This is a genomic window from Burkholderia sp. 4NA327C6 (genome assembly GCF_005502655.1).
Taxonomy (GTDB): domain Bacteria; phylum Pseudomonadota; class Gammaproteobacteria; order Burkholderiales; family Burkholderiaceae; genus Burkholderia; species Burkholderia contaminans.
In genome coordinates, this window is record NZ_SCNZ01000020.1 from 1 (window position 1) to 115,085 (window position 115,085).

At 66.7% G+C, this 115,085-nt stretch carries 98 protein-coding genes and 1 pseudogene (1 of these 99 running past the window's edge); 55 read left to right on the forward strand and 44 right to left on the reverse strand.

Annotation, left to right across the window (positions count from 1 at the left end; genetic code table 11):
- From FFS49_RS42050 to FFS49_RS20730, 5 genes and pseudogenes are all read left to right on the forward strand, one after another.
- Nucleotides 1–273, forward strand: a pseudogene (locus FFS49_RS42050) (nicotinate phosphoribosyltransferase); the annotation flags it as partial.
- Between the two features lie 123 nt (nucleotides 274–396).
- Nucleotides 397–2,130, forward strand: coding sequence for an ABC transporter permease subunit (locus FFS49_RS20710; RefSeq protein ID WP_105815643.1), 1,734 nt, complete (start codon nucleotides 397–399; stop codon nucleotides 2,128–2,130).
- A gap of 119 nt (nucleotides 2,131–2,249) precedes the next feature.
- Nucleotides 2,250–3,509: a nitrate/sulfonate/bicarbonate ABC transporter ATP-binding protein gene (locus FFS49_RS20715; protein ID WP_171026808.1), complete on the forward strand. Its 1,260-nt coding sequence runs from the start codon at nucleotides 2,250–2,252 to the stop codon at nucleotides 3,507–3,509.
- Nucleotides 3,510–3,895: 386 nt separating this feature from the next.
- Nucleotides 3,896–4,366, forward strand: a complete 471-nt coding sequence (locus tag FFS49_RS20720; RefSeq protein ID WP_105815646.1) for a hypothetical protein — start codon at nucleotides 3,896–3,898, stop codon at nucleotides 4,364–4,366.
- Nucleotides 4,367–4,555: 189 nt separating this feature from the next.
- Nucleotides 4,556–5,005, forward strand: a complete 450-nt coding sequence (locus FFS49_RS20730) for a CBS domain-containing protein (RefSeq protein WP_105815648.1) — start codon at nucleotides 4,556–4,558, stop codon at nucleotides 5,003–5,005.
- Nucleotides 5,006–5,074: 69 nt separating this feature from the next.
- On the opposite strand, the gene FFS49_RS20735 is transcribed toward FFS49_RS20730, so the two are convergent.
- Entirely contained in the window at nucleotides 5,075–6,679 is a 1,605-nt protein-coding gene (locus FFS49_RS20735; protein WP_105815649.1) for a bifunctional aminoglycoside phosphotransferase/ATP-binding protein, read from the reverse strand.
- A gap of 492 nt (nucleotides 6,680–7,171) precedes the next feature.
- On the opposite strand from FFS49_RS20735, the gene FFS49_RS20740 reads away from it, so the two are divergent.
- From FFS49_RS20740 to FFS49_RS20755, 4 genes are all read left to right on the forward strand, one after another.
- Nucleotides 7,172–7,645 (forward strand): hypothetical protein, encoded by a 474-nt coding sequence (locus tag FFS49_RS20740; RefSeq protein ID WP_105815680.1) that lies wholly within the window; start codon nucleotides 7,172–7,174, stop codon nucleotides 7,643–7,645.
- 143 nt (nucleotides 7,646–7,788) lie between these two features.
- Nucleotides 7,789–8,259, forward strand: a complete 471-nt coding sequence (locus tag FFS49_RS20745; protein ID WP_105815650.1) for a universal stress protein — start codon at nucleotides 7,789–7,791, stop codon at nucleotides 8,257–8,259.
- 65 nt (nucleotides 8,260–8,324) lie between these two features.
- A complete protein-coding gene (locus FFS49_RS20750; protein ID WP_105815651.1) occupies nucleotides 8,325–8,600 on the forward strand; it encodes a DUF1488 domain-containing protein in 276 nt (91 codons plus the stop codon).
- A 180-nt stretch (nucleotides 8,601–8,780) separates the two neighbouring features.
- Nucleotides 8,781–9,215: an Hsp20/alpha crystallin family protein gene (locus FFS49_RS20755; protein ID WP_105815652.1), complete on the forward strand. Its 435-nt coding sequence runs from the start codon at nucleotides 8,781–8,783 to the stop codon at nucleotides 9,213–9,215.
- A 105-nt stretch (nucleotides 9,216–9,320) separates the two neighbouring features.
- Here the strand turns inward: FFS49_RS20755 and FFS49_RS20760 are convergent, their stop codons facing one another.
- Complete coding sequence (locus FFS49_RS20760; RefSeq protein ID WP_039353460.1) at nucleotides 9,321–9,986, reverse strand: nitroreductase family protein; 666 nt, start codon at nucleotides 9,984–9,986, stop codon at nucleotides 9,321–9,323.
- A gap of 230 nt (nucleotides 9,987–10,216) precedes the next feature.
- Here FFS49_RS20760 and FFS49_RS20765 point away from each other — a divergent pair, with 230 nt between their 5' ends.
- Nucleotides 10,217–10,867: a BON domain-containing protein gene (locus FFS49_RS20765; protein WP_039353456.1), complete on the forward strand. Its 651-nt coding sequence runs from the start codon at nucleotides 10,217–10,219 to the stop codon at nucleotides 10,865–10,867.
- A gap of 50 nt (nucleotides 10,868–10,917) precedes the next feature.
- Complete coding sequence (locus tag FFS49_RS20770) at nucleotides 10,918–11,157, forward strand: hypothetical protein (RefSeq protein ID WP_039353453.1); 240 nt, start codon at nucleotides 10,918–10,920, stop codon at nucleotides 11,155–11,157.
- Nucleotides 11,158–11,255: 98 nt separating this feature from the next.
- Here FFS49_RS20770 and FFS49_RS20775 read toward each other — a convergent pair whose 3' ends face one another.
- From FFS49_RS20775 to FFS49_RS20795, 5 genes are all read right to left on the reverse strand, one after another.
- Complete coding sequence (locus FFS49_RS20775; RefSeq protein WP_105815653.1) at nucleotides 11,256–13,022, reverse strand: SulP family inorganic anion transporter; 1,767 nt, start codon at nucleotides 13,020–13,022, stop codon at nucleotides 11,256–11,258.
- 195 nt (nucleotides 13,023–13,217) lie between these two features.
- Complete coding sequence (locus FFS49_RS20780) at nucleotides 13,218–13,442, reverse strand: hypothetical protein (protein WP_039353447.1); 225 nt, start codon at nucleotides 13,440–13,442, stop codon at nucleotides 13,218–13,220.
- Nucleotides 13,443–13,581: 139 nt separating this feature from the next.
- Nucleotides 13,582–14,610 (reverse strand): LOG family protein, encoded by a 1,029-nt coding sequence (locus FFS49_RS20785; protein ID WP_105815654.1) that lies wholly within the window; start codon nucleotides 14,608–14,610, stop codon nucleotides 13,582–13,584.
- Between the two features lie 21 nt (nucleotides 14,611–14,631).
- The gene (locus tag FFS49_RS20790) at nucleotides 14,632–14,967 is read right to left on the reverse strand and encodes a c-type cytochrome (RefSeq protein ID WP_105815655.1); all 336 of its coding nucleotides are present in this window, start codon (nucleotides 14,965–14,967) and stop codon (nucleotides 14,632–14,634) included.
- Nucleotides 14,968–15,019: 52 nt separating this feature from the next.
- Nucleotides 15,020–16,021: a nitroreductase family protein gene (locus FFS49_RS20795; RefSeq protein ID WP_039353440.1), complete on the reverse strand. Its 1,002-nt coding sequence runs from the start codon at nucleotides 16,019–16,021 to the stop codon at nucleotides 15,020–15,022.
- 175 nt (nucleotides 16,022–16,196) lie between these two features.
- Between FFS49_RS20795 and FFS49_RS20800 the strand changes: the two genes are divergently transcribed.
- The gene (locus FFS49_RS20800) at nucleotides 16,197–17,186 is read left to right on the forward strand and encodes a zinc-dependent alcohol dehydrogenase family protein (protein WP_039353437.1); all 990 of its coding nucleotides are present in this window, start codon (nucleotides 16,197–16,199) and stop codon (nucleotides 17,184–17,186) included.
- Nucleotides 17,187–17,211: 25 nt separating this feature from the next.
- On the opposite strand, the gene fnr is transcribed toward FFS49_RS20800, so the two are convergent.
- Complete coding sequence (fnr, locus tag FFS49_RS20805; RefSeq protein ID WP_039353434.1) at nucleotides 17,212–17,985, reverse strand: fumarate/nitrate reduction transcriptional regulator Fnr; 774 nt, start codon at nucleotides 17,983–17,985, stop codon at nucleotides 17,212–17,214.
- A gap of 336 nt (nucleotides 17,986–18,321) precedes the next feature.
- Entirely contained in the window at nucleotides 18,322–18,969 is a 648-nt protein-coding gene (locus tag FFS49_RS20810) for a response regulator transcription factor (protein ID WP_039353431.1), read from the reverse strand.
- Nucleotides 18,970–19,292: 323 nt separating this feature from the next.
- Between FFS49_RS20810 and FFS49_RS20815 the strand changes: the two genes are divergently transcribed.
- Nucleotides 19,293–19,763 (forward strand): universal stress protein, encoded by a 471-nt coding sequence (locus FFS49_RS20815; protein ID WP_039353428.1) that lies wholly within the window; start codon nucleotides 19,293–19,295, stop codon nucleotides 19,761–19,763.
- A gap of 48 nt (nucleotides 19,764–19,811) precedes the next feature.
- On the opposite strand, the gene FFS49_RS20820 is transcribed toward FFS49_RS20815, so the two are convergent.
- The 4 genes from FFS49_RS20820 to FFS49_RS20835 all read right to left on the reverse strand — a co-directional run bounded on the left by FFS49_RS20820 (nucleotide 19,812) and on the right by FFS49_RS20835 (nucleotide 23,262).
- Nucleotides 19,812–20,645 carry a universal stress protein gene (locus FFS49_RS20820; protein ID WP_105815656.1) on the reverse strand — a complete coding sequence of 278 codons (834 nt, stop codon included), beginning with the start codon at nucleotides 20,643–20,645 and terminating at the stop codon, nucleotides 19,812–19,814.
- The gene (locus FFS49_RS20825; RefSeq protein ID WP_105815657.1) at nucleotides 20,642–21,145 is read right to left on the reverse strand and encodes a universal stress protein; all 504 of its coding nucleotides are present in this window, start codon (nucleotides 21,143–21,145) and stop codon (nucleotides 20,642–20,644) included. Before FFS49_RS20825 ends, FFS49_RS20820 begins: the two co-directional genes overlap by 4 nt.
- A 69-nt stretch (nucleotides 21,146–21,214) precedes the next feature.
- Nucleotides 21,215–22,414 (reverse strand): acetate/propionate family kinase, encoded by a 1,200-nt coding sequence (locus FFS49_RS20830; RefSeq protein WP_105815658.1) that lies wholly within the window; start codon nucleotides 22,412–22,414, stop codon nucleotides 21,215–21,217.
- An 8-nt stretch (nucleotides 22,415–22,422) separates the two neighbouring features.
- Nucleotides 22,423–23,262 (reverse strand): universal stress protein, encoded by an 840-nt coding sequence (locus FFS49_RS20835; RefSeq protein ID WP_104012781.1) that lies wholly within the window; start codon nucleotides 23,260–23,262, stop codon nucleotides 22,423–22,425.
- Between the two features lie 153 nt (nucleotides 23,263–23,415).
- Here FFS49_RS20835 and FFS49_RS20840 point away from each other — a divergent pair, with 153 nt between their 5' ends.
- From FFS49_RS20840 to FFS49_RS20860, 5 genes are read left to right on the forward strand one after another with little or no spacing between them, the layout of a single operon-like run.
- Entirely contained in the window at nucleotides 23,416–23,952 is a 537-nt protein-coding gene (locus FFS49_RS20840) for a hypothetical protein (protein WP_039353418.1), read from the forward strand.
- Entirely contained in the window at nucleotides 23,942–24,688 is a 747-nt protein-coding gene (locus FFS49_RS20845) for a beta-ketoacyl-ACP reductase (RefSeq protein WP_089487383.1), read from the forward strand. The genes FFS49_RS20840 and FFS49_RS20845 overlap by 11 nt, the downstream gene beginning before the upstream one ends.
- A complete protein-coding gene (locus tag FFS49_RS20850; RefSeq protein ID WP_105815659.1) occupies nucleotides 24,685–26,499 on the forward strand; it encodes an alpha/beta fold hydrolase in 1,815 nt (604 codons plus the stop codon). The genes FFS49_RS20845 and FFS49_RS20850 overlap by 4 nt, the downstream gene beginning before the upstream one ends.
- Nucleotides 26,496–27,488 (forward strand): bifunctional enoyl-CoA hydratase/phosphate acetyltransferase, encoded by a 993-nt coding sequence (locus FFS49_RS20855; protein WP_039353414.1) that lies wholly within the window; start codon nucleotides 26,496–26,498, stop codon nucleotides 27,486–27,488. The genes FFS49_RS20850 and FFS49_RS20855 overlap by 4 nt, the downstream gene beginning before the upstream one ends.
- A 50-nt stretch (nucleotides 27,489–27,538) precedes the next feature.
- Nucleotides 27,539–28,579: a zinc-dependent alcohol dehydrogenase family protein gene (locus tag FFS49_RS20860; protein WP_105815660.1), complete on the forward strand. Its 1,041-nt coding sequence runs from the start codon at nucleotides 27,539–27,541 to the stop codon at nucleotides 28,577–28,579.
- A 71-nt stretch (nucleotides 28,580–28,650) separates the two neighbouring features.
- Here FFS49_RS20860 and FFS49_RS20865 read toward each other — a convergent pair whose 3' ends face one another.
- Nucleotides 28,651–30,054, reverse strand: coding sequence for an MBL fold metallo-hydrolase (locus tag FFS49_RS20865; RefSeq protein ID WP_039353410.1), 1,404 nt, complete (start codon nucleotides 30,052–30,054; stop codon nucleotides 28,651–28,653).
- A gap of 304 nt (nucleotides 30,055–30,358) precedes the next feature.
- Between FFS49_RS20865 and FFS49_RS20870 the strand changes: the two genes are divergently transcribed.
- Nucleotides 30,359–30,814, forward strand: coding sequence for a hypothetical protein (locus tag FFS49_RS20870; protein ID WP_039353406.1), 456 nt, complete (start codon nucleotides 30,359–30,361; stop codon nucleotides 30,812–30,814).
- Between the two features lie 34 nt (nucleotides 30,815–30,848).
- Here FFS49_RS20870 and FFS49_RS20875 read toward each other — a convergent pair whose 3' ends face one another.
- The 10 genes from FFS49_RS20875 to FFS49_RS20920 form a co-directional block, all read right to left on the reverse strand.
- On the reverse strand, nucleotides 30,849–32,276 hold the full coding sequence (locus FFS49_RS20875; RefSeq protein WP_224755887.1) for an efflux transporter outer membrane subunit: 1,428 nt from the start codon (nucleotides 32,274–32,276) through the stop codon (nucleotides 30,849–30,851).
- A gap of 25 nt (nucleotides 32,277–32,301) precedes the next feature.
- Nucleotides 32,302–33,387 (reverse strand): biotin/lipoyl-binding protein, encoded by a 1,086-nt coding sequence (locus tag FFS49_RS20880; RefSeq protein WP_047852873.1) that lies wholly within the window; start codon nucleotides 33,385–33,387, stop codon nucleotides 32,302–32,304.
- A complete protein-coding gene (locus FFS49_RS20885; protein WP_171026810.1) occupies nucleotides 33,384–34,088 on the reverse strand; it encodes an ABC transporter ATP-binding protein in 705 nt (234 codons plus the stop codon). Before FFS49_RS20885 ends, FFS49_RS20880 begins: the two co-directional genes overlap by 4 nt.
- Nucleotides 34,085–35,221 carry an ABC transporter permease gene (locus FFS49_RS20890; protein WP_105815663.1) on the reverse strand — a complete coding sequence of 379 codons (1,137 nt, stop codon included), beginning with the start codon at nucleotides 35,219–35,221 and terminating at the stop codon, nucleotides 34,085–34,087. The genes FFS49_RS20885 and FFS49_RS20890 overlap by 4 nt, the downstream gene beginning before the upstream one ends.
- A gap of 28 nt (nucleotides 35,222–35,249) precedes the next feature.
- Entirely contained in the window at nucleotides 35,250–35,438 is a 189-nt protein-coding gene (locus tag FFS49_RS20895; RefSeq protein WP_105815664.1) for a DUF2964 family protein, read from the reverse strand.
- 164 nt (nucleotides 35,439–35,602) lie between these two features.
- On the reverse strand, nucleotides 35,603–36,727 hold the full coding sequence (locus FFS49_RS20900) for an ABC transporter permease (protein ID WP_046546583.1): 1,125 nt from the start codon (nucleotides 36,725–36,727) through the stop codon (nucleotides 35,603–35,605).
- A 2-nt stretch (nucleotides 36,728–36,729) separates the two neighbouring features.
- The gene (gene rbbA, locus FFS49_RS20905) at nucleotides 36,730–39,564 is read right to left on the reverse strand and encodes a ribosome-associated ATPase/putative transporter RbbA (RefSeq protein WP_105815665.1); all 2,835 of its coding nucleotides are present in this window, start codon (nucleotides 39,562–39,564) and stop codon (nucleotides 36,730–36,732) included.
- Complete coding sequence (locus tag FFS49_RS20910; protein WP_039353395.1) at nucleotides 39,561–40,634, reverse strand: HlyD family efflux transporter periplasmic adaptor subunit; 1,074 nt, start codon at nucleotides 40,632–40,634, stop codon at nucleotides 39,561–39,563. Before FFS49_RS20910 ends, rbbA begins: the two co-directional genes overlap by 4 nt.
- Nucleotides 40,631–42,139, reverse strand: coding sequence for an efflux transporter outer membrane subunit (locus tag FFS49_RS20915; protein ID WP_137909829.1), 1,509 nt, complete (start codon nucleotides 42,137–42,139; stop codon nucleotides 40,631–40,633). The genes FFS49_RS20910 and FFS49_RS20915 overlap by 4 nt, the downstream gene beginning before the upstream one ends.
- A 208-nt stretch (nucleotides 42,140–42,347) precedes the next feature.
- A complete protein-coding gene (locus FFS49_RS20920; RefSeq protein WP_105817870.1) occupies nucleotides 42,348–42,536 on the reverse strand; it encodes a DUF2964 family protein in 189 nt (62 codons plus the stop codon).
- Between the two features lie 278 nt (nucleotides 42,537–42,814).
- Between FFS49_RS20920 and FFS49_RS20925 the strand changes: the two genes are divergently transcribed.
- From FFS49_RS20925 to ftsH, 3 genes are read left to right on the forward strand one after another with little or no spacing between them, the layout of a single operon-like run.
- Nucleotides 42,815–43,462, forward strand: coding sequence for a BON domain-containing protein (locus FFS49_RS20925; protein ID WP_039353390.1), 648 nt, complete (start codon nucleotides 42,815–42,817; stop codon nucleotides 43,460–43,462).
- Nucleotides 43,463–43,500: 38 nt separating this feature from the next.
- On the forward strand, nucleotides 43,501–44,010 hold the full coding sequence (locus tag FFS49_RS20930) for a BCAM0308 family protein (RefSeq protein WP_039353387.1): 510 nt from the start codon (nucleotides 43,501–43,503) through the stop codon (nucleotides 44,008–44,010).
- Nucleotides 44,011–44,043: 33 nt separating this feature from the next.
- Nucleotides 44,044–45,957, forward strand: a complete 1,914-nt coding sequence (gene ftsH, locus FFS49_RS20935) for an ATP-dependent zinc metalloprotease FtsH (RefSeq protein WP_105817809.1) — start codon at nucleotides 44,044–44,046, stop codon at nucleotides 45,955–45,957.
- Nucleotides 45,958–45,987: 30 nt separating this feature from the next.
- On the opposite strand, the gene FFS49_RS20940 is transcribed toward ftsH, so the two are convergent.
- Complete coding sequence (locus FFS49_RS20940; protein WP_105817810.1) at nucleotides 45,988–47,781, reverse strand: adenosylcobalamin-dependent ribonucleoside-diphosphate reductase; 1,794 nt, start codon at nucleotides 47,779–47,781, stop codon at nucleotides 45,988–45,990.
- Between the two features lie 258 nt (nucleotides 47,782–48,039).
- Here FFS49_RS20940 and FFS49_RS20945 point away from each other — a divergent pair, with 258 nt between their 5' ends.
- The 3 genes from FFS49_RS20945 (at nucleotide 48,040) to FFS49_RS20955 (ending at nucleotide 50,156) form a co-directional block, all read left to right on the forward strand.
- Nucleotides 48,040–49,002, forward strand: coding sequence for a 1-phosphofructokinase family hexose kinase (locus FFS49_RS20945; RefSeq protein WP_105817811.1), 963 nt, complete (start codon nucleotides 48,040–48,042; stop codon nucleotides 49,000–49,002).
- Nucleotides 48,999–49,790: a polysaccharide deacetylase family protein gene (locus FFS49_RS20950; protein ID WP_105817812.1), complete on the forward strand. Its 792-nt coding sequence runs from the start codon at nucleotides 48,999–49,001 to the stop codon at nucleotides 49,788–49,790. Before FFS49_RS20945 ends, FFS49_RS20950 begins: the two co-directional genes overlap by 4 nt.
- Before the next feature lie 165 nt (nucleotides 49,791–49,955).
- Nucleotides 49,956–50,156, forward strand: coding sequence for a hypothetical protein (locus tag FFS49_RS20955; RefSeq protein ID WP_105817813.1), 201 nt, complete (start codon nucleotides 49,956–49,958; stop codon nucleotides 50,154–50,156).
- Here the strand turns inward: FFS49_RS20955 and FFS49_RS20960 are convergent.
- A complete protein-coding gene (locus FFS49_RS20960) occupies nucleotides 50,153–50,665 on the reverse strand; it encodes a lecithin retinol acyltransferase family protein (protein WP_105817814.1) in 513 nt (170 codons plus the stop codon). The two genes, FFS49_RS20955 and FFS49_RS20960, sit on opposite strands and share 4 nt — an antisense overlap.
- A gap of 449 nt (nucleotides 50,666–51,114) precedes the next feature.
- On the opposite strand from FFS49_RS20960, the gene FFS49_RS20965 reads away from it, so the two are divergent.
- The 9 genes from FFS49_RS20965 (at nucleotide 51,115) to hutC (ending at nucleotide 60,351) form a co-directional block, all read left to right on the forward strand.
- Nucleotides 51,115–51,591, forward strand: coding sequence for a hypothetical protein (locus FFS49_RS20965; RefSeq protein ID WP_105817871.1), 477 nt, complete (start codon nucleotides 51,115–51,117; stop codon nucleotides 51,589–51,591).
- 204 nt (nucleotides 51,592–51,795) lie between these two features.
- Entirely contained in the window at nucleotides 51,796–53,040 is a 1,245-nt protein-coding gene (locus FFS49_RS20970) for a putative glycoside hydrolase (RefSeq protein ID WP_105817815.1), read from the forward strand.
- A 250-nt stretch (nucleotides 53,041–53,290) separates the two neighbouring features.
- Nucleotides 53,291–54,424: a TIGR03364 family FAD-dependent oxidoreductase gene (locus tag FFS49_RS20975; protein ID WP_226285462.1), complete on the forward strand. Its 1,134-nt coding sequence runs from the start codon at nucleotides 53,291–53,293 to the stop codon at nucleotides 54,422–54,424.
- Nucleotides 54,425–54,786: 362 nt separating this feature from the next.
- Complete coding sequence (locus FFS49_RS20980; RefSeq protein ID WP_105817817.1) at nucleotides 54,787–55,647, forward strand: transporter substrate-binding domain-containing protein; 861 nt, start codon at nucleotides 54,787–54,789, stop codon at nucleotides 55,645–55,647.
- 92 nt (nucleotides 55,648–55,739) lie between these two features.
- Nucleotides 55,740–56,462: an ABC transporter permease subunit gene (locus FFS49_RS20985; protein ID WP_039353368.1), complete on the forward strand. Its 723-nt coding sequence runs from the start codon at nucleotides 55,740–55,742 to the stop codon at nucleotides 56,460–56,462.
- A gap of 10 nt (nucleotides 56,463–56,472) precedes the next feature.
- Entirely contained in the window at nucleotides 56,473–57,219 is a 747-nt protein-coding gene (locus FFS49_RS20990; RefSeq protein ID WP_039353366.1) for an ABC transporter permease subunit, read from the forward strand.
- A 27-nt stretch (nucleotides 57,220–57,246) separates the two neighbouring features.
- The gene (locus tag FFS49_RS20995; RefSeq protein ID WP_039353363.1) at nucleotides 57,247–58,038 is read left to right on the forward strand and encodes an ATP-binding cassette domain-containing protein; all 792 of its coding nucleotides are present in this window, start codon (nucleotides 57,247–57,249) and stop codon (nucleotides 58,036–58,038) included.
- A gap of 7 nt (nucleotides 58,039–58,045) precedes the next feature.
- Nucleotides 58,046–59,539, forward strand: a complete 1,494-nt coding sequence (hutH, locus tag FFS49_RS21000; RefSeq protein WP_105817818.1) for a histidine ammonia-lyase — start codon at nucleotides 58,046–58,048, stop codon at nucleotides 59,537–59,539.
- A gap of 56 nt (nucleotides 59,540–59,595) precedes the next feature.
- Nucleotides 59,596–60,351: a histidine utilization repressor gene (hutC, locus tag FFS49_RS21005; protein ID WP_039353358.1), complete on the forward strand. Its 756-nt coding sequence runs from the start codon at nucleotides 59,596–59,598 to the stop codon at nucleotides 60,349–60,351.
- Nucleotides 60,352–60,456: 105 nt separating this feature from the next.
- Here the strand turns inward: hutC and FFS49_RS21010 are convergent, their stop codons facing one another.
- The 7 genes from FFS49_RS21010 to FFS49_RS21040 all read right to left on the reverse strand — a co-directional run bounded on the left by FFS49_RS21010 (nucleotide 60,457) and on the right by FFS49_RS21040 (nucleotide 68,954).
- Nucleotides 60,457–61,791, reverse strand: coding sequence for an LLM class flavin-dependent oxidoreductase (locus FFS49_RS21010; protein ID WP_105817819.1), 1,335 nt, complete (start codon nucleotides 61,789–61,791; stop codon nucleotides 60,457–60,459).
- A 29-nt stretch (nucleotides 61,792–61,820) separates the two neighbouring features.
- The gene (locus FFS49_RS21015) at nucleotides 61,821–63,536 is read right to left on the reverse strand and encodes an ABC transporter ATP-binding protein (RefSeq protein WP_105817820.1); all 1,716 of its coding nucleotides are present in this window, start codon (nucleotides 63,534–63,536) and stop codon (nucleotides 61,821–61,823) included.
- Nucleotides 63,533–64,402: an ABC transporter permease gene (locus tag FFS49_RS21020; RefSeq protein WP_105817821.1), complete on the reverse strand. Its 870-nt coding sequence runs from the start codon at nucleotides 64,400–64,402 to the stop codon at nucleotides 63,533–63,535. The genes FFS49_RS21015 and FFS49_RS21020 overlap by 4 nt, the downstream gene beginning before the upstream one ends.
- A gap of 13 nt (nucleotides 64,403–64,415) precedes the next feature.
- Complete coding sequence (locus tag FFS49_RS21025) at nucleotides 64,416–65,444, reverse strand: ABC transporter permease (protein ID WP_105817822.1); 1,029 nt, start codon at nucleotides 65,442–65,444, stop codon at nucleotides 64,416–64,418.
- Between the two features lie 53 nt (nucleotides 65,445–65,497).
- On the reverse strand, nucleotides 65,498–67,138 hold the full coding sequence (locus FFS49_RS21030; protein WP_105817823.1) for an ABC transporter substrate-binding protein: 1,641 nt from the start codon (nucleotides 67,136–67,138) through the stop codon (nucleotides 65,498–65,500).
- 92 nt (nucleotides 67,139–67,230) lie between these two features.
- Entirely contained in the window at nucleotides 67,231–67,806 is a 576-nt protein-coding gene (locus FFS49_RS21035; protein ID WP_105817824.1) for a GNAT family N-acetyltransferase, read from the reverse strand.
- On the reverse strand, nucleotides 67,803–68,954 hold the full coding sequence (locus tag FFS49_RS21040) for an MsnO8 family LLM class oxidoreductase (protein ID WP_105817825.1): 1,152 nt from the start codon (nucleotides 68,952–68,954) through the stop codon (nucleotides 67,803–67,805). Before FFS49_RS21040 ends, FFS49_RS21035 begins: the two co-directional genes overlap by 4 nt.
- Nucleotides 68,955–69,280: 326 nt before the next feature.
- Between FFS49_RS21040 and FFS49_RS21045 the strand changes: the two genes are divergently transcribed.
- From FFS49_RS21045 to FFS49_RS21090, 10 genes are all read left to right on the forward strand, one after another.
- Complete coding sequence (locus tag FFS49_RS21045) at nucleotides 69,281–70,588, forward strand: NtaA/DmoA family FMN-dependent monooxygenase (protein WP_105817826.1); 1,308 nt, start codon at nucleotides 69,281–69,283, stop codon at nucleotides 70,586–70,588.
- 93 nt (nucleotides 70,589–70,681) lie between these two features.
- Complete coding sequence (locus FFS49_RS21050; RefSeq protein ID WP_249362222.1) at nucleotides 70,682–71,296, forward strand: pyridoxamine 5'-phosphate oxidase family protein; 615 nt, start codon at nucleotides 70,682–70,684, stop codon at nucleotides 71,294–71,296.
- 604 nt (nucleotides 71,297–71,900) lie between these two features.
- Entirely contained in the window at nucleotides 71,901–73,394 is a 1,494-nt protein-coding gene (locus FFS49_RS21055; RefSeq protein WP_105817828.1) for an NAD-dependent succinate-semialdehyde dehydrogenase, read from the forward strand.
- A gap of 29 nt (nucleotides 73,395–73,423) precedes the next feature.
- Nucleotides 73,424–74,590 carry an iron-containing alcohol dehydrogenase gene (locus FFS49_RS21060; protein WP_105817829.1) on the forward strand — a complete coding sequence of 389 codons (1,167 nt, stop codon included), beginning with the start codon at nucleotides 73,424–73,426 and terminating at the stop codon, nucleotides 74,588–74,590.
- A complete protein-coding gene (locus tag FFS49_RS21065) occupies nucleotides 74,587–76,113 on the forward strand; it encodes an NAD(P)/FAD-dependent oxidoreductase (RefSeq protein WP_249362221.1) in 1,527 nt (508 codons plus the stop codon). Before FFS49_RS21060 ends, FFS49_RS21065 begins: the two co-directional genes overlap by 4 nt.
- Before the next feature lie 12 nt (nucleotides 76,114–76,125).
- Nucleotides 76,126–77,109: an alpha/beta hydrolase gene (locus FFS49_RS21070; protein ID WP_105817831.1), complete on the forward strand. Its 984-nt coding sequence runs from the start codon at nucleotides 76,126–76,128 to the stop codon at nucleotides 77,107–77,109.
- 336 nt (nucleotides 77,110–77,445) lie between these two features.
- Nucleotides 77,446–78,936 carry an NAD(P)/FAD-dependent oxidoreductase gene (locus FFS49_RS21075; protein ID WP_105817832.1) on the forward strand — a complete coding sequence of 497 codons (1,491 nt, stop codon included), beginning with the start codon at nucleotides 77,446–77,448 and terminating at the stop codon, nucleotides 78,934–78,936.
- 32 nt (nucleotides 78,937–78,968) lie between these two features.
- Nucleotides 78,969–79,919: an alpha/beta hydrolase gene (locus FFS49_RS21080; RefSeq protein ID WP_105817833.1), complete on the forward strand. Its 951-nt coding sequence runs from the start codon at nucleotides 78,969–78,971 to the stop codon at nucleotides 79,917–79,919.
- Nucleotides 79,920–80,141: 222 nt separating this feature from the next.
- The gene (locus FFS49_RS21085; RefSeq protein WP_105817834.1) at nucleotides 80,142–81,770 is read left to right on the forward strand and encodes a choline dehydrogenase; all 1,629 of its coding nucleotides are present in this window, start codon (nucleotides 80,142–80,144) and stop codon (nucleotides 81,768–81,770) included.
- 445 nt (nucleotides 81,771–82,215) lie between these two features.
- Nucleotides 82,216–82,905, forward strand: coding sequence for a response regulator transcription factor (locus FFS49_RS21090; protein WP_105817835.1), 690 nt, complete (start codon nucleotides 82,216–82,218; stop codon nucleotides 82,903–82,905).
- 261 nt (nucleotides 82,906–83,166) lie between these two features.
- On the opposite strand, the gene FFS49_RS21095 is transcribed toward FFS49_RS21090, so the two are convergent.
- The 5 genes from FFS49_RS21095 to FFS49_RS21115 form a co-directional block, all read right to left on the reverse strand.
- On the reverse strand, nucleotides 83,167–84,141 hold the full coding sequence (locus tag FFS49_RS21095) for a YCF48-related protein (protein ID WP_171026805.1): 975 nt from the start codon (nucleotides 84,139–84,141) through the stop codon (nucleotides 83,167–83,169).
- 16 nt (nucleotides 84,142–84,157) lie between these two features.
- Entirely contained in the window at nucleotides 84,158–86,557 is a 2,400-nt protein-coding gene (locus FFS49_RS21100; RefSeq protein ID WP_105817836.1) for an MMPL family transporter, read from the reverse strand.
- A 7-nt stretch (nucleotides 86,558–86,564) separates the two neighbouring features.
- Nucleotides 86,565–88,271 (reverse strand): DUF1302 family protein, encoded by a 1,707-nt coding sequence (locus FFS49_RS21105; protein ID WP_105817837.1) that lies wholly within the window; start codon nucleotides 88,269–88,271, stop codon nucleotides 86,565–86,567.
- Between the two features lie 16 nt (nucleotides 88,272–88,287).
- Nucleotides 88,288–89,607, reverse strand: coding sequence for a DUF1329 domain-containing protein (locus FFS49_RS21110; protein ID WP_105817873.1), 1,320 nt, complete (start codon nucleotides 89,605–89,607; stop codon nucleotides 88,288–88,290).
- 404 nt (nucleotides 89,608–90,011) lie between these two features.
- A complete protein-coding gene (locus FFS49_RS21115; RefSeq protein ID WP_105817838.1) occupies nucleotides 90,012–90,992 on the reverse strand; it encodes an aminotransferase class IV in 981 nt (326 codons plus the stop codon).
- Between the two features lie 529 nt (nucleotides 90,993–91,521).
- Between FFS49_RS21115 and FFS49_RS21120 the strand changes: the two genes are divergently transcribed.
- On the forward strand, nucleotides 91,522–92,982 hold the full coding sequence (locus FFS49_RS21120; RefSeq protein ID WP_105817874.1) for an aldehyde dehydrogenase family protein: 1,461 nt from the start codon (nucleotides 91,522–91,524) through the stop codon (nucleotides 92,980–92,982).
- Nucleotides 92,983–93,129: 147 nt separating this feature from the next.
- Here FFS49_RS21120 and FFS49_RS21125 read toward each other — a convergent pair whose 3' ends face one another.
- Nucleotides 93,130–93,729, reverse strand: a complete 600-nt coding sequence (locus FFS49_RS21125) for a TetR/AcrR family transcriptional regulator (RefSeq protein ID WP_039353303.1) — start codon at nucleotides 93,727–93,729, stop codon at nucleotides 93,130–93,132.
- A 416-nt stretch (nucleotides 93,730–94,145) separates the two neighbouring features.
- On the opposite strand from FFS49_RS21125, the gene FFS49_RS42960 reads away from it, so the two are divergent.
- The gene (locus FFS49_RS42960) at nucleotides 94,146–94,268 is read left to right on the forward strand and encodes a hypothetical protein (protein ID WP_258181733.1); all 123 of its coding nucleotides are present in this window, start codon (nucleotides 94,146–94,148) and stop codon (nucleotides 94,266–94,268) included.
- A 43-nt stretch (nucleotides 94,269–94,311) separates the two neighbouring features.
- On the opposite strand, the gene FFS49_RS21130 is transcribed toward FFS49_RS42960, so the two are convergent.
- On the reverse strand, nucleotides 94,312–94,941 hold the full coding sequence (locus tag FFS49_RS21130; RefSeq protein ID WP_105817839.1) for a TetR/AcrR family transcriptional regulator: 630 nt from the start codon (nucleotides 94,939–94,941) through the stop codon (nucleotides 94,312–94,314).
- Between the two features lie 778 nt (nucleotides 94,942–95,719).
- On the opposite strand from FFS49_RS21130, the gene FFS49_RS21135 reads away from it, so the two are divergent.
- The 5 genes from FFS49_RS21135 (at nucleotide 95,720) to FFS49_RS21155 (ending at nucleotide 100,091) form a co-directional block, all read left to right on the forward strand.
- Nucleotides 95,720–96,577, forward strand: a complete 858-nt coding sequence (locus tag FFS49_RS21135; protein WP_224755883.1) for an NAD(P)-binding domain-containing protein — start codon at nucleotides 95,720–95,722, stop codon at nucleotides 96,575–96,577.
- Nucleotides 96,578–96,598: 21 nt separating this feature from the next.
- Nucleotides 96,599–97,477, forward strand: coding sequence for a phytanoyl-CoA dioxygenase family protein (locus tag FFS49_RS21140; RefSeq protein WP_039353296.1), 879 nt, complete (start codon nucleotides 96,599–96,601; stop codon nucleotides 97,475–97,477).
- Between the two features lie 244 nt (nucleotides 97,478–97,721).
- Nucleotides 97,722–98,870, forward strand: a complete 1,149-nt coding sequence (locus FFS49_RS21145) for an MFS transporter (protein ID WP_226285461.1) — start codon at nucleotides 97,722–97,724, stop codon at nucleotides 98,868–98,870.
- A gap of 203 nt (nucleotides 98,871–99,073) precedes the next feature.
- Nucleotides 99,074–99,763 (forward strand): hypothetical protein, encoded by a 690-nt coding sequence (locus FFS49_RS21150; RefSeq protein WP_039353481.1) that lies wholly within the window; start codon nucleotides 99,074–99,076, stop codon nucleotides 99,761–99,763.
- Nucleotides 99,764–99,794: 31 nt separating this feature from the next.
- Entirely contained in the window at nucleotides 99,795–100,091 is a 297-nt protein-coding gene (locus FFS49_RS21155) for an EthD family reductase (RefSeq protein WP_105817842.1), read from the forward strand.
- A gap of 291 nt (nucleotides 100,092–100,382) precedes the next feature.
- Here the strand turns inward: FFS49_RS21155 and FFS49_RS21160 are convergent, their stop codons facing one another.
- Together FFS49_RS21160 and FFS49_RS21165 are read right to left on the reverse strand one after the other, a co-directional pair.
- Nucleotides 100,383–101,651, reverse strand: a complete 1,269-nt coding sequence (locus FFS49_RS21160; RefSeq protein ID WP_105817843.1) for an aminotransferase class III-fold pyridoxal phosphate-dependent enzyme — start codon at nucleotides 101,649–101,651, stop codon at nucleotides 100,383–100,385.
- Nucleotides 101,652–102,748: 1,097 nt separating this feature from the next.
- Nucleotides 102,749–103,624: a phytanoyl-CoA dioxygenase family protein gene (locus FFS49_RS21165; protein ID WP_105817845.1), complete on the reverse strand. Its 876-nt coding sequence runs from the start codon at nucleotides 103,622–103,624 to the stop codon at nucleotides 102,749–102,751.
- Nucleotides 103,625–104,603: 979 nt separating this feature from the next.
- Between FFS49_RS21165 and FFS49_RS21170 the strand changes: the two genes are divergently transcribed.
- A complete protein-coding gene (locus FFS49_RS21170; RefSeq protein WP_076841491.1) occupies nucleotides 104,604–104,750 on the forward strand; it encodes a DUF3096 domain-containing protein in 147 nt (48 codons plus the stop codon).
- A gap of 15 nt (nucleotides 104,751–104,765) precedes the next feature.
- Here FFS49_RS21170 and FFS49_RS21175 read toward each other — a convergent pair whose 3' ends face one another.
- Nucleotides 104,766–106,574: an alkaline phosphatase D family protein gene (locus FFS49_RS21175; protein ID WP_105817846.1), complete on the reverse strand. Its 1,809-nt coding sequence runs from the start codon at nucleotides 106,572–106,574 to the stop codon at nucleotides 104,766–104,768.
- A 256-nt stretch (nucleotides 106,575–106,830) separates the two neighbouring features.
- Here FFS49_RS21175 and FFS49_RS21180 point away from each other — a divergent pair, with 256 nt between their 5' ends.
- Together FFS49_RS21180 and FFS49_RS21185 are read left to right on the forward strand one after the other, a co-directional pair.
- Nucleotides 106,831–109,260 (forward strand): AsmA family protein, encoded by a 2,430-nt coding sequence (locus FFS49_RS21180; RefSeq protein ID WP_105817847.1) that lies wholly within the window; start codon nucleotides 106,831–106,833, stop codon nucleotides 109,258–109,260.
- 572 nt (nucleotides 109,261–109,832) lie between these two features.
- Complete coding sequence (locus FFS49_RS21185; protein ID WP_105817848.1) at nucleotides 109,833–111,455, forward strand: AMP-binding protein; 1,623 nt, start codon at nucleotides 109,833–109,835, stop codon at nucleotides 111,453–111,455.
- A 236-nt stretch (nucleotides 111,456–111,691) separates the two neighbouring features.
- Here the strand turns inward: FFS49_RS21185 and FFS49_RS21190 are convergent, their stop codons facing one another.
- Complete coding sequence (locus FFS49_RS21190; RefSeq protein WP_105817849.1) at nucleotides 111,692–114,883, reverse strand: cytochrome P450; 3,192 nt, start codon at nucleotides 114,881–114,883, stop codon at nucleotides 111,692–111,694.
- Nucleotides 114,884–115,046: 163 nt separating this feature from the next.
- Between FFS49_RS21190 and FFS49_RS21195 the strand changes: the two genes are divergently transcribed.
- A protein-coding gene (locus tag FFS49_RS21195; RefSeq protein ID WP_244113559.1) for a TetR/AcrR family transcriptional regulator crosses the window boundary here: on the forward strand, nucleotides 115,047–115,085 show its 5' end (the start). 519 nt of this gene lie beyond the right edge of the window; the window shows 39 of its 558 coding nt (coding positions 1–39); its start codon is at nucleotides 115,047–115,049; the stop codon falls past the right edge of the window.

Here is a 115,085-nt window from a genome sequence, read left to right on the forward strand (position 1 = left end):
GCCGCCGACTGCATCGGTCTCGATGGCGAGCGCGTCGACGGCAGGCCGCTGTTGCAGCCGGTCATGGTCTCGGGTGCGCGGTTCCCGGCGCCGACGCTCGACGAGAGCCGCATGCATGCGCTGCGCGAATTGTCCACGCTGCCGGATCTCATGCACGCGCTGGCGCCCGTGATGCCGCTGCGGGCGGCGATTTCTCCGGCGCTGGTGGCCTGCGTCGCGCAGTGCGGCGGCGGGCCGGACGCCCACGCGCATGCGAGGCAGCAAGCAGCATGAGCGAGGCCCGCAGCGCGATCGGCGCGACGCGTGCCGGCTGCTGCAGGACGGTTGACACAGGTCAACCGGGCTCGCCCGTCCGCCCCGGAAGATGAACCGCGATCATCGGCGGGGAGGGGCACCGTGGAGCACCATGCGGAGGTATTGCGGGGCGGGCGCTGGACGCTGCCCGTGCCGGGCTGGCGGGATCTCGCGGCGATGCTGATCGTCACCGGTCTCCTGCTGCTGGCCGGTATTTCGGCGCACCAGATGGCCGGCCCGCTCGCGGTTGCGCATCCCCCGGTCATCTCGCTGTCTCCGGCGGCGCTGCCGGGCTATACGCTGCGCACGGTCTCGCGCATGTTCGCGGCCTTGCTCGCGTCGATCGTCTTCACGTTCGTCTACGCGACCGTGGCGGCCAGAAGCCGGTCGGCCGAGCGGGTGCTGATTCCGTTACTCGACGTGCTGCAGTCGGTGCCGATCCTCGGCTACCTGTCCTTCACGGTGCTGTTCTTCCTGTCGTTGTTTCCGGGGCGCATCCTCGGCGCCGAATGCGCGGCGATCTTCGCGATCTTCACGAGCCAGGCGTGGAACATGACGTTCAGCTTCTACCAGGCGCTGCGCACGGTGCCGCTCGATCTCGACGAGGCGAGCCGCAGCTTCCGGCTTTCGGCATGGCAGCGCTTCTGGCGCCTCGAGGTGCCGTTCGCGATGCCCGGCCTCGTCTGGAACGCGATGATGTCGATGTCGGGCGGCTGGTTCTTCGTGGTCGCGTCCGAGGCGATCGCGGTCGGCGGCCTGCACGTCGACCTGCCCGGCGTGGGCGCCTACGTCGCGCAGGCGATCGCGAACCGCGACCTGGCCGCGGTCGGCTGGGCGATCGTGGCGATGAGCATCGCGATCGTCCTGTACGACCAGTTGCTGTTCCGGCCGCTGGTCGCGTGGTCGGAACGATTCCGCTACGGTGATGCCGCGCCCGCTGTCGCGCCGCACAGCTGGATGCTCGACCTGTTCCATCGATCGCGATGGATGGCGCGCGCGGTCGCCCCGGTCGGCATGCTGTTGCGCCGTGCGGCACGTGCGCGGCTCCACGGGGCAGCCTGGCCGTGGCGCGACCGGATCGCATTGCCGCGCCATGCGGGCGATGTGCTCTGGTTCGCGCTGTGTGCCGCGGGAGGCGCGTATGCGGCGTACGTGCTGTTCCGGCTCGGCCGCGCGACGCTGACCTGGACCGACTTGCGTGTCGTGGCCGGCGCGGGGGCGCTCACGTTCGTCCGCGTGACGGTGCTGGTCGTGATCGCCTCGGCGATCTGGGTGCCGATCGGTATCGCGATCGGCCTTCGGCCGCGCGTCGCCGCACGCGTTCAGCCGGTTACGCAGTTCCTTGCCGCGTTTCCGGCCAACCTGCTGTTTCCGGTGGCCGTGTTCGCGATCGTGCGCTTCCGTCTCGAACCCGATATCTGGCTGTGCCTGCTGATGATCCTGGGCGCGCAATGGTATGTGCTGTTCAACGTGATCGCCGGTGCGAGCGCGTTCCCGGCCGACCTGTGCGAAGCCGCCGCATGCTTCCGGGTCCGGCCGGCGACCTGGTGGCGTCGCGTCATGCTGCCGGGCGTCCTGCCGTACTTCGTGACGGGCGCGATCACCGCGTCCGGCGGCGCATGGAACGCGAGCATCGTCGCCGAAGCCGTGAGCTGGGGCAGCACGCGCCTGAATGCCGGCGGACTGGGCGCCTACATCGCGCGGATGACCGACGCCGGCGACTATCCGCACATCGCACTCGGCGTCGCCGTCATGTCGTTGCTCGTGATCGCGACCAATCGGCTCGTGTGGCGCCCCATGTACGCGTTCGCGGAACGCAGAACGAGGCTCGATTGAGCCGGAACCCGATCCCCTACCCGCAGGAGACTGGCGTGTCGAACCTCGGTGAATGCAAGGAAGCGCATGTCGCGAATGCCGCCACGCCGTCGTCCGGCCAGACACCGGCCGTGCTCGAGATGCGCGCCGTCTGCAAGTCGTTCACGAAGCCGTCCGGCGAACCGCTGCACGTGCTGGCCGATATCGATCTCACGCTGCGCGAGGGCGAAATACTGGGGCTCCTCGGCCGCTCCGGCTCGGGCAAGTCCACGTTGCTGCGGATCGCGGGCGGGCTCGTCAGGCCCTCGTCCGGTGCGGTCGCGTATTGCGGGGCACCGCTGGCCGGCCCGACCGGCGGCATCGCGGTGGTGTTCCAGACGTTCGCGTTGTACCCGTGGCTGACGGTCGCCGAAAACGTCGAGCTGGGACTCGATGCGCTGAGCCTCCCGCCACGCGAAGTGCGCGAACGGGCCGCCGCCGCGATCGAGCTGATCGGACTCGACGGTTTCGAATCGGCTTATCCGCGCGAACTGTCGGGCGGCATGCGCCAGCGGGTCGGGTTCGCCCGCGCGCTCGTCAGCCAACCCGTGATGCTGTTGATGGACGAACCGTTCTCGGCGCTCGACGTGCTCACTGCGGAAACGTTGCGTACCGATTTTCTCGACCTGTGGGATGCGCGCCAGTTGTCGACCCGGTCGGTGATGATGGTGACCCACAACATCGAGGAAGCCGTGCTCATGTGCGATCGCATCCTCGTGCTCGGCGCCGGTCCGGCCCGCATCGACGCCGCGCTTAACGTGCCGCTGCCACGTCCGCGCAGCCGGCATGACCCGGCCTTCCAGGCGATCGTCGGCAAGATCTACGCGACGCTGACCGCCCGCATTGCCGATGCGGCGGAGGCCCGCGACGCGGCCGGCGGCGCGCTGGCCATGACGCTGCCCGACGTGACGAGCCACCATCTCGCCGGGTTCGTCGAGACCCTCGCGGCCGCACCGTACGACGGCCATGCGGAACTCGGCACGATTGCATCGGCGCTCGCGCTGCGGGCCGACGCGCTCCATTCGACCGCCGCGGCGCTCCATCTGCTCGCCTTTGCCGAGTGGCACGACCGCACGATCCGGCTGAGCGCGGCGGGCCACTTGTTCGCGCACAGCGACGACGAGGCCCGGCGGCGCCTGTTTCGGGAGCATGTCGTCAAATTCGTGCCGCTTGGCGCGCATATCGACGAAGTCCTGGACGAGCGCGCCGGGCATCGCGCGCCGCGCGAGCGTTTCGAACTGGAACTCGAGGATCATCTCGATCCGCGCGGCGCGGATCAGGCGTTGCGCGTCGTGACCGACTGGGGCCGCTACGCCGGGCTGTTCGATTACGACGACCATACGCGCACGTTCGGCCGTTGACCGTGCGCGCGCTCGTCAAATGCGACGTGGCGTGACGTGGCCAGACGATTCGACGTCGATCGCGCCGCGCGGTGCGCATTGACTTCCGTCAACGTACGCCGCGCGCTGCGATCGAGAATGAAGGCATCGTCGACGGCAAGACGCGGCGGCACGCGCCATGCCGCCGGCAGGCAGCTTGCCGATCCGGCACCGGAACACACCGGGCGTTCGCTGACGACGTCGTTCAGGCATCCGATCGATGCGTGGCGACGCGAGGTCGATCGTCCGGACATCGAGCGTGGCACAGCGGGGCATGCGACGCTGGATGGGCCGTCGGCGCGAGCGTGCCGAACCGGCGGGATTGCCCTGCGTTTGCACGCCGCCGATCGTCCGCGGGAGGACTGACCATGAACTGGCTTTCCGAATATTTCGCACAGCGCACGAGCCCGTTGTCGCTGTCGCTCTGGGCGCATCCGCCGCTCGTGGTCGGGCCCGACGGCCCGGCTTGCCGCGAGCCTTATCGTCTGCCTTATCCGGGTGTGGAACTGGTGTACACGCCGGCCGAAACCGTGGAGCGCGGCGGCAGGATCTATGCGTTGCCGGCGCGCTACGACTCGAGGGGGACATTCGCGCGCGGCGCGCTGCATCACGACGGCACGCCGTTCTTCCGCGAGGTGACGATTTTTGCGCCGTCGCCGTTCAACCGCGATTTCGTCATGACGGTCAACGGCGAATTCTCGTTCGTGCCGTCGTTCTGGCCGGACGGTTCACCCGGCTTCTCGGGGATCTGCGCGCCGGCCGCGGGCGTCTGCATGTCGGGTGTGTCCGGCGACCGATCCGGCCCGCCGTGGCTGTTCCAGGGATATCTCAGCATCTAGGCGCCCGGTTCCCGCCGAGGGCGGGAACCGGGCTCCGCGTGCACGTTCCCGCGTCTTCTCCCGACGGCGAGACAAACGAGCGCGCCGGGCATGCCGCCCAGGTGGGCGAAGTGCGCGACGCCGCTCGTGCCGACGCCGTCGGGCGATACGCGTGCGTGCTTCCACCGAAAGCGCAACAGGAGCCTCATCATGCACATCGGAAGAATCAGTACCCGGCCGGTCGAATCCTGCACCGTGGAATGCAGTGCGCTCGAACTGGCCGATCGCATGCGGCACGCGCATGTCGGCGATATCGTCGTCATCGAGTATCGCGAGGGCGATGCCATCCCGATCGGCGTCGTCACCGACCGCGACCTGGTGATCGAGGTGATGGCCCGCGGCGACGATCCGGGCGGCGTGACGGCCGGCCAGATCATGTCGCGGGGCCTGGTCGTCGTGTCCGACACCGACGAGATCGGCGTCGCGCTCGAGGAGATGCGCCGGTCGGGCATCCGGCGCTTGCCGGTGGTCGACGATGAGGGCCGTCTCTCCGGCATCGTGACGCTCGACGATATCGTCGAGCATCTGGCGGGGCTGCTCGGCAGTGTCGCGGAAGTCGGCAAGCTGCAGCAGATCGAGGAGCAGCGTTTCCGCGCGTAACGACGTGTCGCCGGCCCAGCGCCCGTCGTGGGTGTGGGCGCCGTTCCCCGGGCGCCACCCACCGCGCGGTTATCTGCGTAGCAGGGTGAACAACGGCGCCCAGAATGCACGGTCACCGTATGCCGCGACATCGCATTCCGTCTCGAACCGCATCGCGATCGCGGCCTCGGAGCCGTCCAGCGGCTCGGCATGCGCGATCTGCGTGGCCAGTACGGCAGTGTCGGCGTCGGACGCATCGCGCCCGAGGGCGGCCCGGGCCGCGACACGCGCGGCGAGCGTCGCCGGGCTCGCGCTGAAGTCGAGAATCGCGACGCGCACGCCGAGCTGCGCGGCGAGCGAGATGAAGGCCGTCCGGTTGTGCCGGCGCAGGAACGTCGCGTCGACGATCGCCGTGTAGCCGCTGGCGAGGACCACGCCGGCCTGCTCACGGAGCCTGTCGTAGGTCGCGTCGATTGCCGTATCCGAGTACGCGTCGGCGGGCAGCCGGGTGTGCTCCGGCGCGCTGGCGTCGCGCTTGCGCTCGACATCGCTGGACAGCCGGATCGCGCCGATCTGTTCCGCCAGCGCGCGGCTGGCCACCGATTTGCCCGAGCCGGACAAGCCGCGGCACAGAAGCAGCACGGGTTGCGCATCGCGCCGCGCCTGCGCCACGTCCGACGCGACGCGCAGATAGCGGCCGCGCGCCGCTTCGTCGCCGCGCAGCCGCGCGGTCATCGCCCGCACCAGCGCGCGATAGACGAAGTAGCACGGCAGCACGCCCAGCGCCGCATGGTCGCCCGTGCGGGCGAGCCATCCGGACAGGAGGCGGTGGGCGCAGTCGGCTCGCCCGCGGGCGGAATAATCCATCAGCGCAAACGCGAGATCGCTCGCCACGTCGATCCAGCGCAGCGAGTCGTCGAATTCGATGCAGTCGAACATCAGGATGCGGTTGCGCCAGCGCACGACGTTGTCGAGATGCAGGTCGCCGTGGCACGCGCGCACGAAGCCGTGCGCATGCCGCTCGGCGAGCAGCGGTGCGATGCGGGCCAGCTCGGCCTCGTACCAGCGGCGCAGCGCGGCTTCCCCGGGCACGGTCGCGTCGAGCGTGTCGCACAACGGCCGGCATTGCGCCGCGACGCTGGCCGCGCTGCCCGGGTGGCCGCGCGGCGCGTGGCGGGGCGCGTGAAGGTGATGGCGAGCCAGCGTCACCGCGAGTGCGTCCGCATCCGTCAGGCCCACGTCGTGCGATGCGCTGCGTGCCGACAGCATCGCAGTCGCATCGAACCGGCGCATGCGCACCACGTGCTCGCCCGGCACCGCGGCGTGTCGGCGCCGGCGCGCGGCGGTCGCCACGGGCGGGCCGAATGCACTGCGCCGGCCCTGCGCGACGAGCGGCCAGACGCCCAGGTACAGCGGGCCGGCGAACGGCCGGTTGAGCGTGCATTCGGCAAGCGCGCAGCGGCGCCGCTGCGCGGGGCGCACGAGGTCGACGAACGCGAAGCGGACGGGCTTGATGCGCTTGTACGCATAACGCCCTGCCAGATACACGACGGACAGGTGCGTTTCGATCCGTTCGATCCGGCCGGCGGGATGGGGATAGTTGGCGGGCCGGCGCAATGCGCGATCGAATTGCAGGGTTTCGCGTCGTGCGGCTCCGCGGCTCGACTTGAACGGCAGGCGTGGTGCTCGGGGCATGGCGTACGGATCGGTGGCGGGGCGCATGCGGCGGCGCCCGCGGGTGGTCGTCGAACGGGAACGGCTCCGTGCCCGTCTGCTCGATGTCGCGGCATCGGGCCGGCAGGCCCAACGTGACGCGTGCGACGACCCCTATTGCAGCCGACCGGCACCCGTTCCGGCTTGATGCGCGTCAAGCCTGTCGCGCTCGCGCGTCCCGCACGCGGCTCCGCGAGCCGGCACTGGCCCGGCGTCGGCGCAACGCCGTCGCGTCCACACCATCGGCGGCCTGCGCGGTGCGAGTGGTTCGCACCGCACAGGCGGGTGATTGACGCAGATCATCCGCGCGCTTCGTGCGCGCAATACAGTCGATTCGAACGCTTGCGCGATGCGGGACGAGGCTGCGTGCCGAATGCGGGAAGTGGGCCGCGACACGGCCGGATTCGCGCCGAGCGTGTTCATGCCGCCCGATTGCGGGCGGAATTCGATGCGATGCGTTGCGGGGCAGCGGCGATGAAACTACGTTTATGGGCGGTCGGCGTGCTCGTTGCATTGGCCGCGTGCGCCGGTGCGGAACGGAACACGGCCTTCCGGTCGACGGAAACGCAATTGTTCGCGACGCGCCAGGCCGCGGTGCTGCAGTGTTCGACACCTGCCGAATGCGATCGCGCATGGCACTTCGCACGCGGCTACGTCGAAGCGCATTCGTCGACCCGGATCACGCGCGCCGATGCGGACACGATCGAAACGGCGGCGCCGTTTCTTGCCGGAGAAGTGTATCTGTGGGCCTCCCGTACGACGTCGGGCGGCACTTCGGTGATCCGGCTCAAGGCGATGTGCAAGGGCATGTACGCCAGCGACGGCGGCCCGGGCTGGCGGTACGACGCGTGCGCGACGAGGATCCTCGACATCGAGCGGGGCTTCCGGTCATACGGAAACCCGGCGCGTTCGTCCGATGCGCCGACGGCGCCCGTCGTGCCGCGATGATCCGGCGTCTCGCGGCCACTCGCGTGCCGGTTTCCGCGTGACTCCGAACCGTTGACCTCCGTCAACGCCCGCTTCCGGCGAACGCCGATGATGAAAACCATGCCGAACGCCGCCGGCGCGTCGGTTCATCCAGCGAGGTCGGTATGTACACGAACATCATGGTCGCCATGGACGGCAGTCCTTCATCGCAACGCGCGCTCGACGAGGGCTTGAAGGTGGCGCGATCGTGCGGGGCCCGCCTGTTCGCCGTTTTCGTCGTCGACAAGTCGCTGATGATCACGTTCGGCGGACGTATGGACCCGGATGCACTGCTCGCCGAGATCCGGCGCGACGGCGTGTCGGTCCTGCGACAAGCGGAACGAACCATCGCGCACGCGGCAGTCAACGGCGAGACGGAACTCGTCGAGACCGAGCTTGGCGAGAGCATCGCCGAACGGCTGCAGCGTTACGTTGCCGAGCGGTCGATCGATCTCGCGGTGGTCGGCACCCACGGGCGGCGCGGAGTCCGGCGGCTGTTCCTCGGCAGCGTCGCCGAACGGTTCCTGCGCGGATCGAGCTGCCCGGTGCTGCTCATGCGCGGCAGCGACGCCGCGCCGGCCGAGGCGGCGGCGTAGGGCCGCCATGCACGCAGCGCCGCCCGCCGGCGCCTGCCCGTGCGCAACCTGCCGAGGTGACCATCATGCAGATCTCCTTTCCTTCCGAACATCCGACGTATTGCGGCCAGGATCCGTCACTGACCTTTCCGGCGCTGGTCGAAGGCCACCGCGTGCGCTGTGGGATTACCGCGGCAGCGCTGGAGGATCACTTCCGCGCGGCGTCGCCGCGCGAGCAGGATCTCGTGGAGGCGTTTGCCCGCCACCGTCCCGCGATCGAGCGCGCCGCACGCTGCCTGCTCGAGGAAATGGGCGGCCGGCCGATCCTGCTTCACAGCGGCTATTTCCGGTTCTGCACGTGAGCGCCCGCAGTCGTTGACGCGCATCAAGCGCGTGCCGATACGGGCAGTTACGCTGGAATCCTGATGATCGTTCGTCCGTTGTGCGGCACACGGTGCCGCGCCAATCCGGTCTTGATCATGGCGTCGCGCGGGCGGGACGAACGCGCGGGCCGCTTGTCTATCGTTCAAGGAGTACGAACCATGAGCAATGTCACGCGTTACGATCCGTTTTCGATCGAACCCGTCGCCGACCTGTTTCAGGGGCTGTTCAGGCCGCTGCGCGGAATGACGCTTGCGGACGGGCCCGACCTGGCCTCGATGAAGATCGACGTGACGGAAAGCGACGAGGCATACAAGGTCAACGCGGAACTGCCGGGCGTCGCCAAGGACGACATCGACGTCCAGGTGACGGGCAGCACCGTATCGATCAACGCGAAGATCGAGCGCAACAAGGAGCAGAAGGAGGGCGAACGCGTGATCCGGCGCGAGCGCTACAGCGGTGCGATCAGCCGTTCGTTCTCGCTGTCGGGCGAGATCGACGACGCGAATGCATCGGCGACGTACCAGGACGGCGTGCTGTCGCTGACGCTCCCGAAGAAGGCGCCGGTCGCGCAGAAGAAGCTGGCGATCAGCTGATCGGACGGCAGGCAGCGGGCGATGCGGGTACGCGTCGTCCGAAGGGAGATACCGGCGCGCGGAGCGATCCGCGCGCCGTCTTTATTGAAGCGGTCGCGCGAACGCTCACGCGTGCGATCCCGTGCCGCCAGCCCGGTAGCCCACCGTCTGCGCGAGGATCGGGAGCTCGTCCTCGTTCAGCCGCAGCGCATCGGCAAGCGCGCGATGGTTGATCCAGCCGCGTACGACGGTGCCGAGCCCGGCGGCCGCGCAGTAGAGCGACACGTTCTGCGCGATGGCGCCGGCCGTGATCGCCGAGAACACGTCGCGCTGTTGCGGCGGCATGTCGAGGATCGCCGAGGTGCGCACGACGTAGACGAGATCCAGCGGCGCGCGGCCGACGAAGTCCTGGTAACCCGTGAGGTTGCGGGCATCCACCGCGTGTTTCAGCACGAGCCGGTGCGCGGGCGCGTCGTAGCGATAGACGCCGCATGGCAGCGCGACGTACACGTCGATTTCGTTGAACGCATGCGCGGACGGCGCCGTGCGGCCGCCGCCGGCAGGCCGGTTGACGCCGTCCGCGGCCCACAGCATCGCGCCGAGCGTCGCGGGCGGCAGCGGCGTGGCGGCGAATTCGCGGGCGCTCATTCTGGCTGCGAGTGCCGTCATCAAGGGCGGGCCGCTGTCGAGGTCCGGATGCGGCAGGTCGATGAAGGCCGGGGATTCGCCCTGTGGCGATACCGGCCGTGCCGGTGGCGCTGGCGAATAGGCCAACAGTTGCTGGTCCGTCATGTGAGTCTCCTTGGAGCATCGCCGTGCTCGCCTGGAACGTCGCGCATCGGCGATCTCACGATAAGACGGCCGGGCCGCATCGGCTTGACCTCCGTCAAGCGGTGCTCCGGCGGGCTGCGATGCGCGTCGAGCGGCGTCCGTTGACCTGCATCAGCGATCCCCGGCCGCGCGTGTGCAAATCTGGAGGTGTGCGGCGGACTGGCGCGCCGCGGCTCACAGGAGTGCAGGCGATGAAGACCGACAAGCAGTTGAAGCAGGACGTTCAGGACGAACTGGAGTCCGACCCGGCGATCGACGCGACACGTATCGGTGTCGAGGTGGTCAACCGGATCGTGACGCTCTCGGGGCATCCGCCGAGCTATGCGGAGAAGCTGGCGATCGAGCGGGCGGCGAACCGCGTGGCCGGCGTCAAGGCGCTCGTCGTCGACATGACCGTGCATCTGCCGGACGACGACGTCCGCACCGACGAGGACATCGCGAACGCGGTGCGTTCGGTGCTGCACTGGACCGTCGGGCTGCACGACGACGCGGTGAAGGTGCAGGTCGAACACGGCTGGATCACGCTGTCCGGCAGGGTCGAATGGGCGTACCAGAGCCACCTGGCCGTGCGGGCGATCTCGCAGATGCGCAGCGTGACCGGCGTGACCGACCATATCGCGGTGCAGGGGACGATCGGCTCGGCCGACATCGGCGGCAACATCAAGCGCGCGATCATGCGCCATGCGGAGCGCGAGGCGAAGCACATCGCGATCGAGGTGCGCGACGGCACGGTGCGGCTGTCCGGCAAGGTCGGCTCGTTCTCCGAGCGCAAGGCCGTGCGCGGGGCGGCATGGTCGGCGCGCGGCGTGCGTGCCGTCGTCGACGACCTGGTCGTGGAGTAACGCCGGCAAGCGGCAACCGGATGCGCGGTGCGCGCGGAAGGGGGAGTCAAATGACACTGTCAGGCGAGGTACGCGATGCGGACTGGTCGGTGGCGATCGAGACGATCGCCGCCGGAACGGGCGGCTACTGTTGCAGGATCCACGTGACGCTGGTGTCGCCGGAGGGCGCGTGCGAGCGTACGTTCGCACACAGCCGGACCCACGACACCGAGCGCGAAGCCGCGATCGACGGGCTGCGCGCCGGGATGACGTGGATCGAGATGAGGAAGTCGAACACGTTCACGGTTTGAGGTCGCGGCGCCCATGCGCGTGTCGCACGGGTGCCGGCGTTCCGTTCGCCACGCGATGCAATCGGCGCCGCATCGCGTGTGCATCGACATCGACGTGCCTAGCCGTCCGACCGATCACGGGTGGCACGCGGCGGCGCGGCGCGCGGGACCGGTTCGTCGTCGCGCGCATGCCTGCGTCGCCGCCCGACATGATGCGCGACGGCGTCGGTCACGGTCGGAAAGAAGCAGGCGGGGCCGAATACGTCGAACAGCCCGTAGGCGCGCAGGCGATCCTTCACCGGGCCCTTCATTTCCGCGAAGTTCAGCGCGATCTTCCGTTCCCGGAGTTCCTCGCCCAGCATTACGAGCCGGTCCGCGGCGCTGGTGTCGATATCGGTGACGGGCTCGGCCGCGATGACGATGCGCGCAACCGGTGGCGCGGACTTCGCGAGCGCCGCGTGCAGATGCTCGCAGAAGATCTCGACGTTCGCGTAGAAGAGCGGCGCATCCCAGCGGAACAGCAGGAGGCCCGGTATCAGCACGGCGTCCGGATGCCGCGCGACGTCGTGATAGCCGCGCACGCCGGCGAGCCGGCCCAGCACCGCATCGTACGGATGCCACGCGCGCCACACGAACGACAGCAGCGACAGCGCGCTGGCGAGCAGGATGCCGGGCACGACGCCCATGCCGATCACGCCGGCGAAGCACAGCACCGAAATCAGGCATTCGCCGCGACGCATCCGGTACAGCCGCACGACGCTGCGGACGTCCGCGATGCCGAACGCGGCGTAGATCACGACGGCGGCCAGCGCCGCGCGCGGCACGAGGGTCAGCAGCGCCGGGGCGGCGGCGAGCAGGAGCGCGATGCAGGCCGCCGCGACCAGGTTCGTGACCTGGCTCTGCGCGCCGGCGGCGATCGCGACGGGCGTACGCGATGCGCTGCTGCTGACCGCGCACCCTTGCATCACGCCGGCCAGCAGATTGGCCGCGCCCAGTGCGAGCAGTTCCTGGTTGCGGTCCGGCGTATCGCCGGCGCGTGTGGACAGTGCGCGCGACAGCATGCTGATGTCGGCGAACGACACCAGTGCGACGGCGATCGCGCCGGACGCAAGCGCGACCAGATCGGCGACGGACACGGCCGGCAGATGCGGCACGGGCGCACCGGCAGGCAGGGCGCCGATCGTTGCCACGCCGTGCAACGGCGGCACCTGCGCGACGACGGTTGCGGCCAGCACCGCGATCAACACGCCGGGCGCACGCGGCATCGTGCGTTTCATCAGGAAAATGAGGGCGAGCGTACCGATGCCCAGCGCGCTCGCGGCAAGGGAAAACCGGTGTCCGGAGAGCGCCTGCGCGATGCGCGGCACGCTGGTGAACACGTCGCCGCCCGATACCGGCATGCCCAGCAGTTCCGGCAACCGGCCGATCGCGAGCGCAATGGCGATGCCGTTCAGGTAGCCGTACTGGATCGGGCGCGACAGCAGATCGGTGACGAAGCCGAGGCGGAGCGCGCCGAGCAGGATGCAGATCGTGCCGGCCGACAGCGCCAGCGCGCCGGCGAGCGCGATCGCGCGTTGCGGATCGTGACCGGCGAGCGGGGCGATGGCGCCGGCAATCAGCGCGGCCAGCGCCGAATCGGGGCCGAGGACGAGGATCCGGCTCGGGCCGAGCAGCGCATACGCGAGCAACGCGGCGATCGACGCATGGAGCCCCGTGATGGCGGGCAGGCCGGCCGCCTCGGCATAGCTCATGCCGACGGGCACCAGCACGGCCGACAGCGCGATGCCCGCATAGAGATCGCGCGAGAGCCATGCGCGACGGTAGGTCGCGAGCAGCGCGATGCCGGGGAACAGGTGGGCGACGCGGGCGGAAAGAGGCCGGTTCATGGCGGCTTCATCCGGGAGCCGTCCGGGCGAGCGGGAGGGGCGGCGCCGCCCGGCGCACGGTCACCGGGATGCGGCCAGCCCGGGCAGACGTGCGAAACGGCAGGGCGACAGGGGTCATTGCGTCGGGCGACAAGGCCGCTGCCGCTGCACCGGATGCCGGCGGCGCGGCACGGCGATGCGCGGTTTCACGCGGTTTCAGGCGGCCTTGAGCGCCGACAGTTGCAGCGCCTGCGCGAAGCGCGCCAGCGTGGCGATCGATCCCGTCACGCTTTCGTATCGCTCGCGCCCGATCTGGCCGTCGAGGATCACGAGCATGCCGGCGTCGCGTGCGAGGGCGACGAGCGCCTGCGTGTCGAGCGCGGCTGCGTCGGTGCGGCCGGCCTGATCGCCCGGATCGGGAAGAGGGGTAGCGTGTGACATGACGACTCTCCTGATGGCCTGGAACCCGGATGCCGCGCAGCCGTGATCCATGAATTCAGTATCGTTGCCGCGCCGGCGCGATTCAATCGGCGTGCTCCGAAGCTGCGGTAGGAATCGTTCGGCGGGCGTCGGCAGATTCCTACATGGCACGCGGCTTCGGCGTCGTGCGGCGGCGCACCGGCCGCGCCGTGCGCCGCCGCGCATACCAGCCGCCGATCGCGCGCCAGATGTCGGGGGCGGATTCGCAGTACGTGAACAGGTCGAGATCGCTGCGGTCGATCATCCCTTCGTCGGCGAGGAAGGCCAGGTCCACCGCGCGGCGCCAGTACGCTTCGCCGACGAGGATCACCGGCAGCGGCGGGATCTTGCGCGTCTGCAGCAGCGTCAGGACTTCGAACAGCTCGTCGAACGTGCCGTAGCCGCCGGGGAAAAATACCGCCGCCTTCGCGCGTTCGAGCAGGTGCAGCTTGCGGATCGCGAAATAGTGAAACCGGAAGCAGAGATCGGGCGTGATGTACGGATTCGGCGCCTGTTCGCGCGGCAGCTCGATGTTGAAGCCGATGCTCGGCGCGCCGCGCTCGTACGCGCCGCGATTCGCGGCCTCCATGATGCCGGGGCCGCCGCCGGTGACGATGGCGAGCCGCGCGGTGCGCGTGCACCGGTCGGCGTGGCCGACGATGCGCCCGAATTCGCGCGCGACGCGGTAATACACGCTGTGCTCGACGAGCCGGCTCGCCGCCGCGACGGCACGACGCCGGCCCGCATCGTGCGGACGCGCCGCAAGCAGGCGATTGGCTTCGTTCAGCCGCGCATTTGCAACGGCAGGGGCAACGATGCGCGTGCTGCCGTAGATCACGACTGCATGGCCGATGCGTTCGTTCTGCAGGCGTTCCTCGGCCTTCCAGTAGTCGAGTTGCAGCCGGATGCCGCGCATGCCCGTGCGCTGCAGGACGGTGGCATCGTCGTCGGCGGGCGTGCAGCTCGCGCGTTGCGCGGGAGCCGACGCGCGACGCGGGCGGCGCCCGGCGCCGTCGTGGCCGACGACCGCAGCGGGCCGCGTGCGGGTGCGCCGGCCGCGCGTGTCCGCCGGCATCGGGCCGCCTGCAGTACGGCGGCGCACTTCACCGCGTGCGTTACCGGCAGGAACGCGCTTGAGTACGGTCGACATGAGCAGCGGGCGGCGGGCCGGTTACTGGCTGAGCACCCACTGCACGAGCTGGTGCGCGTCGTCGGCGGACAGCGGGCCGCCGCGATCCTCGGCGGACGGCATCGGCGTGTCGCCCCAGTGCACGCGGCCGCCGACGCGCAGCTTGCGTTCCAGTTCCGCCGCGGCCGCCGGATCGCCGCGGTAGCGCTGCGCGATGTCGTGGAACGACGGCCCGAGGAACGTCATGTCGGACGTGTGGCAGAACATGCAGTGCTGCGCGTTGACGAGATCGGTCGGCTCGGGCACGGCCGTCTGCGCGGTGGCCGGGTGGGCCATCGCGGCGATCACGCAGAAGGCGGCGTTACGCAGGAGGTTCATGTCGTTTTCCTTGTCGGGATCGGCAGGGCCGCATCACGCCGCAGGGGCGCGCTCACGAGACGACTTCGTCGAGCGGGCGGCGCGGCGAGTGCGGCGTCTGCGGGCCGCGCCCGACCCGCAGCAGCAACTGCGGTTCGCCGTGCAGCCCGAGCATGTGGCGCAGGTGGGCGCGCAGCCCGGCCGTCTCGATCGGCTGGTTCAGGTACGACGCGGTATAGCCTGCGCGCGTCGCGACGAGCAGGACGCGCTCCAGCGCCTGTCCGGCGGCGAGCCACGCGTCGCGATCGTCGCGCACGGTCGAGATGCATACGACCAGCGGCGACGCGCCGACGAGCTGGTGATGCAGCGCGGCCAGCCCGTTGCCGAGATCGAAGGTCCGTACCGCCATCGTCACCACGGGCGCCGCGAAATCCAGCAGCGTCGGCACGCCGGCCGCGAACGCCGGCATGCCGTCGGTGTGCCGGCGCGGATCGATCCAGCTCGCCAGTTCGCGCCTGAAGCGCGGGTCCGCGAACTGCTGCTGGTCGGCCTCCGCAACCAGCTCGGCCACCCGTGCGCGATTCGCGATCGAGTCGACGCAGGTGATCTCGGCGCCTTCCGCGACACCGGCCGCGATCAACGCGTGCTGAAGGTCGTCCGGCACGGCCGTCGATTCGAACGGCGCGCGCGTCGTGACGCGCTCCGGAATCGCATCGAACAGCGCGCCGAGCGATGCGTCGGAATAGCCGTCGTCGCATACCCGGACCATCGCGAGCAGATCGGGATCGATGTCGGACGGAAACGTGCTGATCGTGTGGGCGAGCCCGGCGTGATCGAGCGCGACGCGCAGGTTGAGCAGGGCCGCACCGCAGCTGATGATCAGCTCGCGATCGAACGGATCGATGACGGGCAATGCACGTACACGATCCGCGCAGACCGCGATCGTGGGGCCGTCGACGATGAAGCGCCATGGCTGCGAGTTGTGGCTGGACGGGGCCAGCACCGCGTAGGCCAGCAGCGACTTCAGATGCACTTCGGGATGGGCGCTCGCGGCTAGTGGGGGAACGGATATCATTCGATCATCTCCTGGTCGCCACACGTCGGGCGTGACGCCACTTCATCGTGTCAGCAACCGTCCGACCGCCGTTGACCCACATCAAGCGCCCGTCACCGGGCCATGCGTTCGCGACGCGGAGCGGCTAGCGTGGAGAGGTGAAGCGTACGCACCGGCGTGCGCAGGGGAGGCGAGCATGCTTGCGATGATGTTTGACGGCACGACACCGCATTTGCGCGAGGCGCGCGTGCCGGAACCGCTGCCGGCGGCAGGCCAGTTGCTGATCGACGTGCACGCATGCGGCGTATGCCGGACGGATCTCCACGTCGTCGACGGCGAGCTTGCGCATCCGAAGTTGCCGCTGATCCCGGGGCACGAAATCGTCGGCACGGTGCGCGCGCTCGGCGCGGGCGTGACGGGCTTCGCCGTGGGCGACCGAGTCGGGGTGCCGTGGCTCGGCTCGACGTGCGGCCATTGCGCGTATTGCACGGCGGGCCGCGAGAATCTGTGCGACAGCCCGGGATTCACCGGCTATACGATCGATGGCGGCTATGCGGAGCGCACCGTCGCCGACCACCGCTATTGCGTGCATCTGCCGCGGCGCTACACCGATCTCGAAGCCGCGCCGCTGCTGTGCGCGGGCCTGATCGGTTATCGAACCTTGCGCATGGCGGGCGATGCGCGCCGCATCGGCATCTACGGCTTCGGCGCGGCGGCGCATCTCGTCGCGCAGGTCGCGCATGCCGAGGGGCGGAAGGTGTTTGCGCTGACGAAGCCCGGCGATACCGTCGCGCAGCAACTGGCACGTTCACTCGGTGCCGCGTGGGCCGGCGGCAGCGACGAAGCGCCGCCCGAGGCGCTCGACGCCGCGCTGATCTTCGCGCCGGTGGGCGCACTGGTGCCGGCCGCGCTCCGCGCCGTCGACAAAGGCGGGATCGTCGTATGCGGCGGCATCCACATGAGCGATATCCCGGGCTTTCCGTACGCGTGGCTGTGGGGCGAGCGCCGTATCGTGTCGGTCGCCAACCTGACGCGCGCGGACGCGGTCGAATTCATGCGGGTCGCCGATGCGGTGCCGCTGCGGGTCGAGGCCGTGCGCTACGCGCTGACCGATGCGAATCGCGCACTCGACGACCTGCGCACGGGGCGTTTGTCCGGGGCGGCGGTACTCGCCATGCGCGGCTGATGCGCTCGCCGCGCGCGCCGCGCGGTCAGATTCGCCCGAGGCCTTCCGGATCGACGATGCGGATCTGCTTGCCTTGCGCGGCGACGAGCCCCTTGTGCTGGAACTTCGACATCATGCGGCTCACCGTCTCGAGCTTCATCCCGAGATATTCGCCGATCTCGTCGCGCGTCATCCGCAGCACGAATTCGGCGGCCGAGTAGCCGCGCGCCTTGAAGCGCGTGGAAAGGTTCAGCAGGAACGCGGCCACGCGCTGTTCGGCGGTCATCGTGCCGAGCAGCAGCATCAGCGCGGATTCGCGCACGATTTCGCCGCTCATCATCTGGTACACGTGATGCTGCATCGGCCGTACTTCGCGGCACATCTGCTCGAGCTGGCCGAACGGAATGATGCAGACCGTGCTGTCCTCGAGCGCGATCGCGTCGCCGTTGTGGTGCCCGGTGTGCACGCCGTCGAGCCCGAGCGATTCGCCGACGATCTGGAACCCGGTGATCTGCTCGTCGCCGTCGCGATGCATCACGATGGTCTTGAACGATCCGGTTCGGACTGCATAGATGCTGTTGAACGCATCCCCCGCGCGAAACAGCGTTTCGCCGCGCCTCACGTGCCGCGTCGTGCAGATCATCGCGTCGACGCGCGCGAATTCGTCAGGAGAAAGGTCGGCCGGCATGCAGACGGTACGCAATGCGCACGTCGAGCAACGGGACGCGGCGCGCTTCGGTTGCTCCGCCCGTTCGACGGGGTGCAACGGGATGAACGGGCGTAACGGCATGGTCGGCGAAACTTCGGCATGGCTCTGCATGATCGGCTCCAGTACGTTGAGGGCAGCGACGGGCCGCCGTGGGCGGGATCGCGCTGGTGGTAGCGCCCGCGGCCCTGACGGTTGTCGCACTCATGGTGAAGAACCGCGCCGGTGGGGCCGGGAGACCTGTCCCGACGGCGAGTGCCGCCTTTGCTCCGCGAGGCGCGTGCTTGTTTTTCTTGATCTGGAGTATGGATGTTGCGCGGCGTCAAGGAAATCAGCAGCCGTTGAAGATGCAGTAGGTCACATGGAAGCGATGTAGGCGGTTTCCTACACGGGTGCGGCATTCTGTCCGGGGCGACGCGGGGGCGCACCGGTCGTGCGCCGGAGCCGCCATCACAGCTCGTCCGGGTCGTCGAACAGCTTGTGGCGCATCGCATAGCGCACGAGCGCCGTGTCGTTCGGCATCTGCATCTTCTCGAGAATCCGCGTCTTGTAGGTACTGACCGTCTTGACGCTGACACAGAGCGCTTCCGCGATTTCGGAGATCGACTCGCCGGTGGTGACGCGCCGGAACACGTCGAATTCACGGTCGGACAGACGCTGGTGCGGCAGCAGATCGGTCGGCTCGTTCAGGCTCTGCGCGAACTGCTCGGCCATGGTCAGGCTGACGTAGACACCGCCCGCCGCGATCTTGGTCAGCGCCGCGACCAGCTCGGCGCTCGCGCTCTCCTTGGTCATGTAGCCGGACGCGCCGGCGCGGAACGCGCGCACCGCGTATTGCTGCTCGGCATGCATCGTCAGCACGAGGATATGCAAGGCCGGTTTCTCGTCCCTGATCTGCTTGATGAGTTCGACGCCGTTGCGGCCCGGCATCGACAGGTCGAGCACCAGGATGTTCGCGGAGGTATCCCGCACGAGCGCGATCGTCGACGCACTGTCGCGCGCTTCGCCCGCGACCTCGAAGCCGCTTGCGCTCTGCAGGATGTGCCGCAGGCCGTCCCGGACGAGGGCGTGGTCGTCGGCTATGAGTACACGGATCATGGCAATCCATTCCTCGCCGGATCGCGTGGCGCGGCCCACGCGGCGGCATGCGTCGATCGTCGCCGCGGACCGGCGCGTTCGATCGTCCGATGATGGCCGACGCCGATGACCGGACGATGTCCATCGTCGTCGGGGCGGGACCGGCATGGGGGCCGGTTCGTCGATGCCCCGAAATTGTGCGCCGTTCGCCGGCTTTCGCCAATCGGGATCGATGCGTACTGCCGCCGTCGCGGGCGCTTGACCGGCGTCAACCGGATGACGTTGGCCGGGCCCAGACTGGTTCGGCAAGCCGGTCGGAACCGGGCAACGACAGGGGAGGCATCATGTACGCACGGATCTTTGCAGCACTCGACGGCAGCCGCAGTTCGCGGCTGGCGCTCGACGAGGCGATCGCGCTCGCTCGCGATTCGGGGGGCCTGATCGTCGCCGTGTGCGTGGTATCGGACGCGCCGCGACTGACGGACGTCGACAGCGGCTATATCGACCAGCGCGACCCGGCGGGGCTGGATGCGGACAAGGCCGCGACCGCGGTGGCGGATGCGGAGACCGCGTTTCGGCTGTGCGGCGTGCGCGGCACCGCGCACACGATCGACGCGTGCGGCGAGGATGTGTCGTCCGTGCTGGCGCGAGCGGCCGCGGAATGCGACGCGGACCTGATCGTGATGGGCACGCACGGGCGCCGCGGCGTGCGCCGTGCGGTGCTCGGCAGCGTCGCCGAATCGCTGGTGCGCACCGCCGACCGGCCGGTGCTGGTCGTGCGTGAGGGGCAGGGCGCGTGCGCGGCCGTGCTGTGACCGACGAGGGCAGCCGTTGGCGGCTGCCCCGTCGTCAGGCGTGCGGCGTCAGTGCGACAGCAGTACCGGCACCGTCATCGTCTCGAGGATGGTGCGCGTCGCGCCGCCCAGCACGCGTTCGTGCATGCGCGCATGGCTGTACAGGCCCATCACCAGCAGATCGGCATGCAGGTCGGTCACCCGGTTCAGCAGCGTCGCGCCTACGCCGACCGACCGGTCGCGCGGCGTCGTCGAGAACGACGCGCGCACGCCATGCCGTTCGAGATACGCGGCGACGTCGACGCCCGCCGGCGTCTTGTCCGGATCGGGCTGGCCGTGCACGACCGTCTCGACGTTGACGAAGCGCGCGCGGGCCAGCAGCGGCAGCGCATCGGCCATCACGCGGGCGGCTTCGCGCCCGCCGTCCCAGCCGATCAGCACGTTCTCGCCGATCGTTCGCACGTCGCCCGCGTAGGGCACGACGATCGCCGGACGGCCGCTGCCCATCACGACATCCTCGACGAAATGCCGCGCCACGTAGGTCAGGCGATCGTCCGGGTCTTCCTGGCCGAGGATCAGCAGATCGGCGTGGCGCGCGTGCAGGATGGCGGCGGCGGTCGCGTCGCCGGCCGGCGCCTGCCATTCGACGCTGCGTCCCGCGCGCTCGGCGGCCATCAGGAATTTCTCCTCGGCCTCCTTGCGCCGCTGGTCGCACAGGCGTTCGTACACGGCCAGTTTCAGCGGTTCGTCGGGCCGCCGCAGCGGCTCGAAGAGATCCTGGCAGACCACGTAGAGGCCGATCAGATGCGCATTCCAGCGCGCCGCGAGTTCGAGTGCGAGGTCGACGCGGGTCGCGCAGCGCTTGCTGTCGTCGAGATGAACGAGCAGGGTCTTGTAGCTCATGACGGCTCCTTTTCGGTGGATGCGGCGGCGGTCTCGGCAGGTTTTCCGGACGGGCAGGCCGCCGGAATCATCAGCACCGGGCACGTGGCCAGGCGCAGCACGCGCTCGGCCACGCTGCCGAGGAAGAGGCGCTGAACGCCGCGCCGGCCGTGCGTGCCCATGATGATCAGGTCGGCCTCGATTTCTTTGGCAAGACCGACGATCCGGTGCGGGATGTCTTCGCCCGCCGGCGCGACGTTGGAGATCTGCGGCGTGCCGGCGACGTCGCGCGCCTTCAGGCGTCGTGCCGCGTCATCGGTGACGCGCAGCCCTTCTTCACGAAAGGCGTCGACCAGGATCGACGGATCGTAGCCGTACATGTCGTAGGCCGGCACGAGGAAATCGACGACGTAGACGGGAGTCAGCCGCGCACCCGTCTCCGACGCGATGGCCAGCGCGGCGTCGAGTGCACGGGACGACGTGTCGCTGCCGTCGAGTGCAACCAGAATGTTCGAGTACATGGCAGTTCCCTTGAACGGATGTGGATGAGATCATCATCGGCGCGCGCGCGCCGGTCGCGCTGATCTGGATCAAGCGTCGCGGTTGGCGCGCAGCACCCCGAGCGCGGCGCGCGCGGCGATCCACGCTTCGTTGGTCGGCTCGACGACAACGGTGACCGCGCTCGACGCGGACGACACGACCGGCGCATGGTCCGCGTTCGCGCCCACGTCGATGTCGATGCCGAGCCAGCCGAGCGCCGCGCAGATCCGCTCGCGCAACACGGCCGAGTGCTCGCCGATGCCGGCCGTGAAGACCAGCATGTCGAGGCCGCCGAGCAGCGCGACGAGCGCACCGGCTTCGCGCACGATGCGGTGGACGTAGAGCGTCAGTGCATCGCGGGCGAATGCATCGCCGGCGGCTTCGCACGCCAGCAGCACACGCGGATCGCCGGAAGCGCCCGACACGCCCTTGAGGCCCGACTCGTGATAGAGCATGTGGCCCAATGCGGCGGTGGACAGCTTGCCGGCCTCGAGCAGGTGCAGCACCACGCCGGGATCGAGGGTGCCGCAGCGCGTGCTCATCATCAGCCCGTCGAGCGCCGAGAAGCCCATCGTCGTCGCGACGCTGCGGCAGTCGCGCATCGCGCACAGGCTGGCGCCGCTGCCGAGATGGGCGGCGATCACGCGGCCGTGCGCACGCGCGCCGAACCGCTCGTCGAGCGCGGCGGCCAGGTATTCGTACGACAGACCGTGGAACCCGTAGCGGCGCACGCCCTGGTCGAACCACGCATGCGGCAGCGGCAGCAATTGCTCGGCGCGCGGCAGTGTGCGATGAAACGCGGTATCGAACACGGCGACCTGCGGCACGTCGGGAAACGCGTCGCGCAGCGCGTCGATCGCATCGAGGCTGTGCGGTTGATGCAACGGCGCGAGCGGCGTCAGCGTGCGAAGCGCGTCGAGCACCGCGTCGTCGACGACGACCGGGTCGACGTACCGGGCACCGCCATGCACGACACGGTGTGCAATGGCGCCCAGCGCGATGTGCGGCAGTTGCACGCGGATCCACATCGCGACCTGCGCGAGCACCGCACGGTATGGATCGCCCGTGCGCAGCGGCAGCGTGCCGCCCGGGGCGGCGTCGAAGCGGAGCGACACGCCGTTGCCGGTTTCGACCGCTTCACCCTCGTGCAGCGGCCGCCGCGCGGGATCCCCGTGCGGCGGATACGCGAAGACCGCGAACTTCACGCTCGACGAACCGGCATTGACGACGAGCAGCGCGAGCGTACGCATCGATCGGTTCAGTGCGACATCAGCACCGGGAGCGTCATCGACGCGAGCACCGTGCGCGTGGCGCCCCCCATGATCAGTTCATGCCAGCGCGGATGCCCGTAGGCGCCCATGACCAGCAGGTCGGAACCCGTTTCATAAGCGCGCGACAGCAGCGTGTCGCCGACCGACGCGCCGGTACCGGTGTCGATGTCGAGCACGTTCACGTCGCGCGCATGGCGCGCGAGCATCAACGCGGCATCGGCGGCCGGAATGCGCGTCGTCGCCGCTTCCGAATCGCCGTCGACCACGGCGGCGACCGTCGTGCGCTTCGCATGCTCGAGGAACGGGAGCGCGTCGTGCGCGGCGCGGGCGGCTTCGCGGCTGCCGTCCCACGCGACGAACACCCGTTCGCCGATCGACGGGAATTCCCCGGTGTATGGCCAGAACAGCACCGGGCGGCCGGCGGACAACACGAGGTTCTCCGGAAACTGGTCGTCGATGTAGGTTTCGGGATCGTTCGGGTCGCTCTGGCCCGCAATCACGAGGTCGGCAAGACGAGCGGCACGCGGCACGGCCACATTCGCGCGCTCGTCCGCGCGAACCCAGGTGGCCGGCACTTTCGCCCGCGCGGTTTCCGCATGGAACAGGCGCTCCAGTGCGCCGAGCCGCTCGTCGCGTTGCTCGCGGTGCGCGCGGAAATAGTCTGCGGAGCCGGCCATCACGTAGAACGAATGCGGCTCCGGCGTGTAGACCGCGTACAGCCCGGTGAGATGCGCACCGAAGCGCCGGGCAAGACGCAACGCCAGCTCGAGACGCGAATGCGCGCGGGTGCTCGTATCGAGGTGCACGACTAGGCTTTTGTAGCTCATCGGAATCGCTCCATCGACGGGTGATCCGCCTGTGCAATCCAGTCTACGAAGCAGGGTTTCCGCGTGCTTGACTCAGATCAACGGGTGCCATGCGCCACGGTCGCACAGTGAAGTGGACGCCCATTCACCGACCGGATCGAAGGAGGGAAGACGATGAGCCCCCAGGCTTTGACCACACCGAACGACGCTTGCCGCGCGGGTTGCGATCTCGCGTTGCGCATGGCCGTGCTGACGCGCGACTGGCAGCACGAATGGCACGCGCTGGCAGGGCGGCGCATCGAGCGGGACCGCGACGCGGTGCGCGGCCTGCAGCAGGCGCTGGCAACGACGAACGAGTGGACGGCGTTCGGCGAGGCGGCCCGGCAGGTGATGCGCGACTACACGATCGCGACCGTCGCGATCTGGCAGGACGCCACCGAGCTGTGGATGCGCGGGCAGTTCGAGAGCGCGAGTGCGTGGCGCACGTGGCTGCGCGATTACGGCACCGGCGCGCTGTCGCGCTACCAGACCGACTGGTGGCCCGATCTCGGGCGGCTGGCCGTGGTCAACGAGGCGAGCATGCCGTGGCGCGACTGGATGGCCGCGTTCGAGCTCGGCATCACGGAAACCGTCGACGCGGGCGGCGGGGCCGCGGACGTCCGGCGTCTCGATGGCCGCCATGCGGCGCAGGAGCACGATCATGTCCGCTGAGCGCATCGCTTTCGTCACCGGCGGGATGGGCGGCCTCGGTGCCGCGATCAGCCGCCGCCTGCACGAGGCCGGCATGACGGTGGCGGTGTCGCACACCGAACGCAACGACCACGTCGCGACGTGGCTCACGCAGGAACGCGAGGCGGGCCGCACGTTTCATGCGTACGAGGTCGACGTGGCCGACTACGACTCGTGCCAGCACTGCGCGGCGCGCGTGCTGGCCGAGTTCGGGCGCGTCGACGTGCTCGTCAACAACGCGGGCATCACGCACGATGCCACCTTCGTGAAGATGACCAAGAGCATGTGGGACGCGGTGCTGCGCACCAATCTCGACGGCCTGTTCAACATGACGAAGCCGTTCGTGCCCGGAATGATCGATGCCGGCTTCGGCCGGATCGTCAACATCGGGTCGGTGAACGGGGAGCGCGGCGCGTACGGGCAGGCGAACTACGCGGCCGCGAAAGCCGGCATCCACGGTTTCACGAAATCGCTGGCGCTCGAACTCGCGCGGCACGGCATCACGGTCAACACGGTGGCCCCGGGCTACCTGGCCACCGCGATGCTCGAGTCGGTACCGAAGGAAGTGCTCGACACGAAGATCCTGCCGCAGATTCCGGCCGGCCGCCTCGGTGACCCCGACGAAATCGCCGCGCTCGTCGCGTTCCTGTGTTCCGATGCGGGGGCGTTCGCGACCGGTGCGGAATTCGACGTCAACGGCGGCATGTACATGCGATGAAAGCATCCGTCATCCGTGTGCCGCTCCCGCGCGAATCGAGGCAATCGCCGGATCGGGACGAGCAGGAGCCGGACCGGTCCGAATGCACCGCCGCCGAGGCGACCCCCGCCGAACAATGGAACCGCGCCGCGCATGCCAACGTCGCCGCGATGACCTTCGGGCTGTCGCCCGTGTCGTTGGCGCTGGCCCTGCTCGACTGGGGCGCTCACCTGGCGGTGTCGCCGGGCAAGTGCTTCGAACTCGCGACGCAGGCGTGGCTCGCGGCCGCGCCCGCGGCGGCGGAGAAGGGCGCGGCGGACGACGCCGACACGGACGGCCTGGCCGTGCATGCGGGGCACGCCGATCCGCGCTTCGCCGCGCCCGCCTGGTCGGGCTGGCCGTTTCGCACGTATCGCGACGGCTTCCTGTCGGTCCAGCGCTGGTGGCGCGAAGCGACGCGCGGCGTGCCCGGTGTCGAACGGCACCATGAGGAGCTGGTCGGCTTCGTCGCGCGTCAATGGCTCGACGCGTGCTCGCCCGGCAACTTTCTTGCGACCAATCCCGTCGCGCTCGACGCGACGATGCGCAGCGGCGGCGCGAACCTCGCGGCGGGGGCGCGGCACTGGCTCGACGATGCGAACGCGTGGCTCGATCGCGCCGGCGGCACGCGTGGCCGCGACCCGCGGGCTTACCTGCCGGGGCGCGACGTCGCGATTACGCCGGGCCGGGTCGTGTGGCGCAACGCGTTGTGCGAGCTGCTGCAGTATGAGCCGACGACACCGCGCGTCGCGCGCGAGCCGATCCTGATCGTGCCGTCGTGGATCATGAAGTACTACATCCTCGATCTGCAGCCGCACGATTCGCTGATCCGTTTCCTCGTCGATGCGGGCTACACCGTGTTTGCGGTGTCGTGGCGCAATCCGGACGCGCAAGCGCGCGATCTCGGGCTCGACGATTACCTGCGCGACGGGTGCCTGGCCGCGCTCGACGTCGTCCGGTCGATCTGCGGCGAGGCGGTCCACGCGGCCGGCTATTGCCTCGGCGGCACGCTGCTGGCAATCGCCGCGGCGGCGCTCGCACGCGACGGGCGGCAACACGAAGCCCTGCGATCCGTCACGTTGCTCGCGGCCGAGACCGATTTCAGCGAACCCGGCGAACTCGGCCTGTTCATCGACGCGAGCGAACTGTCCGCGCTCGACGCGCTGATGTGGCGGCAGGGCTACCTGGACGGCGCGCAGATGTCCGCCGCGTTCGAACTGCTGAACGCGCGCGACCTGATCTGGTCGCGGATGATGAGCGAATACCTGCTCGGCAGGCGCACGAAGCCCAACGACCTGATGTCGTGGAATGCGGACACCACGCGCATGCCGTACCGGATGCATTCGGAATACCTGACCCGGCTGTTCCTCGACAACGATCTCGCGGCCGGCCGCTACTGTGTCGACGGGCGGCCGGTCGCGCTGTCGGATCTCGACGTGCCGACGTTCGTGGTCGGCACCGAGCGCGATCACGTGTCGCCGTGGCGCTCGGTCTACAAGCTTCATCTGCTGACGCACCACGCATTGACCTTCGTGCTGACGGCGGGCGGCCACAACGCGGGCATCGTGTCGGAACCCGGTCATCCGGGCCGCCACTACCGCTGCGCGACCCGCGAACCCGGCGCGCCTTACCGCAGCCCGCGCGACTTCATGCGCGAGACGCCCGCGGTCGACGGATCGTGGTGGACCTGCTGGCGCGACTGGCTGCGCGTGCGCTCGTCGGGTGACGTGCCGGCCCGCACGCCGGCCGCCGGGCTCGCGGCGGCGCCGGGTGCCTACGTGCTCGAGACATGAACGGGTATCGGCATCCGGATCCGTGCGGCGGCGCGTGCCTGCCCGGCCTGCTGCCGCGCGCGGACGGCGCATGGCCCGGGCTGATCGCGCGGGCACGCAACGCAGCGCCGCTCGTCGTGGCCGTCGTGCATCCGTGCGATGCAACCAGTCTCGTCGCGCTGGCCGAACTCCGCGAGTCGCCGCTGGCGGCCGCGATCGAGCCGCTGATCGTCGCGCCGCGCGACAAGGTGCTGCGTGTCGCGCACGACGCGGGCGTCGATCTGTCGCCGTGGACGATCGAGGACGTGCCGCACAGCCACGCAGCGGCGGCCCGCGCGGTCGAACTCGCGGCGGCCGGCCGTGCCGGCGCGCTGATGAAGGGCAGCCTGCATACGGACGAGCTGATGGGCGCGGTCGTCGCCGCCGAATCGGGGCTGCGCACCGACAAGCGCATGTCCCACTGTTTCCTGATCGAGACGCCGGCGTATCCGCGTCCGTTCATCCTGACCGACGCGGCGGTGAACATCGCGCCGGACCTCGCGCAGAAGGCGGCCATCACGCAGAACGCGATCGACGTCGCGCATGCGCTGGGCGTGGCGTGCCCGCGCGTGGCCGTGCTGTGCGCGGTCGAGACCGTCAATCCGGCGATGCGCTCGACGCTCGACGCGGCGGCGCTCGCGAAGATGGCCGAGCGCGGCCAGCTCACGGGCGCGATCGTCGACGGCCCGCTCGCGTTCGACAACGCGATCTCGCTGCGGGCGGCGCACGACAAGGGGATCGATTCGCCGGTTGCCGGCTGCGCCGACATCCTGGTCGTGCCCGATATCGAAGCGGGCAACCTGCTCGCGAAGCAGCTCGAATACCTGGGCGGCGCCGTCAGCGCGGGCATCGTCGTGGGCGCGCGCGTGCCGATCGTGCTGACGAGCCGCGCCGACGGCGCGGCCGTCCGGGTCGCGTCCTGCGCACTCGCGATGGTGCTGGCGCAGGCGCGGCATGCGCCGCAGTCCTGATGAACCCGATGAACGTACCTGCAACCCTTTCTTTCGATGGAGGAACCCCGATGAAAGCACTCGTCTACCACGGGCCCGGGCGCAAGGCGCTCGAGGAGCGGCCGATGCCGGAGCTGCAGTCGCCCACCGACGCGCTCGTGCGCGTGACGCGCACGACGATCTGCGGTACCGATCTGCACATCCTCAAGGGCGACGTACCGACTTGCGAACCCGGCCGCATTCTCGGCCACGAAGGGGTCGGGATCGTCGAGCAGGTCGGCGCCGCCGTCGATGCGCTGAAGCCGGGCGATCATGTGCTGATTTCCTGCATTTCGTCGTGCGGCCGCTGCGAATATTGCCGGCGGGGCCTCTATTCGCATTGCACGACCGGCGGCTGGATCCTCGGCAACCGGATCGACGGCACGCAGGCCGAGTACGTGCGCATCCCGCATGCGCAGACGAGCCTCTACCGGATTCCGCCGGGCGCGGACGAGGAGGCGCTCGTGATGCTGTCGGACATCCTGCCGACCGGGTTCGAATGCGGCGTGCTGAACGGCAAGGTGCAGCCGGGCTGCTCGGTGGCGATCGTCGGCGCGGGCCCGATCGGGCTGGCGGCGCTGCTGACCGCGCAGTTCTACTCGCCCGCGCGGATCATCATGATCGATCCGGACAGCAACCGGCTGGACGTGGCGCAGCGCTTCGGCGCGACCGACTGCATCGACGGCCGCGCCGGCGACCCGGTGGCGGAAGTGATGAAGCTGACCGACGGCGTCGGCGTCGATTGCGCGATCGAGGCGGTCGGGATTCCGGCGACGTTCGAGATGTGCACGTCAGTGGTGGCGCCGGGCGGCGTGGTCGCGAACGTCGGCGTGCACGGGGTCAAGGCCGACCTGCACCTCGAGAAGCTGTGGGATCGCAACATCTCGATCACGACCCGGCTGGTCGACACGGTCAGCACGCCGATGCTGCTGAAGACCGTGCGCGCCGGGCGCCTCGATCCGAAACACCTGATCACGCACCGGTTCTCGCTCGACGACGTCGAGCGCGCGTACGACACGTTCGGCCGCGCCGCGCAAACCCATGCGCTGAAGGTCATCATCGAAGTCGGTTGATGGCCGGGTCGCGCGCGGCGGGAACCGGCAGGCGACACCCGGTTCCCGCCACCGCACGGCGGGTCACGCCGTCAGGAGGAAAGCGCGGCCGGCTCGCGCGTGTCGCCGGATTCGACCGCATCGAGATCGACGCACTGCGCATACACCGGCACCTCGCACGGCCAGTGCAGCCGCTCCGCGATGCGCCGCCGCATCGCATCGGCCGCGGCCGGCTCGCCATGCGTGACGAAGGTCCGCACGGGCGCGCGCTGCATCGTGCCAAGCCAGCGGAGGATCTCCTCGTAGTCGGCATGCGCGGAGAGCGTCGTGATCGACTCGACCTGCGCGCGCACGCGCACGTACTCGCCGTGGATCTTCAGTGTCGGCTCGTGCGCGGCCAGCGCCGCGCCGCGCGTGCCGGCCGCCTGGTAGCCGACCAGCGCGATCGTGTTGCGCGCATCGGGCGCGTAGCGGCTCAGGTGATGCAGCACGCGGCCGCCCGTCGCCATTCCGCTGCCGGCGATGATGACCATCGGGCCCTGATGGTCGGCAATCGCCTTCGACTGCTCGACCGAACGGATCATCGTGGCCGCATGGCCGAGCGCGTTCGCTTCGGAAGGCGTCAGCCGGTGTTCGAGGATATGGTGACGATAGATCTCGGTCACGTCGGTGGCCATCGGGCTGTCGACGAATACCGGCACGCGCGCCATCCGGCCGGACGCCTTCAGGCGCGCGATGTAGTGCAGGATCTCCTGCGCGCGGCCGACGGTGAAGCACGGCATCACGACAACGCCGCCGCGCGCGAAGGTCTTGTCGAACAGCGCGGCGAGTTCGTTCTCGGGGTCCGATTCCGGATGCAGCCGGTCGCCGTACGTCGATTCGACGACCAGGTAGTCCGCATGCGCGGGCGCCAGCGGCGGCTGCATGATCGGGTCGTGATAGCGGCCGAGGTCGCCCGAGAAGGCCAGCACCTTGTGATCCCAGTGCATCACGACGCTCGCCGCGCCGAGAATGTGGCCGGCCGGCAGCAGGCGGAACGCCAGCCCGCCGCCGAGCGCCGTGCATTCGTCGAACGCGACGGGCTTCAGCAGGTGCAGCGCGCGCTGCGCATCGTCCAGCGTGTAGAGCGGTTGTGCCGGATGATGCTTCGAATAGCCGTGGCGGTTCGCGAAATCGGCTTCTTCCTCCTGCAGCCGCGCGCTGTCGCGCAGCATGATGTCGCAGAGTTCGGCGGTGGCCGCCGTGCAATACACCGGCCCGCGGAACCCCTCGCGCGCCAGCACCGGAAGATAGCCGGTGTGGTCGATATGCGCGTGCGTGAGCACGACCGCGTCGAGCGTGTCGGGCGCGACCGGCAACGGGCTCCAGTTGCGCAGCCGCAGGTTCTTGGTGCCCTGGAACAGGCCGCAGTCGACCAGCACGCGCCGGTTGCCGTGCTCGACCAGGTATTTCGAGCCGGTCACGGTTTCAGTCGCACCGAGAAAAGTCAGTTTCATGGATCGCCTCACGGGAGTGGACGGAGCAGTGAATCGATTACAGCGCGGATGCGCGCGAAGCGATTGATGGAAATCAGGGATTGCCGTATCCGTATCTGTATCCGTATCCGTGCCCCGCTCGGGCGAGGTTCGTCGTCCGGCCGCGGCGGCTTCGGTTTGACGTCAATCAACGCGCGGGCCGGACGGCGGCACGATAGTGATCGCATGCGCGCCGGCGATGTCGTGATCCCGCCCTCCGCGCAGGCCGCCTGCGGTGAGTACGCATGGCGCAACGAGATCACGACACTATCGGGACGAACCCATCATGACGCTGATCGCCAACCTGGACGGCGCGCGGACCGGCTACCGGCTGTGCTTCGTGCGCGCACCCTGGGCGTGGTTCACCTGCCTGCCGCTCGATCAGCAATGCGGCCAGAGCTGGGCCGACGTGCCCTACCAGGACATCGCACAACCGCCTTACAGCGATTCGCGCGCGCAACTGCTGCGCGTGGCGTTCGACGCGCCGCGCTTGCTGCCGCCCGAAGCGGGCCGGCACGGGGGTGACTGGAGCGTCGAGCAGATCAACGGCGGCGCGGTGCCGTGGCTGCGCAGCGAGGCGTTCGTCGACGCGATGAAACTGGCCGTGCCGGCCGGGGCGACGCTCGCCGAATTCGTCGAGACGATCGAGGCTGCCGGCGGCACCGTCTACGGCCCGCTCGGCTGGGCCGAACTGCCGCCGTGGCAGCGGCCCGACGTCGTGGCGCATACGCAGACGGGCTAACGGGCTGAACGCCGGTCGCACGCACCGCCTCGTTTCAGCCCGCGTCGCCCCAGCCGCCGCCGAGCGCGACGTAGAACGCGACCGTGTCCTGCAGCCGCTGCGCGAGCGCCTGCAGCCACGCCAGGCGCGCCTGATGGTATTGCACGTCGGCGACCAGCAACGGCACATAACCCGAAATCCCCGCGTCGTAGCCGGCCTGCGTGAGCGTCAGCGCATCGCGGGCCGCGGCCATCGCGCGGGCCTGCGCATCGAGTGCCGTTGCATCGTTTGCGAGCGCGCGCAACGTGTCGGCGACCTGCGAGAACGCCGACAGCACCACTTGCCGGTAGGTCGCGTCGGCCTCTTCGTACGCGTCCTGCGCCGCGCGCCGCTGGTTCAGCAGCGTGCCGCCGTGAAAGAGCGGCGCGGTGAGCCCGGCGCCGACACTCCATGCACGGCTGGCCGGCGCGAACAGCCGGCCGGCGACGATGCTGTCGAAACCGCCCGACGCGGACAGCGTGAGCGTCGGATAAAGCGCGGCCGTCGCGACGCCGACTTGCGCGCTGGCCACGTGCAACTGCGCTTCCGCCTGCAGGATGTCCGGCCGGCGGCGCACCAGTGACGACGGCGCCGTATCCGGCAAGCGCGCCGGCAGCGCGATGCGCTCGAGCGACAGGTCGGGCGTCTGCCAGTCGACGGGGTAGCGGCCCGCCAGCAGCGCGAGCAGGTCGTCGGCCTGCGCGCGTTTCTGATCGAGCGCGGGCAGTGTCGCTTCGAGCGACGCGCGCTGCGATTCCAGCGTGAGCACGGCGACGTAGGCTGCCGCGCCGGCCGTGACCTGCGCGCGCGTCAGGCGGATCTGCTCGTCGAGCAGGCCGATCATTTCGCGCGTGGCCGCGGCTTCGTCGCGATACGCGGCGCGCGCGATCATCGTGTTGACGACGTTGGCCGTCAGCATCAGGTACGCGCCCGCCAGCGCCTGGCGCCGTGCGTCGACATCGGCCGCAAGCGCCTCGATCTGGCGCCGCTCGCCGCCCCACAGGTCGAGCGTGTAGCTGACCGTCGCGGATAGCGTGTACAGGTTGAAGATCGATGCCGGCAGCGCCTGCCCGGTGCGCAGCGGCGTGTCACGCTGGCGCGACGCGCCGGCCTGCGCATCGGCCTGCGGAAAGAAGATGCCTTCGCCGGCCCGCAGCGCATGTTCGCTGCGCCGCAGCGTTGCCTCGGCAAGATCGAGCGTCGGACTGCCGGTCAGTGCCTCGCCGACGGTCGAGTCGATCGCGTGGCTGCCGAAGCGGGTCCACCAGTCGCGCGTGAGCGGCTCGCTCGCCGACAGCGCCTGTGCCTGGCCGCCTGCCGTCCACGCGCCGGCGGCGGCGTCCGCCGCGACGAAACGCGATACACGCGGAACGGGCGGACGCTTGAAGTCGGGACCGACCATGCATCCGGCCAGCGACGCGACGGCCGCGAGCACGGTCGCCATGTGCGACATCCGGTGGACGAGGCGATTACTTGCCGGCCACGTACACATCGACGATCTGCCCGGGAAACAACCGGACAGCCTTGTTCGGGACGATACGGAAAATGACCGGCAGCACGCGCACGTCGACGCGCTCGGTGCGCTGGTCGGACAATTCGATCTTCGGCGTCACGTACGGCTGCACGCGGACGAACTGGAGGTCGGCTTCGACCGACGTGCCGCGCACGAACATGTGCGCCTTCAGCGCGTGCAGGTCGGGCAGCTGGTGGATCAGGATTTCGTCGATGTAGCAGCGCACCTGCAGGCGGTCGACCGGCGTGCCGAGCACCGCGACGGGCGCGTTGCCCTGCGTGTAGGTGTCGTACAGCCCCTGCGAAGTCAGGTACGAGCCGACGGCCGCGTTCATCGCGAGCACGGTGCCGTCGGCCGGCGCGCGCAGCGTGTAGCGGGCCAGCAGCGCGGCGGCCGCGTCGGCCGCGCGCCGCAGCGCGACGGCCTGCGCTTCCTGGTTGCGCACGTCGTAGCGCCACGCGCCGGCTTTCGTCAGGCGATACTGCCGCATCACGACGTCGAGGTTGGCCGCCGCGACACGTACCGCGTTCGCGGCCGTATCGAGTGCGTCGCGGCTCACGGCCTTCGGGTCGATGTCGTACGCGTGCCGCTGCTTGTCGTACTGATCCTGCGCGAGCTTGAGGCTGGCCTGCGCGGCCGTCGTCTGCGCGCTCGCCACGTCGAGCACCTCGCGGCGCGGCTGCGCCTTCAGCTCGTCGAGCAGCGCGGCGGCCGCGTCGGCCTGCGCCGCGAGCTGCGCGGCGGTGGCGCGCTGCACCGAGTCGTCGATCGTCAGCAGCGCATCGCCGGCCTTCACCGGATCGCCGTCGTGCACGAGGATGCGTGTCACCGCGCCCGTCACGTCCGGGTAGACGTTCACGTTCGCGCCGGCCGGCTGCTCGCTCTCGACGATCCCGTTCGCATAGACGCCGCGCGCGTACGGGTTGGCGGCCGGCTTGAACACCGGCGGCTGCGGCGGCTCCTGGCGGCTGTACACCCATGCGGCGACGAGGCTGGCCAGGAAACCGAGCACCGCCGCCACGAACACGAGCCGGTGCTTCATCGCGCACCTCCGCGGTCGATGCCGTTCAGCTTGCCGTCCTCCATCCGCAGGATGCGGTCCGCGTATTCGAAGATCCGCGCATCGTGCGTGACGATCACGATGCAGCGCGTGTCGTTCAGCACCTGGTGCTTGACGAAGTCGATGATCATGCGGCCCGTGTCGCCGTCGAGCGACGCGGTGGGCTCGTCGAGGATCAGCAGGTCGGGCTGGCTGACGATTGCGCGCGCGATCGCCACGCGCTGCTGCTCGCCGCCGGACAGCTTGACGGGCGGCAGTTGCGCGCGATTGCCGAGCCCGACGACGTCGAGATAGCCGAGCGCTTCGTGCAGCGCTTCGTCCCACGGCCGGCGCTTGAGGATCAGCGGAATCGCGACGTTCTCGGCCGTCGTCAGCTTCGGAAACAGGTGGTAGTCCTGAAAGACGAAGCCGATCCGGTTCAGCCGGAAATCGGCGATCGCGTCGTTCGGCTGCGCCCACAGGTCGATGCCGTCGATCGACACCGAGCCCGATTCCGGCCGCAGGATGCCCGAGATCACGCTGAGCAGCGTCGTCTTGCCGCTGCCGGACGGCCCGACGATCAGCAGCATCTCGCCGAAGTTCGCCTGCATCGACACTTCGCGCAATGCCTGCGTGCGCGCATCGCCTTCGCCGAACCATTTGGTGACGCCACGCGCGTCGATCGCGACATTCGCCATCGTCAGCCCCGGAAGATGTCGAACGGCTCGATGCGCAGCACGCGGCGCACGCCGAGATAGCTCGAGATCGTCGCGATCACCACCACCATCCCGAACGCGAGCGCCAGGTTGCCGAACGTGACGAGCGCCGCGTAATCGGGAATCTGCAGCTTCGCGAGACTGATCATCAGCACGCACAGGCCGACGCCGATGCCGTAGCCGGTCAGCGCGGTGAACGTCGCCTGGAACAGGATCATCGCGACCAGCTCGCGGCTTTTCGCGCCGATCGCCTTCAGCGCGCCGAACTTGTCGAGGTTTTCGAGGATGAACGCATAGAACGTCTGGCCGGAGATCGACAGGCCGATGATGAAGCTGATGATCGTCATCAGCATGATGTTGGTGCCGAGCCCTGTCTCGTACTTGTAGAAGCGTGCGATCTGCGCGATGAATTCGTCGCGCGTGTAAGCGCGATAGCCGAGCGACGTCACGACGGCCTTGATGTGCGCGATGTCCGCCTCCGACTTCGGCTCGACGAGGATGTAGGACGTCGTGAAGCGCGGCGACGGGATGTAGCGGATCGCGCGGGCGTAGGTCGTATAGAGCGTGGGCGTGCCGAACAGGCCGCTGGCCGCCACTTTTGCGATGCCGACGATCACGCCGCGATGGTCGTTCAGCTCGAAATCGGTGCCGACGGCCGGATTCTCGAGCTTCGGAAACTCGGGATCCCGGATCGCGATGAAGCCGTTCTCCGCGTAGATGTCCTCGATCCGGCCCTGCAGCATCGTCGGTCGGCCGAGCAGGCTCGCATCGTCCAGGCCGACGATCGTCACCGCCTGGTAGGTGCCGGAGCGCAGCTTGACGAGCGCGGCGCCGGAGTAGAGCGGCACCGCATACTTGACGCCGTCGATGCTGCGTACCGCGTCGAGCACGTAGTCGGGCATGCCGATGCTGTTCGCGATCGTCTTCACGGCAGGGTCCATCACCCACATCTTCGCGCCGATGTTGATCACGGACGCCGACGACTTGTTCAGGATCCCGGCGAACAGCGACGTCATCTCGATCATCAGCAGCACCGAGAACGTGATGCCGATGGTCAGCGCGGTGAACTTCGCGCTGTCGTTCACGAGCAGTTTGAACGCGAGGCGAAGGATGCCGTTCATGATGGGGCGTGAGCCGGGTACGAGCGCATCATGAATGCTCGCCGGCGGCCGGATCCGGCTGCGCGACGAAGGCGGCGCTCCCCGCCACCAGCGCGACGATTGCATATGGAAGCACATGCACGCCGACCAGCATCGCGTGCACGACGCCCAGCAGCGACGCGAGTGCGATGAACACGCCGAGCGTGGCAACAACGATCCGGTTTGGCAGGCGCATCATGGCGTTCTCCAGGGAGGCGGCCGCCGGCCGCCCGTGAGCGCGATGCCGCGTGGCCGCGATCGCCGCCGCTACGGATTGCGCAAGTCGTGACGTCATGATCGCGTGCCGGGTTCCGGCACGGTTGATCTGTATCAACGGACGAATCCGGGCGCCCGACGGGCCGCTCACGCCATCTGCGTGATGGTCTTGCGAAACCGCATCAGCGACAGCAGGAACAGCACGCAACCGATCGCGAACAGCACCACGAACTGGATCCAGACCGCATCGAGGCCGGCGCCCCGGTACAGGATGCGCTGCGCGAGTTCGACGAAATGCGTGGTCGGCGCGGCCAGCATGATGTCCTGCACGGCGAGCGGCATGCTCTCGCGCGGCGTCAGGCCGCCCGACAGCAACTGCAGCGGCAGCAGCACGAGCACCAGCAGCATCCCGAACTGCGGCATGCTGCGCACGAGCGTCGCGAGAAAGATGCCCATCGACGTCGTCGCGAACAGGTGCAGCGCCATGCCGGCCACGAACAGCGGGATGGAGCCCGGAATCGGCACGTGCAGCGCCCCGCCCACCACCAGCGTCAGCGACGCGACGGCCGCCACCGTGACGACGAGCCCCATCGACCACACCTTCGCGAGCATGATCTCCGCCGCCGTCACCGGCATCACGAGCAGATGCTCGATCGTGCCGTGCTCGCGCTCGCGGATCAGCGCGGCCCCGGTGAGGATCATCGACAGCATCGTCACGTTGTTGATCAGCTCCATCAGCGCGCCGAACCACACCTCGTCGAGATTCGGGTTGAAGCGCATCCGCATCGCGAGATCGACGGGCGGCGACGATGCGCCGCGATAGCGCCGCACGAATGCATCGATCTCGCCCGACACGATCTGCTGCACGTAGCCGCCGCCGGTAAACGCCTGCGTCATGCGGGTCGCGTCGACGTTGAGCTGGATCGTCGCAGGGCGGCCGGCCAGCACGTCGCGCTGGAAATCCGGCGGAATGTCGAGCGAGAACGTGTAGTCGCCGTTGTCGAGGCCGCGGTCGGCCGCGGCCGCGCCGACGATCGGGGGCGGCGCGAACTGCGGCGGGAAGAACGCCGCGACGATGCGTGCGGACAGCGGCGATGCATCCTCGTCGACGATCGCGATCGGCACCTTGTGCAGCGTTTCCGGGCGCGCGGTGGCCGCGACGTAGATCGACGCGCTGAACGTGTAGACGATCAGCACGAGCAGGATCGGATCGCGGGCGAGGCTCCACAGCTCCTTGACCCCGAGCCGGAAAATGACGAGCAGGCGCGACATGGTCAGCGCTCCTGTTTGCGCAGCAGCACGGCCGTCATGACCAGGATGGCCGGCGCTGCCGCGAGCAGCGGCCAGAACTGCGACGACAGGTCGCCCAGGCCGAGTGCCTTGTTGAACACGCCGCGGCTGATCGCGAGCATGTAGGTGGCCGGGTAGACCGTACCGATCCACTTGCCGGCGCCTTCCAGCGACGACAACGGCGTGAGCAGCCCCGAGAACTGCACCACGGGAATCAGCGTGCCGACGATCGTCATGAAGATCGCGGCGATCTGGCTGCGCGTGAACGTCGACGCGAACAGCCCGATGCCCGTGGCCACCACGTTGAAGACCAGCACCGCGGCCGCGAGCGTGAAGAAGCTGCCCTTGATCCGCACGCCGAACGCGATGTCGGCCAGCACGACCATCAGCAGGAAGTTCAGCATGGCCAGCATCACGTAGGGCGCCTGCTTGCCGAGCAGGAATTCGGCGCGGGTGACGGGCGTCACGTACAGGTTGACGATCGAGCCGAGCTCCCGTTCGCGGACGACGGCCAGCGCCGTCAGCATCGCGGGGAGCATCAGCAGCAGCATCGGCATGATGGCCGGGATCATCGCCGGCAGGCTCCTGACGTCCGGGTTGTAGCGATAGCGGACGGCGATCTCGACGGCCGGCGCGAGCGACACGCCGAGCCGGCGCTTCGCCTGGTCGCGCAGCCAGTTCTCGTGCATGCCGGCGACGTAGCCGCGGATCGTCTCCGCGCGCATCGGCATCGCGCCGTCGATCCACGCGCCGATCTCGACGTGCCGGCCGTGCGCGACGTCGCGGGCGAAGCCGGGCGGAATCTCGATCGCGAGCGACAACTGGCCGTTGCGCATGCGCCGGTCGATATCGCGATCGTCCACGAGCGGGGCGCGCGGCACGAAGTAGCGGGAGCCGCCGAGGTTCTGCGCATAGTCCTGGCTCAGGATCGACTGGTCGCGGTCGAGCACCGCGAACGTCAGGTTGTCGACGTCGAGGCTGATGCCGATGCTGATCACGCACATCAGCACGAGCGACCCGAACAGCGCCAGCGTCGCCCGCAGCGGGTCGCGGCGCAGCTCCAGCAGTTCGCGCCACAGGTAGCTGCCGGCGCGTGCGGGGCTGAACCATGCGGCCGCGCGGCCGGCGTTTGCACGGGCGCCGGTGGTGCCGGCGGATTCGGCCGTGTCGGCGGTGTCGGGCGGCGTGCCCAGCCAGCCCGCGTCGGACGCCTCGTCCGCCGGCGGGCTGTCCGTTTGCTGCGCGTCGGTCAGGTACGCGATGAACGCTTCCTCGAGCGACCCGGCGCCGCGCGTGCGCACGAGCTCTGCCGGCGCGGCGCTGGCGAGCACGCGGCCCGCGTGCATCAGCGAGATGCGATCGCAGCGTTCGGCTTCGTTCATGAAGTGCGTCGAAATGAAGATCGTCACGCGATCGTGCCGCGCCAGCTCGATCATCAGCCGCCAGAAGTCGTCCCGCGCGACCGGGTCCACCCCGGACGTCGGCTCGTCGAGGATCAGCAGCTCGGGCTTGTGCACCATCGCCACCGCGAGGGACAGCCGCTGCCGCATGCCGAGCGGCAGGCGTTCGGGCAATGCGTCGAGCGAGCCGGCCAGCCCGAAGCGCTCGGCCATTTCGGCGATCCGACCCGGCACGTCCGCCTCCGGCACGCCGAACAGCCGCGCATGCAGCACGAGGTTCTGCCGCACGGTCAGCTCCCCGTACAGCGAAAACCCTTGCGACATGTAGCCGACCCGCCGGCGCGTGTCGATGTCGTCCGCCGCGACCGGCTGGCCGAACAGCGTCGCCGTGCCTTCGGACGCGGGAAGCAGCCCCGTGAGCATCTTCATCGTCGTCGACTTGCCGCAGCCGTTGGAGCCGAGGAAGCCGAAGATCTCGCCGCGACGGATCTGCAGGCTGACGTGATCGACCGCGACGAAATCGCCGAACCGCATCGTCAGCCCGTCGGCCTCGATCGCGTAGCCGGCGGCGGCATCGGGCTGGAACGGCGCGATCCGGATCGGCTGGTGCCCGCGCCGCTGCGCGTCGGGCAGCAACGCGACGAACGCATCCTCGAGCGTGCCGCAGCCGGTGCGGGCCAGCAGCGCGTCCGGGCTGCCGGTTGCCAGCACGCGCCCGGCGTCCATCGCGATCAGCCGGTCGAACCGCCGGGCCTCGTCCATGTACGCGGTGGCCACCAGCACGCTCATCGCCGGCCGCGCGGCGCGAATGCGCCCGATCAGCTCCCAGAACTGGGCGCGCGACAGCGGATCGACGCCGGTCGTCGGTTCGTCGAGGATCAGCAGGTCCGGATCGTGGATCAGCGCGCAGCACAGGCCGAGCTTCTGCTTCATCCCGCCGGACAGTTTGCCGGCGGGCCGGTCCAGGAACGGGTGCAGGCCGGTGCTGTGCGTGAGCGCGTCGATCCGCCGGCGCCGCTCCGCCGCGTCGTGGCCGAACAGCCTGGCGAAGAACTGCAGGTTTTCCTCGACGGACAGCGTCGCGTACAGGTTCCGGCCCAGCCCTTGCGGCATGTAGGCGATGCGCCGGCAGACGCGCGCACGATGACGGCGCGACGACAGGTCGCCGCCGAGGGTCCACACGCGCCCCTGCTGGATCGCGCGTGCGCCGGAAATGAGCGCGAGCAGGCTCGACTTGCCGACGCCGTCCGGCCCGATCAGCCCGACCATGCGGCCGGCCGGGATGTCGAGCGTCACGTCGTCGAGCGCGGCCTTGCCGCCGTAGCGCAGCGAGACGCCGGACAGCCGCGCGACGGGCTCGGGAACCGGCGGCCCCTCGGTCGCGCCGGCGGCGGGGTCGGCCGGGAGCGTCGACTTCATTGGGGAACCTTGATCGCGAGGCGCGCGGGCCACGCGGCGTGCGGATCGGTCTTGAGCCACGCCACACCCGGCAGCCCGGTCTTGACGAGCTTCAGATGGCGCTGCAGCAGGTCGCGGTCGATGCGCGCCTTCACGCGGAACATCAGCTTCTGCCGTTCGGTGGCCGTCTCGACCGTCTTCGGCGTGAACTGCGCGGTGCTCGACACATATGACACGCGGGCCGGAATCACGTACTCCGGCGCCGCGTCGAGCACGATCCGCACGTCGGCGCCGAGCGGCACCCGGCCGACCACCGTCTCGGGCAGGAAGAACGTCATGTAGACATCCGACAGGTCGACCACGTTGAGCACCTTGCCGCCGGCCGGCAGCACTTCGCCCGATTCGGCCACGCGATACTGCACGCGCCCGTCGCGCGGCGATGTCAGGGCGCTGTCCGAGATGTCGGCCTGCACGCGCGCGACCGTTGCCTGCGCGGCCGTCACGGCGGAGCGCGCGGCGACGAGCTGCGCGCGGGTCGCGTCGATGGCGGCCTGCGCGGCCTGGACCTGCGCGCGTGCCGCATTCACGGTCGCCCGCAGGCTGCCGGCGCGCGCGCGGTCGTCGTCGAGCTCCTGCATCGACGATGCGCCGTCGCGCGACAGCGTCTCGGAACGGGCGAGCCGCCGCGTCGCCGCATCCAGTTCGCTTTCCCGCTGGACGACGACGGCCTCGGCCGCCGCCTTGTCGCTGCGCCGCTGCGCGACCTGCGCGTCGATGCTCGCGGCCGTGTTTACCGCCTGCTGCTCCCGGGCGCGCGCTTCGTCGAGCTGCGCCTGCAGGACGACCACGTCCATGCGCGCGAGCGGCTGGCCGGCGGTCACGAAGTCGCCTTCGTCGACGAGCATCGCGGTGACACGCCCCGGCAGCTTGGTCGCGACGTCGATCTCGGTCGCTTCGATACGGCCGTTGCCGCTCACGAGGCCGGCATCGGCCTGGCCATCACGCCAGCGCGTCCATCCGTAGTACGTGATGGCGATCGCGAGCACGGCGACGCCTGCCCCGATCAGAAGAGGGCGCTTGAGGATTTTCATCGTGGGGAATCCGGATTCGTCGATGCGTTGTTCGGTGGCGCGGCGGCCGCGTCGCTGTCCTGCGTGGCGCCGCCGAGCGCGCCATAGAGCGCGACGCGGCTCGACAGCAGTGCGCGACGCGTCATCACCCATTGCTGCTCCGCGTTCATCAGGTCGCGCTGCGCGTCGAGCACCTCGAGGAACCGGGTCGCGCCGCTGTCGTAGCGCAGCTTCGCGAGGCGCGCCCGTTCGGCCTGTGAATCCAGCGTCGCGCGCTCGATGCGCACCTCGTCGGCCAGCCAGTAGCGCGACGCGAGCGCGTCGGACACGTCGCGAAACGCGCTCTGGATCGTCCGCTCGTACTGCGCGAGCGCTTCGTCGCGCTGCGCGTGCGCCAGCGCGAGATTCGAGCGGTTGCGGCCACCGTCGATCAGCGGCAGCGTCACGTTCGGGATCACCGACCAGACGCCGGTGCTGGATGTCAGGAGGTCATGCAGCGCGCTGCTGCCCGAGCCGATCGAGCTCGTCAGCGCGATGCGCGGGAAAAAGGCGGCGCGCGCCGCGCCGATGTTCGCGCGGGCTGCCTGCAGCGCGTGCTCGGCCGCGATCACGTCCGGCCGCCGGGCGAGCAGCGACGACGGCAGGCCGGGCGCGAGCGACGGCGCGACGGCGCCGTCGTCGAGCACGAGCGGCGTACCGGCCAGGTCCGGCGGCGCGCCGACCAGCAGGGCCAGCGCATCGGCCGCCGACGCGCGCGCCTGTTGCAACTGGGCGCCGAGCGATTCCGCCTGCTGCAGCAGGATCTCGGCCTGCGTCAGGTCGAGGCGGGAGATCGCGCCGGCCGCCTGGCGAAGCCGGAAAATCCGCAGCGACTCGCGGCGCGTGTCGATCGTCGCGCGGGTCAGCGCGATGCGCTCGTCGTATTCGCACAGGGTCAGATACGCGTTGGCGACCGACGTGATCACGCTCAGCGTCGCGGCACGCCGGGCCGCGTCGCTCGCGAGATAGCGCTGCAGCGCCGCGTCCTTCAGGCTGCGCACGCGGCCCCAGAAATCCAGTTCCCATTGCGTTTCGGCCAGCTGGACGTCGTAGACTTGCCCGATGAACGGGGCGGGCGTGAGGAACCCGCCCGGCGCGCGAAACCGCGCGTAGGCCGCGCCGGCACCGATCGTCGGCCACTGGTCCGCGCGGCGGATGCCGTAGGCGGCGCGGGCCTGTTCGACGCGCGCAACGGCCGCGCGCAGGTCGCGGTTGTTGGCCAGCGCCTGCGCGATCAGCGCCCGAAGGCGCGCATCGACGAAGTAGTCCTGCCACGCGGGCACCGGCGCAACGGCGGCCGCAGCGGCGGGCGGGGCGCCGGCCGACGGATCCGGAAAGGCGGCCGGGATCGGCGCTGCGGGGCGCTGGTCCGGCGGTGCGAGCGACAGGCATCCGGACAGCAGGCCGATACCCGTTGCGAGCGCAACGAAACGCGCGGATCGGGACGCTGCTTTGCGGAAGACGACGGGAGGCGCGATGGCGCGCATGGAATGCCTCGGCGAATACGGAAACGCGGGGGGCGCCGCCACGTGGCGGCGCCGCTTCGGGTTCACTTATATCCGACGAATGACGCTCCTACCCTTGATCTGAATCACTTCGGCGGGAATGCGTTTCGAGCGGTGCTTCGGTTGACAGGCGCGCCGGAAAATGGCCCCGGGCCGGCGGGTTGTGCCGGGCCCGACGCGATCGTGCGCGTCACGGCCGGTCGCTCGGGGCGAGGTTCAGCAGTACGACGAACGAGATGATGCTCAGGATCAGCGTGACGATCGAGTATCTGAAAACCCGCTCGTCGAACAGCATCCCGTGAATGATGCCGGCCAGCGATGCGAGCGCGATGAACACGCTGAGCGTCGCGAGCGCGATGCGGTATTGCCTGCGGTTCATGACGGTCTCCTGCGGCGTGGCTGTCGTGCGGATGCGAAACGCGCGGGTCGGCGCGGGTTTCGCGGTGTCTGGCGTCATGATCGCGTGGCGCTTTGCCGCACGGTTGATCTGTATCAACGGACGAATCCGGCATTCGCGCACCGGCGGCCACGGCCGCCGGCACGCCGTTGATTGATCCTCGTCAACCCGCCGGCGCCGGCGTGCGCGATGCTGAATCCGGTGCGGCCCGATCGCCGATCGCGAATGTCACGACCGGTGCGGCCCAACGGGAGACGGAAATGAAGTCCGATGCAGCACTCAAGCAGGACGTCGAGCAGGCGCTGTTCTGGAATCCGGCGATCGACGCGCGGCGGATCGACGTCGACGTACGCGACCGGATCGTCACGTTGCGCGGCTCGGTCGACAGCTGGGCCCAGAAGCTCGAGGCGCAGAAAACGGCGCTGCACGTCGAGGATGCGCGTGCGCTCGTGCTCGAACTGAACGTCACACCGCCGGAAAACGCGTGCGCGGATCAGGAGCTGGCAATCGCCATCACGTTCGCGCTCGGCTGGCAGGAGGCGCTGCGCGATCACAAGATTCGCGTCGAGGTCGACCACGGTTGCGTGACGCTCGACGGCGAAGTCGATCATGCATACCAGAGCCGCGCGGCGGAAAAGATGGTCAGCCGGATGATCGGCGTCGTCGGCGTCGCGAACCGGATCCGGGTGCGCACGGACCACACGGTGCCGGACGTCGGCATGCGGATCGCCGAAGCGCTGGCGCGTCGCGCGCAGCGCGAATCCGCAGGCATTGCGATCGACGCGGTCGACGGCGTCATCACGCTGACGGGCAAGGTCGCGTCGCTTGCCGAAAGGCGCGCCGCGTGCGGCGCGGCCGGGTCGGTGAGAGGTGTCCGCGAGGTCGTCGACCGGCTCACCGTCGGCTGACGGCCGGCCCATGCTGTCTACTGCAAGGAGAAGCAGCCATGAACCGTTCGAATTCAGGCCCCGGCCGAACCCCTCTGCGCCGCGACCAGCGCATGCAACCGCATACGAAGGACAGTTACCGCGATCCGAAGCGGCCGAAGGGCGACCGGATCTGCGAAGGCTGCGGCGCCGTCTGCGACGCGGGCCGCTGGACGTGGTACGCGACACCGCTCGACCGGCGCCAGCTCGAATGCCCGGCCTGCAGGCGCATGCGAGAAAACCTGCCGGCGGGCGAGCTGGCGTTGCACGGCGCGTACCTGCGCGCGCACCGGGCGACGATTCTCGACCTGCTCGAGCGCCAGGCCGATCTGGAGACGAGCGAGCACGCGCTCGAACGCATCATGGAAATCGAGCAATCCGGCGATACGCTCGTCGTCCGCACGACGGGCGTGCACATGGTGCGAAGGCTGGGGGAAGCATTGCTGCATGCGCATCACGGCGATCTCGCGCTCAACTATCGCGATGGCGAGGACATGCTGCGCGCGCAATGGACGCGCGACGATGCATGAACGGCGGTGTGTCCGGCAAACGGGCCCGATGCGATGAAAAAAACACTCGATTACTCCGGACTGCTGATCCCGTTCGTATTTGCCGTGCTGGTGGCGTATCAGCTGCTGATGGCCCAGCCGGCCACGACGTCGATCTCGTACAGCGACTTTCACCGCCTGGTCGACGCGCGGCTCGTCGACGATCTCGACATCGGCCCGTCGTCGATTTCGGGCGTGCTGCGCATGCCGCAGGCCGGTGCGAACCTGCCGGCCTCCGACGCGGCCGCCGTGAAAAAGGCAGGGCCGCCGTGGCGCTTCACGACCAACCGGGTCGCTGACGATCGTCTCGTCGCCGAACTCACGACCGCCGGCATCCGCTATCGCGGCGCGCCGGATTCGGGCTGGCTCGAAACGCTTGCCGGATGGATATTGCCGGTGATCGTCCTCGTCACGTTCTGGAGCTTCATGATGCGCCGGCCGGGCGGGGTCCGTGACCTGAGCGGCATGGGCAAGAGCCAGGCACGCGTGTACGTGCAGCAGGAAACCGGCATCACGTTCGACGACATCGCCGGCATAGACGAGGCGAAGGCCGAGCTGCAGCAGATCGTTGCGTTCCTGCGCAATCCTGAACGCTACCAGCGGCTCGGCGGCAAGATCCCGAAAGGCGTGCTGATCGTCGGCGCGCCCGGCACCGGCAAGACGCTGCTCGCGCGCGCGGTGGCCGGCGAGGCGGCCGTGCCGTTCTTCACGATCAGCGGCTCGGCGTTCGTCGAGATGTTCGTCGGCGTCGGCGCGGCACGCGTGCGTGACCTGTTCGAGCAGGCAAAGCAGAAGGCGCCCTGCATCGTGTTCATCGACGAACTCGATGCGCTCGGCAAGGCGCGCGGCGTCGGCCTGATGTCCGGCAACGACGAGCGCGAGCAGACGCTCAACCAGCTGCTCGTCGAGATGGACGGCTTCCAGGCCAATTCGGGCGTGATCATCATGGCCGCGACGAACCGGCCCGAGATCCTCGACCCTGCGCTGCTGCGGCCCGGGCGCTTCGACCGCCACATCGCGATCGACCGGCCCGACCTGACCGGCCGCAAGCAGATCCTGGCCGTGCACACGAAGCGCGTGAAGCTGGCCCCGGAAGTCGACCTGGCCGAGCTGGCGCAGCGCACGCCGGGCTTCGTCGGCGCGGATCTCGCGAACGTCGTCAACGAGGCCGCGCTGCACGCGGCCGAACTTGGCAAGCCGGCGATCGGCATGGCCGATTTCGACGAAGCGATCGACCGCGCGATGACGGGCATGGAGCGCAAGAGCCGCGTGATGAACGACGAGGAAAAGCGGACCATCGCGTACCACGAGGCCGGGCACGCGCTCGTCGCGCAAAGCCGTGTGCATTGCGATCCGGTGAAGAAGGTGTCGATCATCCCGCGCGGCATCGCGGCGCTCGGCTACACGCAGCAGGTGCCGACCGAGGATCGCTACGTGCTGCGCAAGAGCGAGCTGCTCGACCGGCTCGACGTGCTGCTCGGCGGCCGGGTAGCCGAGGAGATCGCGTTCGGCGACGTGTCGACCGGCGCGCAGAACGATCTGGAACGTGCGACCGCGCTGGCGCGCCACATGGTCATGCAGTACGGGATGAGCGAGAAGCTCGGTCTCGCGACGCTCGACGACGCGACCCCGCAGGGCGGTTCGCCCGGCGTGTGGACGCCGGGCGACGGCCGGTGCAGCGAACACACCGCGCAGTTGATCGACGAGGAGGTGCGCGCGCTGCTCGAAGACGCGCACGTGCGGGTCACGGCGACGCTCGGCGAGCATCGCGACGCGCTCGAACGGATCGCGCGGTGCCTGCTGCAGCACGAAACGATCGATCACGACACACTGGTGGCGCTCATTACGCCACCGGACGACGGCATCGGCCTGCCCGGGCCGGCGCACGCCGATGCGGAGCCTGCCACGGCCACGGACACGTCGGCCTGACCGGCTGGCGGCCACCGTCGGTCAGTCCGCTCAACAGCCGATGCAGACCGCGCCGTCGCGTCGTTGCGCCGTATCGTCGGTGACGACCGACGCGAGCCGCGGATCGGGCCGGAACACCGTGATGCCCTTGAGCCGGTCGCGCCATGCCGCGAAGAACAGCGCGTCGACCTGCGCGAGCGAACACTGGCTGTCCATCGTCACGGTCTTCGAGATGCCGGCGTCGACGCAGGGCTGAAGCACCGCGAGCATCGCGACATGATCGATCGGTGCGATCTCGGCCGCGGTGGCGAAATAGTCCGGCAGCGCGACGCGGTCGCCATGCAGTGCGCGAAACAGCCGGTACGCATGGTTCTGCACCCGGAACGCGCGCACCTGGCCGTCTGCCGTTCGAACCATCCGGCGCTGGGTCCAGCCGACGGCCGGTTCGATGCCGTTCGAACAGTTGTCGCAGAACGCGAGACTCACGCTGCCGGCCGGCGCGAACGACAACAGATGGCTGTTGCGCAGCCCGTGCCGCTGGATCGCGTGATGCACCTTCAGCGGCAGCCGCATGCGGTAGGCGGGGCCGGTCAGGTAAGCGGCCGGATCGTACGCGGGAAACGCGCCGCGCTCGGCGGCCAGCGCGGCCGACGCGGCAAACGCATGCTCGCGCATCGTCAGCGCGATGCTGCGCGCACATGCGCGCGCCTCGACGCTGTCGTAGCGCAGCCGCAGCATCGTCAGCGCGTCGCCCAGGCCCGTCACGCCCACCCCGATGCGCCTCGTCCGATGCGCTTCGCGTGCATGCGCGGCGAGCGGCCATGCGGTGAGGTCGAGCACATCGTCGAGCAGGCGAACCTGGATGTGCACCGCGTCGGCGAGCGCCGCGAAATCGAAGCGCGGCTCGCCGTCGATGCCGAACGGATGGTGCACGAACCGCGACAGGTCGACCGGCCCCAGCACGCAGCTGCCGTAGGGCGGCAGCGGCTGCTCGCCGCACGGGTTCGTCGCGTCGATCCGTTCGTGCTCGCGCAGCGGATTCGCGTCGCGGATCGTGTCGAGGAACAGCAGCCCGGGTTCGGCACTGTCGCGTGCGGCGTTGACGATCGCCTGCCACACCTTGCGGGCGGGAACCGTCGCATGAAGGTAGCGCCCGTCCGGCCGCCGGGGCGACGCGATGGCGGCTGCATGGCGCGGTGCGTGATGGACGAGCGCCCACGGCAGGTCGTGCGCGACTGCTTCCATGAACGCGTCCGTGATGCCGACGGACAGGTTGAAGGTCGGCCAGCGCGCCCGCCCGTGCTTGGCCGTGACGAACGCAAGCAGGTCCGGATGATCGCAGCGCAGCACGCCCATCTGCGCGCCGCGACGCGGGCCGGTGAACGGCAACGCGCGGCACATCGCATCGAATCGGTCGATTGCCGCGCATACGCCGCGCTCGGGCGACAGGCGGCGTTCGTACGCGCCGGCGGGCGGCACCGGCGAGAAGTCGTAGCCGATTCCGCCGCCCATCAGCAGCGTGAGCCGCGCGTCGTCGAGCGCCTGCGCGAGCGCCGCATCGACGCCCTGCAGCGGCGTGTCGTCCGGAACCGCGAGCGGATGGACGAAGCAGTTGACCATCGTGCCGCCCGTCGTCGCGCCGGCATTCGCCATGATGCGGCCGGCGCCGATCGCGCCGCGCTGCAGGTTCTGGAAGAACGTGCGCTCGGCCCGGGCGCGCAGCGCGGGCGGCTCGGCGAGCGACAGTGCACGGGCGACACGCTGGAACACGGCCGCGCGCGACGTTTCGCCGGGCTGCGCATAGCGTTCGGCGAACACGGTGGTGCAAAGCGGCTGCTCGTCCATGGCGGGGCTCGGCGACGACGGATGACCTAATGTAAGGGCCTGGCCGCCCGCGTCGTTGATCGAGCGCAATCCGGTGCTGTTGCGGCATCGCTTGACGGTCGTCAATGCCGGGCGAAGGCGCGCACGTAAGGTGGTGCCAGGACCGGCCGGCGCCGGTTGCCGGCGCCAGGCATCAGGCATCAGGCATCAGGCACGCGCCGCGGACGCACGCGCGCGGCGGGCAAGCCCGCGCATCACGCCCTTTACCGACTACGCGCCATGACCGAGATCGTTACCGTTACGTTGAATCCGGCCGTCGATGTCTCGACGTCGGTCGAGCACATCGTCGATACGCACAAGCTGCGCTGCGCGCGGCCACGGCGGGACCCCGGCGGCGGCGGGATCAACGTCGCGCGGACCGTTCACCGGCTCGGCGGCGACTGCGTCGCGCTGTACCTGGCGGGCGGGCCGACCGGCGATGTGCTGACGCTGCTGCTCGACGCCGAACAGGTGCCGGCCGTGCGCATGCGGATCGCCGGCGAGACGCGCGAGAACGTCTGCGTGACCGAATCGGCGACGGGGCGCGAGTACCGTTTCCTGATGCCGGGGCCGTTGGTCACGGCGGCCGAGTGGCGCGACTGCGCGGCGCGCATCGCGGCGCTGCAGCCTGCGCCGCGCTATCTGGTGCTGAGCGGCAGCCTGCCGCCGGGCGCGCCCGACGACCTGTATGCGACGCTCGCGCGGACGGCCGCCGCCAACGGCACCCGCGTGGTCGTCGATGCGGCGGGCCCGGCGCTGCGCGCGGCCCTCGACGCCGGGGTGCATCTCGTGAAGCCCAGCCTCGACGAACTGAGCGCGTTGGCCGGCGAACCGCTCGACGAAGCGTCGGCATGCGGCAAGGCGGCCGAGCTCGTCGCGCAAGGGCGGGCGGACATCGTTGCATTGACACTCGGCGCGCGCGGCGCGTGGGTCGTCACGCGCGAGCGCGCGCTGCGCCTGCCGGGCAGGCCCGCGACGGTGTGCAGCACGGTGGGTGCCGGCGACAGCTTCGTCGGCGGGATGGTCTGGGCGCTCGCACGCGGCGCGCCGTTTGACGATGCATGCCGCTATGCGCTGGCGGCATCCGCGGCTTCGGTCGAGCATCCCGGCACCGCGCTGTGCACGCGCGCCGACGTCGAGCGGATTCATGCGGAACTGGTTGCGCAGGCAAGTGGCGCGGCCATTGCGCGTGGTGCGGCATGAGCGTGCGCGCGATCGTCTGCCTGCTGCTGCTGTCGTGCTGGCCGCTGGTATCGTTCGCCGGCACGGTGACGGGCGAGCCGGTGCCGCAGCGCGTGCTGATCCTCGTCTATCACCGGTTTGCCGCGCAACGCCTGGATTCGATGACGGTGCGCACCGGGACCTTCCACGATCAATTGCGTGCGATCGAGGCGAACGGCTACCGCATCGTGCCGCTTGCCGACATCGTGCGCTGGCACGCGGGGCAGGCGAACGCGCTGCCGGCGCGGGCGGTCGCGATCACGGTGGACGACGGTCACCGCTCCGTCTACGACGTGCTGCGCCCGTTGCTGGCCGCGCATCCGGTACCGGTCACGCTGTTCATCTATCCATCGGCGATCTCGAACGCCAGCTACGCGATGACTTGGGATCAGCTGCGCGTGCTCGGGCAATCCGGCGAATACGATATCGAATGGCATACCTACTGGCATCCGAATTTCCGCACCGAGCGCGCACGGCGGTCTGAGGAGGACTACCAACGATTCGTGTCGTTCCAGTTGAGCCGTTCCCGCGAACGGCTCGAGTCGGAAACCGGTCGGCCGGTCCGGTTGCTGGCCTGGCCGTTCGGCGTCCATGACGCCAAAACCGATCGGCTGGCCGCGCGCGAAGGCTATGTCGCGGCGTTCACGATCGACGCACGGCCCGTTCGGCTCGCGGATCCCGCCATGGCGCTGCCGCGCTACCTGATGACGGATGCGTGTGATACCCGCTGCATGAACGGATTGCTGCAAACCGCGCGGGAGCGACCGTGATCGAATGCCCGATCGCGGGTTCGCCAGCGTCGTTCGCGGATGCCGTTTCCATTTGGGGTCACGCCCGGCAGAACGTCATGGGGGGCGCACAATGGCTGGGATCCTGCTGCGCGAGCCACGGACAGGGATGTCGGGATCGGCACGCGGGTCCGAAAAGGAGCCACCATGCCGTGGGATGACGAACGCTATCCGCCGTCGATGCGGAACCTGCCGCCTCCGGTGCGCGGCAAGGCGATCGAGATCGCCAACGCGTTGCTGCGACAAGGGCGTGCCGAGGGCAGCGCGATCCGTATCGCGATCGCGCAGGCGAAGCGCTGGGGGCGGGTGCATGCGGCATCCGCCGACGCTGTCGAGCGGCGGCGCTAGGCCCCGCACTGAACCGGGCAGGTGGCGGCGTCCGGCGTGCGTTCGAAGGCAGCCGCATGCAGCCGCGCGGCCAGCACGCAGGCAAGCAGCATGACGCCCACCGCGATGCCGTGAACCGGGTTGCGCAGGCACGACGCAACCTGGTCGCTCCTTGCAACGCCGAACAGGCACCACAGGCAGAAGTGTTCGCAGTTGTTGGTGAGCAGCCGGTAGCGGCATTCGCCGAGGCGCGAGGCCGCGCGCCGCGCCGCTTCCGTGCCGTCGTACAGGGGCCGCGTGTGCCGGACGATCGCGAGTTCGAAACCGGCGCAGAAGCCGTCGACGGAGACGATTTCAACCGGGCCGCCGCTCAGGCGGTGCGCCAGGCCCGCGTAATGGATCACGTTGCCGTCGCCGACATAGATCCCGTGATGCACGTAACCGTGACGCCGTGTCACGAGGTGGGCGCCGACCGGAAGGTCGCGATCCGGCATGGCGTCGTCGGCTTGTGCTGCGGTCGGGTGAGTCATGGCCAGCTCCTGGATCTCGCGGCGGCCGGCTGGAAACCGCCTTGCCGGCCGCGGTACGCGTTGCGTCCTGTCACGTCTCCAGTATTGGCGGCGGACCCGGGCCCGACAATCAGCGCGGTCCGAGCTTGCTGTCCGATGTCGGGGCGTCGTGTCGGAAATTTCTGACGCGCCGTGCAATATCGGCTGACAGCCGGAACGGACAACGGCGCTTGCCTGCCGCCGCTTCAGGCCTTGCGTGCCCGCCGTACCGTCCGACCGACGGTCTCGCACCGTCGTGCCGCGCCGCTGGCCTGTCCGGTGTGCTTGACCTGCATCAACGGGAAATCGGCGTTCCGCGCGACGCTGGCTTCGTCAACGATGCGCATGCGTCACGTCGCGGCACGCCGGCCGTGACGCGCCCGAACGAACGAGCCGCATCGCCACCCGCGTGCCTGAACCGGGAGAATGAAATGCGGACTGGAATCGCCGGGGCGCTGCTGCTGTCGGCCTGTTTGCTGGCCGCTGCGCCGAACGCGCCGGCTCAAGCGCTGCCCGAGCCCGTTGAGCAGAACGGCGCCGTGTACATCACGGGCGGCATCGGGGCGGAGGAGGTCGCTGCGTTTCGTGCCGCCGCGCCGCGTTACAACCTGCGAATCATGTTCGCGACGAAGGGCGGGCATTACCTGTCCGATGTCGACGTCACGTTGACTTCCGGCAAATCGACGGTCGTCGACGCACACACGGCCGGCCCGTTCCTGTTCGCACGCGTGCCGCCGGGGCGTTACACGGTGTCGGCGCGCGACCGGGGCGTCCAGGAAGTCCGGCACGTCGTCGCGCCGGCGCGTGGCGGTGTCGATGTGCGGTTCTACTGGCAGAACCCGGAGCGCCGCGGCGTGATCCGGCTTTGCGGTGGTTGTCAGGACACCGGTACGCGTGCAGGGCCCTAGACGCACGCTTCGATCGACGCGGAGCGCGCGGTGGCGCGTGGCGTACCGTTGATCTGCCTCACGTGGCGTTGCGCCGGAGTCGCAACAATGTCCACGGGAATTCGCGTCGCGAGGTGTGCATTGGAGATTCGGGCAAACGTCGGTGGGGCGCGTGCCGGGCGGCAGGCGCATGAGTCGTGTCGAGGCGGGCGGCGGCCCGCGGCGATGCTTGGCCGCGTGCTCGCAAGCATGCTGCTGGTGCTCACGTGCGTTACCGGCCGCGCCGGAACTGTTTCGGTGACGGTCGTCGATGCCGGCAGCGGCCGGCCGGTGGCGGGCGCGCTCGGGTATGCATCGGGCAGCAGCCTGATTGCGTCGGCGACCGGCACGTTTGCCGCGCCGTCGGGCGACGCGACGCTCAGCGTGACCGCCCCCGGCTATGCACGCGCGGAGGTCGCGCTCGCCGCTCGCGAGTCGGCGCGCACGGTGCGGCTCGTCCCGTTTCGTCCCAAGGCCGTCTACCTGTCGGCGTACGGTATCGCGGACCGCACGCTGCGCGACGCGGCGCTCGCGCTGCCGGGCCGCACGGCGATCAATGCGTTCGTGATCGACGTGAAGGGCGATCGCGGCATGACGCCGTATCGCAGCGCCGCGCGCGAAGCGATCGGCGCAGGGGGCGGCGAGGCGGGGCCGCGCGTCGCGGACTTGCCTGCGCTGATCCGCGCATTCCATGCGCGCGGGCTGTACCTGATCGCGCGCCTCGTCGTATTCAAGGACGATCCGCTTGCGGCCGCGCATCCCGACTGGGCCGTGCGCGACGCGGCCGGCGGAATCTGGCGCGATCGCGAACACCTGCGCTGGATCGACCCGACCGTGCGCGCCGCGTGGGAGCACAACTTCGACGTGGCCGAAGAGGCCGCGCGGATGGGTTTCGACGAGATCCAGTTCGACTACCTGCGCTTTCCCGACGCGAGCGGCCTGCGGTTCGGCGAGCCCAACACCGAGGCGAACCGCGTGGCCGCGATCACCGGATTCCTGGAAGGCGCGCGCGCACGGCTGCGGCCCTACAACCTCTACCTGTCGGCCGACATCTTCGGCTACGTGTGCTGGAATGCCGACGACACGCAGATCGGGCAGCGGCTCGGCTCCCTGGGCGGGCTGGTCGACTACATTTCGCCGATGCTCTATCCGTCGGGCTTCACGTGGGGCCTGCCGGGCTGCCGCAAGCCGACCGATCACCCGGGCGAGATCGTCGGGCGCTCGCTCGCGGAGGCGATGCGCCGCACCGGGCTCGCCGGCGTGCGCTTCCGGCCCTGGCTGCAGGCATTTCGCGACTATGCGTTCGACCGGCGCGCATTCGACGCGGCGGATATCCGTGCGCAGGTGGACGCCGCCGATGCAGCCGGCACGGACGGATGGATGCTGTGGAATCCGCGCAATCGCTACGATCCCGCTGCGCTGCCACGCTGACCGGCGAAGCGGGATGCGCCACGTGCCGAAATGGCAAAATATGCCAATTCATGCTGTTTTGTGGCTTTTCATTCGAATGTCATCTTGCGTCGAGATAGTGCGGGATCGTGCGCCAGTCCGGGGAACGAACGACGCGAGCCGGCCCGTTCGCCTCGCACCGGGGAAACCGTCCATGGGACGCGGCAAACAGCAACCGTTACGCCCGCCCTGAAGGCGGCGCGTGTCATCTCGACAGAAGGAACGTGCAATCGTGAACGCCATCGCAGCGGCAGACTCCCATGACGTGATCATCGTCGGCGCCGGCATCGTCGGCCTCGCCCATGCCTATACGGCGGCACGCAAGGGGCTGCGCGTCAGCGTGATCGAACGCGATGCCGCATGCGTGGGCGCGTCGATCCGCAATTTCGGCTTCGTCACCGTCACCGGGCAGCACGCCGAACACAGCTGGCGGCGTGCGCGGGCGAGCCGCGAGGTCTGGGCGGACGTCGCGCCGCAAGCCGGCATCGACGTGCTTCACGAGGGCGTCCACCTGATTGCGCGCCGCCCCGAGGCGATGCGCCTGATCGATGCGTTCATGCAGACCGGCATGGCCGACGGCTGCCGAGTCATGACACCCGGTGAAGCGGCGGCCGCGGCGCCCGAGTTGCGGCTCGACGGTGCGCAAGGCGTGCTGCACAGCCCGCATGAACTGCGCATCGAGCCGCGTACCGCGATCGGGTTGCTCGCGTCCTGGCTGGCGGAACGCTTCGGCGTGGCGTTTCGTTACGGCGAGATGGTGCACGAGGTGCGCACGCCGACCGTGCGTACGTCGCGCGGCGTGTTGCACGCGGAGCGCGTGATCGTCTGCGGCAATGCGGACAGCCGTCACCTGTACGGCGACTGGTTCGCGCGGCACGCGGTGCGGCTGTGCCAGTTGCAGATGCTGCGCGTGCGGCCGCGTCGCCCGCTGGCGCTGCGCGCCGCCGTGATGAGCGACCTGAGCCTGCTGCGTTACGCGGGTTTCGCGGCGCTGCCCGCCGCCGACGCATTGCGCACGCGCCTGCGGGCGGAGGAACCCGAATGCCTCGGTTACGGCATCCACCTGATCGCGGTGCAGAGCGCCGACGGCAGCCTCGTGGTGGGCGATTCGCATGAATACGGCGCCGCACCGCTGCCGTTCGCGACGCAGGAGATCGATGCGCAGATCCTGCGCCTGCTGCACGAGACGCTCGACGTGCCGGAGCTCGACATCGTCGAACGCTGGACCGGCAGCTATCCGTCGGCAGCCGATGCCGATTGCTTGATCGAGGCGCCGGATGACGGCACGCGCGTCGTCGTCGTGACGAGCGGCGCCGGGATGAGCACGGGCTTCGGGATCGCGCAGGACGTGTTTGCCGCGTGGTGAGGGCGGTGGCATGCGAGTCGCGCAGTCGCCGGGTTCGCGGGATGCTTTTGCGAGCGATACGCGTGCCGGCATGACCGCGGGATTCGATCGGCGGTTTTAGTGTGTTTAGCGAAACGGGCGAATCAGGAATTTGTCTAGTCATCCTGACCGAAAGGTCGGATGAAATGCACCATGTTCGTGCCTTGAATCACCACCACGAGGCGCTCCAGAGCCCCTGAATTAGGGGATTTCCCGCGTTTGCCCGATTTTTTTTGATCAACGCTTGTCGGTCGGTTTTTCTTCTTGCATGCTTGTATAGACAAATTCCTGAGGCCGCTTGCATGACCGAAGGGATGACGATCTTCAACACAAGGAGAAATCTCGTGAACGGCAAGCGCATCAAGTGGGCAGTCAGGACGATCGGCATCATCGCAGCGGCAGCGGCCACGCTTTCCGCGCCGGTGCAGGCGAAGGAATGGAAGACGGTGACGGTGGCGCTCGAAGGCGGCTACGCGCCGTGGAACCTCACGCTGCCGGGCGGCAAGCTCGGCGGCTTCGAGCCCGAGCTCATCGCCAACGTGTGCGAGCGGATCAAGGTGCAGTGCAACATGGTCGCGCAGGACTGGGACGGGATGATTCCGGGGCTTCAGGCCGGCAAGTTCGATGTCCTGATGGATGCGATCTCGATCACGCCGGAGCGCGAGAAGATCCTGCTGTTCTCGCGTCCGTATGCTGCGACGCCCGCGACCTTCGCCGTCACCGATACGAAGATCCTGCCGAAGGCGGCGCCGGGCGCGCCGATCGTCAAGCTGTCGGGCGACGCGAATGCCGACAAATCGACCGTCGACGCGCTGCGCAAGCAGCTGAAGGGCAAGACGATCGGCATCCAGTCGGGCACCGTCTACACGAAGTTCATCAACGACAGCTTCAAGGACATCGCGTCGATCCGTGTGTACAAGACTTCGCCCGAGCGCGATCTCGACCTCGTCGCCGGCCGCATCGACGCGTCGTTCGACGATGTCACGTACTACGCGGCGAACAACACGAAGAAGGACACCGCATCGATCGTGCTCGCGGGCCCGAAGCTCGGCGGCCCGATCTGGGGGCCGGGTGAAGGGCTCGCGTTCCGCAAGCAGGATGCCGACCTGAAGACGAAGTTCGATACGGCGATCGGCGCCGCGCTCGCGGACGGCACCGTGAAGAAGCTCGCCGACAAGTGGTTCAAGACTGACGTCACCCCGTAAGCGCACGTCCGGCCGCCGCCGCGCAAGCGGCATGAGCCGCGCGCGGCGGCGCGCATCCCGCCGATCCTATCAACGCTTGCCGGGAGGCACGCATGGCGATCCTTGAAATGCTGGGCTTCGGAACCGAAGGCTGGGGCGGCGTGCTGCTGCTCGCCGCGCTGATGACGGTTGCGCTGACGCTTGCCGCGCTCGCGGTCGGCGCCGTGATCGGCGCGGGCATCGCGGCCGCGAAGCTGTCGCGCTATCGCAGCGCCCGCCTGCTCGGCGACCTGTATACGACGGTGTTTCGCGGCGTGCCCGAACTGCTCGTCATCTACCTGTTCTATTTCGGCGGCTCGACGCTCGTCACGGCCGTGGGCCAGTGGTTCGGCGCGGAAGGCTTCATCGGCGTGCCGCCTTTCGTGATCGGCGCGCTCGCGGTGGGGATGATTTCCGGCGCGTACCAGGCCGAGGTGTATCGCGCGGCCGTGCTCGCGGTGTCGAAGGGCGAACTCGAAGCGGCGCGCTCGATCGGCATGCCGCGCAGCATGGTCCTGCGCCGCATCCTGATTCCGCAGGTGCTGCGCTTCGCGTTGCCCGGCATCGGCAACGTGTGGCAGCTGAGCCTGAAGGATTCGGCGCTGATCTCGGTCACCGGGCTCGCCGAGCTGCTGCGCACGAGCCAGATCGCGGCGAATTCGACCCACCAGTATTTCGTGTTCTTCGTCGCGGGCGGCGCGCTCTACCTGGTCATGACGGGGCTGTCGAACCGCGTGTTCAACCGGGCCGAAGCAATCGTCGGCCGGTCGTTCCGCCGCAACTTCGCACGCAACTGACGGAGCGCCCATGTCACTCGATTTCGACTTCCTGTTCGACACGCTGCGCCAGCTGCTCGCGGCGGTACCGACCACGCTCGGGCTGTTCTTCGCGTCGCTCGTGCTCGGCGGCCTGCTGTCGCTCGTGATCGTCACGATGCGCGTGTCGCCGCGCTGGCTGCCGAACCGCTTCGCGCGTGCATACATCCTCGTGTTTCGCGGCTCGCCGCTGCTGATCCAGATGTTTCTCGTGTACTACGGGCTCGGCCAGTTCGGCGTGATCCGCGAGAGCTTCATGTGGCCGCTGCTGCGCGAGCCGTACGTGTGCGCGGTGCTGTCGCTCGCGCTCTGTACGGCCGGCTACACGGCCGAGATCCTGCGCGGCGGGCTGATGGCCGTGCCGGTCGGGCAGATCGAGGCCGGCTATTCGATCGGCCTGTCGGGCTTCGCACTGCTGCGCCGCGTGATCGGCCCGATTGCGCTGCGCCAGTGCCTGCCCGCGTATTCGACCGAAGCCGTGCTGCTGGTCAAGTCCACCGCGCTCGCCAGCCTCGTGACCGTGTGGGAGGTGACGGGCGTCGCGCAGCAGATCATTCAGCAAACCTACCGGACGACCGAGGTGTTCGTGTGTGCGGCCCTCATCTACCTGGGCCTGAACTTCATCGTCGTCCGCCTGCTCGGCGCGCTCGAATGGCGGCTGTCGGGCCACCTGCGCGCGCCGAAGCCGTCCGGCGCACCCGCGGCCGACGCCCGCAATGCGCGACGTGTCGCATCCTGACCGCGTCCTTCCTTCCCGGAGAAATCGATGAACACCGCTGCTCCCGTCGCCCTGTCGGTCAGGAACATCCACAAGTCGTTCGGCGATCACCACGTGCTGAAGGGCATTTCGCTCGATGCGCACGAAGGCGACGTCATCTCGATCCTCGGTGCGAGCGGATCGGGCAAGAGTACCTTCCTGCGCTGCTTGAACCTGCTCGAAACGCCCGACGACGGCTCGGTCGCGCTCGCCGGCGAGGAACTGAAGATGAAACGCGCGCGCGACGGCAAGCTGCATCCGGGCGACCGGCGCCAGGTCGACCGCATCCGCTCGCAGCTCGGGATGGTGTTCCAGAACTTCAACCTGTGGTCGCACATGACCGTGCTCGACAATCTCGTCGAAGGGCCGCTGCGCGTGCAGAAGCGCAGTCGCGCGGAGGCGGTCGAGGAGGCCGAGGCGCTGCTCGCGCGCGTCGGCCTCGCGGACAAGCGCGGCTACTATCCGGCCCATCTGTCGGGCGGCCAGCAGCAGCGGGTCGCGATCGCACGGGCGCTCGCGATGCATCCGAAGGTGATGCTGTTCGACGAACCGACTTCCGCGCTCGATCCCGAGCTGGTCGGCGAGGTGCTGCGCGTGATGCGTTCGCTCGCGGAGGAAGGGCGCACGATGCTGGTCGTCACGCACGAAATGGGCTTCGCGCGGCACGTGTCGAACCGCGTGATGTTCCTGCATCAGGGCGAGGTCGATGCGGACGGCACGCCCGGCGAACTGTTCGGCGGCCAGTGCTCCGAACGCTTCCGCCAGTTCGTGTCGAGCCATCATGACCGTGCCGCGAACTGAGGCTGCCATGACCGTATTCCGTTCGGCCCGGCCGCTCGACTGGCGGCAGATTGCGGCGGTGGCGGCCGGCGCGCCGCTCGCGTTGACCGACGAGGCGCGCGGGCGTGTCGTCGCGGCGCGCGAACTCGTCGACGCGATCGTCGCGCGCGGCATTCGCGCGTATGGCGTCAACACGGGCGTCGGTGCGCTGTGCGACGTGATCGTCTCGCCCGCGCAGCAGGGTACGCTGTCACGCAACATCCTGATGAGCCACGCGGTCGGCGTGGGCGCGCCGCTCGGTGCGGCGGAAACGCGCGCGATCATCGCGGCCGCGATCAACAACTACGCGCACGGGCATTCCGGCGTGCGGGCCGACATCGTCGACCAGCTGGTCGCGCTGCTCGAACACGATTGCCTGCCGGAAGTGCCGGCGCACGGGTCGGTCGGCTACCTGACCCACATGGCGCACGTCGCGCTCGTCTGCATCGGGCATGGCCACGCGCGTCATCGCGGCGAACGCGTGCGCGGTGACGAAGCGCTGCGCCGCATCGGCCGCGAGCCGCTGGCGCTCGGTGCGAAGGAGGGGCTGAGCCTCGTCAACGGCACGCCGTGCGTGACGGGGCTCGCCGCGCTCGCGCTCGCCCGCGCGGAGCGGCTGCTCGACTGGGCCGACTGGATCGCGGCGACGAGTTTCGAGAATCTCGGCGGCCAGCTCGCCGCGTTCGATCCGGCATCGCTGGCGCTGCGCATTTCGCCCGGCATCGGGCACGTCGGCGCGCGCCTGCGCGCGATGCTCGCCGACAGCGCGATGCTCGCCGCGGCGAACGGGCGGCATACGCAGGATCCGCTCAGCCTGCGCACGATTCCGCACGTGCACGGCGCGGCGCGCGACGTGCTGGCGGTCACGGCGGAAGTCGTCGACCGCGAGCTCGCGTCCGTGACCGACAATCCGATCGTCGCGGGCACGCGCGACGCGCCGACCGTTCATTCGCAGGCGCATGCGGTCGGCGCGGGCATCGCGCTCGCGATGGACAGCCTCGCGGCCGCGATGGCGCAGGTCGCGGCGATTGCCGAGCGGCGGCTCGACCGGCTCGTCAATCCGCTCGTGAGCGGGCTGCCGGCATTTCTCGCGGCGCCGGGCGGCACGTGTTCCGGGTTCATGATCGCGCAGTACACGGCGGTCGCGCTGGTTGCGCAGAACCAGCGGCTCGCCGCGCCCGCGAGCCTCGATGGCGGCATCACGTCGGGCCTGCAGGAGGATCACCTGTGCCATGCGACGCCGGCCGCGCTGAAGGCGCTCGACATCATCGAGAACACCACGCGTGTGCTCGCGATCGAGTTGCTGGCCGCCGCGCAGGCGTACGATCTGCAGGAAAACGAAGCATCGCGGGCGGCGCCGACCGACGCGCTGCGGCGTTACGTGCGCGAACGCGTGCCGGCGTATCACGACGACCGGCCGCTCGCCGACGACATCGCGAGCGCGGCCGCCATCGTCGCGGGCGCACCGCCGTCGCTGGTGTGACGCAGCGGCGCTGCGGCGGCCGGCAGGTCATCCCATCTTCATTCGATCGAGGGCGCATGAACGAAGCGGAACGATACACGGCGGCCCGGCCGGAGGCCGTACCGGGCGACGACGTGCCGGCGCGCGCGCTGCCGGCCTACCAGCAGATCAAGCGCTACGTGGTCGAGCGGATCGCGAACGGCGACTGGAAGCCGGGCGGCGCGATTCCGACCGAGGCCGAACTGGTCAAGGAGTTCGGCGTGGCGCGGATGACCGTGTCGCGTGCGCTGCGCGAGCTGACTGCCGAGCGCGTGCTGACCCGCATCCAGGGTGCGGGCACCTTTGTCGAGCGCCGTCATTACGAATCGACGGTGCTCGAGATCCGCAACATCGCGGACGAGATCGCCGAGCGCGGCCATCGGCACAGTGCGCGCGTGATGACGCTCGAAAGCAGCGACGATCCCGAAGCGATCGAAGCGCTCGGGCTGCGCACGGGGCCGGTGTTTCATTCGCGCATCGTGCATTGCGAGGAGGGCGAGCCGATCCAGTTCGAGGATCGCTACGTCAATCCGGCGCTGTTTCCCGCGTATCTCGAACAGGATTTCACGGTCGAGACGCCGAACCACTACATGGTGCGGCTCGCGCCGATCCAGCGTGCGGAATTCCGCATCTACGCGCAGAAACCCGATGCGCAAGTGCGCCGGCACCTCGTGATGGAAATCGGCGAACCGTGCCTGCTGCTGCGGCGGCGCACGTGGGTCGGCGGGCAGGTCGCGACGTCGGTGCAGCTGTGGCATCCGGCGTCACGGTTTCATCTGGCGGGGAGGGTGTAGGCAGGGGGCTGCTGCCGCTGCCGTTCGACGTCGTTGCCCGAAGCAGATCGCCGGGGCGGGTCGGGCAGGCGGCTGCCCGATGCGCCCGCCCCGTGCGGCCGGCATTCAGGCCGCTTGCGCGTGGCGATTGACCGGGTACGCGAGCCCGAGATGCTCGCGCAGCGTCGCGCCTTCGTAATCGCGCCGGTAGACGCCACGTTCCTGCAGGATCGGCACGACCTTCGTCGCGAACTCGGTGAACGCCGTCGGCGTGCCGCCGCGCACGATGAAGCCGTCGGTGGCGCGCGCATCGACCCACGCCTGCAACCCGTCCGCAACCTGCTCGGGCGTGCCGGCGAACGCGGGGCGCGGCGTGGCCGCCTCGAGCGCGACCTCGCGTAGCGTCAAGCCGCGCTCGGCTGCGTCGCGCTTGATCGTGTCGGTGGTGCTGCGGAACTGGTTGCCGCCGAGCTCGCCGAGATCCGGGAACGGCGCGTCGAGCGCGTATTGCGTGAAGTCGTGGTGATCGAAGTAGCGGCCGAGATAGTCGAGCGCGTTGTCGATCGTCACGAGCCGCGCCGTGTCCTGATACTGCGCCTCCGCGTCGGCGGCCGATGCCGCGACGATCACGCTCGTGCCCTGGAACACCTTCAGGCTGTCGGGTGCGCGACCGCGCGCCGCGAGCCGCTTCTGCACGTCCGCATAGAACGCCTGCGCGAGCGGGATCGTCTCCTGGCGCGTGTAGATCGCATCGGCATGCTCGACCGCGACCCCCTTGCCGTCGTCCGACGCGCCGGCCTGGAACAGGATCGGGCGCCCCTGTCGCGAGCGGCCGATGTTCAGCGGCCCGGCCACCGAGAAGAATTCGCCGGTGTGATTCAGCGTGTGCAGCTTGTCCGGATCGAAGAACACGCCGCTCGCCTTGTCGCGCACGAATGCGTCGTCTTCCCACGAGTCCCACAGCCCCTTCGTCACGGTGAGGAATTCCGATGCGATCCGGTAGCGCAGCGCATGCTCGGGATGTTTGTCGCGCGAGAAATTCTTCGCCGAGCCTTCGAGCGGCGACGTGACGACGTTCCAGCCGGCGCGGCCGTCGCTCAGGTGGTCGAGGCTCGAGAACTGCCGCGCGACGGTGAACGGATCGCTGTACGACGTCGACAGCGTGCCGACCAGCCCGATCCGCTCGGTGACGAGCGCGAGTGCCGACAGCAGCGTGAGCGGCTCGAAGCGGTTCAGGAAGTGCGGGATCGATTTCGCGTTGATGTGCAGGCCGTCGGCGACGAACAGCAGGTCGAATTTCGCGGCCTCGGCCTGCCGCGCGAGCTCGCGCACGAAGGTCACGTTGATGCTCGCGTCGGCGACCGCATCCGGATGCCGCCACGCGGACATGTTGCCGGATGCGCCCTGGATGATGGCGCCGAGATGGATCGGGCGGGATGAAGCGGAAGTCGGTTGGCTCATGACGGGACGGAACGAGAGAGGGGCGGATGTCATGCGACCGCGGCGCGCGCGGGTGACGGGCGCGCATCGGGCAGCGTGGGCAGCGTGGGCAGCGCGTCGAGCAGCGACGCGGTGTACGGATGCGACGGCGCGGCGAACACCGCGCCGACCGGGCCGCTTTCGACCACGCGGCCGCGCCGCATCACGAGAATCCGGTCGGCGACGTGATGCACGACGCCGAGATCGTGCGAAATGAACAGCATCGCGGTGCCGTGCTCGGCCTGCAGGTCGGCGAGCAGGTCGAGCACCTGCGCCTGGATCGACACGTCGAGCGCGCTGACGGGTTCGTCCGCGACGAGCAGCGCCGGGTTCGGCGCGAATGCGCGCGCGATCGCGACGCGCTGCCGCTGGCCGCCCGACAATTCGCGTGGATAGCGGTCGATGCAGCCGGCGCCGAGCCGCACTTCGTCGAGCAGTTGCAGCACGCGGCGGCGGCGCGCATCGCCGCGCACGCCGATCGCATCGAGACTCTCGCCGATGATCTGGCCAACCGAATAGCGCGGGTCGAACGAACTGTACGGGTCCTGCGCGATCAGTTGCAGCCGCGCGCGGCGGGCGCGCCGTGCGGCTTCGGGCACGCCGCTCCACGGTTCGCCGTCGAGCGCGACGGTACCGCTGTCCGGCTCGGTCAGGCCGAGCACGATCCGCGCGATCGTCGATTTTCCGGAACCGGATTCGCCGACGATGCCGAGCGTCTCGCCGCGCGCCAGCGCGAACGACACGCCGTCCACCGCGACAGGTGCGTCGTGGCTGCCGTAGCGCTTCGTCACCGCGTCGACGGCGAGCACTTTCTCGCGGGCCTCGATTCGCTTGGGCGGCAGCGGGATGCGCGCGGCCGGGCCTGCGGCTGCGGCTGCGGCCGCGGCGTCGGCCTGCGGATCCATCGCGAGCCGGAACCCGCGCGATGCGGGCGTCGGAATCGCGGCGAGCAACTGGCGCGTATACGGATGCGCGGGCGCGGTCAGCACGTCGCGCGCCGGCCCCTGCTCGACGACCTGGCCGGCCCGCATCACGAGCACGCGATCGGCGAGTTCGGCGACGACCGCGAGATCGTGGCTGATCAGCAGCAGCGCATCGCCGGCCTCGCGGCGCGCGCGCAGCAGCGACAGGATCTGCCGCTGCACGGTCATGTCGAGCGCCGTGGTCGGCTCGTCGGCGATCAGCAGCGATGCGCCGCCGGCGAGCGCGGTGCCGATCAGCACGCGCTGCCGCAAGCCGCCGGACAGCTGATGCGGATACTGCGGCAAGCGCCGTTCGGGCTCGTCGATGCCGACCGAGCGCAGCAGGTCGGCGCTGCGCGCGTGCACGTCGCGCCGCCGCGTATCGTGCAGCGCCTCGGCGACGAGATCGCGCACGCGCCACAGCGGATCGAGCGACACGAGCGCGTCCTGCAGCACGTAGCCGATCCGGCGGCCGCGAATGGCGCGCCAGTCGCGTTCGCGATGGCGCCGCGCATCGGTGCCGGCGATCTCGAGGCGTTCGGCGTCCACCACGGCGTGCGGGCCGTTCAGCCCGACGAGGCTGCGCGCGGTGACCGACTTGCCGGAACCCGACTCGCCGACGAGCGCGACGCATTCGCCGGCATGGACGACGAGGTCGAGCGGCCCGACGACGGGGCGCGTGCCGCGCGGGCCGCGAAACCCGATCGTCAGGCGTTCGACGTGGACGAGCGGCGCGGCGTGCGGTGCCGGTGCGTGGGTCGTCATGTCGTCTCCCGGCGTTCGAAGCGTGCCTGCCAGTAGCCGCCGAGCGCGTTCACGGCGACGACGGCCGCGGTGATCGCGAGGCCGGGCCAGACCGCGATCCACCACGCGTTGTACAGGTAGTTGCGGCCCTCGGCGAGCATCAGCCCCCACTCGGCGGCGGGCGGCTGCGGCCCCATGCCGAGGAAGCTCAGGCCCGACGCGCCGATGATCGCGGTGCCGAGCCCGACGGTCGCGAGCACCGGCACCTGCGCGATCGCGTGCGGCAGCACGTGGCGCCACACCAGCACCGCGGGCGCGAGGCCGAGCGTGCGCGCCTGCTCGACGTAGCCGGAGCCGGCGACGACGAAGGTCTGCGCGCGCACCACGCGCGCGAAACGCGGCACCGACGCGACACCGAGCGCGAATACGAGGTTCGTGGCGCCCGGGCCGGTAAACGAGATCAGCATCAGCGCGAGCAGCAGGTCGGGGAACGCCGACACCACATCGAGAAAGCGCGAGATCAGTTCGTCGAGCCAGCCGCGCGCGAGCCCCGCGAACAGCCCGAGCGCGGTGCCGAACAGCGTCGCGACCGCGATCGACGCCGCGCTGATCGACAGCGAGTAGCGGGCGCCGTAGACGACCCGCGAGAAGATGTCGCGGCCGAGCTGGTCGGTGCCGAGCCAGTGTTCGGCACTGCTGCCGAGCTGCGCGGCCAGCGGATCGGCGGCCAGCGGGTCGTAGCGAGTGAGCCAGCCGGGGGCGATTACCGCAACTGCGTTCAGCAGCAGGTAGACGGCCGCAAGCGCGAGGCCCGGATGGCGGCGCAGCCAGCCGGTCGCGCCGAGCGGCGCGCGCGGGCGCCACGGCAGGTCGAGGGGCGTGGACATCGATGTCTCCGGTTCAATGCCGCGCGCGGCGGTCGCGCAGGCGGGGGTCGATCAGCAGGTAGAGCAGGTCGACGGCGGTGCTGAGCGCGACATAGATCGCCGCCGACAGGATCGCGATCGCGAGGATCACCGGCATGTCCTTCGACAGCACCGCGTCGACGGTGATCTTGCCGAGGCCGGGCCGGCCGAACACCTGCTCGGTGATCACCGCGCCGCTCAGCAGCCCGCCGACGAGCCAGCCGGCGAGCGTGACGGCCGGCAGCGCCGCGTGGCGCAGCGCATGCCGCACGCGCAGCGCGAGCCCGCCGATGCCCCACGAGCGCACGGTCAGCGCATACGGCTCGTCGAGCGCGCGCTCGATGCCCTGGCGCAGCACGCGGCCGATCACCGCGCCCTGCGCGAGCCCGAGCGACAGCGCCGGCAGCACGAGCGACGCGAAGCCCCGATCGCCGGCGACCGGGAACAGCTTCAGCGTGAAGCTGAACACGAACAGCAGCATGATCCCGAGCCAGAACGACGGCGTCGACGCGAGCAGCAGCTCGACGCCGGACGCCGCCCGCCCGGCCCAGCGGCGGCCGGCCGTCAGCACCGCGAGGCCGACCGCGAACACGAGCGTCACGACGAGCGCAGCGCCCGTCAGCTTCAGCGTCGGCCACAGCTGGCCGATCACGAGCGGCGCGACGTCGGTGTTCAGGATGTAGGAGCGGCCGAAGTCGCCGTGCAGCACCCGCCACAGGTAGTGCAGGTATTGCAGCGGCAGCGGCTCGTCGAGCCCCCATTCCCGGCGGATCGCGGCTTCGATCTGCGGTGTGCTCAGCTGCTCGCCGATCAGGATGCTGACGATGTCGCCGGGCGCGACGTGCACGGCCGCGAACGACAGCGTGATCGCGGCCCACAGCACCAGTACGCCGGTGGCGAGCCGCGTCGCCACCGGCGAGCGCAGCACGCGGCGCCACGCGGCCGGTGGCGATGCGGGCGGCGCGGCGGGCGTGGGCGCCGCGGCGTCATGAGCGGAAACAGGTACGGCGCTCGGATGGTTCATGCTCGGCTTCTCCTGCCGGTGCCGCGCGCGACGGACCGGTGTGGCTTGCTCGCTTACTTTTTCACCCACACGTCGTACGGGTTCTCGGGCATCTGCGCGAACGGGCGGAAGCGCAGGCCCTGGACGGCCTTCGCGGCGGCGATCTGGTCCTCCGGTTCGTACAGCGGCACCGCATACGCCTGCTCGTTGATCGCAAAGCGCTGCAGCTCGCCGTACAGCGTCTTGCGCTCCGCGACGTTCTGCGTGCGCGCGGCCGCCTGCAGCCAGCGCGTCAGTTCCGGCGCCGCCGCGCGGCTGTAGTTCAGCGCGCCGCCGCGATCGACGGGCAGGTAATGGCCTTCGATGTCGATGCCGTCCGGCGGCGTGTTCGAGTTCGCGATCGAGCCGAACTTGCCGGTCTTGCGCGCCTCGACGTACGTGCCGTCGTCGACGTACTGGATCTTCAGGTCGACGCTGAGCCGCTGCCGCGCCTGCGCCTGCAGCGCCTGCAGCAGCACGTCGCGCTGGTCGCGCACGGTCGCCTGCGCCTGGATCACCGCGATCGTCAGCCGTTCGCCGTTCTTCGTGCGGTAGCCGCCGCTGTCGCGTGCGCTCCAGCCGGCCTCGTCGAGCAACTGGTTGGCAAGCTTCGGATTGTTGCCGTAGGTCTTCTCGATACGTGCGTCGTAGAGCGGGTCGATCGGCGACGTGATGCCCCATGCGCGCGTCCGCTCGCCGCGATAGATCGACTGCACGATGCCGGTCGTGTCGAGCCCTTCGAGCAGCGCGCGGCGCACCTTAACGTCCTGCGTGGGGCCGTAGCCGACGTTCAGGAACAGCGAGTACGGCGTGCCGGTGTTCAGCGCGTGCTGGTAGGTGAAGTCCGGGTTCTTGCGGATCAATGCCGCGTCGTTGCCGGATACGCCCTCGATCACGTCGACCTGGCCGGACAGCAGCGCGCCGGTGCGCACCGACGATTCCGGCAGGAACCGGTAGACGATCCGGTCGAGGTAAGCCGGGCCTTGATGGCCCGCCGTCGGCGGCGCCCAGCGATAGTCGGGATTCTTCGCGAATTCGATTTCCTGCCCCTTCACGTAGCGGCGCAGGATGAACGGGCCGGTGCCGGCGACGTCGGTGCCGCCCGACTTGAGGCCCGGCCGGTCGAATGCGTTCGGCGACAGCAGCGCGAACCGGCCGGCGAAGGTCAGGAACGGCGCATAGGGCGCGTCGAGCGTGATCACGACCGTGCGCGCGTCCGGCGTCTTCACGTCCGCGACGTGCAGGATCTGCGCCGCGAGCTGGCTGCCGCCCGAATACGCCGGATTGCGTGCGTTCAGGAAGTTGCGCGCGACGGCCTGCGCGTCGAGCGGCGCGCCGTCGCTGAACTTCACGCCGTCGCGCAGCGTGAACGTGTAGGTCTTGCCGTCGGGCGACACCTTGTAGCCGGTCGCGAGCCACGGCACGAAGCTGCCGTCCGGCTTGCGCGCGAGCAGGCTCTCATACACGTTGCGCAGCAGCAGCTCGACCTTGTCCTGGCCGTTCAATTGCGGATTCAGCGTGCGCGGCTCGGATTCGACGCCCCAGGTCAGCGTGCCGCCGGTGACGGGCGTGCCCTGGGCGAACGCCGCGGGCGGCAAGGCGAGTGCGAACAGCAGCGCGGTCGATGCCGTGCGGCGCGACGCGCGGAGCGTGAAATCCGGAAAAGCGAAGGTCATGCGGGGCAATCCTTTACAAGTGGCATGGCAGGTGGAACGGGGCACGACGAAGCGCGGTGCGAGAGGGATGTCGAAACGGAGCGCGTGGCGCGTCATGCGCTCGCGCGAACACGCCCGGTGCCCTGAGCGGCATCCGCCGCCGGCGGTTCCCGGTAGAGATCCGGGATCAGGATCTTTCTCAGCCAGACGAGCGGCGTACCGAGCGTGTTCGTCGAATGGTCGAACGCGACATAGCCTTGCCGCTCGTAGTACGGCTGCAGCCACGGATGATTGGTGGCGGTCGCGAGATAGGTCGCGGGCGCCTTGACCTGTTCGGTCAGGAATTGCGCTTCGACGTGGTCGAGCAGTGCGAGGCCGAGCCCCTGCCGCTTGAACGCGGGCGCCACCGCGAACCAGTGCAGGAACGGATACGGCGTGCGGTGGCGCTCGCCGGACACCCACGGGAACCGCACGGTCAGCGTCGCGGCAGGCGCGCGGCGGCCGTCGGCGCCGGCGCGTTCGAGCACGAAGGTCGTTTCGCGCGCAACGGTCTGCGCGACGTGCTCGATCGGCGAGCGAACGATGTTGAAGAGCACGCCCTGCGGCACGAGCGGCGCATACGCGTCCTGCAGCAACGCATACAGGGCCGGCACGTCGTCGGCGCCGGCAATGCGGATCGTATCGGTCATCGTGCGGCGCCTTCGAGGTCGGGTTGACGGGTGACGGCGGCGGTGTGCGGTGCATGCGGCGTTTCTTCGGTCGCGTGTCGTGACGCCGCCGGGTCGTTGCCGTCCGTCGCCGCACCGGCCAGCAGCCGCAGCGACGCAATCCTCGGCGCTGCATCGGCAAGCAGTGTGTCGACGACGAATTCCGCGATCCCGTGGCGGCGATGCAGCGCGTCGAGTTCGCGCAGCACGTCGTCGCGCGTGCCGTGCACGATCCGCGTCTCGCGTGCGTCGATCCGATGCGGCCCGTCGCCCGCCTGACGGATGTACGCGTGCGCCTGTTCGAGACTGCCGACGTTGACCGCTGGCGTGTCGCCCACTTGCACGCGAAAGCCCTGATGCCCGCTCGCGAGTCGCGCGGCCGCTTCGCGCGTGGCGGCGACGATCACGGATACGGCGAGCAGCGGCGTGCGGCCGCCCGATGCGTGGCGGTATGCGTCGAAGCTCCGTTCCAGATCGGCGGTGGATGCGTTGAGGTGCGACGCATAGACGAACGCCCAGCCGAGCTGTGCGGCCAGCGCGGCGCTTTCGGCGCTCGCGCCGAGCAGGAACGGTTGGGCGGCGACGGGCGGAAACGGTGTCGCGTGCAGCGTGGCGTCCGTGTGCCGCGCGTCGTCCGGCGGCGTGCCGCTGCCGTCGAGATGGCGCTTCAGCTCGGCTGCGAGTTCGGCGAACGACGCGCGTTGCGCCGGGTCGTAGCCGGCCTGCAGCGCGCGCGTCGACAACGGCAGCCCGCCCGGCGCCTTGCCGATGCCGAGATCGACGCGATCGGGCGCAAGTGACGCGAGCAGGTTGAAGTTCTCGGCGATCTTGTACGGGCTGTAGTGCTGCAGCATCACGCCGCCCGATCCGACACGAATTCGCCGCGTGTGTGCGAGCACATGCGCGATCAGGATTTCCGGCGACGGGCACGCGAGCGCGGCCGTGTTGTGATGCTCGGCGAGCCAGTAGCGGTGATATCCCGCATCGTCGGCGAAGCGCGCGAGCGACACGCTGCGCGCGAGTGCCTCCACGGCGGTTTCGCCCGGTGCGACGGGGCTCTTGTCGAGCACGCTCAGGCGAAACGGGAGGGCGGGTAGCGCTGCGGCGGAATGAGGGGCGTCGGACGTCATGAGGGTGCGACCGGCGCGGTTCGAAGCGGCACGATCAACTGGTTAGGCATGCCGGATTATTTTTCGACGCCGTTTGCACGGTCAAACAATCAAGAAGAATATCGAAAGCCGAAAATATTCGTTCCGGCTCACCGGGTGGCCTGCGTTATGGTCGATGGCTACGCGCCTTGCGGCGCACGCATGGACCCTGCCGGATGCCCCGGCGCGTGATCGCCGGCAGCATGGTGCCGGCTCGGGTCCGCCGATCGAACGCAATCGTGGGGAATACCGATGAACGAGCGAATCATGTCAACCGCCCGACCTGCGGCGCATGCCGGAGCCGCATCATGAGCGATACACGCAGACGGCTGAAGACGCTCGTCGGCGCCGCGAGCGTGCTGGCTGCGCCGGGCGATGCGGATCCCGCGCAAGGCATGCGTCGCGCGGCGGCGCTCGCGCGCAAGGCGGAAGCCGAAAAGATCACCGGCCTCTTCACGGCCGACCTGTTGCAGGCCGATCCGGCCGGGCTCGCCGGCAGCACCGGCAGCCAGGAGCCGATCGTCGCGCTGGCCGCGCTGAGCCAGGCGACGTCGGCCATCGGGCTCGTCGCGACGGTGTCGACCACGTATCACCATCCGTACAACCTTGCGCGGCTGATCGGCACGCTCGATCACGTGAGCGGCGGCCGCGCCGCGTGGAACGCGGTGACGTCGTCGGTCGGCGAGGAGAATTTCGGCGACGCCGCGTTGCCCGACCCGGAGCAGCGCTATGCGCGCGCCGCCGAATTCGTCGAAGTCGTCAACGCGCTGTTCGACGCGAACGATCCCGACGCGGTGCGACGCACGCCGAGCGGCGGCGTGTCGGTCGATCCGCTCAAGCTCGGGCCGATCGATTACCGTGGCGCGCACTTCCAGGTGCAGGGGCCGTTGAACGTGCCGCCTTCGCCGCAGCGGCGCCCCGTGCTGTTTCAGGCGGGGCAGTCGGCGAGCGGCGTGACGCTCGGCGCGCGGTTTGCGGAAGTCGTCTACACGTCGCAGCCGACGCTCGAGGATGCGCGCACGTTCGTCGGCGAACTGCACCGGCAGGCGGCCGCATTCGGCCGGGCAGGGCGGCTGCCGCTCGTGATGAACTCGTTCCACTCGGTGATCGGCGAATCCGACGCCGACGTCGCGCGGCGGCTGCGCGACAAGCATGAACGCATCGATTACGAGCAAGGCCGGCTGAAGCTCGCCGACATGCTCGGCGGCGGTGTCGACCTGCGCGACCTGCCGCTCGACCAGCCGTTGCCGGGATCGCTGCTGCCGGCGATCGACAGCGTGCATCGCCGGCGCGGCCGCGTCGCGATCTTCGTCGGCTATGCGCGGCAGCGCCTGACGTTGCGCGAACTGATCATCCGCGCACAGGAAACCGGCCACTGGTTCGTCGCCGGCACACCCGAACAGCTCGCCGATGCGATCGAAACGCGCTATCGCGCGGGGCTCGTCGACGTGCTGTCGCTGCACGGGCTCGGGCAGCCCGACCAGGAGGACCTGCTGCTCAACGGGCTGCTGCCCGAATTGCGCCGGCGCAACCTGCTCGATACCGATTACCTCGGCGACGATTTCCGCACGAACCTGGCGTTGCCGGCCTTGCAGCGCGAGACCGCGACGGCTTGAACGGCCAGACGGCGAGCGGGCGGCGCATGTACGATGGCGGGACGGCGCTTCCGGTTCATCCCCGCGCCGCAACATCGACGCAAGGATGCTGATGTGACTCACGAGATCATGACTGTCGCGCAACTCGAGGCCATCTACGGGACGCCGCACGAACGTGCACTGTGGAAGGAAATCGACCACCTGAACGACGACTACCAGGCGTTCGTGCGCGCGTCGCCGTTCGTTGCGCTGTCGTCGGTCGGGCCGCACGGCACCGATGTTTCACCGCGCGGGGATGTGGCCGGATTCGTGTCGATCGTCGATCCGAAAACGCTCGCGCTGCCGGATCGGCCGGGCAACAACCGGATCGATACGCTGCGCAACATCGTGGCCGATCCGCGCGTGTCACTGCTGTTCCTGATTCCCGGTGTCGGCGAGACGTTGCGCGTGAACGGCCGCGCGACGATCAGCGCCGAGCCCGGCCTGCTCGCACGCTTTGCCGTCGACGGGAAAGCGCCGCGCACGGTGGTGCTGATCCACATCGACGCGGCTTATTTCCATTGCTCGAAGGCGATCGTGCGTTCGCGGCTCTGGGATTCGGGCACGCGGATCGAACGTGACCAGCTGCCGAGCGCGGGTGCGATGCATCGGCGGCTGAGCGGCGGCACGTTCGACGCTGAATCGTACGATCGCGATCTTCCGGCGCGCACGATCGCCGGGCTGTACTGAGTGCGTGTGAGGCGATCTGCGCGCGCATCGGTGCAGATCGTCCGCCAGGATCGGGCGTCGCATTTCACGATCGCATTGAACGACTGAAGTCGGACGAGAACCGGCGGCGGAGGCCGGGAACGGCTACTTCAGCCGCTGCACCATGCCCGTTGTTTGCCCGACACTGGCGGCTTCGCCTTCGCGCCTTACGCCGCCAGGAACATCCGTCGGGTTCGCCTTGCCAGCGCAGGTCCCGCGCAATCCCCTTGTCTGACCGTCACAGCCTGGCGTGATCATCTCCCAGCGAGTCACCGACAGCCCGTGCAACTACTGAGTTGCCGCGAAAAATGGTTTATGGTCAAATGACCATGTCAAATGATCTACACGTTTGTTTCATCCCCAATTGGACGTCGCCGCGCAAGCACGGACTGTCCCAGGGCGGACAACGTTTTGCGAAAGCTTCGGGGCGGCGCGGAGATTGGCGCGCATCGGCCACCGGAAGTTTGGCGAAATCCCGGGAGATGAAGCAGGCGTCCGCATGTTGACGCCTGGGCAGCTTTCGCCCGTCGGCTGAAAGCGCGAGGTTGAAAAACAAGAATTTCTGGAGACGGTGCTCGTGAATGAAATGCACAGCAGGACGAATCACGCGACTGGCCATTCGGCGCTACGCGCCCAACTTCGGGACGGCTCCTTGCTGGAGACGCGTGCCTGGCTGGCGTCGGGATGGGAGGAAGGCACGGATGGCCGTTCTTTCCCCGTAACGAATCCGGCCAGCGGTGACATCCTGGCCCGCGTGGCCAGCCTCGGCGCCGCGGAGGTCGAGCAGGCCATTGCGTCGTCGGCGCTGGCACAGCAAGGCTGGCAGAAGCGGACCAGCCACGAGCGCGCCAAGCTACTGCGCGCCTGGTACGACCTGATCGTGGCGAATGCCGACGACCTCGCGTTGATCATGACGTCGGAGCAGGGCAAGCCGCTGGCGGAGGCTCGCGGCGAAATCATGTATGCGGCTTCCTTCGTGGAATGGTTCGCCGAAGAAGCGAAGCGTGTCTACGGCGACGTCATTCCTCATCCGCAAGGCGACAAGCGCATCCTCGTCATCCGCCAGCCGATCGGCGTGTGTGCCGCGATCACGCCGTGGAATTTCCCTGCCGCGATGATCACGCGCAAGGTCGCGCCGGCCCTGGCCGCAGGCTGCTCCATCATCGTGCGCCCCGCGGACCTGACGCCGCTCACGGCGCTTGCGCTCGCCGTCCTGGCCGAGCGAGCGGGCATTCCGGCGGGCGTCCTGCAAGTGGTGTGCGGCCCGTCACGCGAGATCGGCGCGGTGCTCACGGCCAGCCCGGTCGTGCGCAAGCTTTCGTTCACCGGCTCGACCGAAGTCGGTCGCGTGCTCATGAGCCAGTCGTCCGGGACGATCAAGCGACTGTCTCTCGAGCTCGGCGGCAACGCACCGTTCATCGTGTTCGACGACGCGGATCTCGACGCGGCGATTGAAGGTGCGATGGCGTCGAAGTACCGCAATAGCGGCCAGACCTGCGTGTGCGCGAATCGCTTTCTGGTCCAGGCAGGCATCCATGACCGTTTCGTCGACGCGCTCGCCCGGCGAGTCCAGGCGCTCAAGGTAGGAAACGGCATCGAGCCGGGGGTGCAGCAGGGGCCGCTGATCCAGAAGTCCGCGTGCGACCACCTGAATCAGCTGATCGACGACGCCGTCAGCAAGGGCGCGCGAATCGTCACCGGCGGGAAAGGCCATCCGCTCGGCGGCACGTTTTTCGAGCCGACCGTCATTGCCGATGCGACGCCGGCGATGCGTCTCGCGCGCGAGGAGCTCTTCGGGCCCGTCGGCCCGGTGTTCCGCTTCGAGGATGAAGCAGAAGCGATCGCGATGGCCAACGACACCGAGTACGGGCTCGCTGCCTATCTCTATACACGCGACCACGGCCGCATCTGGCGTGTGGGCGAGGCACTCGAGTACGGCATGGTCGGCCTGAATACCGGCGTGATTTCCAACGAGGTCGCGCCGTTCGGCGGGGTCAAGCAGTCGGGCCTGGGCCGTGAGGGTTCCCGTTACGGCATCGAGGAATACCTGGAAATCAAGTACATGTGCAGCCAGGTCTGACTGCCAACGTCCGCATCAAGGAAACGTCAATGGAAATGCTCCCGCAGTCGATGCTCTTCGAAACCGTTCCGTCCATTCTCCAGGAATGGGGTTGTGCGCGCCGCCTGGGTCAGGTGATGGCGGCATGGACGGAGCGCCGCCATGTCCTGATCGTGACCGATGCAGGGCTGCACAAGGCCGGTGTGCTGGAACCGGCGAAAGCGTCGTTGGCGGCCGAGGGATTCCGCGTGGCGGTGTTTGACGAGGTCGTGGCCGACCCGCCGGAGAACGTGGTCTTGCGCTGCGCGGCGTTCGCGCGCAGTGCCGAGGCGGACGTCGTCATCGGCCTGGGCGGCGGCTCGTCGATGGACATCGCAAAACTGGCCGCGGTGCTCACCGTGTCGCGGCAATCGCTCGCGCAAATGTACGGAATCGGCAACGTTCAGGGTGCGCGCCTGCCGTTGGTGCAGATCCCGACAACGGCGGGTACCGGGTCGGAAGTCACCAACATTTCCATCGTTTCGGTTGACGAAACAACCAAGATGGGCATCGTCGCACGTCAGCTGTATGCCGACAAAGTGATCCTGGACGCCGAGCTGACGGTCGGCCTGCCACGCAGCCATACCGCTGCGACGGGCATCGACGCGATGGTTCATGCCATCGAGGCCTATACCAGCAAGCACAAGAAGAATGCCATTTCCGATGCGCTCGCGCGCGAGGCGCTGCGACTGCTGCTGAGCAACCTGATCCCGGCTTGCGAAAACGGCGAGGACCGGCGCGCGCGCGAAGCCATGCTGCTCGGCGCCATGCTGGCGGGGCAAGCCTTCGCCAACGCTCCGGTGGCGGCGGTGCATGCGCTGGCGTATCCGTTGGGCGGCCATTTCCATATCCCGCACGGCTTGTCCAACGCATTGATGCTGGCGCCCGTGCTGCGTTTCAACGCCGAAGCGGCGGCTTCGCACTATTCGGAACTGGCAGACGTCGTCGGCGCGGGTGGACAGGGCGACGCCACGGCGCGCACGGCGGCGTTCATCGCATTCCTGGAAGACCTGATGGACCGATCCGGCGCGCCGCGTCGTCTGCGCGACGTGGGTGTCACGCAATCGAGCCTGCCGACCCTCGCGGCCGATGCGATGAAGCAGCAGCGCTTGCTGTTGAACAATCCGGTCGTCGTTACGGAGTCGGATGCATTGCGCCTGTACGAACAGGCCTATTGAACCGACGCCGGCAGATCCGCAGTCGCCGTCATGTAAACAGAGAGCAGAGAGAGTGCACCGTGAACAATGTAGAAAGGATTGAGCACCACGAGATCGTTATCCTGGGTGCAGGCTTCGGAGGACTCGGCATGGCCGCTCGCATGAAAATCGCGGGCATCGACGATTTCGTCGTGCTGGAGAAGCGTCCCGATCTCGGCGGCGTCTGGCTGGACAATTCGTATCCCGGCGCGGCATGCGATACCGAATCGCACCTGTACTGTTACAGCTTTCATCCGCATTTGCGCGTGAGCGCGATGTATGCCGGCCGCAACGAGCTGCTGCACTATCTGAGATCGCTTGCCACGCGGTTCGACCTGACGGATCACCTGCGATTCGACACCGAGATTCTCGGTGCCGAATGGGATGCCGGCGCCAGCCTCTGGCGGTTCTCGCTGAGTGACGGCTCCCGGCTGACCTCCCGATTCTTCGTGCCGGCCTGGGGGCAGCTGAACCGCCCGATGATCCCCGCGGTTCGCGGCCTGGCGGATTTCAACGGAGACTATTTCCACTCCGCCGAGTGGCGGCACGACGTGGACCTGACCGGCAAGCGGGTGGCCAGCATCGGAAACGCCGCCAGCGCCGTGCAGTATGTGCCGCTCATTGCGCCGAAGGTCGATCACCTGACGGTATTCCAGCGAAGCGCGAACTGGATCATGCCGCGCAACCAGATCGTCTTCTCGACGGAGCAACTCGATACCTACGAACGCGAGCCCCATCTCTTCGAAGAAAGCCGGAAATCGCTGCACGCTTTCCGCGAGTCCGGGTTCGAGCGGACACGGATGGGGTCCAGCGCGCAGCAGGAAGGCAAGAGTCTCGCGCTGGCGCATCTGCATCGCCAGGTGCCCGACCCGGTACTGCGCGAGAAGCTGACGCCGGACTATGAATACGCGTGCAAACGGATTCTGCGATCGGACGACTACTATCCGGCGCTCATGCGCGACAACGTCGCGCTGGAGACGGCGGGCGTGGAATCGTTCGTCGACGAAGGTATCGTGACCCGGGACGGTCGTCTGCTTCCGTTCGACGTCGTGGTGTTCGGAACCGGATTCGAGAGTCAGGCTTTCCAGGGCAGCCTGCAGGTGCGTGGAACGGACCGCACGCTGGCCCAGGAATGGCAAGACGGCCCGGAAGCCTATCTCGGCATGACCGTGCCCGGCTTTCCGAACATGTTCATGTTGTACGGGCCGAATACGAACCTGAACCACAACTCCATCGTGTCGATGCTCGAAATCCAGCAGAACTACATCATCGACGCGATCGGCGGCATGGCTTCGGCTGGCGTGAAGGCCGTCGACGTCGATCGGGCCGTGTTCGAAGAATACAACGGCAAGCTGCAGGCAGCGATGGCCGGCTCGGCGTTTTCGGCGGGCTGCTCGAGCTGGTACAAGAACGCGCAAGGCAAGGTGATCAACAACTGGCCGGGCACGGTGGACGAATACCGCGCCGTGACGCAATGGGATCGAAGCGCGTTCGCTGCGATCTGAGCGGGGACGCACATGACATCCGTGCACTGGTTGCCGCTGACCGAGGTGGCTGACGATGCTCGGGACGCCGTACGGGCGTTCCGCGAACTGGGCGGGCGACACTACGGCAGCTTTTCCGTCGACCAGTCGCGCGTGAACTTCGTGCGGGCCTGCGAACTGAACGGCCTCACGGGTGACGCGGCCGTTGTCCATGAGGACATCGACGTTCCCGTCGCGGGCGGCCGCACTCGCGTGCGGCTCTATCGTCCGCCCGCCGGGGCGCGTGCCGACGGTGCCCCGCTGGTCGTCTTCATTCACGGCGGCGGGTGGGTGATCGGCAGCGTGGACACGCATGACGGCATCTGTCGTCATCTCGCACGGCATGGCGGGTGTGCCGTCGCTTCGGTGGAGTACCGGCTAGCGCCGGAGCACCGTTGGCCGGTTCCGCTCGACGATTGCGAGCAGGCATTGGACTACCTGGCGGACAACGCCTCCGCGCTCGCCATCGATGCGTCTCGGGTGATCCTGGCGGGCGACAGCGCCGGCGGCAATATGGCGACCCTCATCGCCAATGCGGCACCGGCGGCGGGACCCGCGATCGTCGGGCAGATCCTGTTCTATCCCGTGACGGACCTGACGGCGTCGCTTCCGTCATACCAGCGCATTCAAGGCGGATTTCCGCTGGTCGCCGAGTCGATGCGCTGGTTCCGGGAACACTACGTGCCGGCCGGCACGCCGTTTGATCTTCCACGCCTGTCCCCGCTGCTGCATGCGGAAGGCCGGCGGCAGCCGCCGATGTTCATTGCCACGGTGGGGCTGGATCCGCTGTGTGACGAAGGCATAGCCTACGCGTCATGCGCGGCCCGCGCGGGGAGCACGGTCGAGCATCACCATCTGCCCGGGCATCATCACGGCATCATCACCGCCGCCCGTACTATCCCGGCAGCAACCTGCCTGCTGGATCGCGCCGCTTCATTTGTCCGGCGGCTTGCCGAAACAGAAGGTTTCAACGTTTGACGCATAGGCCGTCTTGCGGGCCGACGCGGGCCACCTTCGCGATCGGCCGTGTAATGGAAACTCCTGATTCAAATTGCCTCTCGACTGCATAGACTGGGAACCGTTGAACTTGGTCAATTGATCATGTTCGAGGTGGCCGGTCAAACCGGGGCATGCACGTCAATGACGCGTGCATGTCCGCTCGGGTGCACGGGGGTTGTCTCATGCTGGTTTGAAGCGTTGTCGCTGGCACGCACGTGCGAGCGTCCTTTTCCTTCGTAGTCACATGACCAAGTCTAGTGATCTAGTCGTGCGGCGTTACGGATATTGTCAATAACGGGTCATCGGAGGGATCTCATGACTAGGAATCAAGCAGATTCGGGTTTGCCTGAGCACGTAGAGGTACTAATCATCGGGGCGGGGATCTCGGGGATCGATGCCGCCTGTCATCTTCGCATGAACTTGCCGGACCGCTCGTTCGCGATCCTGGAAGCCATGGATGGATTCGGCGGTACGTGGTGGACCCATCGCTACCCCGGCGCGCGTTCCGACAGCGACCTGTACACGTATGCATTCGGATTCCGACCGTGGCAGGGCCGCTCGATCGCCACGGCGGAGGAGATCCACAGCTATCTGGGCGACGTCATCAAGGAATATGACCTCGGTTCGAAGATCCACTACGGGCATCGTGTTCAAACGGTGAGCTGGTCGAGCGAGCACAAGCGCTGGACGGTCGAGGTGTCGCGCAAGGATACGGGCGAACACTTCTCGATCACCACCGACTTCCTGTGGCTGGGGGCGGGGTACTACGACCATCGCAAGGGCTTTACGCCGAAGTGGAACGGGTTCGATCGCTACAAGGGAACGGTCGTTCATCCGCAGCACTGGCCGGACGACCTCGACTATGCCGGCAAGCGGGTGGTCGTGATCGGCTCGGGCGCGACCGCCGCGACGCTGATTCCGGCGATGGCCGGCACCGCGGCGCATGTGACGATGCTCCAACGTTCGCCGACGTTCTTCACGGCGGTTCCCTGGACCCACCAGCTGGACACGACGCTTCGCGAACTGAGCCTCCCGGAAGAATGGCGCTCCGAGATTCTGCGGCGGGCGCACCTGAAGCAGACGTTCGACCTGATCAACCTGTCGGCCGCGAACCCGGACGCCGTTCGCGACTGGCTGATCAACGAGACCCGCCAGCAGCTGCCGGAAGGGTTCGACGTCGACAAGCACTTCAACCCCAGCTATCGCCCGTGGCAGCAGCGCGTGGCGGCGGTGCCGGAGGGCGACCTCTTCACGGCCATCCGGGACGGCAAAGCGTCCGTCGTGACGGACACCATCGAATCGTTCGACGAAAGCGGCATCGTGTTGGCGTCGGGAGAGCATCTCCAGGCGGACATCGTCGTGACGGCGACGGGCTTCGACATGAGCGCTTTCGGCCAGATCGCGTTCCACGTCGACGGCGAACCGGTCGACATGACCAAGCGGGTCTCGTATCGGGGAATGATGATCGAGGGTATCCCGAACATGGCGTTCATCTACGGCTACTACCGGTCGAGCTGGACGCTGCGCGCCGATCTCGTCTGCGAATTCACCTGCCGCGTCCTGGCGCATATGGACAAGGTGGGCGCGAAGACGGTGGAGCCGTGCCTGCGCGCCGAAGACGCCGACATGCAGCGGCTGCCCTGGACCGACCCGAACAACTTCAATGCCGGATACGTGATGCGCTCGCAACACCAGATGCACCTGCGCGGCGATCGCATGCCGTGGCAGCACCACTTCGAGTACGAGGAGGAGCGCCAGACCATTCCGGAATTGAGCCCGGATGCCGAAGTCCTCGTGTATCGCTGATCTCCGAGCAACGTTCGAACAAAGGTGAAGTTATGGCACTCGATTTGCACCTCGCTGGTTTTCTCGAATCCCTCGCCGGGTCCGGCGCGAAACCGCTGCCACAGTCGACCCCGGAAGAGGCGCGCGGATTGATGCAGCATCTGGCTCGCGCCGTTCGCGCACCGGAGGCCGTGGTCGACGTTCACGGCGTGGAAGACCTGACCGTTCCCGGCGCGGCCGGATCGCTGCGGGCGCGGCTGTATCGTCCGACGCAGGAGCGCGATCTGCCGACGGTCGTCTATCTCCATGGCGGCGGGTTCGTCATCGGCGACCTGGATACGCACGACAACATTTGCCGGGAGCTGGCGCGCGGCGCGAACGCGGTCGTCGTCTCGGTGGACTACCGGCTGGCGCCCGAGCATCCGTATCCGGCCGCGGCGGACGATGCGATTGCCGCGACTAGATGGGTGATCGCGAACGCGGGTGAGCTGGGCGGAAGCGACGTCGTGGCGGTGGCCGGCGATAGCGCCGGCGGCAATCTTGCGGCGGTCGTGACCCAGCAACTGCATGCCGACGGCATTTCGCTGGCCGCCCAGTTCCTGATCTACCCGGCGGTAGCGCAGGATCGCTCCGGCTTTCCGTCCTTCAAGGAAAACGGCGAAGGCTACTTTCTCGACCTCGAGACGATTGCCTGGTTCGAGCGACATTACGTGCTCGACGGTACCGACAGGGAGGAGCCGCGGCTGGCGCCGATCCGCGCGAAGGACCTCGCCGGGTTGCCGCCTGCCGTCATCCTGACCGCCGAATTCGATCCGCTGCGCGACGAGGGCGAGGCCTACGGTCGCTTGCTCCACGCGAGCGGCGTCAAGGTCGACACGATACGGTGCGACGGCATGATTCACGGGTTCTTCGACATGGGGGCGATCTCCCCGGGCGCCCAGGCGTGGATCGAGAAGGGCATCGCGAGTTTTCGAAAGGTACTCGGCGGCGCGCGGCACCATTGATACGTTGGCGGAAGCGACCTGATTTCGCTTTTCGCCATTTCGTGGCCGCACGCGGTTCGATGGATGACCGCCAACGCTGCCGATGCGGTCACGCAGTGCTGATGCATGACGGAATGAAGCCGATCGCGCGACGGCTCGCTGAGGCCGCGGCGTGAGTGGCGGAATCGATGCATCAGGTAGTTGCTTGCGAAGCGTTCAAGCATCTATCGAGGACACAGACCCGTGAAGAACTCATTCGATTATCTTGTTGTAGGCGGCGGCTCGGCAGGCAGCGTGCTGGCGTCGCGTTTGACCGAAGATCCCGATGTGACGCTGTGCCTCTTCGAAGCCGGCGGCACGGGCGACGGATGGCCGGTCAACGTTCCGGCCGCGCTGGTGCTGATGATCCCGTCCCGGCTGAACAACTGGGCGTTCGAGACGGTGCCGCAGAAGGGGCTGCAGGGGCGGCGCGGCTACCAGCCGCGCGGCAAGGCGTTGGGCGGATCGTCGGCGATCAATGCGATGGTGTACACGCGCGGCCATCATGCCGACTACGACGACTGGGCCGCGCTCGGCAACGAAGGCTGGGGCTGGAACGACGTCTTCCCGTATTTCAAGCGAAGCGAGCATAACGAGCGGCTGGGCAATGAATGGCACGGGCGCGGCGGCCCGCTGTGGGTCAGCGACCTGAGGACCGACAATCCATTCCAGGCGCGTTGGCTGGACGCCGCACGCGAGTGCGGCCTGCCCGTCACCGACGACTTCAACGGGGCGGAGCAGGAAGGCGTCGGCATTTACCAGGTGACCCAGAAGAACGGCGAGCGCTGGAGTGCGGCACGTGCGTATCTTTTTCCGCACATGCAGACGCGCGGCAACCTGACGGTGGAGACGGGCGCGCAGGTCAGGCGCATCGTGTTCGACGGCAAGCGGGCCGTTGGCGTCGAAGTCACGCGTGGGGGGAATGTCGAGACGGTCTGGGCGAAGAAGGAGGTGATCCTTTCCGCCGGCGCGTTTCAATCGCCTCAGTTGCTGATGTTGTCCGGCGTCGGGCCGAAGGACGAACTCGCTCGTCACGGGATCCAGGTCATCGCCGATCTCCCGGGTGTGGGAGAGAACCTGCAGGATCACCCGGACTTCGTTCTCAGCTACAAGACGAACAGCCTGGATGCGCTCGGCGTATCGGTACGCGGCGCGATCAAGACGCTGGGCGACATCCGGCAATACCGGAACTCGCGAACCGGTACCCTGACCACCAACTTTGCCGAAGGCGGCGCATTCCTGAAGACGCGCCCCGATCTGGAACGACCGGACGTCCAGATGCACTTCGTCGTCGGTCCCGTCAGCGATCACGGAAGGAAGGTGCGGCTCGGCCACGGTCTTTCCTGTCACGTGTGCCTGCTGAGGCCGAAAAGCCGTGGGTCGGTCAAGCTGCGAAGCGCCGATCCGCTGGACGCGCCGTTGATCGACCCGGCCTTCCTCGAACACGATGATGATCTCGAGGTCCTGGTCGAGGGCTACAAGCTGACCCGGCGGTTGATGGCGGCACCGGCGATGGCCCGGTTCGTGACGGAGGACCTGTTCGCGTCCCGGTCGCGATCGGACGACGACATTCGTGCGTTGCTGCGCGAGCGCACCGACACTGTGTACCACCCGGTCGGAACGTGTCGCATGGGGAACGACGCGCTCGCCGTCGTCGATTCCCAGTTGCGCGTACGGGGTACGGAAGGCTTGCGTGTGGTGGACGCATCGATCATGCCGACGCTCGTGGGCGCAAACACGAACGCGCCGACGATCATGATCGGTGAGAAAGCCTCGGACCTGATTCGGAGGATCTCCCGATTCCCGTCCGCGATGCCGGAAACCGCGGTTTGAGTGGCCCGCTCTCGTGCCGGCATTCGTCGGCACGAAGGCCTCGATCGGGCATGGGCGTCGCGAGCACGATGTGTGCAGCGACGTCCGCAGTCTGAAGGCATGGGCTCGCCGCCCGGTTGAAGGCAGACTGGACGCTGCCCGGACATCGCGCGCCGGCCTGTGTGCGTCGACAACCGGAGAAAGACCGGTGCCCGCTTCGCGGCGATGAGCCTCAGCAACCAACGAACCCGTCAACCGATCGGCCTTGCTCGGCGTCCGGCCCGCTCTGGGCCGGGGCGGGAAATGTTCTTCACGCATCTCTATTCCGATGGCTTCGGTGTGCATCATGCCGAACGCCGTCTTCCATTCGACGAGCGATGCCCGTGAACGGGGAACCTCTGCGGCGCCTGAACGCTGTCCGGAAGGTGTCCGCGTGCGCGAAAGGCAACGACTCGGAAATTCGAACATGCACTCGCTCATACTCATCGCGGATGACGCGCCGGAAATGGCGTCGACGCTCGATACCTGCCTGACTCGCAACGGGTTTCGAACATTCCAGACCAACACCGTCCAGGCCGTGCTGGCCACGCAACTGAACCTGAAGCCGGATCTGGTCATTCTCGACATCCGTGAACTGCATGCGGATGCCCTGGACATGCTCGCCAGGCTTCGACGACAGAGCGATACCCCCATCGTCGTCATGTCGGCGTGTGATCTGGACAGGGAGCGGCTGCGCGCACTGCACGCCGGCGCCGACGACTACATCGTCAGGCCCTTCAACCCGGATGTGGTCGTCGCGCGATTGCTCGCGATGCTGCGCCGCTCCGGTGCGCTCGCGCCTGAACGTCGTCTCCGCGTGGGGGCGCTCGAAGTCGATACGGACAGCTATATGGCGTGCGTGAGAACGCCATCAGGCGAAACGCCGGTTCCCGTGACACTCGTCGAATTCCGCCTGCTGGCGCACATGGCCAGGCTGCCGAATCGTGCATTTACGCGCGTCGAATTGCTCGATGCGTGCATGGCGGACATCAGCGCATCCACACGCACCGTCGACAGCCACATGAGCCGGCTGCGGAGAAAGCTGGCGGCCGCAGGGGTGTCGGGCATCCTGGAAAGCGTGCACGGCGTCGGCTATCGTCTTCGAAAATCCGGTTGACGGGGGAGGGCGTCGCTCGTGACCGGAAACCGCGGTTCGTTGAGCCTGCATTGGCGCTGACGTGCATGCAGCGGAGATGGGTGCAGCACCACCGGTAGATCACCGGTAGATCACCGGTAGATCACCGGTAGATCACCGGTAGAGCGTCGGGCCCGAGCCGGTGCGGCGGCTGCGCCGATCACTGACCGTAACCACCAGGCTTCGACGCGGCGAGCCGCGATTCACGATCGCGGCTCGCCGTGCGCATCAGACATCCGAAAGTTACTGCGTGACGACCCCGTCGCGAGAAAAGATCAGCCACTTGTCGCCGGCGGCGGGGAGCGCCGCGGTGTACGTCGTCCCGGTCTGGGTGTGCAGGCGCTGGAACGTCTTTCCATCATCGGTACTTTGCGCCTGCAGCCCGTCGACCCCTACCGCCAATACCGTGGAGCCTCGGGACGCAAGCGCGGTAATGGAATTCCTGGTGTCGAGCGTCGCGCGTGTCCAGGTATGGCCGTTGTCCTCGCTTCGCATCAACGTGCCGCGCAGCCCGCCGACCAGCAGTACGCCGTTGGGCAGCGCCACGCCGCACCAGAACGAGCCCTTGTAACCGGTCTCCACGCTTTCCCACGTGTTGCCCTTGTCCCTCGAAATCAGGAGTTGCCCCTTCTCGGCCGTGGCAAAGATCTCGCCATTGCCGTTCGAAAAGAGGCCGAACAGGTTCAGGTCCGACTTCTTGCCGTTCGGGAGAACGGCTTCTCTTTTGGTCCAGGTCTTGCCGCCGTCGTCGGTGACGAGGATGAGCGACCAGAGTCCGACGGCCACGCCGTGATCGGCATCGATGAAGTGCACGCCGAACAGCGGGCGATCCTCGTTCGTCGCGAGTCGTTGAACCTCCCACGTCTCGCCGCCGTCGGTCGTCTTCAGGATCGCGCCCCAGTGGCCGACTGCCCACCCTGTCCTGGCGTCGATGAAACTGACGGACGTCAGCGTCGAACTCACGGGCACGGACTTGGCCTGGCGGTACGTCGCACCGCGGTTGTCGGACAGCAGGACGATGCCGTTCGCGCCGACACTCACGACCCGCTGGCCGGCCCAGGTGGCGTCCAGCACGGCCGACTGGGTCGCGATGCTGGACTGGACGGCCGGAACGGGCCGGAGTTCCGATGCGGATACCGAGCCTGGCGTGCTGCCCAGCAGCGCGCCAACGACGACGGCACCGGCCGACAGGGAGAGAACCTTGCGATACAGGGTCATGGAATCCTCTTTTTCTTCAATGGGCGAGCAGGCCGGGGGCACGGGCGGGCTTGCGCCGCGGGAAGATGCGCTCGAGCCAGACGGCGAAGGCGGGCAGGACCGTCATCGCCATGACCATGTTGACGATGAACATGAACGCCAGCAGCTTGCCCATGTCGGCCTGGAACTTGAGCTCGGAGAACGACCAGGTGGCGACGCCGATCGCGAGCGTGATCGCCGTAAAGATGGTGGCCGTCCCGATCTCGAGGATCGATTGTTCGAGCGCCTTGACGATGCCGACGCCGTTGGCGAGATGCAGCTGCAGCCGGTTGTAGATATAGAACGCATAGTCCACGCCGATGCCCACCGCCAGCACCATCACGGGCAACGTGGCGACGGTCAGGCCGATCTGCAGTTCCTTCATGAACCAATACCCGATGAACGTGCCGATCGTCAGGGGCAGGCAGCAGGCGAGGACCGCGCGCAGGTCGCGGTACGTGACGAGAACGAGCAGGACGATGGTCGTATAGACGTAAAGCATCATCGGCAATTCGCTGCGCTCGATTTCGTCGTTGACCGCGGCCAGCACGCCGGCGTTGCCGGACGCGAGCCGGATCTTCACGCCCGGCAGCTTGTTCGTATCGCGGAAATGCTTCGCGGCATTGATCACCTGGGTGATCGTGGTCGCCTTGTGGTCGGCCAGATAGATGTTCACCGCGGTCATGCTGCAGTCCTTGCGCATGACGCCGGGCGTGCGGGCCACCTCGCCGGCCAGCGACGAGTAATTGTCGGGGGCGATGGGAATCGCCGACATCTTCGGATTGCCTTCGTTGTATCCCTCGTTGTACTGCCGCAGCAACGACGAGAACGAAACGACCGACAACACGCCGGGGACGGCACGCATCGACCAGACGAAGCGATCCTGGTAGGCGCCGACCTCCACGTTGTTGCAGGACTGGGGCGGCGCTTCGAAGACGATGGAAATCCAGTCCAGGCCGACGTCGTAGCTCGACGCAATCGACACCGAATCCTTGTTGAACCGGGCATCGGCACGCAGCTCGGGCGCGCCGGCCTGCAGCGTGCCGACCACGCGGTCCCGACTTTCCCAGGCCGCCACGGCGAAAACCACGACGGCGGCCAGCAGGACGATCGCCGCATTGCGCGGAATGGCGACTTTCGCGAGCACGCGGAGCACGCGGCCACGACGAACGGCATGCCCTTCCGCATTCTTTGCATAATTGCCGTCGACCTTGAGCAACGACGCGGCCAGCGGAAGCATCACCAGGTTCGTGACGATCTTGTACGCCACGCCGAGCGAAGCGGTGATCGCGAGCTCGCGCACCATCGGGATCGGAATCAGGATCAGCGTGACGAAGGACACGAAAGCGGTCACCAGCGCGAGCGTGCCGGGAATCAGCAGCCCGCTGAAGCTGGATCGGGCGGCTTGCTCCACGGACTTCCCGTGGGAGATCTCACGCACGATGAAATTGATCTGCTGCACGCCGTGCGACACGCCGATCGCGAACACCAGGAACGGAACCAGTACGCCCAACGGGTCGAGCCCGTAGCCGAGCAGATGCAGCGTGCCGAACTGCCAGACGAGCGAGACGAGCGAGCAGGTCAGCGGCAGGATCGTCAGGCGAACGGAGCGGCAGTACCAGTAGACGGCCAACGCGGTCAGGAGCAGCGCGATCGCGCAGAACTTCAGGACGGACGACGCGCCGTTTGCAATATCGCCAATCTGCTTCGCGAAACCGATGATCTGGATTTCGTAGTTCGAATCCTCGAACTTGGCGCGCAATTGCGATTCGAGCGCCTTGTCGAATGCCACATAGTCGACTCGCTCACCCTTCGCATCCAGCTCGTTGAGATCGGCGGTGACCATTGCGCTGCTCTGGTCGCGCGACACGAGGCTGCCGACGAAGCCGCCCTGGGCGGTCGAGCGCGAAATGGCGCCGACCGTGTTGCCGTCGAGCTGATCGGGCGTCACGGTGCCGGGAATGAGCGGATCCGCGCGGAACCCGTCTTCGGTGATCTCGTTGACGAATGAATTCGGCGTCCAGAGGGATTGAACGCTGCTGCGAGACACGTTCGGCAGGAAGGTGACCGCCTGGGTGACTTCATACAGGCGCTTCAACGCAGCCGGCGTCCAGATGCTGCCCTTGCGGGCCTTGACGACGACGATCAGGCGGTTGGCGCCGAGCAGGTCACCGCGATACTCGTTGAACGTCTGCGTGTATTCGTGGCCCAGCGGAAGCTGCTTCTCGAACCCGGCATCCATGCGCAGCTTGACGGCGAAGCAGGCCATGACGACCGTGAAGAGAACGAGAAGTCCCAGCACGAGACGCCTGTGACCGAACAGCGTATTTTCCAGCGAATGAAGCATTCCAAGCAGCTTGCCGGGTCGGGCTGCGTCGGAAACAGGCGGTTGATTCATATTGACCTCAGAAATTTCGAGAAGCGACGATTGCCACGAAGTCCCTGTCACGTAGCGGGTTGGCCAGCGGGTTGGTCGGGCCCATGAAGCGGGTGTAGTTCAAGCCGACCTGCCAGTTCGCCGGGTTCTGTATGAAGTTCACATACAGGTTCATGGCCGTCACGCCGCGCATGAACTGGGCATTCACGTTCGGCGTATTGCCGAAGAGGCCGTATCGGACGAATATCCCCGGATTGACCTGCCACCCGGGAATGAGGGTGCCGTCGTAAACCCAGTTGAAATCGACGTCGATTCCGCCGGAGTACTTCGTTCCCTGGGCACTACCCGGCGTGTTGAGTGCGCCGGTCGCGAACAAGTCGTTGAATTCGTTCCCCCACAGAAGCGCGCCAGGCGAAATCGGCGACCCGCCGTAGCTCTTGTGAAGCCCCGGATACGCGATGATCACCGTCTCGGTCGTCAGCGTGGCGGTCTGGGCGCCGAGCAGCTTCAGGAACGCCGCGGAATTGCCCGGCTGGAGCGAGTAGAGGGTCGTCAGGTGCCACTGGAATCGCTTCTCGTCGACCCAGCAGTTCCCCCCTTGCGCGACGCAGCCACTGGCCGGATTCAGCGGAACGGCGTCTCGCGGACGGTACGAGAGTTCGGTGCCGATCGCCCAGTCGCCCACCGGGAAGTTGGCGCTGACACCGATCATGTGACGGTCTTCCGGAAACCGGAAGACCGTCCCGCCCGTCGAGCTCAGCGAGAGTTGCGGGAACTTGTCGTGGTACGCGATCGTGTAGAAACCGAGATTCAGGTCCGTTCCCGCCGGCTGGTAGCGAATGGAAAAACCATACTGCCCGCCGTTCTTCGGATGGATGGTCGAGGCGCCGTACGTGTTGTTGCCGGGCCCGACGATCTGGTTCGACCAATAGCTGCCAACCGGCGGCAGGTAGTTCTGGTTCCAGTTGCTCTGGTAGTACCCTTCGACGTTCACGCCGTGACCCACGCCGGATGCGACGCTCACGATCGGCGCGGGCAGGATGATCTCCTTGACCTGCGCGCCGGGCTGGGACGCGCGATTCACGTCGATCGCATTCGTCGCATTGACCCCGCCGGTTTCCCAGATGCTTTCGCCCCAGCTGACGACCTGGTTACCCACGCGGATGCGCGCAATCTGGTCGCCTACGTTGAACTGCTTGCTGACCCACAGGTCGAGCAGGCGCGGCTTGAAGCGGATGTTCTTCTCGGCATCGGACGGGAGGCCGCCGCTCAGATTGGGCGACGGGTTGTAGAACAGGTCCTGTCCGCTGGTTGCGCCTGTCGTTCGGGTACCGGAGTAGTCGTATTGCCAGGTGCCCCGCGCCATGAACGTGAGCCCTTGCGACGGCATCTTCAGGACCAGCTCGTGGTTGCCCTTGAGATAGCTCGTGAACGGATCTCCCTTGCCGTAGTTGATGTCGCCCTGATCGGAGAGGCCGCTCAACTGACCGAGCCGGCCGCCGCCTGTCTGCGCACCGGTGGCCACGTTGTAGGTCGGCGACACGAGATTGCTGCTCGGCGACGCCGTGCGAATGCCGACGCCCGCCGATATCGTCGAATCGAAGCTGCCTTCGACGTTGCCGATCGTGAACGTGAACGCGTGCGCGCTGCCGCACCCGACGGCGACAAGCGCCGCGATCGCCGCGCGCACGAGCACCACGCTGGAGCGGGGCTGTAATGAGGAGGTGGTAGCCATTTTGTCTCGGCCCCTGTCAACGCTCGCTCAACGCACGGAGATTGTCGGCGTTGTAGAAGCTCGGCTTGTAGTGTTGGTCCGCCGACGAGTCGACCGACCACTTCGCGTCCCGTCCGGCCGCGAGCATCGAACCGTCCACGAGGTACCGGCCGTCGACGAGGTTGTATTGAGCGAATGCGAGCGTGTCGCAGCTCCCCGTTTCGTACACCGGAATGATGTAGCCCTCGCGGACCTTCGAGATGTTGCCCTGCGCGTCGTAGTCCACCGCGCCGAGGTAGCTCCAGCTGTCTTCGTCGACGTAGAAGAGGCGCTTCGGAGCGGTATGGCGCATCCCCTGCTTGACCGTGGCTTCCACGACCCACACGCGATGGAGTTCGTAGCGACGCTTCGCCGGGTTCACGAAGTCGGGGCCGTACGCATCTTCAAATTTGTCCGAGAAGTCGTACATGCCCAGGTCGTTATAGGTGACGATCATTTCCTTCTTGCCGAGCAGCTTCCAGGAGAATCGGTCCGTCTGTCCGGAGAAGACCAGCGCTTCATCGATGTTGTACTGGTTGTCGAAGCCGATCTGGGGCGCATCGTACGCATACGACGGCATGCGACGGGTGCGGCGCTGCCCCGGGAAGTAGTAGAAGACTTCGGTCGGCTTGTCGGCATAGTTCGTAAAGATCGCGGCCTGGCCGGCAATGGCCGCTGGCGACTTGTATGCGTAGTAGGCGTTGCCTTCGATCTGGTTGACCTTCGCGAACGTCGTGCCGGCCTTGTCGCCCCACGGCTGGTAGATCCACGCGTCGGACACGTTCTTGATCCAGTCGGACGCGCCCTTGCGCGGGGAGGCGACGGTGATGATGTCGCGCATCTCGACGCCGGCGCCGCGGTAGTGTAGCTTCGCGTTCCACATCACTTCCGCGCCGGTCTTGGGCGCAGGGAACGGGTAGCCCGGCAGGCGGGCATCGGCGAGTTCCGATCCGTCAGCCGACATCTTGGCGAAGCCCGCGTTGTTCTTCGTGTTCTCCGCGACGAAATCGGGTACGCCGCACGTGCGCCGGGACGGATAGACCGGCATCGTGAAGCCCTTCAGGTTCTTCAGCAGTGCAATCTGGCCCGGGTTGAGCTTGTCCGCGTACTTGTCGACGTTGCCGGCGTCGATCGTATACAGCAGCTTGTCGGACTTGTATTTGAAGAAATCCGCGCGGCGCTTGCCGTAGCTCCAGCCCGCGCCGACGTTGCCCACGGGGGTCCAGGCGGGAATGCCGCTCGCGGTGCCGGCGACTTCGGCGCCCGACGGCGTATGAGAGGCATCCGTCCCTTCCGCGAGCGCACCGGTCAAGGACATCGCGACGGCGGAAGCGATGACGGACAATTTCGCTGCCGATCGGATGAGCGAAGCAGATTTCTTGAAAGAATGAGTCTTGACCACGGCTATCTCCTTGACCTTGACCAGCTGACGTGTGCCCGCCAAAGGGTTGTGCATAGGTGAAAACGGCTGAAGGTACCGATAGCCTCGCCAGTTTGTTAGCTATGCGAAATGAATTGGGGTGTGTTCGTGCTTTGTTTTACTGAATCACCGAACTCCCGGTCATCGCGATGACGTAGAAGTTCGTATCGACCGGCACCTGGTCGGGCGCCGGACGGTTTGTCGATGCATGCAGCTATTGGGCGCCCACCAGGGCCGGATGCGGCATGTTCGACCGGATCGGCTTCGTACGCGCCACTGTTGAACGGCTTCCGGTTTCCGGCTTATGCCGGGATCGACGAGAAGTATTCAGCCGGCTGCGCGTGCCATCCTGCCCAGCGCTTCTCCCAGTAGAGGTTGTGAATCTTCTCGGAGATCGGGCCGGGGGCGTTGCGGTTGCCGAGCGGTTGGTCGTCTACCGCGCTGACGGGCATGATCCCGCCTGCCGATGACGACGTGAATGCTTCGTCAGCCTCGCGCAGCTGGGTCGCGGTGTACTTGCCGATGTTCACCTTGATGCCGAGCTCGGCGGCGATGTCGAAGACGCTCTGGCGCGTGATGCCCAGCAGGCAGCCTTCAGCGGGGGTGTAGAGCTCCCCGTTCTTGACGAAAAAGACGTTCGCGCCGGCTGCTTCGGTGAGGTTGTCGTGTTCGTCGACGAGAACCGCCCAGTCCTTCTCCTGCGTCATGGCTTCGAAGAGCGCGAGCTTCATGTCCATCCAGTGGAAGTTCTTGGCCGTGGGATCGACCGCCTTCGCGGAAATGCGGTTGTACCGCTTGCTGATCAGGAGGTTCGAGCCACGCGTGCGGACCTCGTCGTCGGCCTGGAAGAAGAACGGCACGGCAAACGCGAACATCGCGTTCTTCATTGCGCTGCGGTCGCGGCGGTCGACGCTCAGCGGGCCGCGGGTGACGCACCACCAGACGTACGCGTCCTTCAGGCCGGCGTTGCGCACGAGATTGTGGAGAATTTCCCGGACCTGCTCACGATTGAACGGATTCTCGAGGAAGAACTTCGCAGACGACTCTTCCATGCGCGCAAGGTGATCGTCGAGCCGGAAGAAGTTGCCTCGCGAGACGGTGACGACGTCGTAGGCCGCGTCGGCATGCAGGAATCCTGCGTCGACGAGCGGGACGGTCGCTTCGGCGATGGGAACGTACTTGCCGTCACAGAAGGCGCTGCCATCTTCATAGCGGGGTTCATGCGGAGCGCGAGCATGCAGCGGATTCTCGTGCATGATCTGCTGGACTTGAATGATTGCCATGGTAGTTACCTTTCGCTCCCGAGGGAGAGTTGTCGTTCGATGTTGACGTCAAAAGCGACCGGGTCTCGGCGCGCTTCCTTGCGGATTGCTTGCTTCCTGGCTATCCGGCGTGAAGTCTGCCATATGACTTGATCAAATGACCGTGTAGTAGAAAGTATTGCTCGAAAAATTCCTTGTCGATGAAGGTTAACCCTCTGTGATGCGTGTCGCGATACGCGAGCGGCGAGCAGGCTCGTGCTTGCCGGCCGGTGATCGTCGAACGTCCATTCCGGCAGACCAAACCGATCCGCCTGAGCAAAGAGGTTTCGGCGTGTTGCGCGCATCCGGTCACACGCGCTGCAGGTCCTTTGCAGCAGCATGACCGTTCGTTCCATGAAGCGTCTTACTTTGGTATGCCGGTGGCAATACTGATTATTACCGAGTCATGTGACTTGGCCAAATGATCAAAAAAGACGTTAGTATGGATCTTCCCGGGCGATCCAGAAGGCTGAAGCTTCGCCCTCGATACCAAATGACATGGAGCGAGCAGATGCCGACTTTCGAAGCAGACCATCTCCGCAAGGCGTTCATAGGCGGCCGTTGGGTGGAGCCGGTGAACGGTGGCGTGGAGCACGACATCATCGATCCGGCGACGGGCGAAGTCTCCGGTGTGTTGCTGTTCTCTGACGAAGCCGATGTGAACCTGGCCGCGGAGGCGGCGCGCGACGCCTTCGCAGCATTCTCGAACACGCCCCTCGTCGAGCGGCTCAAGCTGCTCGAGCGCGTGATTGGTGCATACACCGAGCGGTTGCAGGACATGGCGGACGCCATCACGCTCGAGATGGGCGCACCGATGGACGCTATCTCTCGCCCGCTTCAGGCAGCGCTGGGGCTCTGGCACCTCCATACGACGCTGGAAGTTGCGAAGCAGTATCCGTTCGAACGTATCCAGGGCACGTCGCGGATCGTCAAGGAGCCGGTGGGGGTGTGCGGGTTGATCACGCCGTGGAACTGGCCGATGAACCAGGTCATGTGCAAGGTGGCGCCCGCGCTGGTGGCGGGGTGCACGATCGTGTTGAAGCCCAGTCAGAATGCGCCGTACTCGGCGATTGTTCTCGCCGAGATCCTCGAGCAGGCCGGCGTTCCTCCCGGCGTATTCAATCTCGTGCAGGGCGCCGGGCAGCGCCTGGGCAGGGCCATTGCGTCCAGCCCGCTCTTCGACATGGTGTCGCTGACGGGTTCGACGAGCGCCGGCGTGGAGGTCGCTCAGGCCGCTGCGACCACGATCAAGCGGGTGACGCTGGAGCTGGGCGGAAAGTCGGCGAACATCATTCTGGACAGCGAAAACTTTCAGCAGGGTGTCACGCATGGCGTGCTCCAGATGATGGCCAACTCCGGCCAGACATGCACCGCGCCCTCGCGCATGCTGGTGCCGGCGCATCGGCTCGAGGAGGCGGAGCAGGTTGCAGTCGCGGCGTGCGCGCAGGTCGTCGTCGGCGATCCGCACGATCCCGGTACGACCATGGGGCCGATGGCGAACCAGCGCCAGCATAGAAAGGTGCAGGAGATGATCCAGACGGGCATCGACGAGGGCGCGGTGCTCCTGTCGGGTGGGCTCGGCAATCCCGCCGGGCTTGAACGAGGCTACTACGTCAAGCCGACGGTCTTCAGCCGCGTGAACAATCGCATGACGATTGCAACCGAGGAGATTTTCGGCCCCGTCCTGGTGATCATCCCGTATCAGGACGAATCGGACGCTGTCGCCATTGCCAACGACTCGCCGTACGGATTGTCCGGCTATGTCCATGGCGACACGATCGAACACGCGGAGCGGGTCGCCAGAAAGTTGCGGACCGGGATGGTGCATTTGAACGGCGCGCCCGTCGACATCGCGGCGCCGTTTGGTGGATACAAGCAGTCCGGCAACGGGCGAGAGTGGGGCTACGCCGGCATCGAGGAATTCCTGGAGACGAAGTCGCTGTTCGGCGCGGTGCCGGGCGCCGTCAACTAGCGGGAATCGACGACGGGTGCCCGGCGGTATGCGGACGTCCGTCTACGGAAACGGAAAGGTGGCAGGAGCGAAGCCTGCCATGAAGCATCGTGCGGATGGGCTTGGTCGGGTTGCCGGCGATCGCGCAATGGCACGCCGCGTCGACGCTCAAGCCTGCACCGTCGAGCTCGAGAGAGAGGTGGCAAACGCCTCCAACGCTGAACTTGCACTATCCAGGTTCGCCCTGAGCTCGCGGATATTCGTGTCGCCTTGCCAACTGTTCAGCAATCCATCGATCAGGATGATGCTCATTCTGGCGACGGATTCAATCGCGTCACGGTTGACTTGTGGCGCGCACTTGCCGAGGTAAGCGATCGTTCGCTCGATGGTCTCGACATAAGTTTTCAACGCGAAATCGGGGCGATGACGCTCTGCCCACTGGATCAGTTCAGACTGTGCCCGGGCGTACGACGGATGCTGCACGAGCCATTCGGCATTCTTGCGCAGCTGCCATCCGGCGAGTTCGCCGAAAGAATGAAATTCCCTGTCAGCGAGAGCATTCGCCGCGAGCAGGTCGAACAGGGATTCGTAAACCGCGTCGAACAGATCGTCCTTGGTATGGAATACATAATGCAGCGACGCCAGAGGGCAGCTTGCGGCTTCGGCGATTCGCCGCGTGGTGGCTCCAGCGACGCCGTGCGCGGCGATGACTTCAACGGCAGCGTCAACAAAATCTTGTCGCCGCAACGCAGCGCGAACTCTTGTCATTGGTAAACTCCGGTACCCGAAAAAATCCTCTTCCGTTCACGTCATACACCGGTGTAGTGTTTATCCGTGATACATGGTCAAGTGACCATAACGCCGGTGAATTATGTCGGCTTCTTGAAAGTTTGTCCATGAATGGGGCAGGCCGCGGGTGCCCTGAATGTTCGGTTCGCTTGTTTCAGCTGATTCCGGAAAATATGATCGTGTGACTTGATCATTTGATCGGTCAACGTTAAGCAGACGAAGAGGCGCTGTCGATGGAGGTAAACCCGTGAGCGCGAGCACTGCAGCGTAAGACCGAGGGATGCCTGCCGGGAGCGTCGGGTTTTCAGGCGAATGGAAGCAGGGTGCTTGGCTGCAGCCGATGTGGATTCTCTGAGGTGGCGGTTTCACGTCGTACGTGTCGCGATCGAACGCGCATGACGGTTTCCGAGCGCACCTTCGAGCAGCGTGTGTACGTGGGGCGGCGCATGCGCGAAATGGCAAACGTCATGCGCCGCGCGCCGTGCGGCTATTCTGATGCGACGACGCTACCGCTGTGAGGGTGCCGGAGGGGGCCAGTGCCTCCGGGCAGGTGGCAGCTATTCAATGCTTCCGTACAGACTTGCGAGGAGTCTTGGCGGCAGGGCGAGCTTCCGACAGCGTTGCCGCGTAGGCGGCCAGCATCTTGCTGGCGTGGTCGACATCGGCAGCCAGACGTTTCGAATCTTCCTGGGCAAACCACGAGAAGAGCAATCCGTCGATCAGGACGATGGTCAACCGCGCGATGGCGTCCAGCGCCTTGGCATCTGCACGCGGCTCGGCGGCGGTCAGGTTGGCGCGGGCGCCTTCCTGGGAGATGCGAAGTGCGCCAATGGCCATGTCGGGCTGGTGCCGGAGCGCCCAGGTATACAACTCGGACTGGGTTTTAGCGTATGTCGGGTTGGCTTCGAACCAGGCCATCACGGAGCGCAGGTTGAACTCAGCCAGGTCCGACAGCGTGCCGTGCTCCGGAGGCTCGGGGCTATCCGAGCGGATCAGGTCGATCAGGGACTCGTAGACGGCGAACAACAGCTCGTCCTTTGAGTGAAACACGTAGTGCAGGGAAGCCAGTGGGCATCCTGCAGCCTCGGCGATGCGGCGGGTCGTGGCACCCTTCACACCGTGCTCTGCAATCACCGCGACAGTCGCCGCTACGAGGTCCTGGCGGCGGACTTCAGCCCGTACTCGCTGCATAGGCCAGCGCTCCGTTATATGTCTTCGTCCAAAGGCGCTACCCGTGCAGGGTAGTCGAATTCTCGGATATTAGCATGACGATGCGCGGCATTTCGCAAGCAACGGAAGGCATTGTCCTGCACGGATGTCGTGCTGTCACGGCGGTGTGAGAAGTGCCACTCGCAGGGACGTGCCGGGCATGGTGATGTTGCCGATGCGTCGCGATGCCGGACGGACATCACGACGGCGAGATGGCTCGGCGGCATGCTTCGTGAACCTGGAGGCGGGCTCGTCTGTCGCGCATCGGCCCGGCACATCGAGCGGTGCTCCGCCTGTCTAACGGAGCATGCATCCCTGCGTCGATGAGGCTATCCCGGAGATGCGCAGGTACGGCGACCGCCGTGCGCGCACGATGAAGCAGCCATGCGTGCGCTGGAAGGGGCGCCGCTGCGTTGGCTCGGACGGCGCCTTCATGACAAGGCTAATGGAAACTCCGTATTTCCAATGTTCTGTCGAAGCATAAGACTCGTGCCTGTAGGTTCGTGGTCATTTGATCAAGTCAACCGTATGAACCGCTGTCGTGACGCTGAGCATCATCTGGTGCGGCGAATTCCCCGCGCCGGGGCATGCGCGTCACCACCGCGCGCGTCAGCCGCCCTTCACGAAGGGCGAACACCCGGATCCGATTGGCATACGGCTTGCTTGATGGTCACATGACCAAGTCAATCGATTCGAGTGGTTGACTTGAACGAATGGCATTTCTCGGTAGTGTGGTCAACGACAACGATAGGGAATACGAATGAGCAATGTGATTGCCGTCTTGGGCCTGGGCGTGATGGGGTCCGCCATTGCCGCCACCTTGCTTGACCATGGTGCGGAAGTCGTCGTCTGGAACAGGAAGGCGGAAAAGGCGCAGCGTATGCGCGAACTGGGAGCCCGGGTTGCCGAGCGTGCCTCCGCCGCCTTTGACGAGGCGGACGTCATCGTCGTCGTGACGGCCACACCGGTTGACCTCGCGGCAGACTTCGAGGCGCTGGGCGAGCGTCTGAAAGGGAAAACGGTGATCAATCTGGCAACGGGGCGCCCGTCCGAGGTCCGTAAGCTGGATCAAATCGTGCGTGGCGCCGGCGCAAGATTCATCAGCGGAACAATCCAGTGCTTCCCGCCGGATATCGGCCGCGAGAGCGCCGTCATCCTTTTTGGTGGCGACGAGAAGATCTGGGGCGAAGTGGAGCCTCTGCTACGGAAGATTGCGCCGCAATCCACCTACGTCAGTGCGCGCTCCGACGTGCCGAACGTGCTCGACGCCGGGTTGACGGGCACCTTCGTTTTTGGTGCCGGCGCCGCCTTCCTGGAAGGGCTCAGATTCGTCGTGAACTCGGGCATTTCGATCGACGAGATTCGCGACCTGATCCCAACCTACATCGCCGGTCAGACCCACTTCATCGAAGGTCTGTTCGAATCCGTGTCGGCTGCCGACTATCAACCCCGAGGAGCAGACCTCGACATCTACGCACGAGCGACCGAACTGTTTCAACAGGCGCAGGAAGATATCGGGCAGCCGCCGCGAATTCTGACAGCGCTCCGCGAGCGAATCCTGTCAGCCATTGCAGAAGGCAGTGGAGACCGAGGGTACGCCGCACTCTTCAATCATTGACAATTTGTTGGAGGAATCATCATGTCGTTGCAGCGCCTTTCAAGTGGTAGCACTCCTGAAGATCTTGCTAATGCAGTCAGGCAGGATGGCGGAGCGATCGTCAAGAACTTTCTCGATGCCGATTTGCTTGCGCGAATCCAGCGCACGCTCTTTGACACGCTCGAGTCGGCTCCGAACGGAGTAGACGACTACTTCGCCGGTACACAGACGCGTCGCGTCTCGCGCCTCTTCGCGCGTACCGACTGGATGGCCGAGGTGGCGTTGCATCCGCTCTATCTGGGTGCGGCGCGCAGCATCCTGCAGACGCCGATCAAGATCTGGAGCGGCGAAAACCAGGTCGATGTCGCTCCCGATATTCAGGTGGGGGTGACGCAAGCCATCCAGATTCTGCCGGGGCAGGGCCTTCAGCCGTTGCATCGTGACGATTCCGTATGGCTCTGGCGGCACCCGAACTACGGGCGCGAGGCCCGGTTCCAGGTGATGGTGGCCGTATCGGACTTTACGGCGGAAAACGGCGCCACGCTCGTCATCCCGGGCAGCCACAAGTGGGATGACGAGCGCATGCCCAAGCAGGAGGAAGCCATTCCCGCGACCATGTCGGCCGGCGATGCGCTGTTCTTCATCGGCTCCACCTATCACGGGGGCGGGAAGAACACCAGCGATGCACCGCGCACGGGCCTGACCATGTCGTATGACCTGGCGATCCTCCGGCAGGAAGAAAACCAGTACCTGACGCTGCCCATCGAACGCGTGAAGCGCTATCCGGAGGAACTGCAGCGCCTGCTCGGCTGGACGTACGGCACGACTTTCGCCGGCTTCGTCGAGCGTAACGGTCAAATGTCGGACCCGAATGACCTGCTGAAAATGAAGGATTTCCTCGAGGTCGGGCATTTCGATTAACGGACGGGATGGGGGGGGGAATCCCGGCCCGGTCTTCACGCGGAGATCGGGCGATTCCATCACCTGAAGGCATCGTGGTCGGTCGACGGGATGCCTGGATCGGTGCAGCGCGAGCCATGCTGAAATTGCGATTTTTCGGTTGGATGCAGCAGTCTTCGAAACAGTGCCGGTATGAATGCGAGCAAGCGGGCGATTCGATGCCTCGTCGCGATCTCGTATTCGTGCAAACGACAAGGAGTCGATCGTGAGTGTCGAAATCAAGGGAATCCGAAAAATCGCGCTGCTTTATACCGGAGCCGTGGTCTGGACCCCAACCTACCTGCTCCCATTCAGCATCGAGGAATCGATGGCCCGGTTCGGGCTGTCCGAAAGCACCGCGGGTTGGCTCGCGTCTGCGGTGCTGCTCTGTCTTTCGCTTTCCATCATCGTTTTCGGTCGTCACACGGCGACGTTGAACAAGAGAACGGGCGCGCTCGCTGCGGCAGCGCTTGCCGTTCTGTCGACGTGTGCGATGTTTTCACATAATTTCTATGTATTCGTCGCCGCGAAGCTGGTTCTCGGCGCCGCGTTGGGCGTCAGCTGCGTGTGCGCGTATGGGGTGATTGCACACGTCAAGCACCCGGAGAAGGTCGCGGCGCAAGTCGCCGTTGCGATGGCCATCATATTTTCCTGTGCGATGTACGTCGTACCGATCTTGAATGTGAAGATGGGTCATATCGGGGTGGATGCCGTCCAGCTTGCCGTGGTCGTGGCGGCGCTGTTTTTCGGCGCGTTCATGCATCCTGCCGTCAACACAAGCGAGGAAGCGGTCGCGAAGGACGCCATCAAATCCAGTGACGTCCGAGGGATTCTGATCAGCGCATTCTTCATCTACGTCTCGCAGACGGCCCTGATGGGATTTGCCGCTGAGGTCGCTGCAACCCGGGGCGTCGAAGCGGAGCAACTCGGCATGCTGTTCATGCTCAATGCGGCCCTCCAGTTGCCGGTGGGGGTGGCGGTCAACTGGCTGGGCGATCGTGTTGGGCTGTTCAAGCCGATCGCCCTTGGACTCGCGCTGTTGATCGCATGCAGCCTGGGCATGTATTGCGTGGGCGGCAAGTGGGCGTTTCTCGTGTCGACGGCGCTCGTCAGTGCCGGCGCCACGCTGGTGGCTCCTTATATGGTGGCGGCACTTTCGCAAATGGATGCCAGCGGAAGAAGCACCGCGACCTGTGCGTCGGCAATCAATCTTGGCCTGACGGTAGGCCCCGCGATTGCCGGCACGGTGTTCAGCGTGGCTGGTTTGCGTGCGGTTGGCTGGCTCTCCGTCGGGTTGCTGGTGGTGCCGATCTTCCTGACCAGCGTGGCGATCCGGCAGTTCAAGGCAAAACATGCCGAAGCCGCTGTCGCCTGACGTGCGTGGTGAAGCGATCAACTGAGCGCGGCCGCACTGACCGCACCGGTACCAGGGCGGCGCCAGCATGCCTGACATGCCAGTGCGGAGCAGACATCGCTCGGAAGAGCCCGCTCGCGTCGACAGGCAGCGCAAAAAACTGCCGCGAACGTGGATGACGAATGCAGCGGCAGACAAATATCTCGACGATCATGGATTTCTTCATGGAACTCAAATTCTATCTTTATTGCCTGGCTGATCTCGCGTTGATCGTGACTTCGTTCATATGCGGCGTGAAGTACTTCCGGAAGCGCAACGGCCTCCTCGGATTCGAGTCGCTGGTCGTGACATTCTCTGCAACGAATTTAATGATCAATGCCTTTACCGGCAAGGCGGTATTTTTCAGTATCTCGCTTTTCTGCGACGCGTTTTCAAGAGGCTTCGGCGTGCCGATCATCATCGTTGCGGGCATGATGTCGGTTACGCATCGATATAAACCATCGGTTGTCGGCGACATGTTGTATGCGGTGGGTGCACTGGCCGGGACGGTCATTTTGTGGACCGCGGATTTCATGGTCGGACCCAAGCCGTATTTCTATCTGGTGATGTGGTCTTTGTTCTCGTTTTACCTCATTTACGTTGTCAAAAAACTGGCGAATGCCGGAGAGTATCGTAACGCTGCGGGTGTGGTCCTGACACTCGTATCCACGCAGATTATTGCAAGCGTCTACGACTTCTACCCTATCCCTGGCGACAGCGATCATATGATTTTCTATATATTTGCATTGCTTTCTTGGTCTTATATGTCAGTTTCGTTGTATTACGCCTATTGCGCGCTGGAGCGGGTGCAGGAAAAGGAAGGGAATCTGATTCGAGGCTATACCCTTGGCCGCCTGGAGCGAAATCCGCGGTAATTTATTTGTAAATTCGTACGAGAGAACGGATATGGCTACCTTGATCGTGAGTTATCCCGCTGCAGAGGGTATGGAATTTGATCGCGAGTACTATCTTGCAACCCACATCTCGCTCGTAAGGGCGGCGTGGGGCGAATGTGGCCTCCAGTCGGTGGAGGCGCTGTTTCCGGCCCCGGGCGCACAACCTTTTGCCTGCGTCACGCTGTTGCGTTTCAGCGATCAGGCTGGAATCGATGCCGCGCTGTCGTCGGCCAGAACAGCCGAGGTGGTCGGCGATGTGAGGAACTTCACCCAGGTCCAGCCGGCGATCTTCCGCGCCGGCGACTGATTGGCACGATGTGACGTTTTGCGCTGAGGTGCGTGCGCCCTGCACCGGGCGGCGTTCCGGCGCGTCGTCGCGCACTTAGTGGGCAAAAAGCGTGACGTTGCTGGAAGAGGGCGCAGCAGGCGGGACGGTCGACGGCAATTTGACCACGACGCGGTTCAGGCGTGAATCGCGTGTTGCCTGAAACCACGCCGATCGATTGCTCGCGCGGCCAATCACGGCTTTGACGCCGGGAGAATTCACCGGGCAATACGGCCTTCGGCCGTGGGCCGAAGGCTGATGGAACGTCCGGTATTAACGCTGCACCGTGTCCAGAATATCCAGGCGGCTCACTGCAACCGCCTTCTGCTTGATCGCGCCAAACGCCGCTTCGGTCGCCTCGAGCGTGCGCGCGATGTCTTCGTCGGTATGGCTCGCCGTGAAGAACATGTTGTGCCACGGGTGGAGATAGGCGCCATTCTTGATGACTTCCGAAGCCCACGCGCGGCCGCGCGACACGAGCTCGTCGTCACCCGCGAACAGCATCTGGGGCATGACGCTCGGCCCGGTCTGCTTGAGTTCGAAGCCATGCCGCTCGGCTTGCTCGGCGAGCCCGGCGCGCAGCTTGTCCGCCAAGCGCCTGGTGTGTTCGAGGTAGTCGGTTTCCCGTACCAGGCGCAGTGTTTCGATGGCCGCGGCCATCGGCACAGCCGAGAGCCAGTAGGAGCCCGTGACGAAAATCTTCGTCGCTGCCTCTCGTGCCTTGTCCGAGCCGAGCACCGCCGCGATCGCATAGCCGCCGCCGATGGCCTTGCCCCAGCAGCTGAGGTCAGGGTGCACGCCCCAGTCCGACCACGAACAATCGCGCGACAGGCGCAGCCCCGTGCGAACCTCGTCGACGACCAGAAGCGCTTCCTGCTCGTCCGCGAGGCGACGGCATTCCTTCGCGTACTCGATCGACGGGAAAAACTGATCGTAGAGCACTTCGTGGCGGAACGGCGTTGCATAGATGGCCGCTACGTCACCGTCGACGCTCTTGACAGCGGCATTGAGGCTCTCGATATCGTTGTACTCGAAGTAGACGACGTGGGCCCGATCCTCCTTGGTAATCCCCGTCGTATAGGGCACGTTCCAAGGGGACGCGCCATGGTACGTGCCGCGCGCAACGAGAATCTTCCGCTTCTCGCGATATGCTCGCGAGATCACCATCGCCATCGACGTGGCGTCCGAGCCGTTCTTGCAGAACATCGCCCAATCGGCGTGGCTGACCTGTTGGGTGAGCGCCTCGGCAAGCTGGACCATCACCTCGCTGGGGCCCGTTGCCGTATCGATCTTCTGCAACTGGCGGGCCGCGGCCTGCTCGATCCGTTCGTTGCCGTAGCCGAACAGGTTCGTGCCGTAGCCGCACACGTAGTCGATGTAATGGTTGCCGTCGACGTCCCACAGATGGGTACCTTTCGCTTTCGCAAAGTACAGCGGGAAATCTTCCGTCAGGTACTTGACGCTCTGGTGACCGTACATCCCGCCCGGGATGACCTTCTCGGCTCTTGCGAACCACTCGTTCTTCCTTGCCAGCCTGTCCATGCTCGACTCCTTGTGAAAAATTCGTTTCCGGAACGTCAGACCCGGTATCAAGTCTTTTGACTGAGTCATTTGACTATTCATTCGGAACCCGGGAATTTTGGGGAATGCTGCTTCGGAAATCGCACGTCTCGCCGTTGGATCGACGTGCCGTCCAGCCGCGCGTCGCGAATCCAGTTTTGCTGCGCCCCGCGCCTGGGCGTCTGTCGTCGCTTCATGTGAGTAGGTCAATTGACCAAGTCCAGTGTCCATAAATGTCGACCAGACTGAAATTGGCGTTTTCCACTAGGCCCGCACAGCAATGGATCGACGTCGCATTCGGCTCGCCACGTCGATGGGGGAGGAGGCGAGTTGAGCGGCGGCAGTTCGCCTGCGTGCGCTGCGCGGCGTCGACATCTGATCCGCACCATGGAAATCCCCGCTCAATCTTTGGAGCAGGGATGCGGGGCGATCAAGATGGGGATGCGGGATGGGGGCGACGGTGTATTTCCGCCAGAAGATTTCGCCGCGGGAGCTCGCGGTGCGTACGGGCATGTTCAAACGCACGGTGCGCGCATGGCAGTGGCAGACTGATCCACGCAGCCGGAAGCATCCGAAGCGCGCGGGCACGCGTGTCCTCGATGCGTGGCCTCACATGCTGTCGGGTCGGTTCAAGACCGAAAGCCACCGACCGACGCGCGAGCAATGCGCTACGCGGATCGCGTTCGACACGAGCCGCGCGCGAGGCAAGGCTGACGTATTCGATCTTCCAGAGGAAGCCTATTGGCTCGAGTCGTAGTGCTCGATATGGTAGAGCACCATGAATCCCGGACTAAGTACAAGAAGTAACCCGGCAACGAGTGAGATTGCGACGAATAAACGCTTCACCATGATCGCGCTCCTGAGTTGGTTGAGGTGAATTGGAAAGTCGATTCCTGGGGGACCATTCCCGGCATGGCGCGCAACCCCAGCATTGTTCTCAAGATCGCAACGCGATTCGTCAGGCCGATCTTCATGGGGTGTCTCGCTGGTAGTGATTCCGTCGTGGCCCGCGCATGTGCATGACGGCATCCGGGGAGGGGGGCGCCCCTCCCGGACTCATACAGGCGCCTGTTCGTGGCTCAGAGGCCGAGATGCGTCGCGATATCGTCGTAGTCGACTTGCCACAGGCCCGGCGTGCCGGCGGGATATTGCGAGCGGAAGCCGATGATTCGCTGAACGCGTTTCGACAGGCGTCGCACGGTGTCCATCTCGACGATGAACGGATACGCTTCCTCGGGAGTCAGGTAGGACGGCTGCATCGGAATCGTGAGCCCGCGTCGGCGCTCGTTCTTCGTCACGTTCGCGCCGCCACCGTGGATCACCTTTCCGCTGAACAGCAAGGCGTCGCCGGCATCCATCTCGGCGGCAATGGTCATGTCGGGCGTGCCCTTGCTGTCGAAGTAATCCTCGTCCCAGTTCTGGCTGCCCGGAATGATCCGGGTGGCACCGTTTTCCTCGGTGAAGCGCGTCAGCGCAATCATGAGGTTGGTGAATACCGTAGGCCCGTTGACGCCGAGCGCGCACAGGGGTGGAAAATTGCCGACGTCGCGATGCAGCATCTGTGCCGTGTTGCCCGGGCCGATGTCGATGACCTGCGCGGTCGAAAGCCACCAGTCGCCGGACTCCTCGCGGTACAGCACCTCGCCGAGTTCATGAAAGAGGTCGTCGTCCAGCACGTCTCCGAAAGTCTTGCTGTGCGTGACCATGTTCGTCAGGCGCTTCGTATAGGTGCCGTGGAATTCCTTGATCAGTTCGTTATCATGCGACGACCCCTCGCGAAGCCGCTCGAGCGGCGCATCGACCTCGCGGTTGATGTTCGCGACCTGCTCCTGGGTCAGATAGTTCTTGATCCGGACTCCACCATATTGATTCATGAGCGACACGATCTCGTGTGCGCCGGTCTGCTTGGAGACGGTGGGGAGCGCGTCATGAATGTTCTGAATGGTTGCGTTCATGTTTGCCTCAAAGTTGCTTGGACGGGTAAATCAGACACGGCGTCACGTTCTGATTCAGGTGGTGATCCAGACATCAAGTCGAATATCTGACTGAGTCATGTGACTACATATACCTTCGCCTTCTGCCATACGCTCCTTTCACGCCAGTTGACGGAGCGTGTACGTTATTCCCGACGTTGTCGCGACTGCTGGATGGTCCGATACATGTTTCCAGAGCCAGAGGCGACAGACATGGAGCCGTTCACCGAGGTTTCCGGTGAATGGCCATATTCGTGATGAATAAGGTCAAATGACCAAGTCGTATGATCGTGGAAGTTAACATGGCGTTTTTTGACGGTCGATCATGGTTAACCCGTCGCTTTCGAATGGTGTAGCCAAGGAAAGGAGAGCGGTCGTTCCGGCGTGGATACGAAGGTTTTGGTCACGCGGGGCGCGGTATGGCGAGACGTGGTTCAGGATCGAACGGCCACGCCGGCGACGACGATCCTTACGGTTTTGCGCGGAAATGCTCGGAGACGGCTCACGTTATTGCTTTGATATCCTCTGCAAAATAGGTGTGACGCAAGCTGGGTGACCGGGCATGCAAGCTGCTCGCTCGTCGGAAGCACTCATGTAGGGGCCGATCGCGATCGCAAGCGGGTCGGTCATGCACCGGAATCCTGACGGGCGGGGACGCGCAGCTGCACCGCGACCGGCGCACGACCCGCGGACGATTTTTCAAGCGCTTGTCAATTCTGTCCCGACGCCGCGGCGCGTTCCGGCTTCTGCACGACGAAACGCCATGAGATGCGCGAACGCCATTGCTTGAAGGCATGCCGGTATTTTCAAAGGGGCTCACGCGCAGAGCCGGGCACGGAAATCGCTCCGGCCCGCGGATGTCGATGGGCGCCGAGCGCTTTTTAAGCGACGGCGATTCGGGTGTCTCACGAGAGGCGCTTCACCCAGCGATTTCGCGATCTATTGTCAGGAGGGCAACGCCATGCACACATTCACGAACTGGAGCCCACTGGTCTCGTTGATTGCCGGGATTCTTATTCTGGTGGTACCGCGCCTGCTGAACTACATCGTCGCAATCTACCTGATCGTCATAGGATTGCTCGGGCTTTTCGGCGGGCATTTCCACTGATGTGCCGCGCCGGATCTAGATGGGTTCGACGCGTACCTCGACTGAATCCCTGGGCACCGTCAATCGCGTGCGGCCAAGCAGGGCATCCGCGGGCGCGGTGCCGTCCGGGTTCAACGGCTTCACCTTGTTGAACGTGACGGAAAAGTATTCCGGTGTGACGGTGGCCGATGCATAACCCTGCGCGTCGTGGTCGGCGTGGCACAGATCGGGGTTGTTCGCCATCAGGAAGCGGTCGAGTCTGGCTGGGGTCGCCGCGATCGACGCGAGCGGTGTACCGTTCCATGCGGCTTTCAGGTAGGCATGGAAGGACATGCTGCTGATGCCGGCGCAGACGAAATCGACGATGACCGGCACCCCCGTCGCGGGATCGGGATCGTCGCGCACCACGCCCCCCTGAAAGGCATGCAGGTCTCCGCTGATCGCGACGACGTTATGGATCCCGTGCTCCCTCAAGTAGGCGAGCAGTTCATGCTTGTGCGCGGGATAGCCGTCCCATGCGTCGCAATCGACCACGAGGCGGGCCGCCGGCGTGCCGGGTGCGCCCGGCATCAGGAACCACAGACGGTTCAACATCACTTCGTTGCCCCACACCTTCCAGGTTGCCGGCGAGCCCTTCATCAAGGTTTTCCACCATCGGGTCTGTTCGGGGCCGAGCATCGACGGCGGGCGGCCGAGCTGCCGCGTTTCGCGCGCCTCGTCACGTTGCAGCACGTCCTGCTTGACGAAGTATCGCGAGCCGGCTGCATCGTCCCCATGCACCGGGTCATGGCCTCGCGCGCGTGCGACAGCGGCCTCGCTCACGACGTGGTCGTCGCGATACAGCCGCTCGTCGGTCATCACCAGGTGCATCAGCATGCCGAAACGAAAATCGCGGTAGATGCGAATGTTCGTGTACGACGGATCGTCCGGCTCGAAGCGCACGTCGTCCCAATCCACCGGCATGTATTCCGCCCACGCGCGACTGGCGCTGCGGCGCCGCAGGGTTTCCTGCCGCTCCTCGTTGGTGTAGACCTGATGGTCCTGCCAGCAATCGTCGGAAAATTCGTGGTCGTCCCAGATCGCAATCATCGGCAGGCGCTGGTGCAGCGTCTGCAGGCGCGGATCGGTCCGATAGGTGCGATAGAGCGTCCGGTAGTCTTCGAGCGTCTCGGCATACGCGCGGCCGTCCGCGAGCAGCTTGCCGCCGGGCAGGTGCGGCGGAGGATGCGCCGGCTCGGCGCGGCCGGGGGGCGCGGTCCCGACCGTTTCATAGATGTAGTCGCCCACGTGCACGACGAAGTCGAGGTCGCGCTCGTCGGCCAGCAGCGTCATCGCTTGCCAGTGGTTGACGCTCCAGTCCTGGCAGGTGAGCCACGCGAAGCGAACCTGATCGTTGGCCTCGTTTGCCGCCGGCGCGGTGCGCGCGACACCCGTCATGCTGACGTCGTCGCCGGCGATGAACCTGTAGTGATAGGTGGTCTTCGGCGAGAAGGCCGTCACCTTCGCGCGCACGGTGAAGTCGTAGGTGGCCAGCGCCCGCAACGGGACGCGGGCGACGAGCGTCGAGAAATCCGGCAGTGTCGATACTTCGAGTCGTAGCGATACCGCGCGCGCGGCGCTTTTTTCATCGTGCTGCACGTCCCGGGATACCGGAACGCATCGTGTCCAGAACACGATGGAGCGATCGCGCGGGTCACCGCTTGCGACACCTTGCGGGAATCGATGGAGGTTCTCGCGCACGGGGCTGCCCGGCGGGGCCGCCGGTGAAACGTCGTGCGCGGCGGCGACGGTGGCAGCCGCAATGGTAAAAAAAGCCGACGACTTGAGGAAATGGCGACGATCCATTGGTCCTCCCGATCGACATCCCGGGGAGACGGGGTGCGCTGCAGCAGGCGTGCGCTTCTCGCGCCCGACAGGCTTGCCGCTGCCTCCCGCAGCGCGCGGCAGGCGGAGCAGTCGATCCGGAACGTTACTGCGAAGATCGACGGCTGAAAAGTCGTGAGAACCCGATTTCGAATTCCCGCACGCCGTCCGGCGGAAGGCCTCCGTGTTCAGGAACGCGCATTGCTGGATACCGGGCAGCAAACTGGGGGAATGAGCAATGCACAACGGCCACACCGTCGGCAAGGCGGCCGCGTGGCTTGCCGTGAGCGTCGCGCTGGCGCTGGCTGCGCTGGTGATCGTCATCGTGACGTTCGACTGGAATCGAGCCCGGCCCTGGATCGATGACAAGGTGTCGGACGCGATCGGGCGGCAGTTCGCCATCAACGGCGATCTGCATGTCGGATGGCGTCGGCCCGAGAGCGAGCGAGGCTGGCGCGCATGGGTGCCGTGGCCGCGATTCGTCGCGCGCAATGTCACGATCTCCAACCCCGATTGGGCGCGCACGAAGTATTTCGTCACGCTGGACGCGATCAGTTTCGAGGTCGAGGCGCTGCCGCTGATGGCGCGCCGCATTGTGATCCCGGCAATCGATCTGGTCAATCCGTCCGTCGACCTCGAACGTCTGAAGGACGGGCGAGCCAACTGGACGTTCAAGTTCAAGCAGCCCGCTCAGTCGGGCCGATGGACGCTCGACCTGCATCAGATCGCGTTTGCCCAAGGCAATCTCGGCTACTACGACCAGCAGAAGCAATTCGATCTGAGCGCGGTGATCAACACGCTTGGCCAGCCGATTCCGTTCGGCGCGGTGATGAAACAGCAGGAGGCGTTGGCGCACCACGAATCGGCACGGGCCGTCGGGGCGGAAGGTCAAAAGAAGCTTGCCGCCCAGGCGCACGCGGGTTCGGCGCAGCCGGCGGTTCCTGCATCAGGGGTTGAAGCGGCGTCACGCGCATCGGCCGCGGCGTCGCAAGCGTTGGCCGCTGCTTCGCATGCTGCAGCGACGACATCCGGCACCGCAATCGCCCCGGCTGCATCAGGCCCGGCAGCGGGTTCGAACGCCCCCGCGACTGCCGCACCGGGCGCAGCGGCCTCGGCGGGTGCGGCGCCCGCGGCATCCACCGGTGTCGGCACTTACGCGATTGGCTGGACCGTCAAGGGGATCTACAAGAAGGGCAAGGTCGCCGGCACGGGCAAGCTTGGCAACCTGCTGGACCTGCAGGGCACGCAACGCCCGTTTCCGGTTCAGGCCGATCTGCACTTTGGCGATACGCACCTGGCGCTGGTCGGCACGCTGACGGACCCGTCACACCTGGCCGCGGTCGACCTCCGGCTGTGGCTTGCTGGCACCAGCATGGCCAAGCTGTATGACGTCACGGGCATCACGCTGCCCGAAACTTCACCTTATGCGACCGACGGCCGGCTGGTCGGCCAGTTTCGGGCGTCAGGCAACGTTTTCAAGTACGAGAACTTCACGGGACGCGTCGGCGGCAGCGATCTCGGCGGCACGCTGGTGTACGTCTCGCGCGAACCGAGGCCGTTGTTGTCCGGTACGCTGGAGTCGAGGTTGCTGCAGTTCTCCGACCTTGCGCCGCTCATCGGCGCCGACACGAATGCCAGCAAGGCACGGCGGGGCGCCGCGGTCGCACAGCCCGCGAACAAGGCGTTGCCGGTCGAGACATTTCGCACGGAACGCTGGAAGAAGATCGACGCGGACGTTCGATTGACCGGCCGGCGCATCGTCAAGACCGCGAGCCTGCCGATCACCGACCTGTCGACCCACATCGTGATGCAGGACGGTGTGTTGACGCTCAATCCGCTGAACTTCGGTGTCGCGGGCGGTACGCTTGCTTCGAACATCCACCTGGACGGCAGCGGCGTACCGCTCAAAGGGCGGTTCACGCTGCAGGCACGCCATCTGAAACTCAAGCAGCTGTTCCCGACCTTCCCGGTGATGCAAACGGCGCTCGGCGAAGTCAACGGCGATGCCGCGTTGTCGGCCACCGGCAATTCGCCGGCGGCGCTCGCCGCGACGTCCAACGGAGAGGTGAAGACGCTGGTGACCGACGGGACGGTGAGCCTCTTGCTGATGGAAGCCGCGGGGCTGAACGTCGCCAACGTGGTGTACGAAAAACTGTTCGGCACACGCGACGTCAAGATCAACTGCGGCGCGGCCGACTTCGTGGCCACCAACGGCGTGCTCGACTCGCGCGTATTCGCGCTCGACACCGAGGATGCGGTGATCGCGATGGACGGCAACGTGAACCTGCGGGATGAGACCATGAACCTGACGATCCATCCCCACACCAAGGGATTCCGGGTGATATCGCTCCGCTCGCCGCTGTATGTCACCGGATCCTTCAAGCAACCGCACGTCGGGGTGAAGGCGGGCGCACTGATCGCGCGGGGCGGTGCCGCGGTCGGGCTGGGCTTGCTGAATCCGCTCGCCAGTCTGCTCGCATTGCTGCAGCCGGGCCGCAGCCGCCCGTTGCCGTGCGGGCAGATGCTGGCCGACATGGAGCGGCGCCCGATCGCGCCGCCGCCGGGTGCCCGACAGAAGACGAAGGCGGCGCCGGCGTACCTGAATGCGCCGTCGGCGGCTTCTTCGGCTTCCGCGCCGGTGGGTGGCGAATCCCGGCATGGGAAGTGAGTGAGAGAGCCGGGTCTTCTCTTGCGGCCGGCATTGGCGGGCGCGGGCCGACCGCGGCTTCCCATTGCGCGCCGATTGGCGGAAAAAAACGAAAGCCGCGAACAGCAGCGACGAACTGCGACACCGATGTCCCGTGGTTCAGTTCCTGTCTGGCATCGACAGGCCCCGAGTCGTGGCCTCGTGCAACTACCAAGTTGCTGCGTCTTTCCCATTATGGTCAAATGACCACATCAATTGACCAATTGGTGTATAGCCTCCCCTGACTCGGAAATGCGTCTCGGGAGGCATGAATTTGCCTGCCAGGCAGCGTGCGATGGCGGTTGGGGCGGCGGAAGCCACCAACATTTCAGTCGTTTCGGCTAACGAAGCAAGCGAGATGGGGACCGTCGCACGTCAACCGCATGCCGATAGCGTGATCCTGGATGCCGCTGACTGACCATCGGTCGACTATGCAGCCCTGTCGTTTCGACGCGGGATGAAGCTCGCGTGGCTCGAGGCGCGCCAGTTCGTTCACGCACGTGATGAGGTTTTTTGCGTCGCGCAATTATTCAACGGGACAGAGGAGATTGGGTATGGAGAAGATATGGCTTGATGCCTATCCGCCGGAGGTTCCGGCAGAGATTGATTCCAGCGCGTATCGAAACATCACTGCGTTGATCGAACAAAGCTTCAGCAGGTTTCACGCGAATCCGGCGTTTGCGTGCGATGGAAAGCAGATCACCTATGGCGAGCTCGACGTGATGTCTGGAGCACTCGCCGCGTGGCTGCAGTCACGCGGCCTCGAACGTGGTGCGCGGGTCGCCATCATGATGCCGAATGTGCTGCAGTACCCGATCTCGATTTGTGCCGTGTTGCGCGCCGGCTACGTTGTCGTCAACGTCAACCCGCTCTATACGCCCCGCGAACTGCAACACCAGCTGAATGACAGCGGCGCGGAGGCGATCGTCATTCTCGACGGCTGCACGGAAACGCTGGATGCAATCCTTGCACACACGCAGGTGAAGCATGTTCTGGTTGCCGCGCAGGGCAATGCTTCCGGCGCGGAACAGAAGCCGAGCCCGTATGCGGCATTTGACGACGCGATCGAGGAGGGAAGTCGGAGCAAATTCATACCGGCTTCCCGGTCGCCGGACGATGTCGCTTTTCTCCAATATACGGGCGGGACAACCGGGGTGTCGAAAGGCGCGACGCTGTTGCATCGGAACATCGTCGCGAATGTATTGCAGTCGGACGTCTGGCTCAAACCCGCTCGCGATTTGCGCCCTGACGTGACGCAGTTCATCACGGTGGCGGCACTACCGCTTTATCACATCTTTGCGCTCAATGTTTGCTGCCTGTTGACGATTCACATGGGTGCGCTTTCCGTACTGGTGCCGAATCCGCGGGACATCGGGGGGATGATCAAGTCGCTCGCCGGATACAAAATCACGAACTTTCCGGGCGTCAACACGCTCTTCAACGCGATGCTCCATCATCCTGAATTTCCGCGCCTCGATTTCTCCAATCTGCTGGTGGCCAGCGGTGGCGGGATGGCCACGCAAGAGGCCGTCGCAAGGCGCTGGAAGGAGATGACCGGCGCGCCGATCATCGACGGATACGGGCTGTCCGAGACATCACCTTGCGTCGCAATCAATCCCGTGACCGGTAGTGAGTTCAACGGCACCATCGGCTTGCCGTTGCCCTCCACGGAAGTGTCGATCCGGGACGACGACGGCAACGAATTGCCGCCCGGCGAAGCCGGAGAGCTGTGCATTCGTGGTCCGCAGGTGATGGCGGGTTACTGGCAGCGGCCGGACGAGACCGCGAAGGTGATGACCGCGGACGGCTTCTTCAGATCGGGTGACATCGCGTCGATCTCCGAAGCGGGCTTCGTGCGAATCGTCGACCGCAAGAAGGACATGATTCTCGTGTCCGGTTTCAACGTCTACCCGAACGAGATCGAAGAGGTCGTCGCCAACCACCCCGGCGTATACGAGGTCGCGGCGATCGGCGTGCCCGACGAGCATTCAGGAGAGGCCGTCAAGCTGTTCGTGGTCAGGAAAGATCCGGCGCTGACGTTCGAAGACCTGATGGCGTTCTGTAAAGGCCAGCTGACCGGTTACAAGCGCCCGAAAAGCATCGAGTTTCGCGACAGCCTGCCAAAGAGCAACGTCGGGAAGATCCTGCGGCGCGAGTTGCGGGTGTCGAACCATTGACGTGATCGACCGAGGTGATGCCGGAAGGTCGAGCGGCCGGCATCACCCGTCTCCTGACCGGCACGCGAACGGCATCACGGAGAAAATCCGTCGCGCGCCGGCGCCTGGTACATCAGGCGCGCTTGCGCCACAAGGTGCAGGCCGGAATCGAAGACCTCGTCGCATCGATTCCGGAAAGCGGTGGCCGGGCCGGTCAAAGGTCTGAAGCAACCGGAACCGGCATGATCCCTTCGCCGTCACGCAAACACGTCGGCAACATATCTGCCATGCTCCCGCTCCATCGTGTCGATCCACGCGCTGGCGATTTCATCGTTCGCTCCTGTTGCCTCCTGATAAATGCGGGCAAGCGTGGCGCGTACGGCAGGCGCCATATTCTTTCCATCCCCGCAGACGAAGACGGTGGCGCCTTGCGCAAACAGTGCGGCGATCTTCTCGCGCTCCAGCCAGACTTTGTCCTGAACGAACCGGGCACCTTCCTCCGGGCGGTTCGAGTAAGCCGGCATCACTTCGACCACATCGGATCGCGCCCATTCGTCGAGTTCGTCGCGATAAAGAAAGTCGACGTCGGGATCATCGATGCCGAAGAAGAGCAACGACTTGCCGACGTTTTCCCCCTGCTGCTTCTGTAGTGCGCGCTCTTGCAGAAAACCACGGAATGGGGCGATACCGGAACCGGCACAGATCAGAATCATCGGAAGACCGGTTTCGGCGGGTGGCCGAAAGTGTGCGTTCGATGGCCTGACTGCAACGGACAGGCTGTCCCCCGTGTTGAGTCGCGCGAGATACGACGACGCCACCCCTTCATGGCGACCATTGCCGGAGAGTGCCGGAGCATCGACCACGGCCACCGTCAGCGTGACATGGTCTGCTTTCCAAAGCGGGGAAGACGAGATCGAATACTGGCGTGCCTTCAGCGCGGGCAGCATATCGAGGAACTTGTCGAGCGACAGATCGACGGATCCGAAGCGTTCGAGCAGATCCATGACGGTTGTCCGCTTTCCCAGGATCTCTCCTTCGAAATCGTCGGCGCTCAGGCGCTCGAGCACGACCTTCTCGGGAGGGCAGCGCGTGGCAGCGGCCAGGGTGGATACTTGCGATCGGGTGGCAGGAACGGCGAGTTCGACATAGCTCGAGAACAGGTCACCACAACTGATTGGCTGGCCGAGCGGCAGGCGCGGATTACTTGACGTTCCTTCAATCACCACCTGCGTGTCCCAGCTCACGCGAAACCGGCGCAAGACGCGATCGACGTTGTTTTTCGAGTTGCGGGGCAGCACGGCCAGGTAATCTCCCGATCGATAGGTCATCTCGTCCGGCAGTTTCAGTTCGATATGCTTTTTGGAGCGGCTGCCAGCCACGCTGATATCGACCAGTTCCCTGTTGTCGACGATGGACGCATGCGCCATGTCGCCGAAATTCAGCAACTTTTCGCGGGTATTCTCGGCGAAACTGACCTTCAATGCAGTATCGCCATGTTGCACGGTCGACACTGCCTTCCCGGCGCTGATTGCAAATCGGTCCCACATTTCGGTGTACCAATTGTCAAATTCACCAAAGAAGTCGCCGCCGGAATCGAGCTCGCCTCTAGCGTGCACTCTCGTGGCGCCGGCCTTCTCGAGCGCTTCATCGACTCGCTTGGGAATCGCCTGGTATGTCCGGGCCCATTGTTTGTTGCCGCATCCGAGAACCGAAAAATGGACACCGTCCAGCGCGCCTTCTTCGAGTGCTTCGACATACGGGAAGAATGACCTGGCGTTGTCCGGCGGCTGTCCTTCGTAGGAAGCGGTGACGATCACGAGGGCAGGATACCCGTCGAGTTTTCCCGCGAAATCGTCGAGGGGCGCGCACGTGGCGTGAAATCCGTGACGACTCGCGTCACCTGCAATGCGTCTTGCGAAGGATTCGGCGGAGCCCGTATTTCCCCCGAAGAGCACGAGTATCGTCGACACATCTTCGCCGAAAGGGAGCGACTGAACCGGCGCGACGCTCGGGCTTTGCGCGCTCGAGCGGGCGCGAACGGCCGTATCGGGCACTTTGAGCGCACCTCGGGCCCGCGGTTTCACGTTGATCCGGAAACCGGTCGGCTTCAGCGTAAGCGTTTCGGCGACGTCCAGCTCGTAGTCCGGATCGGCGAAAGAGAAATCGAATCGCTGAAGGAGCATGATCAGAACGAGATGCGCTTCCTGCATCGCAAACGGGCGGCCGATACAGGCACGTGCCCCATTGCCGAAGGGCTTCCATGCATTGGGCGGGAGTTGCTCCGCATGCTCCGGCGCAAATCGCTCCGGACGGAACGCCTCGACGTCCTCGCCCCAGACGCTCACGTCCCGATGCAACATGGGCGTCAGGATCATGATGATGTCGTCGGGAGAAACGGCATATTTGCCGCCGAACGTGGTGTCGGCGAGCGGCGACACGGCGAATGCCGGCGCGGTCGGCCAGATTCGCAACGTCTCCATGAGGATGTGTTCGATGTAACGAAGTCGTGCGAGATGCTCGATCCGCGGGGTCTCGCTGCCCACCACCTCGTCGACCATGTCCCGTGCTTTTTGCAGGATGTCCGGGTTCTTGAGGAGGAAATAGGTGGCAAAGGACAGGAGCCCGCTGGTCGTTTCATGTCCGGCGATGAGAAAGGTAATCATCTGGAAGACGATGTTCTCGTCATCGAGTTTTTCTCCCGTCACCGGATCGACGCCGTTCAGCATTCGGTCGAGCAGGTCCATCGACGCTTCGCTGTCGTGCGGGTGCTTGCGCCGGTCCTCGATCATTTTGGTCGCGAGCGATCGCATGACTTCGATGTCCGCGTCGAACTTTCGACTGCGATTGACCATCAGCTTCGACACCAGTTTGGGTCGCAACTCGCGCTTTCCGGCCTCGCTGAGGGTGTTGACCATGGCATCGACGAACGGATGCTGATCTTCACGGTAGAAGCTGTTGAAACGACAATCAAACGCACACAGGGCAATCGTATCGAGCGTCAGTCGCGTCATGTGATCGGACACGTCGACTGGCGTCTCCGGGCCGAACCGCTCCCAATGGAGAAACATCTGGTCGGCGATGTCGACCATCTTGTCGAACATTGACCAGATACTGAGCGGGCCGAACGCCTGCATCAGCACGCGATGCGCTTTGGCCCAGTTCGGTTCGTCACCGAATGCCGTAAATAACCCGTCCCCGATCGCGGGTCTGAGTTCGAGCAGCGACTGGTGCACACACTTCTGAAATCGGCTTTCATCACACACTTCATTCACAAGTGTTTGGCCGCTGACAACGTAGTAACCTTGGCCGAACACCTCGAACCAGTAGACCGGCCCGTACTTGCGCGCGAGATCCATCATCTTGGCAAGTGGAGACGGCCCGAGGACCTCCATCAGATGACCGATGACGGGTTTCAGGGGCGGCTGGGGGACGAGGGATGAGGATTTCATTTCAATAGCCTTTCAGAGGTATGTCAGCGCATCACATCTCAATCTATTGAACGAATGTAAAATAGACAAAACCCCGTGTCCAGAGCTTTTTATGCCCCCTGATGTAAGCCCTAATCCCGCCGATCCTCGCTTTCAACGGAGCTACGACGCGCTCGTTCGCGCCGTGACCGAACTGCTCGACGACGCGCCGCTCAACAAGCTC

Coding starts and splice junctions, on each gene's coding strand:
- FFS49_RS20780 (WP_039353447.1), bottom strand. CDS start 13,442: ATGTCACACGCTACCCCTCTTCCCGATCCGGGCGATCAGGCCGGCCGC.
- FFS49_RS20735 (WP_105815649.1), bottom strand. CDS start 6,679: ATGCCCCGAGCACCACGCCTGCCGTTCAAGTCGAGCCGCGGAGCCGCA.
- FFS49_RS20950 (WP_105817812.1), top strand. CDS start 48,999: ATGAGCGTGCGCGCGATCGTCTGCCTGCTGCTGCTGTCGTGCTGGCCG.
- FFS49_RS21030 (WP_105817823.1), bottom strand. CDS start 67,138: ATGACCTTCGCTTTTCCGGATTTCACGCTCCGCGCGTCGCGCCGCACG.
- FFS49_RS20995 (WP_039353363.1), top strand. CDS start 57,247: ATGAACACCGCTGCTCCCGTCGCCCTGTCGGTCAGGAACATCCACAAG.
- FFS49_RS20900 (WP_046546583.1), bottom strand. CDS start 36,727: ATGTCGCGCCTGCTCGTCATTTTCCGGCTCGGGGTCAAGGAGCTGTGG.
- FFS49_RS20750 (WP_105815651.1), top strand. CDS start 8,325: ATGCAGATCTCCTTTCCTTCCGAACATCCGACGTATTGCGGCCAGGAT.
- FFS49_RS21100 (WP_105817836.1), bottom strand. CDS start 86,557: ATGAATCAACCGCCTGTTTCCGACGCAGCCCGACCCGGCAAGCTGCTT.
- FFS49_RS20825 (WP_105815657.1), bottom strand. CDS start 21,145: ATGTACTCGAACATTCTGGTTGCACTCGACGGCAGCGACACGTCGTCC.
- FFS49_RS20815 (WP_039353428.1), top strand. CDS start 19,293: ATGTACGCACGGATCTTTGCAGCACTCGACGGCAGCCGCAGTTCGCGG.
- FFS49_RS21020 (WP_105817821.1), bottom strand. CDS start 64,402: ATGTCCACGCCCCTCGACCTGCCGTGGCGCCCGCGCGCGCCGCTCGGC.
- FFS49_RS20770 (WP_039353453.1), top strand. CDS start 10,918: ATGACACTGTCAGGCGAGGTACGCGATGCGGACTGGTCGGTGGCGATC.
- FFS49_RS21130 (WP_105817839.1), bottom strand. CDS start 94,941: ATGCAGCGAGTACGGGCTGAAGTCCGCCGCCAGGACCTCGTAGCGGCG.
- FFS49_RS21135 (WP_224755883.1), top strand. CDS start 95,720: ATGAGCAATGTGATTGCCGTCTTGGGCCTGGGCGTGATGGGGTCCGCC.
- FFS49_RS20925 (WP_039353390.1), top strand. CDS start 42,815: ATGAAGTCCGATGCAGCACTCAAGCAGGACGTCGAGCAGGCGCTGTTC.
- FFS49_RS21170 (WP_076841491.1), top strand. CDS start 104,604: ATGCACACATTCACGAACTGGAGCCCACTGGTCTCGTTGATTGCCGGG.
- FFS49_RS20990 (WP_039353366.1), top strand. CDS start 56,473: ATGTCACTCGATTTCGACTTCCTGTTCGACACGCTGCGCCAGCTGCTC.
- FFS49_RS21055 (WP_105817828.1), top strand. CDS start 71,901: ATGCACAGCAGGACGAATCACGCGACTGGCCATTCGGCGCTACGCGCC.
- FFS49_RS20940 (WP_105817810.1), bottom strand. CDS start 47,781: ATGGACGAGCAGCCGCTTTGCACCACCGTGTTCGCCGAACGCTATGCG.
- FFS49_RS20730 (WP_105815648.1), top strand. CDS start 4,556: ATGCACATCGGAAGAATCAGTACCCGGCCGGTCGAATCCTGCACCGTG.
- rbbA (WP_105815665.1), bottom strand. CDS start 39,564: ATGAAGTCGACGCTCCCGGCCGACCCCGCCGCCGGCGCGACCGAGGGG.
- FFS49_RS20930 (WP_039353387.1), top strand. CDS start 43,501: ATGAACCGTTCGAATTCAGGCCCCGGCCGAACCCCTCTGCGCCGCGAC.
- FFS49_RS20855 (WP_039353414.1), top strand. CDS start 26,496: ATGAACGGGTATCGGCATCCGGATCCGTGCGGCGGCGCGTGCCTGCCC.
- ftsH (WP_105817809.1), top strand. CDS start 44,044: ATGAAAAAAACACTCGATTACTCCGGACTGCTGATCCCGTTCGTATTT.
- FFS49_RS20915 (WP_137909829.1), bottom strand. CDS start 42,139: ATGCGCGCCATCGCGCCTCCCGTCGTCTTCCGCAAAGCAGCGTCCCGA.
- hutC (WP_039353358.1), top strand. CDS start 59,596: ATGAACGAAGCGGAACGATACACGGCGGCCCGGCCGGAGGCCGTACCG.
- FFS49_RS20920 (WP_105817870.1), bottom strand. CDS start 42,536: ATGAACCGCAGGCAATACCGCATCGCGCTCGCGACGCTCAGCGTGTTC.
- FFS49_RS21070 (WP_105817831.1), top strand. CDS start 76,126: ATGACATCCGTGCACTGGTTGCCGCTGACCGAGGTGGCTGACGATGCT.
- FFS49_RS21060 (WP_105817829.1), top strand. CDS start 73,424: ATGGAAATGCTCCCGCAGTCGATGCTCTTCGAAACCGTTCCGTCCATT.
- FFS49_RS20760 (WP_039353460.1), bottom strand. CDS start 9,986: ATGACGGACCAGCAACTGTTGGCCTATTCGCCAGCGCCACCGGCACGG.
- FFS49_RS20810 (WP_039353431.1), bottom strand. CDS start 18,969: ATGATCCGTGTACTCATAGCCGACGACCACGCCCTCGTCCGGGACGGC.
- FFS49_RS21185 (WP_105817848.1), top strand. CDS start 109,833: ATGGAGAAGATATGGCTTGATGCCTATCCGCCGGAGGTTCCGGCAGAG.
- FFS49_RS20890 (WP_105815663.1), bottom strand. CDS start 35,221: ATGAACGGCATCCTTCGCCTCGCGTTCAAACTGCTCGTGAACGACAGC.
- FFS49_RS21180 (WP_105817847.1), top strand. CDS start 106,831: ATGCACAACGGCCACACCGTCGGCAAGGCGGCCGCGTGGCTTGCCGTG.
- FFS49_RS20845 (WP_089487383.1), top strand. CDS start 23,942: ATGTCCGCTGAGCGCATCGCTTTCGTCACCGGCGGGATGGGCGGCCTC.
- FFS49_RS21080 (WP_105817833.1), top strand. CDS start 78,969: ATGGCACTCGATTTGCACCTCGCTGGTTTTCTCGAATCCCTCGCCGGG.
- FFS49_RS21090 (WP_105817835.1), top strand. CDS start 82,216: ATGCACTCGCTCATACTCATCGCGGATGACGCGCCGGAAATGGCGTCG.
- FFS49_RS21120 (WP_105817874.1), top strand. CDS start 91,522: ATGCCGACTTTCGAAGCAGACCATCTCCGCAAGGCGTTCATAGGCGGC.
- FFS49_RS20865 (WP_039353410.1), bottom strand. CDS start 30,054: ATGAAACTGACTTTTCTCGGTGCGACTGAAACCGTGACCGGCTCGAAA.
- FFS49_RS20795 (WP_039353440.1), bottom strand. CDS start 16,021: ATGATATCCGTTCCCCCACTAGCCGCGAGCGCCCATCCCGAAGTGCAT.
- FFS49_RS20775 (WP_105815653.1), bottom strand. CDS start 13,022: ATGAACCGGCCTCTTTCCGCCCGCGTCGCCCACCTGTTCCCCGGCATC.
- FFS49_RS20880 (WP_047852873.1), bottom strand. CDS start 33,387: ATGAAGCACCGGCTCGTGTTCGTGGCGGCGGTGCTCGGTTTCCTGGCC.
- FFS49_RS20970 (WP_105817815.1), top strand. CDS start 51,796: ATGCTTGGCCGCGTGCTCGCAAGCATGCTGCTGGTGCTCACGTGCGTT.
- FFS49_RS20800 (WP_039353437.1), top strand. CDS start 16,197: ATGCTTGCGATGATGTTTGACGGCACGACACCGCATTTGCGCGAGGCG.
- FFS49_RS21175 (WP_105817846.1), bottom strand. CDS start 106,574: ATGGATCGTCGCCATTTCCTCAAGTCGTCGGCTTTTTTTACCATTGCG.
- FFS49_RS20715 (WP_171026808.1), top strand. CDS start 2,250: ATGCGCGCCGTCTGCAAGTCGTTCACGAAGCCGTCCGGCGAACCGCTG.
- FFS49_RS21155 (WP_105817842.1), top strand. CDS start 99,795: ATGGCTACCTTGATCGTGAGTTATCCCGCTGCAGAGGGTATGGAATTT.
- FFS49_RS20895 (WP_105815664.1), bottom strand. CDS start 35,438: ATGATGCGCCTGCCAAACCGGATCGTTGTTGCCACGCTCGGCGTGTTC.
- FFS49_RS21160 (WP_105817843.1), bottom strand. CDS start 101,651: ATGGACAGGCTGGCAAGGAAGAACGAGTGGTTCGCAAGAGCCGAGAAG.
- FFS49_RS20860 (WP_105815660.1), top strand. CDS start 27,539: ATGAAAGCACTCGTCTACCACGGGCCCGGGCGCAAGGCGCTCGAGGAG.
- FFS49_RS20785 (WP_105815654.1), bottom strand. CDS start 14,610: ATGTCGACCGTACTCAAGCGCGTTCCTGCCGGTAACGCACGCGGTGAA.
- FFS49_RS21190 (WP_105817849.1), bottom strand. CDS start 114,883: ATGAAATCCTCATCCCTCGTCCCCCAGCCGCCCCTGAAACCCGTCATC.
- FFS49_RS42960 (WP_258181733.1), top strand. CDS start 94,146: ATGACGGTTTCCGAGCGCACCTTCGAGCAGCGTGTGTACGTGGGGCGG.
- FFS49_RS21015 (WP_105817820.1), bottom strand. CDS start 63,536: ATGACGACCCACGCACCGGCACCGCACGCCGCGCCGCTCGTCCACGTC.
- FFS49_RS21010 (WP_105817819.1), bottom strand. CDS start 61,791: ATGAGCCAACCGACTTCCGCTTCATCCCGCCCGATCCATCTCGGCGCC.
- FFS49_RS20740 (WP_105815680.1), top strand. CDS start 7,172: ATGAAACTACGTTTATGGGCGGTCGGCGTGCTCGTTGCATTGGCCGCG.
- FFS49_RS21095 (WP_171026805.1), bottom strand. CDS start 84,141: ATGACCCTGTATCGCAAGGTTCTCTCCCTGTCGGCCGGTGCCGTCGTC.
- FFS49_RS21105 (WP_105817837.1), bottom strand. CDS start 88,271: ATGGCTACCACCTCCTCATTACAGCCCCGCTCCAGCGTGGTGCTCGTG.
- FFS49_RS20955 (WP_105817813.1), top strand. CDS start 49,956: ATGCCGTGGGATGACGAACGCTATCCGCCGTCGATGCGGAACCTGCCG.
- FFS49_RS21150 (WP_039353481.1), top strand. CDS start 99,074: ATGGAACTCAAATTCTATCTTTATTGCCTGGCTGATCTCGCGTTGATC.
- FFS49_RS21115 (WP_105817838.1), bottom strand. CDS start 90,992: ATGGCAATCATTCAAGTCCAGCAGATCATGCACGAGAATCCGCTGCAT.
- FFS49_RS21035 (WP_105817824.1), bottom strand. CDS start 67,806: ATGACCGATACGATCCGCATTGCCGGCGCCGACGACGTGCCGGCCCTG.
- FFS49_RS20875 (WP_224755887.1), bottom strand. CDS start 32,276: ATGGCGACCGTGCTCGCGGCCGTCGCGTCGCTGGCCGGATGCATGGTC.
- FFS49_RS20820 (WP_105815656.1), bottom strand. CDS start 20,645: ATGAGCTACAAGACCCTGCTCGTTCATCTCGACGACAGCAAGCGCTGC.
- FFS49_RS20755 (WP_105815652.1), top strand. CDS start 8,781: ATGAGCAATGTCACGCGTTACGATCCGTTTTCGATCGAACCCGTCGCC.
- FFS49_RS21025 (WP_105817822.1), bottom strand. CDS start 65,444: ATGAACCATCCGAGCGCCGTACCTGTTTCCGCTCATGACGCCGCGGCG.
- FFS49_RS21045 (WP_105817826.1), top strand. CDS start 69,281: ATGAGCGATACACGCAGACGGCTGAAGACGCTCGTCGGCGCCGCGAGC.
- FFS49_RS20835 (WP_104012781.1), bottom strand. CDS start 23,262: ATGAGCTACAAAAGCCTAGTCGTGCACCTCGATACGAGCACCCGCGCG.
- FFS49_RS20960 (WP_105817814.1), bottom strand. CDS start 50,665: ATGACTCACCCGACCGCAGCACAAGCCGACGACGCCATGCCGGATCGC.
- FFS49_RS20870 (WP_039353406.1), top strand. CDS start 30,359: ATGACGCTGATCGCCAACCTGGACGGCGCGCGGACCGGCTACCGGCTG.
- FFS49_RS21140 (WP_039353296.1), top strand. CDS start 96,599: ATGTCGTTGCAGCGCCTTTCAAGTGGTAGCACTCCTGAAGATCTTGCT.
- FFS49_RS20765 (WP_039353456.1), top strand. CDS start 10,217: ATGAAGACCGACAAGCAGTTGAAGCAGGACGTTCAGGACGAACTGGAG.
- fnr (WP_039353434.1), bottom strand. CDS start 17,985: ATGCAGAGCCATGCCGAAGTTTCGCCGACCATGCCGTTACGCCCGTTC.
- FFS49_RS21040 (WP_105817825.1), bottom strand. CDS start 68,954: ATGACGTCCGACGCCCCTCATTCCGCCGCAGCGCTACCCGCCCTCCCG.
- FFS49_RS20910 (WP_039353395.1), bottom strand. CDS start 40,634: ATGAAAATCCTCAAGCGCCCTCTTCTGATCGGGGCAGGCGTCGCCGTG.
- FFS49_RS20720 (WP_105815646.1), top strand. CDS start 3,896: ATGAACTGGCTTTCCGAATATTTCGCACAGCGCACGAGCCCGTTGTCG.
- FFS49_RS20945 (WP_105817811.1), top strand. CDS start 48,040: ATGACCGAGATCGTTACCGTTACGTTGAATCCGGCCGTCGATGTCTCG.
- FFS49_RS20985 (WP_039353368.1), top strand. CDS start 55,740: ATGGCGATCCTTGAAATGCTGGGCTTCGGAACCGAAGGCTGGGGCGGC.
- FFS49_RS21110 (WP_105817873.1), bottom strand. CDS start 89,607: ATGTCCTTGACCGGTGCGCTCGCGGAAGGGACGGATGCCTCTCATACG.
- FFS49_RS21125 (WP_039353303.1), bottom strand. CDS start 93,729: ATGACAAGAGTTCGCGCTGCGTTGCGGCGACAAGATTTTGTTGACGCT.
- FFS49_RS21075 (WP_105817832.1), top strand. CDS start 77,446: ATGACTAGGAATCAAGCAGATTCGGGTTTGCCTGAGCACGTAGAGGTA.
- FFS49_RS20830 (WP_105815658.1), bottom strand. CDS start 22,414: ATGCGTACGCTCGCGCTGCTCGTCGTCAATGCCGGTTCGTCGAGCGTG.
- hutH (WP_105817818.1), top strand. CDS start 58,046: ATGACCGTATTCCGTTCGGCCCGGCCGCTCGACTGGCGGCAGATTGCG.
- FFS49_RS21165 (WP_105817845.1), bottom strand. CDS start 103,624: ATGAACGCAACCATTCAGAACATTCATGACGCGCTCCCCACCGTCTCC.
- FFS49_RS20840 (WP_039353418.1), top strand. CDS start 23,416: ATGAGCCCCCAGGCTTTGACCACACCGAACGACGCTTGCCGCGCGGGT.
- FFS49_RS20965 (WP_105817871.1), top strand. CDS start 51,115: ATGCGGACTGGAATCGCCGGGGCGCTGCTGCTGTCGGCCTGTTTGCTG.
- FFS49_RS20790 (WP_105815655.1), bottom strand. CDS start 14,967: ATGAACCTCCTGCGTAACGCCGCCTTCTGCGTGATCGCCGCGATGGCC.
- FFS49_RS20850 (WP_105815659.1), top strand. CDS start 24,685: ATGAAAGCATCCGTCATCCGTGTGCCGCTCCCGCGCGAATCGAGGCAA.
- FFS49_RS20745 (WP_105815650.1), top strand. CDS start 7,789: ATGTACACGAACATCATGGTCGCCATGGACGGCAGTCCTTCATCGCAA.